This is a genomic window from Flavobacterium sp. B167r (assembly GCF_056824315.1).
The window spans coordinates 3,482,051-3,597,393 of sequence record NZ_CP124859.1; the positions used below are offsets into that span (position 1 = coordinate 3,482,051).

At 33.6% G+C, this 115,343-nt stretch carries 102 protein-coding genes (2 of these 102 running past the window's edge); 71 read left to right on the forward strand and 31 right to left on the reverse strand.

Annotated features, from left to right (window positions below; translation table 11 throughout):
- On the reverse strand, positions 1-745 hold the beginning of the coding sequence (locus QLQ96_RS15615) for a histidine kinase dimerization/phosphoacceptor domain -containing protein (RefSeq protein ID WP_482491585.1). It extends 1,691 nt beyond the left edge of the window; only the first 745 of its 2,436 coding nucleotides appear in the window; its start codon is at positions 743-745; the stop codon falls past the left edge of the window.
- Between the two features lie 205 nt (positions 746-950).
- Between QLQ96_RS15615 and QLQ96_RS15620 the strand changes: the two genes are divergently transcribed.
- On the forward strand, positions 951-2,924 hold the full coding sequence (locus tag QLQ96_RS15620; RefSeq protein WP_482491586.1) for a sigma 54-interacting transcriptional regulator: 1,974 nt from the start codon (positions 951-953) through the stop codon (positions 2,922-2,924).
- Positions 2,925-3,043: 119 nt separating this feature from the next.
- On the opposite strand, the gene QLQ96_RS15625 is transcribed toward QLQ96_RS15620, so the two are convergent.
- Positions 3,044-3,829, reverse strand: a complete 786-nt coding sequence (locus QLQ96_RS15625; RefSeq protein ID WP_482491587.1) for an alpha/beta fold hydrolase — start codon at positions 3,827-3,829, stop codon at positions 3,044-3,046.
- 273 nt (positions 3,830-4,102) lie between these two features.
- Between QLQ96_RS15625 and QLQ96_RS15630 the strand changes: the two genes are divergently transcribed.
- A complete protein-coding gene (locus tag QLQ96_RS15630; protein ID WP_482491589.1) occupies positions 4,103-4,939 on the forward strand; it encodes an alpha/beta fold hydrolase in 837 nt (278 codons plus the stop codon).
- Positions 4,940-5,108: 169 nt separating this feature from the next.
- Here QLQ96_RS15630 and QLQ96_RS15635 read toward each other — a convergent pair whose 3' ends face one another.
- Positions 5,109-5,789 (reverse strand): metal-dependent hydrolase, encoded by a 681-nt coding sequence (locus QLQ96_RS15635; protein ID WP_482491591.1) that lies wholly within the window; start codon positions 5,787-5,789, stop codon positions 5,109-5,111.
- A gap of 115 nt (positions 5,790-5,904) precedes the next feature.
- Between QLQ96_RS15635 and QLQ96_RS15640 the strand changes: the two genes are divergently transcribed.
- The 12 genes from QLQ96_RS15640 to QLQ96_RS15695 all read left to right on the forward strand — a co-directional run bounded on the left by QLQ96_RS15640 (position 5,905) and on the right by QLQ96_RS15695 (position 17,818).
- Entirely contained in the window at positions 5,905-6,750 is an 846-nt protein-coding gene (locus QLQ96_RS15640; RefSeq protein ID WP_482491593.1) for an SIR2 family NAD-dependent protein deacylase, read from the forward strand.
- Between the two features lie 19 nt (positions 6,751-6,769).
- Positions 6,770-7,189 carry a hypothetical protein gene (locus QLQ96_RS15645; RefSeq protein ID WP_482491595.1) on the forward strand — a complete coding sequence of 140 codons (420 nt, stop codon included), beginning with the start codon at positions 6,770-6,772 and terminating at the stop codon, positions 7,187-7,189.
- 200 nt (positions 7,190-7,389) lie between these two features.
- Positions 7,390-8,262: a helix-turn-helix domain-containing protein gene (locus tag QLQ96_RS15650; protein WP_482491597.1), complete on the forward strand. Its 873-nt coding sequence runs from the start codon at positions 7,390-7,392 to the stop codon at positions 8,260-8,262.
- Between the two features lie 220 nt (positions 8,263-8,482).
- Positions 8,483-8,875, forward strand: coding sequence for a type VI secretion system tube protein TssD (tssD, locus tag QLQ96_RS15655; RefSeq protein WP_482491598.1), 393 nt, complete (start codon positions 8,483-8,485; stop codon positions 8,873-8,875).
- Between the two features lie 9 nt (positions 8,876-8,884).
- Positions 8,885-10,738: a phage baseplate assembly protein V gene (locus tag QLQ96_RS15660; RefSeq protein WP_482491599.1), complete on the forward strand. Its 1,854-nt coding sequence runs from the start codon at positions 8,885-8,887 to the stop codon at positions 10,736-10,738.
- 11 nt (positions 10,739-10,749) lie between these two features.
- Entirely contained in the window at positions 10,750-10,926 is a 177-nt protein-coding gene (locus tag QLQ96_RS15665; RefSeq protein WP_482491600.1) for a hypothetical protein, read from the forward strand.
- 86 nt (positions 10,927-11,012) lie between these two features.
- Positions 11,013-12,560, forward strand: a complete 1,548-nt coding sequence (locus tag QLQ96_RS15670; protein ID WP_482491602.1) for a T6SS phospholipase effector Tle1-like catalytic domain-containing protein — start codon at positions 11,013-11,015, stop codon at positions 12,558-12,560.
- Positions 12,561-12,615: 55 nt separating this feature from the next.
- Positions 12,616-13,581, forward strand: a complete 966-nt coding sequence (locus QLQ96_RS15675; protein WP_482491603.1) for a DUF2931 family protein — start codon at positions 12,616-12,618, stop codon at positions 13,579-13,581.
- A gap of 339 nt (positions 13,582-13,920) precedes the next feature.
- A complete protein-coding gene (locus QLQ96_RS15680) occupies positions 13,921-14,718 on the forward strand; it encodes a hypothetical protein (RefSeq protein ID WP_482491605.1) in 798 nt (265 codons plus the stop codon).
- A 15-nt stretch (positions 14,719-14,733) separates the two neighbouring features.
- On the forward strand, positions 14,734-14,952 hold the full coding sequence (locus QLQ96_RS15685) for a hypothetical protein (protein ID WP_482491606.1): 219 nt from the start codon (positions 14,734-14,736) through the stop codon (positions 14,950-14,952).
- A 341-nt stretch (positions 14,953-15,293) separates the two neighbouring features.
- Positions 15,294-16,193, forward strand: a complete 900-nt coding sequence (locus tag QLQ96_RS15690; RefSeq protein ID WP_482491608.1) for a DUF2931 family protein — start codon at positions 15,294-15,296, stop codon at positions 16,191-16,193.
- Between the two features lie 470 nt (positions 16,194-16,663).
- Positions 16,664-17,818, forward strand: coding sequence for an iron-containing alcohol dehydrogenase (locus tag QLQ96_RS15695; protein ID WP_482491609.1), 1,155 nt, complete (start codon positions 16,664-16,666; stop codon positions 17,816-17,818).
- A 76-nt stretch (positions 17,819-17,894) separates the two neighbouring features.
- On the opposite strand, the gene QLQ96_RS15700 is transcribed toward QLQ96_RS15695, so the two are convergent.
- On the reverse strand, positions 17,895-18,794 hold the full coding sequence (locus tag QLQ96_RS15700) for a helix-turn-helix domain-containing protein (RefSeq protein WP_482491610.1): 900 nt from the start codon (positions 18,792-18,794) through the stop codon (positions 17,895-17,897).
- A gap of 18 nt (positions 18,795-18,812) precedes the next feature.
- On the reverse strand, positions 18,813-19,811 hold the full coding sequence (locus tag QLQ96_RS15705) for an aldo/keto reductase (RefSeq protein ID WP_482491611.1): 999 nt from the start codon (positions 19,809-19,811) through the stop codon (positions 18,813-18,815).
- Positions 19,812-20,016: 205 nt separating this feature from the next.
- Here QLQ96_RS15705 and QLQ96_RS15710 point away from each other — a divergent pair, with 205 nt between their 5' ends.
- Positions 20,017-21,039 carry an LLM class flavin-dependent oxidoreductase gene (locus QLQ96_RS15710; protein WP_482491613.1) on the forward strand — a complete coding sequence of 341 codons (1,023 nt, stop codon included), beginning with the start codon at positions 20,017-20,019 and terminating at the stop codon, positions 21,037-21,039.
- Between the two features lie 54 nt (positions 21,040-21,093).
- Here the strand turns inward: QLQ96_RS15710 and QLQ96_RS15715 are convergent, their stop codons facing one another.
- Positions 21,094-23,472: a TonB-dependent receptor gene (locus QLQ96_RS15715; RefSeq protein ID WP_482491614.1), complete on the reverse strand. Its 2,379-nt coding sequence runs from the start codon at positions 23,470-23,472 to the stop codon at positions 21,094-21,096.
- A gap of 135 nt (positions 23,473-23,607) precedes the next feature.
- Here QLQ96_RS15715 and QLQ96_RS15720 point away from each other — a divergent pair, with 135 nt between their 5' ends.
- From QLQ96_RS15720 to QLQ96_RS15740, 5 genes are all read left to right on the forward strand, one after another.
- Positions 23,608-23,982, forward strand: coding sequence for a hypothetical protein (locus QLQ96_RS15720; RefSeq protein ID WP_482491616.1), 375 nt, complete (start codon positions 23,608-23,610; stop codon positions 23,980-23,982).
- A 44-nt stretch (positions 23,983-24,026) separates the two neighbouring features.
- The gene (locus QLQ96_RS15725; RefSeq protein ID WP_482491618.1) at positions 24,027-25,247 is read left to right on the forward strand and encodes a histidine kinase; all 1,221 of its coding nucleotides are present in this window, start codon (positions 24,027-24,029) and stop codon (positions 25,245-25,247) included.
- Between the two features lies 1 nt (position 25,248).
- Positions 25,249-25,944 carry a LytR/AlgR family response regulator transcription factor gene (locus QLQ96_RS15730; protein WP_482491620.1) on the forward strand — a complete coding sequence of 232 codons (696 nt, stop codon included), beginning with the start codon at positions 25,249-25,251 and terminating at the stop codon, positions 25,942-25,944.
- A gap of 34 nt (positions 25,945-25,978) precedes the next feature.
- Positions 25,979-26,464 (forward strand): GNAT family N-acetyltransferase, encoded by a 486-nt coding sequence (locus tag QLQ96_RS15735; RefSeq protein ID WP_482491621.1) that lies wholly within the window; start codon positions 25,979-25,981, stop codon positions 26,462-26,464.
- Between the two features lie 127 nt (positions 26,465-26,591).
- Positions 26,592-27,566: a GNAT family N-acetyltransferase gene (locus QLQ96_RS15740; protein WP_482491622.1), complete on the forward strand. Its 975-nt coding sequence runs from the start codon at positions 26,592-26,594 to the stop codon at positions 27,564-27,566.
- Between the two features lie 101 nt (positions 27,567-27,667).
- On the opposite strand, the gene QLQ96_RS15745 is transcribed toward QLQ96_RS15740, so the two are convergent.
- Positions 27,668-28,456, reverse strand: coding sequence for a polysaccharide lyase (locus QLQ96_RS15745; protein WP_482491623.1), 789 nt, complete (start codon positions 28,454-28,456; stop codon positions 27,668-27,670).
- Between the two features lie 292 nt (positions 28,457-28,748).
- On the opposite strand from QLQ96_RS15745, the gene QLQ96_RS15750 reads away from it, so the two are divergent.
- Both QLQ96_RS15750 and katG read left to right on the forward strand, forming a co-directional pair.
- Complete coding sequence (locus tag QLQ96_RS15750) at positions 28,749-29,234, forward strand: hypothetical protein (RefSeq protein WP_482491624.1); 486 nt, start codon at positions 28,749-28,751, stop codon at positions 29,232-29,234.
- A 294-nt stretch (positions 29,235-29,528) separates the two neighbouring features.
- On the forward strand, positions 29,529-31,802 hold the full coding sequence (gene katG, locus QLQ96_RS15755; RefSeq protein WP_482491626.1) for a catalase/peroxidase HPI: 2,274 nt from the start codon (positions 29,529-29,531) through the stop codon (positions 31,800-31,802).
- A gap of 56 nt (positions 31,803-31,858) precedes the next feature.
- Here katG and QLQ96_RS15760 read toward each other — a convergent pair whose 3' ends face one another.
- Complete coding sequence (locus tag QLQ96_RS15760; protein ID WP_482491627.1) at positions 31,859-32,317, reverse strand: RNA methyltransferase; 459 nt, start codon at positions 32,315-32,317, stop codon at positions 31,859-31,861.
- A 165-nt stretch (positions 32,318-32,482) separates the two neighbouring features.
- Between QLQ96_RS15760 and QLQ96_RS15765 the strand changes: the two genes are divergently transcribed.
- The 4 genes from QLQ96_RS15765 (at position 32,483) to QLQ96_RS15780 (ending at position 35,811) form a co-directional block, all read left to right on the forward strand.
- Entirely contained in the window at positions 32,483-33,181 is a 699-nt protein-coding gene (locus tag QLQ96_RS15765; protein ID WP_482491629.1) for a DUF1826 domain-containing protein, read from the forward strand.
- Between the two features lie 345 nt (positions 33,182-33,526).
- A complete protein-coding gene (locus QLQ96_RS15770) occupies positions 33,527-34,126 on the forward strand; it encodes a murein L,D-transpeptidase catalytic domain-containing protein (protein ID WP_482491630.1) in 600 nt (199 codons plus the stop codon).
- Between the two features lie 27 nt (positions 34,127-34,153).
- Positions 34,154-34,669: a CAP domain-containing protein gene (locus QLQ96_RS15775; RefSeq protein WP_482491631.1), complete on the forward strand. Its 516-nt coding sequence runs from the start codon at positions 34,154-34,156 to the stop codon at positions 34,667-34,669.
- 152 nt (positions 34,670-34,821) lie between these two features.
- The gene (locus QLQ96_RS15780) at positions 34,822-35,811 is read left to right on the forward strand and encodes a helix-turn-helix domain-containing protein (protein WP_482491633.1); all 990 of its coding nucleotides are present in this window, start codon (positions 34,822-34,824) and stop codon (positions 35,809-35,811) included.
- Positions 35,812-35,910: 99 nt separating this feature from the next.
- Here the strand turns inward: QLQ96_RS15780 and QLQ96_RS15785 are convergent, their stop codons facing one another.
- Positions 35,911-36,894 carry a helix-turn-helix transcriptional regulator gene (locus QLQ96_RS15785; protein ID WP_482491635.1) on the reverse strand — a complete coding sequence of 328 codons (984 nt, stop codon included), beginning with the start codon at positions 36,892-36,894 and terminating at the stop codon, positions 35,911-35,913.
- A 705-nt stretch (positions 36,895-37,599) separates the two neighbouring features.
- On the opposite strand from QLQ96_RS15785, the gene QLQ96_RS15790 reads away from it, so the two are divergent.
- From QLQ96_RS15790 to QLQ96_RS15815, 6 genes are all read left to right on the forward strand, one after another.
- Positions 37,600-38,244, forward strand: a complete 645-nt coding sequence (locus QLQ96_RS15790; protein WP_482491636.1) for a response regulator — start codon at positions 37,600-37,602, stop codon at positions 38,242-38,244.
- Positions 38,245-38,282: 38 nt separating this feature from the next.
- Positions 38,283-40,034, forward strand: coding sequence for a sensor histidine kinase (locus tag QLQ96_RS15795; protein WP_482491638.1), 1,752 nt, complete (start codon positions 38,283-38,285; stop codon positions 40,032-40,034).
- A 175-nt stretch (positions 40,035-40,209) separates the two neighbouring features.
- Positions 40,210-41,634 (forward strand): amino acid permease, encoded by a 1,425-nt coding sequence (locus tag QLQ96_RS15800; protein ID WP_482491640.1) that lies wholly within the window; start codon positions 40,210-40,212, stop codon positions 41,632-41,634.
- 7 nt (positions 41,635-41,641) lie between these two features.
- Positions 41,642-42,433, forward strand: a complete 792-nt coding sequence (locus tag QLQ96_RS15805; RefSeq protein ID WP_482491641.1) for a hypothetical protein — start codon at positions 41,642-41,644, stop codon at positions 42,431-42,433.
- A gap of 137 nt (positions 42,434-42,570) precedes the next feature.
- Positions 42,571-43,569, forward strand: a complete 999-nt coding sequence (locus tag QLQ96_RS15810) for an AlbA family DNA-binding domain-containing protein (protein ID WP_482491642.1) — start codon at positions 42,571-42,573, stop codon at positions 43,567-43,569.
- Between the two features lie 179 nt (positions 43,570-43,748).
- Positions 43,749-44,372, forward strand: coding sequence for a hypothetical protein (locus QLQ96_RS15815; protein WP_482491643.1), 624 nt, complete (start codon positions 43,749-43,751; stop codon positions 44,370-44,372).
- A gap of 111 nt (positions 44,373-44,483) precedes the next feature.
- Here QLQ96_RS15815 and QLQ96_RS15820 read toward each other — a convergent pair whose 3' ends face one another.
- A complete protein-coding gene (locus QLQ96_RS15820) occupies positions 44,484-44,891 on the reverse strand; it encodes a helix-turn-helix domain-containing protein (RefSeq protein ID WP_482491644.1) in 408 nt (135 codons plus the stop codon).
- Between the two features lie 181 nt (positions 44,892-45,072).
- On the opposite strand from QLQ96_RS15820, the gene QLQ96_RS15825 reads away from it, so the two are divergent.
- On the forward strand, positions 45,073-45,600 hold the full coding sequence (locus QLQ96_RS15825) for a hypothetical protein (protein WP_482491645.1): 528 nt from the start codon (positions 45,073-45,075) through the stop codon (positions 45,598-45,600).
- A gap of 80 nt (positions 45,601-45,680) precedes the next feature.
- Here the strand turns inward: QLQ96_RS15825 and QLQ96_RS15830 are convergent, their stop codons facing one another.
- The 5 genes from QLQ96_RS15830 to QLQ96_RS15850 all read right to left on the reverse strand — a co-directional run bounded on the left by QLQ96_RS15830 (position 45,681) and on the right by QLQ96_RS15850 (position 51,333).
- On the reverse strand, positions 45,681-47,213 hold the full coding sequence (locus QLQ96_RS15830) for a hypothetical protein (protein ID WP_482491647.1): 1,533 nt from the start codon (positions 47,211-47,213) through the stop codon (positions 45,681-45,683).
- A 97-nt stretch (positions 47,214-47,310) separates the two neighbouring features.
- A complete protein-coding gene (locus tag QLQ96_RS15835) occupies positions 47,311-49,419 on the reverse strand; it encodes a hypothetical protein (protein ID WP_482491648.1) in 2,109 nt (702 codons plus the stop codon).
- A 520-nt stretch (positions 49,420-49,939) separates the two neighbouring features.
- Positions 49,940-50,131: a cold-shock protein gene (locus tag QLQ96_RS15840; RefSeq protein ID WP_482491650.1), complete on the reverse strand. Its 192-nt coding sequence runs from the start codon at positions 50,129-50,131 to the stop codon at positions 49,940-49,942.
- A gap of 183 nt (positions 50,132-50,314) precedes the next feature.
- Positions 50,315-50,872 carry a DUF6624 domain-containing protein gene (locus QLQ96_RS15845; protein ID WP_482491651.1) on the reverse strand — a complete coding sequence of 186 codons (558 nt, stop codon included), beginning with the start codon at positions 50,870-50,872 and terminating at the stop codon, positions 50,315-50,317.
- Between the two features lie 47 nt (positions 50,873-50,919).
- Positions 50,920-51,333, reverse strand: coding sequence for a winged helix-turn-helix transcriptional regulator (locus tag QLQ96_RS15850; protein WP_482491652.1), 414 nt, complete (start codon positions 51,331-51,333; stop codon positions 50,920-50,922).
- Between the two features lie 102 nt (positions 51,334-51,435).
- Here QLQ96_RS15850 and QLQ96_RS15855 point away from each other — a divergent pair, with 102 nt between their 5' ends.
- The 5 genes from QLQ96_RS15855 (at position 51,436) to QLQ96_RS15875 (ending at position 58,462) form a co-directional block, all read left to right on the forward strand.
- Positions 51,436-52,203, forward strand: a complete 768-nt coding sequence (locus QLQ96_RS15855; protein ID WP_482491654.1) for an SDR family oxidoreductase — start codon at positions 51,436-51,438, stop codon at positions 52,201-52,203.
- Between the two features lie 99 nt (positions 52,204-52,302).
- A complete protein-coding gene (locus QLQ96_RS15860; protein ID WP_482491656.1) occupies positions 52,303-52,920 on the forward strand; it encodes a TetR/AcrR family transcriptional regulator in 618 nt (205 codons plus the stop codon).
- A 54-nt stretch (positions 52,921-52,974) separates the two neighbouring features.
- Positions 52,975-54,306 (forward strand): TolC family protein, encoded by a 1,332-nt coding sequence (locus QLQ96_RS15865; RefSeq protein ID WP_482491658.1) that lies wholly within the window; start codon positions 52,975-52,977, stop codon positions 54,304-54,306.
- Positions 54,307-54,317: 11 nt separating this feature from the next.
- Positions 54,318-55,403, forward strand: a complete 1,086-nt coding sequence (locus tag QLQ96_RS15870) for an efflux RND transporter periplasmic adaptor subunit (protein ID WP_482491660.1) — start codon at positions 54,318-54,320, stop codon at positions 55,401-55,403.
- An 8-nt stretch (positions 55,404-55,411) separates the two neighbouring features.
- The gene (locus QLQ96_RS15875; RefSeq protein ID WP_482491662.1) at positions 55,412-58,462 is read left to right on the forward strand and encodes an efflux RND transporter permease subunit; all 3,051 of its coding nucleotides are present in this window, start codon (positions 55,412-55,414) and stop codon (positions 58,460-58,462) included.
- A 182-nt stretch (positions 58,463-58,644) separates the two neighbouring features.
- On the opposite strand, the gene QLQ96_RS15880 is transcribed toward QLQ96_RS15875, so the two are convergent.
- The 5 genes from QLQ96_RS15880 to QLQ96_RS15900 all read right to left on the reverse strand — a co-directional run bounded on the left by QLQ96_RS15880 (position 58,645) and on the right by QLQ96_RS15900 (position 65,351).
- The gene (locus tag QLQ96_RS15880) at positions 58,645-59,565 is read right to left on the reverse strand and encodes a hypothetical protein (RefSeq protein WP_482491663.1); all 921 of its coding nucleotides are present in this window, start codon (positions 59,563-59,565) and stop codon (positions 58,645-58,647) included.
- Positions 59,566-59,806: 241 nt separating this feature from the next.
- A complete protein-coding gene (locus QLQ96_RS15885; protein WP_482491665.1) occupies positions 59,807-60,592 on the reverse strand; it encodes a DUF2490 domain-containing protein in 786 nt (261 codons plus the stop codon).
- 6 nt (positions 60,593-60,598) lie between these two features.
- Positions 60,599-61,348 carry a carbonic anhydrase family protein gene (locus QLQ96_RS15890; protein WP_482491667.1) on the reverse strand — a complete coding sequence of 250 codons (750 nt, stop codon included), beginning with the start codon at positions 61,346-61,348 and terminating at the stop codon, positions 60,599-60,601.
- A gap of 426 nt (positions 61,349-61,774) precedes the next feature.
- Complete coding sequence (locus tag QLQ96_RS15895; protein ID WP_482491669.1) at positions 61,775-62,971, reverse strand: hypothetical protein; 1,197 nt, start codon at positions 62,969-62,971, stop codon at positions 61,775-61,777.
- A 34-nt stretch (positions 62,972-63,005) separates the two neighbouring features.
- On the reverse strand, positions 63,006-65,351 hold the full coding sequence (locus QLQ96_RS15900) for a TonB-dependent receptor (RefSeq protein ID WP_482491670.1): 2,346 nt from the start codon (positions 65,349-65,351) through the stop codon (positions 63,006-63,008).
- A 402-nt stretch (positions 65,352-65,753) separates the two neighbouring features.
- On the opposite strand from QLQ96_RS15900, the gene QLQ96_RS15905 reads away from it, so the two are divergent.
- The 7 genes from QLQ96_RS15905 to QLQ96_RS15935 all read left to right on the forward strand — a co-directional run bounded on the left by QLQ96_RS15905 (position 65,754) and on the right by QLQ96_RS15935 (position 72,329).
- Positions 65,754-66,542: an SDR family NAD(P)-dependent oxidoreductase gene (locus QLQ96_RS15905; protein ID WP_482491672.1), complete on the forward strand. Its 789-nt coding sequence runs from the start codon at positions 65,754-65,756 to the stop codon at positions 66,540-66,542.
- A gap of 223 nt (positions 66,543-66,765) precedes the next feature.
- Entirely contained in the window at positions 66,766-67,572 is an 807-nt protein-coding gene (locus QLQ96_RS15910) for a phytanoyl-CoA dioxygenase family protein (RefSeq protein WP_482491674.1), read from the forward strand.
- Positions 67,573-67,725: 153 nt separating this feature from the next.
- The gene (locus QLQ96_RS15915) at positions 67,726-68,412 is read left to right on the forward strand and encodes a CDP-alcohol phosphatidyltransferase family protein (RefSeq protein WP_482491676.1); all 687 of its coding nucleotides are present in this window, start codon (positions 67,726-67,728) and stop codon (positions 68,410-68,412) included.
- Positions 68,413-68,417: 5 nt separating this feature from the next.
- Positions 68,418-68,849 carry a GtrA family protein gene (locus QLQ96_RS15920; protein ID WP_482491678.1) on the forward strand — a complete coding sequence of 144 codons (432 nt, stop codon included), beginning with the start codon at positions 68,418-68,420 and terminating at the stop codon, positions 68,847-68,849.
- A 15-nt stretch (positions 68,850-68,864) separates the two neighbouring features.
- Positions 68,865-69,440 carry a DUF4833 domain-containing protein gene (locus tag QLQ96_RS15925; RefSeq protein WP_482491680.1) on the forward strand — a complete coding sequence of 192 codons (576 nt, stop codon included), beginning with the start codon at positions 68,865-68,867 and terminating at the stop codon, positions 69,438-69,440.
- Positions 69,441-69,723: 283 nt separating this feature from the next.
- Positions 69,724-69,897 (forward strand): hypothetical protein, encoded by a 174-nt coding sequence (locus QLQ96_RS15930; protein ID WP_482491681.1) that lies wholly within the window; start codon positions 69,724-69,726, stop codon positions 69,895-69,897.
- A 299-nt stretch (positions 69,898-70,196) separates the two neighbouring features.
- Positions 70,197-72,329: a TonB-dependent siderophore receptor gene (locus QLQ96_RS15935; RefSeq protein WP_482491682.1), complete on the forward strand. Its 2,133-nt coding sequence runs from the start codon at positions 70,197-70,199 to the stop codon at positions 72,327-72,329.
- Between the two features lie 88 nt (positions 72,330-72,417).
- Here the strand turns inward: QLQ96_RS15935 and QLQ96_RS15940 are convergent, their stop codons facing one another.
- Positions 72,418-72,831 carry a winged helix-turn-helix transcriptional regulator gene (locus QLQ96_RS15940; protein WP_482491684.1) on the reverse strand — a complete coding sequence of 138 codons (414 nt, stop codon included), beginning with the start codon at positions 72,829-72,831 and terminating at the stop codon, positions 72,418-72,420.
- A gap of 105 nt (positions 72,832-72,936) precedes the next feature.
- Between QLQ96_RS15940 and QLQ96_RS15945 the strand changes: the two genes are divergently transcribed.
- The 4 genes from QLQ96_RS15945 (at position 72,937) to QLQ96_RS15960 (ending at position 76,024) form a co-directional block, all read left to right on the forward strand.
- Complete coding sequence (locus QLQ96_RS15945; protein WP_482491686.1) at positions 72,937-73,662, forward strand: SDR family oxidoreductase; 726 nt, start codon at positions 72,937-72,939, stop codon at positions 73,660-73,662.
- A gap of 62 nt (positions 73,663-73,724) precedes the next feature.
- On the forward strand, positions 73,725-74,492 hold the full coding sequence (locus QLQ96_RS15950; protein ID WP_482491688.1) for an SDR family oxidoreductase: 768 nt from the start codon (positions 73,725-73,727) through the stop codon (positions 74,490-74,492).
- An 82-nt stretch (positions 74,493-74,574) separates the two neighbouring features.
- Positions 74,575-75,576, forward strand: coding sequence for an NADP-dependent oxidoreductase (locus tag QLQ96_RS15955; RefSeq protein ID WP_482491690.1), 1,002 nt, complete (start codon positions 74,575-74,577; stop codon positions 75,574-75,576).
- A gap of 76 nt (positions 75,577-75,652) precedes the next feature.
- The gene (locus QLQ96_RS15960) at positions 75,653-76,024 is read left to right on the forward strand and encodes a nuclear transport factor 2 family protein (RefSeq protein WP_482491691.1); all 372 of its coding nucleotides are present in this window, start codon (positions 75,653-75,655) and stop codon (positions 76,022-76,024) included.
- 262 nt (positions 76,025-76,286) lie between these two features.
- On the opposite strand, the gene QLQ96_RS15965 is transcribed toward QLQ96_RS15960, so the two are convergent.
- On the reverse strand, positions 76,287-80,384 hold the full coding sequence (locus QLQ96_RS15965) for a hybrid sensor histidine kinase/response regulator transcription factor (protein WP_482491693.1): 4,098 nt from the start codon (positions 80,382-80,384) through the stop codon (positions 76,287-76,289).
- 750 nt (positions 80,385-81,134) lie between these two features.
- Between QLQ96_RS15965 and QLQ96_RS15970 the strand changes: the two genes are divergently transcribed.
- The 6 genes from QLQ96_RS15970 (at position 81,135) to QLQ96_RS15995 (ending at position 91,606) form a co-directional block, all read left to right on the forward strand.
- Positions 81,135-84,077 carry a SusC/RagA family TonB-linked outer membrane protein gene (locus QLQ96_RS15970; RefSeq protein ID WP_482491694.1) on the forward strand — a complete coding sequence of 981 codons (2,943 nt, stop codon included), beginning with the start codon at positions 81,135-81,137 and terminating at the stop codon, positions 84,075-84,077.
- A gap of 10 nt (positions 84,078-84,087) precedes the next feature.
- Complete coding sequence (locus QLQ96_RS15975) at positions 84,088-85,695, forward strand: RagB/SusD family nutrient uptake outer membrane protein (RefSeq protein ID WP_482491696.1); 1,608 nt, start codon at positions 84,088-84,090, stop codon at positions 85,693-85,695.
- Positions 85,696-85,723: 28 nt separating this feature from the next.
- Complete coding sequence (locus QLQ96_RS15980) at positions 85,724-86,791, forward strand: SusE domain-containing protein (protein WP_482491697.1); 1,068 nt, start codon at positions 85,724-85,726, stop codon at positions 86,789-86,791.
- Positions 86,792-86,817: 26 nt separating this feature from the next.
- A complete protein-coding gene (locus QLQ96_RS15985; protein WP_482491699.1) occupies positions 86,818-87,975 on the forward strand; it encodes a glycoside hydrolase family 53 protein in 1,158 nt (385 codons plus the stop codon).
- Between the two features lie 5 nt (positions 87,976-87,980).
- Complete coding sequence (locus QLQ96_RS15990; protein WP_482491700.1) at positions 87,981-89,012, forward strand: glycoside hydrolase family 53 protein; 1,032 nt, start codon at positions 87,981-87,983, stop codon at positions 89,010-89,012.
- A gap of 155 nt (positions 89,013-89,167) precedes the next feature.
- Positions 89,168-91,606 (forward strand): DUF4982 domain-containing protein, encoded by a 2,439-nt coding sequence (locus QLQ96_RS15995; protein ID WP_482491701.1) that lies wholly within the window; start codon positions 89,168-89,170, stop codon positions 91,604-91,606.
- 180 nt (positions 91,607-91,786) lie between these two features.
- Here the strand turns inward: QLQ96_RS15995 and QLQ96_RS16000 are convergent, their stop codons facing one another.
- From QLQ96_RS16000 to QLQ96_RS16015, 4 genes are all read right to left on the reverse strand, one after another.
- Positions 91,787-92,020, reverse strand: coding sequence for a hypothetical protein (locus QLQ96_RS16000; RefSeq protein ID WP_482491702.1), 234 nt, complete (start codon positions 92,018-92,020; stop codon positions 91,787-91,789).
- 699 nt (positions 92,021-92,719) lie between these two features.
- A complete protein-coding gene (locus QLQ96_RS16005; RefSeq protein ID WP_482491703.1) occupies positions 92,720-93,190 on the reverse strand; it encodes a hypothetical protein in 471 nt (156 codons plus the stop codon).
- Between the two features lie 784 nt (positions 93,191-93,974).
- Complete coding sequence (locus QLQ96_RS16010) at positions 93,975-94,508, reverse strand: AraC family transcriptional regulator (protein ID WP_482491704.1); 534 nt, start codon at positions 94,506-94,508, stop codon at positions 93,975-93,977.
- Positions 94,508-94,870: a hypothetical protein gene (locus QLQ96_RS16015; protein WP_482491706.1), complete on the reverse strand. Its 363-nt coding sequence runs from the start codon at positions 94,868-94,870 to the stop codon at positions 94,508-94,510. Before QLQ96_RS16015 ends, QLQ96_RS16010 begins: the two co-directional genes overlap by 1 nt.
- 878 nt (positions 94,871-95,748) lie before the next feature.
- Between QLQ96_RS16015 and QLQ96_RS16020 the strand changes: the two genes are divergently transcribed.
- Positions 95,749-96,726, forward strand: coding sequence for an AraC family transcriptional regulator (locus tag QLQ96_RS16020; RefSeq protein WP_482491707.1), 978 nt, complete (start codon positions 95,749-95,751; stop codon positions 96,724-96,726).
- Positions 96,727-96,750: 24 nt separating this feature from the next.
- Here the strand turns inward: QLQ96_RS16020 and QLQ96_RS16025 are convergent, their stop codons facing one another.
- On the reverse strand, positions 96,751-97,689 hold the full coding sequence (locus QLQ96_RS16025) for a helix-turn-helix domain-containing protein (protein ID WP_482491709.1): 939 nt from the start codon (positions 97,687-97,689) through the stop codon (positions 96,751-96,753).
- A 102-nt stretch (positions 97,690-97,791) separates the two neighbouring features.
- Positions 97,792-98,718, reverse strand: coding sequence for a helix-turn-helix domain-containing protein (locus QLQ96_RS16030; RefSeq protein WP_482491711.1), 927 nt, complete (start codon positions 98,716-98,718; stop codon positions 97,792-97,794).
- Between the two features lie 578 nt (positions 98,719-99,296).
- Between QLQ96_RS16030 and QLQ96_RS16035 the strand changes: the two genes are divergently transcribed.
- The 5 genes from QLQ96_RS16035 to QLQ96_RS16055 all read left to right on the forward strand — a co-directional run bounded on the left by QLQ96_RS16035 (position 99,297) and on the right by QLQ96_RS16055 (position 103,417).
- A complete protein-coding gene (locus QLQ96_RS16035) occupies positions 99,297-99,707 on the forward strand; it encodes a nuclear transport factor 2 family protein (RefSeq protein ID WP_482491712.1) in 411 nt (136 codons plus the stop codon).
- Positions 99,708-99,749: 42 nt separating this feature from the next.
- Positions 99,750-100,619 carry an alpha/beta fold hydrolase gene (locus QLQ96_RS16040; protein WP_482491713.1) on the forward strand — a complete coding sequence of 290 codons (870 nt, stop codon included), beginning with the start codon at positions 99,750-99,752 and terminating at the stop codon, positions 100,617-100,619.
- Between the two features lie 18 nt (positions 100,620-100,637).
- The gene (locus QLQ96_RS16045; RefSeq protein ID WP_482491714.1) at positions 100,638-101,531 is read left to right on the forward strand and encodes an alpha/beta fold hydrolase; all 894 of its coding nucleotides are present in this window, start codon (positions 100,638-100,640) and stop codon (positions 101,529-101,531) included.
- A gap of 2 nt (positions 101,532-101,533) precedes the next feature.
- Positions 101,534-102,295 carry a sulfite exporter TauE/SafE family protein gene (locus QLQ96_RS16050; protein ID WP_482491715.1) on the forward strand — a complete coding sequence of 254 codons (762 nt, stop codon included), beginning with the start codon at positions 101,534-101,536 and terminating at the stop codon, positions 102,293-102,295.
- 138 nt (positions 102,296-102,433) lie between these two features.
- On the forward strand, positions 102,434-103,417 hold the full coding sequence (locus QLQ96_RS16055; protein ID WP_482491716.1) for a type I glyceraldehyde-3-phosphate dehydrogenase: 984 nt from the start codon (positions 102,434-102,436) through the stop codon (positions 103,415-103,417).
- Positions 103,418-103,486: 69 nt separating this feature from the next.
- Here the strand turns inward: QLQ96_RS16055 and QLQ96_RS16060 are convergent, their stop codons facing one another.
- The 3 genes from QLQ96_RS16060 to QLQ96_RS16070 form a co-directional block, all read right to left on the reverse strand.
- The gene (locus QLQ96_RS16060) at positions 103,487-104,452 is read right to left on the reverse strand and encodes a redoxin domain-containing protein (protein ID WP_482491718.1); all 966 of its coding nucleotides are present in this window, start codon (positions 104,450-104,452) and stop codon (positions 103,487-103,489) included.
- 134 nt (positions 104,453-104,586) lie between these two features.
- Entirely contained in the window at positions 104,587-105,642 is a 1,056-nt protein-coding gene (locus tag QLQ96_RS16065; protein WP_482491719.1) for a proline iminopeptidase-family hydrolase, read from the reverse strand.
- A gap of 95 nt (positions 105,643-105,737) precedes the next feature.
- Positions 105,738-106,319 (reverse strand): TetR/AcrR family transcriptional regulator, encoded by a 582-nt coding sequence (locus tag QLQ96_RS16070; RefSeq protein WP_482491721.1) that lies wholly within the window; start codon positions 106,317-106,319, stop codon positions 105,738-105,740.
- Positions 106,320-106,631: 312 nt separating this feature from the next.
- On the opposite strand from QLQ96_RS16070, the gene QLQ96_RS16075 reads away from it, so the two are divergent.
- From QLQ96_RS16075 to QLQ96_RS16120, 10 genes are all read left to right on the forward strand, one after another.
- On the forward strand, positions 106,632-106,931 hold the full coding sequence (locus tag QLQ96_RS16075; RefSeq protein ID WP_482491722.1) for a phosphoribosylpyrophosphate synthetase: 300 nt from the start codon (positions 106,632-106,634) through the stop codon (positions 106,929-106,931).
- Between the two features lie 61 nt (positions 106,932-106,992).
- Positions 106,993-107,400, forward strand: a complete 408-nt coding sequence (locus tag QLQ96_RS16080; protein ID WP_482491723.1) for a hypothetical protein — start codon at positions 106,993-106,995, stop codon at positions 107,398-107,400.
- A gap of 54 nt (positions 107,401-107,454) precedes the next feature.
- Positions 107,455-108,804 (forward strand): alginate export family protein, encoded by a 1,350-nt coding sequence (locus QLQ96_RS16085; protein ID WP_482491725.1) that lies wholly within the window; start codon positions 107,455-107,457, stop codon positions 108,802-108,804.
- Between the two features lie 121 nt (positions 108,805-108,925).
- Entirely contained in the window at positions 108,926-109,720 is a 795-nt protein-coding gene (locus tag QLQ96_RS16090) for an alpha/beta fold hydrolase (protein WP_482491726.1), read from the forward strand.
- Positions 109,721-110,021: 301 nt separating this feature from the next.
- A complete protein-coding gene (locus QLQ96_RS16095; protein ID WP_482491728.1) occupies positions 110,022-110,711 on the forward strand; it encodes an alpha/beta hydrolase in 690 nt (229 codons plus the stop codon).
- Between the two features lie 20 nt (positions 110,712-110,731).
- Positions 110,732-112,528 carry an amidohydrolase gene (locus QLQ96_RS16100; protein ID WP_482491730.1) on the forward strand — a complete coding sequence of 599 codons (1,797 nt, stop codon included), beginning with the start codon at positions 110,732-110,734 and terminating at the stop codon, positions 112,526-112,528.
- A gap of 46 nt (positions 112,529-112,574) precedes the next feature.
- Positions 112,575-113,549, forward strand: coding sequence for an alpha/beta fold hydrolase (locus QLQ96_RS16105; RefSeq protein WP_482491732.1), 975 nt, complete (start codon positions 112,575-112,577; stop codon positions 113,547-113,549).
- Positions 113,550-113,650: 101 nt separating this feature from the next.
- On the forward strand, positions 113,651-114,340 hold the full coding sequence (locus QLQ96_RS16110; protein ID WP_482491734.1) for an isochorismatase family protein: 690 nt from the start codon (positions 113,651-113,653) through the stop codon (positions 114,338-114,340).
- Positions 114,341-114,462: 122 nt separating this feature from the next.
- Complete coding sequence (locus QLQ96_RS16115; protein ID WP_482491736.1) at positions 114,463-114,897, forward strand: DoxX family protein; 435 nt, start codon at positions 114,463-114,465, stop codon at positions 114,895-114,897.
- Between the two features lie 99 nt (positions 114,898-114,996).
- Positions 114,997-115,343: the 5' portion of a pyridoxamine 5'-phosphate oxidase family protein gene (locus QLQ96_RS16120; RefSeq protein ID WP_482491738.1), read on the forward strand. Its footprint extends 274 nt past the window's final position; only the first 347 of its 621 coding nucleotides appear in the window; it begins with the start codon at positions 114,997-114,999; the stop codon falls past the right edge of the window.

A 115,343-nucleotide genomic window follows, 5' to 3' on the forward strand; every position in this document is an offset into this window, starting at 1 on the left:
TTTTTCCGTGCCAGAAATAAATTGTGCACAGTTTTGATTTTGTTTCAATTACTTTTTCTTCAAAACCTAAAGATTTATATAGCGCTTCGGCTTCTTTTAAGATTTTTTCTTTTTCAGGATCTAGATCGTACTGATAGGTTGCCTGATTGAGCAATGCATTGGCAAGAGCCGCTTTGTCATTTTGTTTTCGGCATTCGTTTACCACTTGCAAAAAGCATTTTTTGCTTTCAGGATAATTATTTATTTGAAAATAAAACTTTCCGAGAAGCATTAAACTCTCGTGTTGCCATTTTTGAATTTTTAATTGATTGCTAATTTTTACTGCATCAGTGATATAAAGATTAGCATTCTTTAAATCGTCTGGTTTTGTGAAAGGTTGAAACAAATAAAAGATCCCCAATTGTAGCGCCAGTTTTATTTTATCTGCATCTTTTGACTTTAAATAGAGCTTTTTTGCGGCGTCAATATTTCCTTTGTTAATTAAATCATTTCCAATTAGATAGGAGCCGTCATTAAAACCTTCGTCATAAGCTAAAGAAACAGGAAGTTTATAGGCTTTGCACGTTAAAACCACCGAGCTGTCGGCATCTATAGCCCCTTGATTTGAGTTGTATAAATAAGCTGAGCACGTTTGAATTAATAAACGTTTCTTTTTTAAATCATAATTTTCGGTTGCAGGATGGTTTTGTGCCTGAGAATTAATTGTAATAAAAAATAGCAGACAAAATGAGTAAAGTAGCTTCATGGTTTATTAGAATTGAATTTTAATAGGTTTTGGATTAACAAATATATTGAGAAACAATTTTGTATGTTTTAGGAAATAATATGAAAAATACGATTAATTGTGATTTTTATTTATCTAAATTTGGAAACGATTAATTTTAATTGCTATAATTAACTATTTTTGTATCAATAAATTAAGTGCAATATAAGGCAAAATTTACTCACTTATGAAAAAGTCTCCCGATAACGGATATGAAGCTGTTTCTTCAGATTTGAAAAAACGAATTTTAATTGTAGAAGATCAATTTATTGAAGCACACGATTTACAGTTAATTCTCGAAAAAGCAAATTATGAAATAACAGGAATAGCACGGTCGGTAGAGCAGGCTTTGGAACAAATTGAGATCGAAAAACCAGATTTGGTCTTCTTGGATATTATGCTCAAAGGCAGTAGAAATGGTATTGAATTAGCCTATATTCTAAAAGAAAAATATATTGGTTTTATATTTATTTCTGCTAATTCTAGTAAAAGTATATTAGATCAGGCAAAAACTACTCAGCCGTATGGATTTATTGTAAAACCTTTTAGAGATCAAGATGTTTTGACTACTCTTGAAATAGCATTTTATCGTCAGCAGTATAGTTTGGAAAGTCAATTAATTCAGCAATTTCAGCTTCAGGCAGCAATTACTGAGATTATAAATTCAAATCTAAAGAAAGAAGAGGCATTATTGGCTTTCGCGAAAGCGGCTCAGACTTTTATTCCTTTTGATTATTTAGAAGCCGGTTTTGTTACTTCAACGCATTATGATAATCTCGGAATTGTACGCAGAAATTTAGATCAATATCAAATCATTAATTTACAGAAACTTTCGCAAATAGCGGTATTATCCGAAAAGGAAATAAACGAAACTTATAGAAAGTCAAAAGTAGATAAAGAACCAATTGTTTATAGCGAAGAAACGCTGATTAACAACCTTCAAGAAGCGCCAATTAAAGCTTTAATTGCACATAATTTTGGAATAAAATCCTATTTGGTTTTTCCACTTTCGATTGCGTCGATCCAGAGCTATCATTTTACTTTTTATAGCCGTAATCTAAGTGTTTATTCTCAAGAACATTTGCGAATATTGAGTTCACTCGAACCGCTTTTTTGTCAATTTATAGCTAAAATTTATTCGAAAGAAGATTTAAATATTCCTTCTAAAAAAGCTGAAATCAAAAACGTAAAACCCGTAAATACGAAAGAAGGATTCGAAGGAATTATTGGCAATAGTTCGCAAATGAATACAGTTTTTAATTATATCCGAAAAGTTTCGCCTTCCGATACTTCGGTTTTGGTTTTAGGCGAAAGCGGTACAGGAAAAGAAAAAATTGCACAAAGCATTCATGCTTTATCGCCGCGAAAAGACAAACCTTTAGTTATCATTAATTGCGGAGCGATTCCAGAAAATCTTGCTGAATCATTGCTTTTCGGACATGAAAAAGGCGCTTTTACAGGCGCGTTGGACAGACGAATCGGTAAATTTGAACTGGCTGATGGCGGAACAATTTTCTTGGACGAAATAGGAGAGATGTCTCTAGAGTTGCAGGTAAAACTGCTTCGCGTTTTGCAAGAAAGGGAAATTGAGCGTGTAGGCGGCACTTCGCCAATGAAAATTGATGTCAGAATTATTGCTGCAACCAATAAAAATCTAGAAGAAGAAGTGGCTGCGGGACGATTTAGAATGGATTTGTACTATCGTCTGCATGTTTTTCCGATTATGGTTCCACCGTTAAAAAAGAGAAAAGAAGACATTCCAGATTTAGCGAATCATTTTATAGCCGTTTATAGCGAGAAAATGGGCAGAAAAGCACCAATTCTTTCTGATTTTGCTTTACAGCAGATTATGAATTACAATTGGCCAGGAAATATTAGAGAACTTGAGCATGTGATGCAGCGCACTATTCTACTGACAGAAGGAAATACAATTAAAGAAATCGAGCTTTCAATGTCTTCCAAAATGCATCCTGAGCCAGCACAAGAATCATTTTCAATAAAAACCATATTAGAAAATGAGCGAGATTATATTCTTTATATTCTTAAAAAATGCAACGGAAAAATTTCTGGAGCGGGAGGAGCTGCCGAAATTTTAGACATTCATCCGTCGACTTTAAATTCTAAGATTAAAAAACTGGAAATTAAGAAAGGAATTATTTAAGAAAAGGCAGCAAAGAGAGAATATTTCTTTCTTATAATTTACTATGTGGTTTTGAATGAGTGGAACGCCTTTTTTAAGCTTATTGCAACTATGTTTCTATGTGTTTAAAAAGCTAGAAGTTAAGAAATTTTCTTTAGCCAATTGGCGATGAAGGCAGCAATAGTCTGCCAATTTTCTTGATTTATACTCAAATGATTGAAATCCGGATGTTCTTTGTAACAAGTGATGGAATGAATATTTTTATATTTCTTGAAGTTTAAATTATTTAAAGAAGCAGGAACAAAAACATCTTCTGAACCTGATACAAACAAAAGCGGATTGTGTTTTTTCTTGAAATCTATTTTGGCTGATTTTGAATAAATATCGCGTATGATTAATTTAGATTCGGGGATCAATAGGGCTTCGTAAGCTTCTTTTTGTTCTTCAAATGGTATTTGGTTCGTAAAATAGTGTTGCCATGTCTTAAATGGCATTAAAAAAGCCTTATTTGAAGAAATGAAATGATCGGAAAGATTCCAAATTGCTTTATAAAACGAAAAATTAAAATGCATAAGATTGCCAGGCGGAACAGAATTGATGCAAATTCCGTGTGAACCCAATCCTTTCTGAATTAATAGTTGAGTTAAAAGTCCGCCGTAAGAATGGCCTATTAAAATTGGTTTTTCGGGAAGTTTATCAATGATTTCAATATAATAATTCAATAAATTATTTAGACGTATCAGAGGAATTTTTGACTCTGAATACGTTTGTCTTAAATTAACAGCAGGTTCGTTCTTGTAAAGCCAAGGCGGAGCTACGGTTTTGTAGCCTTCATTTTCAAAAAAAACAATCCATTCTTTCCAGCACGTATGGCTGACGAACGCTCCAGTAATAAACATAATCGTTTTTTTATTAGATAAATACATTATATTGAAGCTGTTAGATTAGATTGTAGAAATTTAAATTATAAAAACAAAAGGAATGCCTTTTTTGTAAAGTATTGATTATAAAAGCATTGTTGTCGAATACTGAAGCAGGAATTATTATATATCGTTAAAAAGAAGATTCCATTCTTGAAATATCATAATTTTAAAAATAGGTGTAAGCTGTAAATGCTTTATTACTAGTGTTCTGCGTTTTGGTTTAATCTTTGTCTGCCTCATAAAAACGAATATTGATTTCAATCTTAACTTATAATTATGGAAAAAATTTATGACGCAGAGACACGTTTTGCCGATTTAGGCGATCGTAAAATTGCTTATCGTTCCTACGGCAAAGGAAAAGCAGTAATTTTTGTGAACCGTTTTAGAGGAACGCTTGATACTTGGGATCCTTTGTTTGTTGCATCGATGGCAGAAAAATTCAACGTTATCGTATTTGATTATTCTGGAATTGGCTTTTCTACAGGAAGTCTTGCTTCAGACATTACCGTCGTAGCCAAGGATGTAAAAGATTTGGCCGATGCCTTAAAATTAGAATCGGTTATTGTTTTAGGATGGTCGTATGGCGGATTGGTGGCGCAAACGGCAACATTGCTTTATCCTAATCTTGTAACGCATGCGGTTTTGGTGGGAACAAATCCGCCAGGAGAAAATAAAGTTCCAATTGAACAAGCTTTTTATGATGCTGCGCTAAAACCTTTAAACGATTTTGACGATGAAATTGTACTGTTTTTTGAACCAAAATCAGAGTCTAGCCGATTGGCAGCAAAAGCTTCGCACGATCGAATTCATAAAAAAATAGATGTAGCTAAAATTCCTTCTACAATGGATGTTTTTCAACTGTATTTTGGCGGTGGAGATACTTTTAGAGAAGACGCTTTGAACTTCAGAGAACAGTTTAAAAAGACTAAAACCCCGATTTTGATTATTTCTGGAGATCATGATATTAGTTTTGCCGTAGACAATTGGTATCCGATTATCAATCAAATGACAAACGCCCAAATGATCGTTTATTCCGCAACAGGACATGCGCCTCAGCATCAATATCCAGAACTTACAGCGCAATACATCATTAATTTTACTGCATATATTTAATTTGAAATTCATCAATAAGAATTTGACGAAATGCAAAAAGGAATAGTTTCAGCAGCTATTCCTTTTTTTATGAAAAATTTTTAAAGATGTTTTTCTGGTTTTATTTTAGAAAATGATATTTCGCTAAAACCTTCATTTTAGCGAAATATAGCAAAGAAAAATAACCAATTTAGATTTCAATTGTAGCATTTATTTTGGGAAGAAATAATTCGAGAGAAGCTTTTTTAAAGTCATCTAAAGCTTTTTGATGATCCATAACAATAAAGCCAAAAGTATCGTAATGAACACCTAATATTTTGCTTACGCCAACTAATTTTGAGGCTTCAATAGCTTCTTCTATTCCCATAGTAAGTCCGTCGCCAATAGGGAAAATCGCAAAGTCAAGTTTAGTAAATTTAAGAATCAGCTGCATGTCTGAAGTCAGTGCAGTATCGCCGCTGTAATAGAAGTTTCCATCTGCTGTTGTTAGTACAAAACCGCAAGCAATTCCCCCGTAAGAACCATCTATAAAACTGCTCGGATGCTGGGCTACAACACATTTTACAGTTCCAAAATCAAAACTGAATTTACCGCCTGGATTGATAGGATGCGCATTTTCGATTCCGTTTTTCAAAAGCCAATTATAGATTTCAAAATTCCCTAAAACTTTTGCTCCAGTGTTTTTTGCAATTCGTTCTACATCGATAATATGGTCATAGTGCGCATGAGAAATAAAAATGTAATCTGCTTTTATGGCATCAACATCAACCTCTTTGGCTAATTCGTTTGGTGTAATAAAAGGATCAAAAAGAAGGTATTTTCCGCCAGCATAAACAGAAAAACACGAGTGTCCGTAGTAAGTAACTTTCATGATAAATGGTTTTAAATCAGTTAATAATTAGAAAATATTTTTCAAGAAATATACCAACGAAGAATTAGATTAAGATTGGTAAATTAAAATTATATTTGTTCTGTATTGAGAAATTATGAAAGAACAACTTACAGAAATCATAAAGCAGGTTTATAACAAAAAGAATAGAAATCTTTTCACGTTTTTGACTGGTGCAGGAATTTCTTCAGAAAGCGGCATACCCACTTATAGAGGCGTAGATGGCATTTGGGTAAAGGGAACAAAGTTTCATAAACCAGAAGAATTTGGAACGTTTGAATATTTTAAAGAAAACCCAGAAGAGGTTTGGCAATATTCATTGTTTAGAAAAAAGATGTTTGAAAATGCCCAGACCAATGCAAGTCATCACGAAATCGCGGCGATTGAAAATCTGTTGCAAGACAGATTTCATTTAATTACTCAAAATATAGACAATCTTCATAGACGTTCTGGTGTAGAAAGAATCTTTGAAATTCATGGAAACAACAGAGAAATTAAATGTTCGAATGGATGCAAAGAAATACATCATTTGCCAATAGAAATTGAACGTAAAGACAATGACGAAGATCTGACAGAGAAAGATATTGAGCTGTTGAAATGTAAAGAATGCGGAAGCTGGATGAGACCGAATATTTTATGGTTTGATGAGTATTATGATGAAAAAACGAACAAGAAATTTAGTTCGCTGAAAGTGGCGAAAAACTCAGGAATTCTTTTTATTGTTGGTACTTCTGGCGCTACAAATTTGCCAATGGCAATTGCAGAAACAACTTTAAAATACGGAGGAACAATCGTAGATATTAATACAGAAGATAACTTGTTTACAAAATTGATTAAAGACAAGAAAAACAAGATTATAATTCGTGAAACCTCAACAGAAGCTTTAAAATTAATACATGAGGTTTTGCAGAATGTTGTTGCTGAGAAAAAAACTCTTATTTAAAAATTATATCTAAAAATTTATGTGTGAAATAGGAAAAGAAATTAAGCTTTGTACTTGTGTGCCTAATGGTATAGATGCCATTGTTCATCATAAAAAATCTAGAAAATTTAAAAAGTTCCGTAATGACTTTTCTTGGAAATTACGAAAGTATGTAGGTGATAGTAGCTGTATGATGGATGGAATGATAATTTTCCCACTAGATTCTTTATCTAAAGATTTGACAAATGAAAAAATGCTACTAGATCTTAATAGTAGAAATTGTTTTGATTTTGATTATCAGCCTCAAGAAGGAGATAATCTTCTAATTTTAGCTCCACATAAATATGAGCAAGAGTTTTTATCGTTTATCTTTCGAAATGAAGAATGGGTTGCAGATTATTATAATGGTTTCAGAGATGAAACTAAAAAAATAAATTACGGAACAGTAAACTTTGAATAGTTTTCCTTTTCGATTGTATGATCTCCTTTAGTGGTAAAGTCTTTTCTTTCGGGAAATTTGCGTAAATTTGCATTTTAGATTATTCGCAACTGCATCTTCATATCTTAGTAATGTTTTCTGATCTCTTTTCGAAAAACAAACTGCAAAATTCTATCAGAATTGTTTATTAAGATTCATGCAAAAAATAAAACTTCATTCGATTGAAAAGGCTTGAAATAAAAAAAAATATTACGAAAAAAGAAGATGAAAGTCTTTCTTTTCGAGTTTACGATCTCAACAAAGAGAATTTAAAAAACTATTCGGAACCGCATAAAAAAGACCATTTTTGTATTCTAATGGTCGAATCTGGCGAAATTGAACTTCATTTAGAAGAAGAAATCATTCATCTTAAAGCGGGCAAAATCTCCATGGTTTTTCCTGATCAGATTTCGTCTCTTTCCTTATTATCTTTTGAATTATCTGGAAAAATCATTTTGTTTGAAGAAGTATTGTTCTGTTCCGATATTTTGAAGAACGAACTGCTTTCCTATAACGTAAATCTTTCTTCGCATCTTAAATGTATATTCTTATCTCCATCAGAATTGGAACATGCAAAATCGATGGTTTCATTTATTGAAAATATTTATTCAGATCCGAGTCTTATTCGAAAAGAGCAGGGAAGATTCTATATTAAGATTCTGCTTTTAGGATTAATAGAATCGGTTCACGGTCAGCATCCAGTTTTTCAGCACGAAAGTGATAAAGTGCTTTATATTCGTTTTAAAAAGATGCTTAACGAAAGGTATAAGAATGAAAGAACAGTTCAATATTATGCTTCCAATTTGTCCGTTACTACTAAAAAACTAAATAGCATTACCAAGAAACATTGTGGAGAAACGGCAATCAACGCAATTCACAACCGAATTCTTAAGGAAATTAAAAGACTTTTGATGTTTTCTGATTTTTCTCATAAGCAAATTTCACTAGAACTCGGATTTAGCTCGCCTTCTGCTTTAAACAAATTTGTAAAAAGCAAACTGGACGAAACACCAACAGAACTCCAAAAAGAACTGGCTCAAATTTATATCAAATAAGAATAATATAGCAAAGACAAAACCTCTCAGAAATGGGAGGTTTTTTTCTTTTATAAAAAAAACACTTAGTAAAAAAAATAATATTTTTCTTATATTTTAAATTGCTTTTAATATATTTGAATTCAATATTGTAATATTTTATTTACTTTTTAAAATACCGCTCATTCATTGATTTAAGGTTATAAATATTATGCAGATCACGTAACTATAATCCAATAATATGAGTTTTTTAGCCAAATTAGAATTAGACAATGAAGTTTTCAATGTTCTGGAATTTGATATCCATTTTGTGCAGAATGTAGACAATAACGGCAAGCCTGCCAACAAAACCAAAGGAGGCGAGATTAAACTAATAATCGAAAGCACCCAAACCGATCTATTCTCAGATTGGATGGTCTCTCAAACCAGCGTAAAAGACGGCAAGATCATTTTTTACCGCAGGGATGCCATGAGCACCATGAAAAACATAGCATTTAGAAAAGCGTATTGCATTTCGTTCCGCAAAAGTTTCCGCAGCGAGGGATCCGTTCCTATGGTTACAGAAATTGTAATCGCTTCAAACGAAGTTAAAGTTGGAAACACGATGTTCGAAAACAATTGGAAAAACGCTTAAATATCTGTTATGGCACTTCAAACGACTACCACGATCAAAATTGGAGAAATTGCGATCACCAATTTCAGCAATTTAAAAATAACCCAGAAAATTCACGGCCACCACAGCTTTTCATTTGAAGTGAGACAAGACCTGCTTGTTGACGAATTGAAAAGCGTCATGCCGGTCTCACAGCAATTGTATGGCGAGAGAATAAGCATTGAAGTTAAGCCGATTCCCGGACTTGACGATCTGATGGTTATGAAAAACCCCAACGATTACATTATGCAGTTTTACGGCGTAGTGACCAAAGTCAAGCTCCAGAAATCCCGCATCAAAGATATGGAGGAAACAATTTTGATTTTTGGACACAGTTCTTCAATTGTTCTTGACAATGGGCCAGAGTCAAATTCTTTTGCAGCAACCACACTGGATGATATCGCAGGCAATGTAAAATCGGGGCATAATATAGAGATGGATATAAAATCGTTCTATACCAATAATCTCCCTTATACAGTGCAATACAACCAAAGCAGCTTTAAATTCTTAAACAGGCTGGCCAGACGCTACGGACAATGGTTTTACGATAACGGACGCAGGATTGTTTTTGGCGTTCCGGGCAGTGCAGGCGGGGAGCCCGAACTGGTCTATGGAGTCAACATGCAGAATTTTGAATACGATATGAAACTGGTGCCATCCCTTTTTAAAATTTTGGAAAACGACAACCGCAAAGGCGATCATGCATCTGATGAATCCTTAAAATACCGAAAAGAAATTGACGGCTTTCATCAGAATTTCTTGAATAAATCGAATGGCGTTTTCAATAAGGAAACGCTAATGCAGCTGAATCAGAATCCTGCCGGAGGTTCTGGAAAAGGCGCTTTGGAAGAGTATTCCAAAAATAAAATGAGGGCTTCCATGGGCAAGATGATGCAGATAAAGGCGTCAAGCGAAGTTCCCGGAGTCACCCTTGGAAATCTGGTAAGAATCAAAGGAGTTGACATGCAGCTCGAAAGTTCGTACCGCGTAACGCAGATCACCCATTTCTGCGATGACGGAGGCAGCTACGAAAACCATTTTACAGCGGTAAATTTTAACGGCTCTGTATTTTCGCCCAAAACCAATCCCGATCTGGTGCCGAAATGCAAAAGCCAGACGGCAACGGTAACCGCCAATGCAGACCCTGACGGACTAAGCGGGGTGCAGGTGCAGATGCCGTGGCAGGAAGCATCGGGACAGACGACGCCTTACATTCCGCTGGTGCAGAAATACGGGGGAAACGCGAGAGGCTCCCATATTATCCCAGAAGTGGGCGACACCGTTTTTGTGGATTTTCAAGGAGGCAACGCCGAGCTGCCGATCGTTGTGGGAACTATGACGAGCAATAAAGAAAAAAGCAGTTTCAGCACGCCGAATAATGATTTGAAAGTGATGAGAACGAGAAGTGGCAACAAAGCTATTTTTAATGATGAAACAGGAGACATTACAATTGAAAGCGAGAAAGGGCAGACTCTGGCAGTGCTTTACGGCGATGGAAATATCAAGATAAAAGCACCGAAGAATATTGAGTTTGAAGCTGGGGAGGATGTCCTTATTACAGCAGGTAAAAATGTGAAAATTGAAGCTAAAGAAGATATTGAAGTCGGAGCAGGAAACAATATGACACAGGAAGCGGGAAATGATATTTTTATAAAAGCAGAAGGGAATATTATGGAACATTCAGATAATAGAACTGAATTAGTTGATAAGGATTTTAGTCGTACTTCAGACATTTCAAATGAAATAGCTTCGGAAGCAAGTCTTTATAGTAATGAAGAAGACATGACCATACAAAGCGGAAAGCAAGTGCGAATAAATAGTACCGAAAAATCGAATCTTTTTTAATTTTTAAAATTATGGCAATTTCAAAACAAGCAAAAAATATCAAAATAAAAGTTAAGGAAAACTATCAATTAATTGTTAAAGGCAAACTCGAAAAAAGAGCCAATAAATTAAATTTTGAAGCTACAAGAGGAGATTTAAATCTTATATGTGGAAAAAAAATAATCGCTCACGGCGAAGAAAAACAATGATTAAAAAAGTATTCTTTTTATTGCTTTTTACATACAATAACTTATAAAAGAAAAAAAACAACACGAACGATAAAACTTAATTTATTATGAGTATAGTATTTGGCGATTACACGCTTACACCTCCGCCCAAAGGAACAATTGATATACGGATTGGTGTTTTTTTTGACGGCACTATGAATAATAGAACTAATACCAACGCCAGATTAGGAATAGCAGAAGATAAAGCCAAAGCAGCCAAAGCCTATAAAAGTTATGGAGGAGATGAGAGTAGTTATGAAAATGATTTGTCTAATGTTGCCAGATTGGAAACCGCTTACACAGAAAATTTAGAGCAATTCGTTTCAAAAGTTTACATAGAAGGTATTGGAACAGAAGATTATCAAATGGATAGTGTTTATTTCACAAAAGGTTCTGGAGCAGCTTTTGGAACAGGTTCAACAGGTATAATTGCCAAAGTGCTAAAAGGGTGCGAAAAAGCGGCAGAAAAAATTGCTAATATTAGAAAGAAAGAGAAAATCAACTGTATTTATCTTGATGTCTTTGGTTTTAGCCGCGGGGCTGCTGCAGCACGAAATTTTGTGTATGAAGTAAGTAAACAAAGATATTATCCGAAGGAGATTTTTGTGGAAGGGCCAGCCAATAAATATGATGGCAAGTATGTAAAAGTTGACGATCACAATAGAAAAACAGATCTCAAAATCTTGCCAAAATATGGTCATCTGGGATTAATGCTTAGTAAAGCTGATATAGATGTAGTACAAACGAAAGTAAAAGTTTCGTTTGTAGGTTTGTTTGATACGGTTTCCTCTTACAGCCCTAATTCAACAACGTCTGGCGATTTTGAAAATGATGTAGCCGAGCTTCAGCTAAATGCGATTAATAGGGCATCGAAAATATTTCATTTGGTAGCTGCTGATGAACACAGGGTTAATTTTATGCTTACCAGTGTAAAATTTGCTAAGGGAAACGAATATGTTTTGCCGGGTGTGCATTGTGATGTTGGAGGCTCTTATGTGCATAATACGCCTGATAATGTTCAGCTGCTTGATTTTGACAATACCTGGGGCGATGGCTACAGTGATGAGGAATGGGACAAAGTGCTAAATAACGATTTGAATAATCTTATTGAGCAGGGTTGGTATACAGAACAGGAAGTGGTACGACCAAATAAGTGGCACGAAACCTACGGAAACCGTGAAAGCATAAGTAACAGATACAGTTATGTGCCACTATACATCATGGGAGAAAATATAAATAAATTTCTTGATGAAACAATTGATATAGAAAAACTTAGTAGTGTTTATGTAATTCCAAATGGAAAAGGTAATAAAAAATATCCGGTAGATTTAACAGCCGTAAAAGCACGATTAGACGACTATATTAAAGGGGAAAAACCTGAAATGAAATATTATACTAACAAACAAATAGAAGAGTACAGAAAACAGCTTGTAGCAAAGAAAATAACGGTTGAAGAATTTAATCTTATGGTCAACGACCATAACATGTTGTGGCAATTAAGAAGTAAATACTTTCATTGGTCTGCCAAGTTTGGAGAAACGGGATTTGAGCCCAATTTTGAATTTAAGGATAAATTTAACATTCGCAGATTTAGAGAAAAAGATAAACATGCATAAAATGAAAAAATATTTCCTATACATTATTTTATTAATAACAATTTCATGTCAAAAAATGGAAGAAAAATTTGAATGGCTGCCCACGGAAAGTGCGCCAAAACTATACCCTATGAATATTTATACTGGTGGTTTATATTTTGAAGATGGCGGCAGTGTTTATATACCCTGCTCGCTAGCCGCACATAACGGTTGGGGTAATGATGGCTCCACCCATACCCAGGGTGAAGATTTAAAGCCTGTACCCGTAAAACTGAACGTTACATGGGCATCTTTTACAGAGAACAAATTTTATACAGGCAGTTGGGATTTGCCCAAGGAAAAAATGCTGAAATTATTTAAGGAGGGTGTAGTAAATTACGACAATGCAAAACGGCAAACGTATACCCAAATTTTAGTTGGTTGTGCGCCTGGCGGAGTCGTTGTAGTTTGGATGTATGGAGCAGGAAACCAAGTTGAAATTGGGCGTTATCAGGCTCATGAAACCCATATTGCCATGAGTGATTATGTACCGGGTAATGAGACTGCTGTTCAAAAAGATTTTTTTAAAACTATGGCAAAGTTAAGTCCAGAGTTAGAAGAGATAAGAAAACAAAAAGGAGACATTGAATATGGTCTTTGGGACAGTTACAGAAAAAAATATAGTTGGCGCACCCGTATAGAAATTCCAAATCATGGATTTGAAGATATGAGTTTAGAGATGTTCAATGGCGAAAAGGAAGATATTTTTGATGAACCGCTGAAGAAAAATGAATTTAAAGAAAGGGCTGTTCCTCAGAATGTAACGTTTATGTTAAGGAACATCAAAAGAAAAAGAATTGTTTTTGCATTGGATTTAAACGAAGAAGAAATTTTTAATGTATTCAAACAAGCCGATGCCACAAAACCCATAGAGATTATTTTACGGGCGAATGAAGATTTAAGCAACCCAAGTCTTATTTTTAAACAAGATGATAAAGAAACTCCTATCAGGAAAATAGATTTAGAGAATACATGGGAATATGAAAGTCTTAGCCGCAATTAGTAGAGGAAATAATATTATAGAAGGAGATATGGAGTTTTTATCAGAAAAATATGCTTTTAGAATATGTAGAGTGTAAAAAATAAAAGCCAAAACGAAGAAACGTTTAAAAATAATTAAGAAAGACACAAAATACATACACTGGAATTCAAAATTTGGAGGAGGAGTGCACAAACAGAAATTATTTTGCGTATGAGTGCAGATTTAAATAATCGGAAATTAATTTTTAAACAGGGAGAAAAAGAAATTCCAATCAGAAAAATAGATTTTGAAAATATAAAACTAAATAATCATGGTAAGTAAACATGAAAGCAATTGTTTAGGAGAAACCTTTTAATAAAAATGAAAAATATAAAAAAATATAAAAGAGTAATTTTGATTGGTATACTTATACCGATAACATGTCTTTTTATAAACAGAGGATATGCATATTATTATGATACAAGTTACAAAGAACTAGTTAAGGTGATTAAATCAGGGAAATACGAAATGAAAAGGATTGACGTAAAAGGAAATCTTAATGATAATAGTAGTATTGATTATCTGATTACTAAATATGATTCTAGGGGCGCTATGGAGCTTCAGGATGATCGCGATATTTACAGGAGTCATATTTTCTTAGACACTCTTAATTTAAATTTTATAGTTGATCTTGATGAGTATGTGTCTGGTTCAGAAAAAGAAGGAAATTATTTTAGTAGTGAAAATTTTTTAACTATAGACAAATTAGGAAAAATTGTAAAAAGAGTAGAGATTGATAGTACAAATCATAGACTCAAAAATTGTATTTTACTAAGGAACAAAACCGATTATACACATGAAGAAAATAGTTCTCAATTCATTCACATGACACATTTTTTAAAAACAGGATACCGTCCGTGTTTTATTCCATCAATGACCTTAGGAATTTCTAATGTAAATGGCAGTTGTACTACTTGGGAAGGAATTGGATACTTCGAGCTTCTATCTAAAGGTGAAAAATTTAAATTTAAAATTCCGGGCAATTTGAGCGATATGTTTTTTTCTGACTCATCTGATTTTATCTTTTCATATTATGAAATTCCGCCTAGATACAAAAACATTTTAGATGTATGTTTTTTTGTAAATGAAAATGATATTTATATTATAAAAAAGAAATGAGTTTCAAAATATTTATTGTTTTTACGAAAAAAAGCAAAAGTCATTTTTGAAGGGTTAAAAACAGGAGAAGCTATCACTTTTGTAATTGATATTGACCGCAACATCAAACCAAGAGAAACAACAGGAATATCTATAAAATTAAAAACGCCATCTGGCGAAGTTGATATGCAGAAGCAATTGTTTCGCAGGAATCGTTTACGAAATCTAAGCCTTATTAAACAGGAAATTTATTAATAACATCAATATGCTACTGTTATTTAATAAGTAATCATACAGTAATAAGTTAAACAACAAAAATGAAATTAGCTATAACAATCTTTTTGCTATTATTAATTGCTATATCTGTACAAATCTATTTTTTAAATGGAGAACCACATTCTGAGGAGGCTGTATGTATTGGAGCTCTTATGACGACTGATATACTATTAGTCTTTGTTTATCTTCGTGAGAGCGAGAATTTATTGTATAGAAGAGTAATAGGAACTCTATTATGTTGTTTTGTAATTATTACAGTCAATTTTTATCTGTTTTTTTTATATATGCAAGAATGGGGTAAAGCTTTTAGAAATTAAATTATGAAGAAAGAAGTCATAAATAATCAAACGAATAAATTGCTTGCAATAATTTTATTAATAACAATAATTGCAAATGTTGTTCAATGGTATTATTATAAATCAAATGAAAGATTTAATTGGACAGGAGGTGTTATAAGTAGTAAAGGAAACATTGTACAGGTTGCAACCTGCAATTTTAAAGGAAATGATTATCATATTAGTAAAGATAAGATACTAGATAATAGTTGGGATGAAATAAATGGTTGTGAAAACTTTATGAAGAATATTTTCTTTCCTGATAGTTTGTCGATAAAATGGTTTTCTTACAAGGAACAAAAATTTTATGGTGGTGATTTTGTTTTGCCAATTGAATTGATCCAAACAAAAGCGGTACAAATGGGGATGTTGTCGAGTATTAAAAACGATTATGATTTAGACAGAGTTAGAGTTCTTCATTTTATTGCTGAAGTTCAGCCCACTGGGAAACTTGTAGTTTGGATGCAAAAGTTTAATGAAAATGACCAAGTAAAATTTAAAGTTGCGACCTTTCAAGCTAAAGAAATAAAAACAGCATGGCATATTTTTGATCATTTTTCAGAAACCGATAGTATATCAGATATAAATATTAGTAAAAAGGTTGCTTTAGTAATGGAACGACATTCTTATATTCTAAAAATTAAATTGCCTATTGGATATAAGGTAAATGATTTTCAACTTGATTTTTTTAATCAAAATAATTGGTATTTGGATAGAGATGAATTACAAAGTTCTGTTTTTTATAATATTCCCAAAGGCTTTTGGTTGACATGGGGAAATGGAAAAAAAGAATTCAATACACAATTTACTTTTGATAAAGATGAAGTTTTAGATTTATTTAGAAAAGAAAGTAATAATAAAGATAATTCAGTATGCTTATTTTAGAATTGGAAGCAAGTGATAAGAATAATGCTGTAAAAGTAATGCTTAATAATACTGCTACAAATCATAAGGTTGAATTAAAGGACGAGTATGAATCTAGATATGAAAGAGAAATTGATATAAATAATTCTTGTAATTAATCTAAGACGAATGTTTTAGAAATTTATTTTACAGAGATGATGGATTTCAAAAATTTTACTGTAATCTTAAAAAACGACAAGAAAGAAATCAAGCTCGAAAAAGCACTTTTACGATTGTTTACTTTGGACAAAAGTAATGATTTGAAGAATCAGATGTAGTGAGTTCTAATTTTGTTCGTTTGAAACATTTTGCAAACAGGATTTAAGATATGTAAAAATATTCAAAAAGAATGGGCCCAAATTTATATCAAATAGACCCGATTGTATAACACTGCGCTTAATCGCTGAAATACTTTTGTACCTGTTATTTAAACATAAAAACAGAGTATAAAAATGAGCAAGTTATTTATTGCAGGAGAAGTTTTCTATGGTGCGGGAAGTCTTGAGGAATTAAAAAATATTAAAGGAACTAAAGCTGTAATCGTTACAGGCGGAAGCTCTATGAAAAATAGCGGTTCTTTGGATAAAGCGGCGGCTTATTTGAAAGAAGCAGGAATTGAAGCTAAAATTTTTGAAGGTGTAGAAGAAGATCCATCATCTGCAACTTGCTTTAAAGGTGCAGAATTAATGAAAAGCTTCGAACCAGATTGGATTATTGGTTTAGGCGGATGTTCTGCAATTGATGCGGCAAAAATGATGTGGGTTTTTTACGAATATCCAGATGCAGATTTTGAAGCGATGATCAAACCTTTTAACGTTCCAGTTTTACGTAAAAAAGCAAAATTTATTGCTATTCCGTCAACTAGTGGAACAGGTACAGAAACTACAGGTTTAGCGGTTATTACTGATCGTGAAAAAGGAGTAAAATATCCAATCGTTTCTTACGAACTTACTCCAGATATTGCCATTGTTGATGGTGAAATCTGTGCTTCTATGCCAGCGCACGTAACTTCAAATACAGGTTTGGATGCTTTAACGCATTGTGTTGAGGCTTATGTTTCTAACATCGAAAATAATTATGCAGATGTGCTTTCTAAAGGAGGTTTAGAAATTGTTTTTGATAACTTAAAAGAAGCTGTTCAGAATCCGTCAAATATTCAAGCGCGTCAGAATATGCACGATGCCTCTTTCATGGCTGGATTAGCTTTCAATAATGCATGGTTAGGAATTGTTCACTCATTATCTCACCAAGTAGGAGCGTTATACGGAATTCCTCACGGAGCATCTAATGCAATCTTCTTACCAAACGTTATTCGTTATAACGCAAAAGTAAGCAACCGTTTCCCTGATTTAGCAAAAGTAATCGGAAAAGAAACTGCTGAAGATTTAGCGCAAGCAATCGAAACTTTAAGAACAGAAGTAAACAATCAGGCTGCAATTAAAGAATTCGGAATCTCTAGAGAAGACTGGGATAAAAACCTTGACTTTATTGCTAACAATGCATTTTTAGATCCTTGTACAGGTTTCAATCCAAGAAAACCTACTGTAGAGGAATTAAAAGAAATCTACAATGCTTGTTACGATGGTGTTGTTTATAGTGAAAAATAAAAAACTTCTTTATAGAATTTATTTTGATTAAGAAAGAGCTGTCGGATAATGACAGCTCTTTTGTTCTCTTTAAATTTCAATTATTTCGAATCTTTTCTCGAAATTCTAAAGGAGCCATCTGTGTTCGTTTTTTAAAAAGCGTACTGAACGACTGAGGATGTTCGAAACCAAGATGATAAGCAATTTCACTGACCGATAATTCGCTGGTAGAGAGTTGCTCTTTGGCTTTATTAATTAGTCTTTCATAAATATGCTCTTTTGTATTTCTTCCGGTATGAATTTTCAAGAAATCACTGAGATAGTTTGGAGAAAGATTTAACGCTTCAGCAATTAAACTAACGCTCAAAAGACCTTTTTCTGCCGAGTCATCATTGTAATAATCATTGATAAATCTTTCAAATTTGGTAAGCAGCGCATGACTGCTGTTTTTTCGGGTTATAAACTGTCTTTCATAAAAACGGCTTGAATAGTTTAAAAGCAAGTCAATTTGCGATAGAATAATATCCTGTGTATGATGATCTATATGCTGACATTCTTTATCAATTCGGTCCAGAATTTCAATCAAATAATTTTCTTCTTGTTCAGATAAATGCAATGCTTCATTAACGGCATACGAGAAAAATCCAAAATCGAATATTCTTTGCGCTAACGGATGTTTTAAAAGAAAATCTTCATGAAATATAAGCAAATAACCCGCTCCGCATTCTACATTTTGCAAATCTAAATACTGGACTTGGTTTGGAGCAGTAAAACTCAGTACGCCTTTATCATAATCATAATGCCCTTGACCGTATCTGATTTTTCCTTTTGCCTCTCTTTTTAAAGCAACACAATAGAATTTATTGGTAAATCCTTTCCAGATTTCATCATCAAGAAAAACACTTTCAGCTAAATTGATAACACTAACCATTGGGTGTTTAGGTTCTGGAAGTGAAAGCAAACGGTGAAAAGCAGAAACAGATGCAATAGTATTCATAACAGCGTCTTTTTAAGTTTAATCCAAAAGTCCCATACTGAACTCATCGTACGGAGCTCCAGTATCTGTTCCCAAAGGTACGATACTTTCCAATTTTTGAAGATCGTTCTCACTCAATTCTATATTTGCAGAAGCAATATTCTGTTCCAAATACTTTCTACGTTTGGTTCCTGGAATCGGTACAATTCCTTTACTGACAATCCATGATAGAGCCAGTTGAGATGAATTGACATTTTTCTCTTCAGCCATTTTTTCAACTGCTTTAACTAATTCAATATTTTTATGGAAATAATTTTCTTGAAAACGCGGAATAGCTCTACGGAAATCATTTTCAGGAAGATCATCAATAGAACGAATTTGTCCAGATAAAAATCCGCGGCCTAAAGGAGAATATGCAACAAAACCAATTCCGAGTTCTTCTAATGTTTTTAAAACACCTCTTTCTTCTACGGTTCTTTCAAACAAAGAATATTCGCTTTGAACTGCAGTGATAGGATGAATGTTATGCGCTTTTTTAATGGTTTCAGAAGATACTTCCGAAAGTCCGATATATTTTACTTTTCCTTCCTTAACAAGCTCACCCATCGCATCAACAGTTTCTTCTATAGGCGTGTTTTTGTCCAAACGATGCATGTAATAAAGATCAATATAATCTGTATTTAAATTCTTAAGCGAACGTTCAACTGCTTTTTTGATGTATTTTTTGCTTCCGTTGATGGCCCAAGTTACTTTTCCGTTATCGTCTATTTCCCAACCAAATTTTGTAGCCAAAATATATTTATCGCGATCATTTCCGATGGCTTTAGCAATAAGCTGTTCGTTTTTTAAAGGACCGTACAAATCTGCCGTATCTAAAAAATTACCACCCAATTCAAACGAACGATGAATAGTCTGAATCGCTTCTTTTTCATCTGCAAGACCATACATATTTCCTTCTTCAAAACCTGTCATTCCCATACAGCCCAAGCCAATTTGCGGAATGATTAATCCTTGATTTCCTAATTTAATCTGTTTCATCTTTTTATCATTTTAGTTAAATACAAATTTCAAGAGAAAGAGAACAAACCAAGGTTTGCTGATTACGGAAGTTCGTATTTAAATTACAGATATTTTAAGAAAGAAGTGATGATTTTTTAAAATATGCCATCTTGATAAATCTAACAAACTTTAGCATTACTCAGCTTTGATGCGTATATTTGAAAGAATAAAAAATAAAGCCATTATGAAGAAAATAGGATTTTTATCATTTGGGCATTGGGCTAATCATCCTTCATATAAAACACGTACGGCAGCAGATACATTGTTGCAGTCTATCGATTTAGCAGTTGCTGCTGAAGAAATAGGCATCGATGGTGCTTATTTTCGCGTGCATCATTTTGCGCAGCAATTGGCATCTCCATTTCCGTTGCTTTCGGCAATAGGAGCGAAGACAAGCAAAATTGAGATCGGAACGGGCGTAATCGATATGCGTTATGAAAACCCATTGTACATGGTAGAAGATGCTGGATCTGCCGATTTAATATCAGAAGGTCGATTGCAGTTAGGAATAAGTAGAGGATCGCCAGAACAAGTTATAGATGGTTGGAGCTATTTTGGTTATGAACCAGAACAAGGAGAAACCGATGCAGATATGGGCCGTAAAAAAGCTTTGGAGTTTTTGGAAAGACTTAAAGGCGAAGGATTTGCAGAACCAAATCCGTACCCGATGTTTCCGAATCCGCCTGGATTGTTGCGTATTGAACCACATTCAGAAGGATTAAGAGAAAGAATCTGGTGGGGAGCAGCATCAAATGCTACGGCTATTTGGGCTGCAGAAAACGGAATGCACCTTCAAAGTTCTACGCTTAAATATGATGAAAACGGAAAACCTTTTCACGTTCAGCAAGCGGAACAGATTAGATTGTACAAAGAAGCTTGGAAGAAAGCTGGACATCAGCGTGAAGCGAGAGTTTCGGTAAGCCGTTCAATTTTTGCTATAGTAAATGAGCAAGACCGATATTACTTTGGCGGACAAGCCAAAGGCAATGATAGTTTTGGTTATATCGAACAAGACAAAAGAGCAATCTTTGGTAAAAGCTACACAGCAGAACCTGACAAACTGATTGAAGAACTAGCTCAAGACGAAGCAATTCAAGAAGCAGATACTTTGTTGTTGACTATTCCGAATACTATCGGCGTAGATTACAATATTCATATTTTATCGTCCATTTTAGAACACGTTGCGCCTGCATTGGGCTGGCGATAGTTTTAAATAAAAAAATAAAGCCCTCTGCTAAATCGGAGGGCTTTTTATAAAAAATCAATTTCTATTAGCATCATTTGCCTGCCTGATTGCTTTTGTATCAGTTAGGTTAAAACGATATACGAAACTCAGACGATATCTTGCAGCGTTTGGAATGCTATTATCTCTAAAAACATAATCAGATCCAGTTGTAGCGCTTTTGAACTGACGAAGATTAAAAGCATTCGTAACATCAAAAACAATAGTTGCTTTATCTTTAAGCAGCAATTTGCTTAATCCAAAATCAATTGATTGTAAGGCTTCGTTTGTAGTTTGTGCATTGCGTTTTTCTCCACGAAAGTTATAACGTCCTTGAAAACTAAATTTCGCAGGAAGTTTTATCTGTGTGCTTAATCTTGCAGTAAAGTTCTGGCTGCTGTAATCAAGATTTTGTTCCATATAATTTCCTTTTTGCTTGAAGTGATAATAATTCATTTCAGCATTAACCTGAAGCCATTTTAACGGATTGTATAAAGTCGATAATTCAATTCCGCTTCGTATTTCGTAATCAATATTTATGGGCGTTGTAAGGAATATATCATCTTTACGGTACGTATAATCTTGAATAAAACTTTTCTCGTATTGATAATATATCGAAGGATTCAAAGTAAATGTTTTCCAATTTTTAAGAAAAGCCATTTCAAATGCATCTGTGTAGGACGGATTCAAATCTGGATTTCCAATATATTGTGCATTCAAATCGGTAACTTCATTAAAAGGGTATAAAGCATATAAGGACGGACGTCTAATGCGTTTGCTGTAATTTAGCTGCAAAGCAGAAGCATCAAACTTATAGCTTAGGTTTACAGTAGGAAAGAGCTTGTTGTAGTTTTTTGTATCGTTATAAGCATTTTCTACATCTTTAATAGAAATATCTGTAAGCTCCGCTCTCAATCCCAACATATAGCCAAGCTTATTGATTTTACTGCTAAATTGCGTATAAGCGCCAGTTATGGTTTCATCATAATTTAAATCATTATCAATATTTTGATAAATAACCCAATTATTTCCTTGTTGTTCTTCTGCCAGATAATTGCTCGAAACAGTTCTAATTTCAGTCTTTATTCCGAATTCTAAAGTAGAAAGGCTGTCTATTGGTTGAATAAAATCGGTCTTCGCTAAAAAATCTTTGCTGTTTCCTACAGAGCTTGTTCTAATGCCGGGATAAACCAATTCATCAGGAAGTAAACGTTGCGTAGAAAGATCCCATTTTTTGTCGCTGTTCCACCAATCGTATTGAACGTTAATCGTCCATTTTTTTGTTTTTTGTTTGAATGTTCGAGTATAATTAAACTCAAGCTGACTATAATCTCGTTTTTCCAGTGATTTTCCGTGTCTCGTCAAAAGACTATCAGGCGTTCTATTTGCAAGATCACTATCGTATTGATATCGCAAATCGGTTTTGTCGTTGTCGTGTGTGGCATTCTTTAAAAAAGCTACCGTTATACTCTGATGTTCATTAATAAAATAATCGGCACCCATGTAAAGCAATTTCCCGTCGTCGTGGCGGTCTTCATTTTGCACGCGATGCATGTAATTAGGAGAAGTTGTACTATTAGTTACTTGATCGGTAGTATACAAACCAACATAATCGCTAGAACGAATGCTGAAATTAGAAAAAATATTGATTTTGTTCGATTTAAAATTGATGCTCGGATTCAAACGGCTATCATTTGGCGAACCAGCGACCAATCTAACCTGACCGCTAAAACCACTTTTTTTATTCTTTTTCAATATAATATTAATAATTCCCGCAGAACCCGCCGCATCATATCTTGAAGAAGGATTCGTAATAACTTCAATTCGTTCAATTTGATCGGCTGCAATTTGGTCAAGAGCATTGCTTTGAGTAAGTCCCGATTGTCTTCCATTAATTAATACCAAAACATTATTATTTCCACGAAGACTTATTGTTCCAGCTGGATCGACTGCCACAGACGGAACGCCATTTAAAACATCATGAGCAGAACCATTTTGCGAAAGCACATCTTTACCAACTTCAAAAACCTTTTTGTCTAGTTTTAAACTAACATTTGATTTCTGGCCATTAATTTCTACAGCTTTCAATTGTACAGCATCAGTAATTAAATCAATTGTTCCTAATTCAATTTTTTGTTTTTCTGAAATTATGATTGATTGTGAATGAGTTTGATAACCTGTGTAACTAAATAAAATTGTTGTTGAACCAGTTGAAGCTGATTCAAGGCTAAATAAACCGTGATCGTCAGTTATACCTGTAGCCAATGTTTTTGATGCATTATCTTGTATCGAAACGGTAACATATGGCAAAGCTTCTTTGGTAGTTCCGTCTTGAACTTTACCAGAAACAATAATTTGTTGTCCAATTCCGCAAAAAGGAATAAATAGAGTTAAGATTCTGATTATTAAATGTTTCATTTTTTGATTGATTTGATTGATTTTGTTGTACAAGATTAATTCATAAAATAAAGTAGCGTTTCTAAAAACATTCAAACGGCTCTATTGGCTTTTCAAATGCATTTGGCAAATCGATATTTGTTCTATCTTTATCTTATGTATAAATCTTACTTTTTCAGCGTTTTGTTTCTTCTAATGTTTACCTCGTGTAAGTATTACAAAGAGTACGTTACAACTGATGTAACCTATGAAGTTGATTACGATCATGAGCAAATAGATTGGGGTAAACCAGATAGTTCGAGCTTTAAATTTCAAACTGATGTTGAGATTCAGAAACCTAAAAACAGTTCCGAATCCTTGGGACTTCAGATTAATGCTTTTGGTGCTTTTGATGTCTATTGGGATGGCGTTTTGGTAGGAAGAAATGGTCTAATGGCAAAATCGGGTCATGCTGAGGTGCCCGGAACAAAACAACCTATTATCAAATTCCGAAGAAATTATCAAATCTCGGGAAACACACCGTTATTTTAATCGGAACGCAAACTTATCATAGAGAGCAAGAACGCGGTATCGATGTGAAACTTAAAGATTTTTTGTTGCTTCAGCGCTCACCGCTAATTGTAGTTTCTTTTATGAATCTGATGGCTGGCGCATTTCTCATTGCGGGAATCTATTATTTCTTTTTATATCTAAATAGTACACGAAAAGAATTAGCAGTTTTGCTTTTCGGAATTATTTGTCTGCTTTTCTTTTGTCTGTTAATTATCGAATATGTCAAGTATTATCTAGATATTCCGTATAATCAATTTTATACTCGTTTGAAAATTATAGGTTGGTTGACATTTGCGATTTCAATGCTCGTTCCGTGGTATTTTATGTTGCAGTTTGAATTTAAAAGAAAGAAACTGTTTTTGATTCTTTTATTCATTTCTCTTTTAGCGGTTTATATTGGCTATTATGGTCATTATGATATTTCTGCAGCTTATTTTACAATTACGGCCCGATTTTTTTCTATTATCATCGCTATTTATGCTGCAATTAAAAAAGTAAAAGGCGGACTTATTGTTGCAATTGGCTTATTGGCAGGCGTTGTAGTCAATTATTTTATGTTTTACGATTTCGGATTGTTTATCGCTTTTACCATTTTAGTGCTTTGTATGCTTTATCTGCATACCATTCGAACAAAAGCGATGGAAGAAGCGCACAATGCATCGTTGCTTCTGTCTTCAAGACTGCAATTAGAACTCATAAAGAAAAACATTCAGCCTCATTTTCTTCGAAATACTTTAACGTCATTAATTGATTGGATTGAAGAATCGCCAAAAGAAGGAGTGGTTTTTATTCGCGCTCTTGCGGAAGAATTTGACATAATGAATGATATTGCCGAAGACACGCTTATCCCAATCAGACAAGAGATTGATTTGTGCCGAAGACATTTAGAAGTAATGTCTTTTCGGAAAGAAATTTGTTATGAATGGCAAGAAGAAGGAATTGAGGAAAATGAAACGATTCCGCCCGCTATTTTTCATACAATCATAGAAAACGGAATTACGCATAGTCTTCCTCCAGAACAAGGCTGTATTGTTTTCTGTTTGAAATTCGTCAGAGAGAAACAATTCAAACAATACACTTTATTGACATTTGCTAAAAATCGTCAAGCGAAAAAAAACAAGCGAATAGGAACAGGATTTAAATACATTGAAGCCAGATTAACAGAAAGTTACGGTACCAATTGGTCTTTCGATTCTCATCCTGTAGAAAAAGGTTGGGAAACCATTATTAAAATTTTGGATTAAAATGAAAATACTCATAATTGAAGACGAAGCTCGTATCGCCAAAAGAGTAGAAAGAATGACGCGCGATTTCTTTGATAGAGACGTTCAGATTCTACTTTCGGATTCTCTCGAAAACGGACTTTCGGTTATTGAAAATAATCCAATCGATCTGCTGCTTTTAGATTTAAATCTGAATGGAGAAGATGGTTTTGAAATTCTGCAAACTTTTGTCGCTGGTCCATTTCAGACTATTATTATTTCTGCTTATACTGATAAAGCGATTACAGCTTTCAATTATGGAGTTTTAGATTTTGTGCCCAAACCTTTTGATCAAAATAGATTGGCGCAAGCATTTACGCGTTACACGACACAAGGAAAGCAATCAGGCGGAGATGTTCGTTTTTTGGCAGTAAGAAAAGGAAAGACATTTCGACTCGTGCCTGTTAATGAAATTCTGTACATCAAAGGAGCGGGAATTTATACTGAATTGCATTTAGCAAATAACAAAATAGAATTGCACGATAAATCGCTTGAAGCCTTAGAAAAATTGCTTCCTGAAACCTTTGAAAGAATACACAAATCATATATTCTCTGTTGGGAACAAGCAGACAAAATTGTTATTGAAGCAGGAGGAAAGTATAGCATGCAACTTAAAAATGGCGATTTATTGCCAATTGGGCGTTCGAAGTATAAGGAAATTAAAAACAAGCTGATTTGAAAGAATAACTTTAATTTTGTATAAAAATAGAACTATGATTACTTTTAGGAATGCGACATTAAATGATCTTGAAGCAATAACTGTTGTTGAAAATGTTTGTTTTCCTCCAAATGAAGCTGCGACTGCCGAATCATTTACAAAAAGATTACAAGTTTATCCAGAACATTTTTGGCTATTAGAATCTGATGGTGAATTGGTTGGTTTTGTAAATGGTATGGTAACCAATCAAGAAACGATAAGTGATGAGTTGTTTGGCGACGCACACCTTCATGACAAAAACGGAAAATGGCAAAGTATTTTCGGAATTGCTGTTTCACCACAATACAGAAATCAAGGATACGCCGCACAACTTATGAATCATTTAATTGCGCAATCGAAAAAAGAAAATCGTAATGGCGTAATCTTAACTTGCAAATCGCATTTGATTTCGTATTACCAACGTTTTGGTTTTGAAGATAAAGGAATTTCAGCTTCTGTGCATGGCGGAGAAGTTTGGCATGATATGACTTTAACTTTTTAATAATTGTTTTTGGTTAATGTAATCAAATAATCATAATGCAAAAAACGCATTAACAAATAGAAAAATAGCATTTTTATGCATTAAGTTTTTGTTTAGTTTTACCTTTTTTGAAAAACACAACGACAAAATGATAACGACCAAAAACCTTCTAATAAAACCCTATAAACTTGAAGATTCAGAATGCTTTTTTAAAAGTATAACTGATAACAGTGAATATTTGTTTGACTACTTCGCTAATATGATAACAGTGAATGAGAGCTTAGAGTCAACAAAAAAATATTTAGAACAGAAAGAGACAGATTGGCAAGAGAATAAAAGCTATGCTTGCGGTATATTTTCTTTAGAAAACAATGAATTTATAGGTCATATATCAGTTAGAGAAATTGATTGGAGAATTCCAAAAGGCGAATTAGCTTATTTTATTTTTGAAAAATATGCGGGCAATAATTATGGAGCCGAAGCATTAACAGCCTTCAAAAATTGGTGTTTTGCAGCAAAGAAATTCAATAGACTTTTTATGAAAATTGCTGAAGAAAACGCTGCAAGTATCAAAGTTGCCGAGCGTTCTGGATTTACACATGAAGGACTTTTAAAGAAAGATTACAGAAAAGGAGAACAAGACTTAACAGACATGAAAATATACGGATATACGGAAGATTTGAAACTCGTAAGAACGACTTCTCAAAATGCAGATTTTGCAAATCTAATTGTAAAACTAGATGAGAACTTAGCAAGTCGAAATGGTGACATGCAAGAATACTTCAATCAATTTAATAAGGTTGATGCTATTAAACATGTTATTATTGCTTATATCAATGAAATTGCGGTTGGCTGCGGAGCTATAAAACAGTTTGATAACGAATCTGTTGAGGTAAAACGTATGTTTGTTTCTGATGAATACCGAGGAAGACGCATAGCTTCTAAGATTTTAAATGAACTTGAAAATTGGGCTAAAGAATTGGGTTATGCATCAGCAGTTTTAGAAACTAGCAATGTGCAAACAGAAGCAGTCAGATTATATAATAAAACGTATGCCGTTACCGAAAATTACGGACAATATGCAGGAATAGAAACCAGTATTTGTTTTAAAAAGGAATTATAGAAAGCTCTAAACTAAAACAACTTCGATGCTTTCTATTATAAAAACATCGAAGTTGTAGGGTTTATTTTTTCGGTTCAAATGGTTTTTAAGTGTATTAGATATTATAAAGCATCCCAAGAAGCGCTAGGATAGGAGATAGAGCTTGTTACAGGAGCTTTCCAGTATTCTTGACTTCCGCCACGGAAAGTGTGAAAACTTACTGCATTGACATTTCGCTTAGAATCATTAGTCACCCAACGAATTTTTTGGTTCAATATCTCTGTACCATTTACATAATATTTAATGTATCCATCTGTGTTTGAACCCGTATTTAATTTTACAGAGATTTGGCAATTATAGGTAACACCTTCCTGTATGTAATATTTCTTTCCGAAATCATTACCATATTGTCCAGGCTGATCTCTATAATATACATAAGGTTGAAGATAAGCACCACTTCCTTTAGCAGAATTAGATCCGTTCGGGCAATACCACATAAATCTGGCGCTACCGCCATTTCCGTCCCATGCTGCATCACCGCCCGTATTTTGGTCACCAATTAAGATACCGTATCCGCATTTACCGCCACGGCTCCAATAAAATCCGTTGTTAAATTTCATTTGAAACCAAACAGTATAAACGCCAGTTGACCAAACGCCGTACGATGTGCATAAACCGCCTGGACAAGTTAATGTATTGGTTTTTAGTGTAATTGTTGTTGCTCCAGCAGTTCCTTTTGCGGTCTCGCTTCCTTGAAGCTCAGAATTGGTTGCAATCGAATCTTTATTGACGATTAGCGACGTATCTTTTTTTGCAGTTTGAAGTGTATCTAAATCTTGTTCTTTTTCACAAGAATAAAATACGAATGCTGCGGTCGCCAGCATACAAGTTAATTTTATGATTTTCTTCATTTTTTAAATGTTAAGGTTAGTAAATAATTAATAGTTAGTAAAATAGATAGTAGTCTTTGAAACCGAAAGTGTAAAGTTGATTAATAATAATTTATACAAGGAGTAATAAAGTACGGTTTTACGTACACAGAAATCCAGCATACGTATTTACTTCTAAAATCGGTTTATTTTGGAAGTAAAAACTCGTGCCTGTTTTTTAATATATTTGTTTAAAAAGTACTATAAACTCAATTAAGGTAAAGTGATAAAAAGAATAGGAGTAGCAATTTTTACTTTTCTTATAATTTGCAATATGATTGCATCCATTGTGCTAACATTTGGAAGTCTATATACGCAAAGTTATTTTAGCGAATATGAAAATCTAAAAAGTTTTAGGGATAAGAATAAATGTATGATTAATGATATTTTATTAATAAATCAAATTTCTGAAGATACTGGAACGGGTGAAGGAACTAGATTATCTTACTTGGTGAAAGGAATAATTTTAGGAGATCATTCAGAAATAGAATTGAGAGTAACTAAATTAGAGTATTTAAAAACAAAATTCGATAAACAAGCTCTCTATAAAAGTAAATTGACAGGAGATATATTTTTAAGAGATGCTCCATTAGAATACTATAATGCTCAAATTCGATCTTTTTATTTCAATATTTATCTTAAAATTTCTTTTTATATAATTCTCGGACTAATACTATATAAAGGAATAGGTTATGCACGAGAAAATTTGTTTCATGCTAGAATTATAAGAAAACAAAATAGCTCATTTATTCGTAAGTGAGCTTTTTTGTTTTCTAACACATAAATTTCAAATCATTTTATATTAGATAAAACAAATTGACTTTTTTTTAGTTAAATTTATAAGATCATTATTGTAAAAGCTTCGTAGAAAACATTTTAGAAAAGAGCTTTATGGTAAGTTTTAAAATATCACTTTTTATCATTATAAGAATTATCACTCGCTGTGATTTTTAAAATAGATTTCATCTATTCCGTAAGTGTTATTTATGATTCACTGTCGGAATTTTCTTTTTCATTAGTTTGTAATTTAGTCAAAAATAAAAATATTTCAACTATGGACAATCAATCAAATGACATCAGCAAATGCCCATTTCACAATGGGAGCATGGACAAACAAGCCGAAGCAGGCACGAAAAATCGTGACTGGTGGCCTAAACAGTTAAAGGTAAATATCTTGAGACAAAATTCAGCATTGTCAGATCCTCTGAATAAGGATTTTAATTATGCAGAAGCTTTTAAAAGTTTAGATCTTGAGGCATTAAAGAAAGATCTACATGCTCTTATGACTGATTCACAAGATTGGTGGCCTGCTGATTTTGGTCATTATGGAGGACTTTTCGTAAGAATGGCTTGGCATAGTGCAGGTACATATAGGGTGCATGATGGGCGAGGCGGAGCAGGAGCTGGACAACAGCGTTTTGCACCTCTTAACAGCTGGCCTGATAATGTGAGCCTTGATAAAGCAAGAAGATTGCTTTGGCCAATTAAACAAAAGTACGGACAAAAGATTTCTTGGGCAGATTTGCTGATTCTAACAGGAAATGTAGCTTTAGAATCGATGGGATTTAAAACATTTGGTTTTGCCGGAGGGCGTGCCGATGTTTGGGAAGCAGACGAATCTGTGTACTGGGGATCTGAAACTACTTGGTTAGGTGGTGATGAGCGTTATAAAGATGGTTCAGAAGGTGTTCCGAAAGATCACGGCGTTGTTTCATCAGATGATAATGCAGATGGAGATATTCATAGCAGAAATCTTGAAAAGCCTCTTGCAGCAGTTCAAATGGGACTTATATATGTAAATCCTGAAGGACCAGACGGAAATCCTGATCCTATTGCTGCAGCCAAAGATATTAGAGATACTTTTGGCAGAATGGCAATGGACGATGAAGAAACTGTAGCATTAATAGCTGGTGGACACACTTTTGGTAAAACGCATGGAGCTGCTTCTTCAGATCATGTTGGCGATGAACCCGAAGCGGCTGGTTTAGAATCGCAAGGATTAGGTTGGAATAATAGTTTCGGTTCTGGAAAAGGAGGAGACGCTATTACCAGCGGACTTGAAGTTACGTGGACAAAAACACCAACACAATGGAGCAATAACTTTTTTGAAAACTTATTTGAGTTTGAATGGGAGCTTTCTAAAAGTCCAGCAGGAGCTCATCAATGGGTAGCAAAAAATGCTGAAGCGATCATTCCGGATGCTTTTGATGCTAATAAAAAACATTTGCCAACCATGCTTACGACAGATTTATCATTAAGGCTTGATCCAGCTTATGAGAAAATATCACGTCGATTTTTAGAAAATCCAGATGAATTTGCAGATGCTTTTGCTAGAGCATGGTTTAAATTGACACATCGTGATATGGGACCGCGTTCTCTTTATTTAGGTTCTGAAGTGCCTTCGGAAGAACTTTTATGGCAGGATCCTATTCCAGAAGTGAATCATACATTAATAGATGACCAAGATGTTGCTCAGCTGAAAGATAAGGTATTAAATTCAGGATTAACTACATCTCAATTGGTTTCTACAGCATGGGCTTCAGCTTCTACTTTCAGAGGATCTGATAAACGTGGTGGAGCAAACGGAGGACGTATTAGACTTGCACCGCAGAAAGACTGGGAAGTAAATAATCCAGCAGCACTTAAAGTAGTTTTAGATAAGTTAGAAGCTATTCAAAAAGAATTTAATGCAGCAAATGGCGATAAAAAAGTTTCATTGGCAGATTTAATTGTTCTAGGTGGTAGTGCTGCGGTTGAAAAAGCGGCTAGAAATGCAGGAGCTTCAGCAACAGTACCTTTTTCGCCTGGACGTATGGATGCATCTCAAGAACAAACTGATGTTGAATCTTTCGGATATTTAGAACCAAAAACAGATGGTTTTAGAAATTACAGAAAAACAAAATCATCTGTATTAACAGAAGAACTTCTTATCGATAAAGCGCATTTATTGACTCTTACTGCTCCAGAATTGACAGTGCTTTTAGGAGGACTTCGTGTTTTGGATATTAATGCAGACGGAAGTAAAAATGGTGTGTTTACAACTAGACCAGGACAATTGACCAATGATTTCTTTGTTAATTTATTGGATATGAATACAAAGTGGCAATCAGTTTCTAATGATAAAGAACTTTATACAGGAAATGACAGAAGTACTGGTCAGCCAAAATGGATTGGAACACGTGCCGATCTTGTTTTTGGTTCAAATTCAGAATTGAGAGCAATTGCAGAAGTTTATGCGGCTGAAGATGCACATGAAAAATTTGTAAACGATTTTATTGCAGTATGGACTAAAGTAATGAATCTGGGAAGATTCGACTTGAAAAAATAATTGAACTGAAAAGCAGTAAACCAAAAAGACGCCATTACGGCGTCTTTTTTTATTTTTTAAGAACGTGGTTTAGACAAATTTCTGTCGTACATAACAATCGTTCCTGCTACAGCCACATTTAAACTTTTTACTGATTTAAATTTTACTAGATGATGACATTTTTCCATTACTTTTTTTGAAAGACCATGATCTTCTGCTCCCAAAATATAAATGCATCGTCTTGGGTGTTCAAAGGTTTCTAGATCAGAAGCTTTATCTGATAGTTCAACGCCTACTAATCTTGCCCCTTTAGGTAGGTTTTCAAAAAATGCTTCAAAAGTTTCATAATGGAAATAAGGAATCGCTTTTACCGCATCATGAGTATCACATGCTTGTTTAGCATATCTATTCCCAATAGTAAATATAAAAGTGGCACCCAAGTTTTGAGCAGATCGCCACAAAACGCCTAAATTTTCAGGTGTTTTACCATTTTGTATTCCTATGCCGAAATATTCATTTATAAAATTATCATTCATAAGGCAAAAGTACAAAGTGTAAGTACATAAATCAATATTTATTGAACTGAAAAGAATATTCTCGAACTATTACAATTTAATCATTATAAATTTTAAAGCTATAAAACGTCCCAACTTACTACTATTCCATACTTTTGTAAGCAATTCATTTCTTAATATCATAGTATGAGCAATACATTTTCTGCCAGCAGCCAAATTGGTGTGGTATCTACTTTTTCTGAACTTGTGCATACTGAATTCAAGGGAGAAAATAATGCGTTATGCTGGTACAGAAATTTAGATGGCGATTTTAAAGAGATTGTAAACCATTTGCGTCTAAAAGAAAATATAACAGAAGTTTATCCTGAAGATCTAATTGCACTCCAACTATCAGAAAGAGGAAACATCGCGAGGGAAACTATATTAAATGATTTGAAATTATTATCTGATTTCGGAGCTTCGCCTTCTCTTAATTTGCTAAAGTGTTATGATCGAGACGATGAATTTGATTTCATATCTACAGATGTGTATTCGTTTCATGTAGATCGTTCGCCGATTGCAACAGATACTTTTTTGTGTACTTATTACGGAGCATCTAGCGATATTATTCCTAATGATCAGGCAGAACAGAAGATTTTAATTCCAGAAATCAGAGCAAAGCTAAGAGAACTGCATGATGGAACAGAAGAAGAATTTGAAGACTTTTTGAAAGAGAATTACTTTGATTTGCATTATCAGGTAAACGAGAATGCCGAACCTATTAATTTAGGGAAAATGCATCTTTGGCGTCTGGCTGTAGATCATCCAAAACAAAAAGTGCAGCCTTGCATTCATAGAGCACCAAAAGAAAATGAAGGAGAATATCGGTTATTGCTGATTTGCTAATAAAGAATTTGCTTTAATTATCAAGCTCGGTTTTGGATGCTATAAAAAGAAATATCAACTCATATTTTTTATCTTAAATTCTAAATTCTCATTCTTGAGTATAGGTCTTATGCTACCTTGTAAACAGTATAATTTATGTTTATCCACAATCATAATTTGTATCATTCGTATAATACTATTTCCGCTTTTTAAAGATTACTTCTTATTGTTACTTTGTTGATTTTTAATTGTATTTACCAGAAATATAATCTTATTATTATGTTTTTGAGTCTTAGTTTTCAGTATAAATAATGACAGTACACTCAACTTTGCAGTATTAAAATTATAAACTTTAAAACTGATAAAATGTTTAGAATGATGTTACTGCTGACCATGATTTCGGTATTTGTTTTTCCGGTCAAGCATATAAAAAGAAAAAAGACAGAGTTTGATATTGATTTAGAAAGATTTGAAACGGAAGTGCAAGATGCAAGACAATTTATTAGCACACATCCGAAATATAATAATAAGACTGTTTTTTTAATTGACATGAAAGTCAGCTCTGGAAAAAAACGATTTTTTGTATATGATCTTGAAAACAGTAGAATTACAGACTGCGGACTTGTAGCTCATGGATCTGGCTCTGAAACAGGCATCATTGGAAATTTAAGATTTGGCAATGAACCAAACTCCAAAATGACTTCTCTCGGCAAGTATGCAATTGGCAAGAAATATAAAGGGAGTTTTGGAGAGTCCTATAAACTTTATGGTATGGATTCTTTAAATAGTAATGCCTTTATGCGACATGTGGTACTTCATTATTATTCTGCTGTTCCTCTTGAAGAACAGGACTATCCAATTTCTGACAGTCATGGATGTCCAATGGTTAATGAGATTTTTTTCCACAGAATTGAAAAAATAATTGATGCCTCAAAATCCAATATTCTTTTAAAAATATACTATTAGAAATTTATTAATTAAACAATTTGAGACATGATTAAATTTATTTGGAAAATGGTTTTCAATGTAGTTTTTATTTGCACAGTTATAAGTTGTACAGCTGAGGCTCAAGTGATAGAAGAAAAATTTGATGATAACGATAATGAAAATATACTTTTAGAGAATTATGATTACTCTAACATGGAGGTGGAAACGCTTCAATTAATAAACAAATACAGAGCATCAAATGGTTTGGACTCTTTAGAAATATTAAATCATCTTTCAATTAAATCGGAGGAGCACAATAAATACATGATAGAAAAAGGCAATCCTAGTCATGATGATTTTATAAACAGATCGCAGGAAATCATAAAAACTTTGGGTGCAAAAAAAGTTTCGGAAAATGTTGGTTACAATTACCGTTCACCCGAAGGTGTTTTAAACGGATGGGCAAAAAGTCCAGAGCATAAGGAAGTTATGTTGGGTGATTTTAATTATTTCGGAATTTCCATTAGAGAGAATCAAGATACTGGCAAAAAGTATTTTACAAACATTTTTATTAAGATATAAGCATGTAGGTTTTTGTCACTTAATATACTTGGAAAGAGCATAAATGTTTTTTTGTAGAATTTAATCTACTAGAATAGAGGGTATAAAACTACATTCTCTTTTAATGTCTATGTGGTATTTTGTAGTCAGAATTTCAAAAAACATTATAAATTATGAGCAAAATAGAACTGAAAAAAAAAGCTCAAGCCTATTATTCAACTTTAGATCAAGTGTTTTGCATTTCACAGGGCTATGAAACAAAGTCAGGAAATGCATTATCAGAGGTTTTCAAAATCAATAATAATTCATACAGCTACTTTCAAGAGGTGGTAAAAAACGAAATATTTTTATTTTATATTGATGAAACCTGTTCGAACACATTGCAATTAGCAAAAAGAAGTTTAAAAGATGATTTTGTTGGACTTTATTACAATTTATCCGCTGAAAATTCAAAAATGACATTTAGGATTGGTCCAGAAATTATAAATGGAAAGGATTCTAATTTTTTAATAATTAACAAGTTTCTGGAAGTTGAACTAGGAATAGAGGGGAGTGAAATTGCCGTTTTTTGTATTTTTATAAAAAAGGAGTTTATTAAACGATATTTTGAAAATGGTAAAAATTTTCAAGAATCAGAAGTTTTCTTGTCATGTTTTTCCGAAGAGATCATACTGAAACATGAAATAATGAGTATTGAAAGTTTTCAATTGCTTAAGGATTTGCAAAAACCATTTCAGCCTCGAGTCTTATTTGATCTTAGTGCAAAGGCTACTGTTCATTTATTGATTTCTGAATACTTAGAAAAAATCGCTAATGAATCTATTGGAAGTTCTGTAGTTAGAAAAAAAAGTATTGCAGGTATAATGCTGGCACAGCGCTATATACTTAAAAACATCGATAAACAATTCCCTGGAATAGAAACTCTTTCAGATATTTGCGATATGTCTGCTACAGATTTCAAAACATCATTTAAAAAAATAAGCGGAGATACGCCACATTCTTTTTTTATGGATAATAAGCTGTTTAAAGCGAAGGAATTTCTCGAAGAGAGCGACTTGACGATAGCAGAAATTTCCAACACATTAAACTTTAGCAACCCTTCTTATTTTAGTGTCATATTTAAAAAAAAGTTTGGGATATCTCCAAAGTTTTATAGGAAGTAAATAGATTTTGATTTGATATTAAATGAAAAAAGGAGTAAAACTTATGTCGTTACTCCTTTTTTTAATTATGATAAAAAAGTTAATTTTTAGAAATAAGGTTTAACTCGCTCTAGTAATAAAATCATCAATTGGCATTTTGTTAAAATGTTGATAGTATTTTAAACTTAAAGTTTTAGAATGGCTATAATTAAGATTGTTAGTAACTGAACTTAGGTTATCGAAATTTCCACTAGTTAGAAGTTGTCTTGCAAGTTTCATTTTTTCAACTACATAAAATTTTTTTGGCGTTGTATGCATGACTTTACTAAAAGTTATTTTGTATTTAGATTTGGACATTCTTGCCATATTAGATAAAAATTCAATGGTAGGGAAAGGATTGTGCAGGTTGGATAACAAAAATAATTTGGTTCTATCTATGGCCTCTTTATCCAATACTCTGATTTTATCTTGTTCTGTACCTGGAATATTTGTGTTTAATAAATTAGCAACTAATTTTAATGTAACACCAGTAATAAAAGAATTAAAAGAAATATCATGAATATTTTTGTTTTTCAGCGAATGCAATAAAATTGCGCTTTTACTATCTGCTATTCCATAAAACAATTCTTCCTCTTTTAATTTTGCGGTATAATTTGGCGATGCAGTAAGATAAAGCGATTCAAAATCAGGAAATAGTTTTTTATCAACCAATATTTGTAAGGCAAACGATTCTTTGTTTGCTTGTGTTTCATAACATCCAGAATTTTTACTATCAGTTATAATCAGGTTTGGTTCTTCATAAGTGCCAATTTTTAATTCTTTATTTTTAATTTTAAGAACATTTGTATGGTTGCTCATGTCATAAAAAATAACAAAAGAATCATCAGAAGATTCTTCTCTATTAATTGAAATCTTACTTTTAGCTGATAAATTAGTCAAGGAAACAGAAATTCCAGGAATTACTTTAGTAAAGTATATATAACCTTTTCCTATTTCTTTTGGAAATTCAATTATTTTATCGTCGATAATCTTTGTGCCAATTTCTTCAGCTAACTGATCTTGCCATCGCGATGTTAAAGTAAAGTGGTGTGATATTTTTTTCATAAATAATGCTGATTATATTTAGAGTCAAATTATTAGTCATTCATTGATTTGGTAAAAATAAAATGGAATGACAGGAGTTTCTGTAGTATAATTTGTTTAAGATTTGAGGATCTAGTTCTACAAAATTTATAGAGAGATGTCCTTTAATAGAATTGAAATTTATTTTAGATATCTAGCTAAAATTTGTAACGCACTAGATATTATTTTTAAGTTGAAAAAAGAAAGGCTTCAGTTTTTTGGAGCCTTTTGTTGTTTATTAAATATCGCTTTAAACTTTTAAATACGATTAGATGTGATTAAAGTTCAACATCTTTTATTGTGTTTATACTACTTCTTGTTGTAAACATATTTCAACAAAACGTCAAGTATTATTAAAGAGAATCTCCAGTTGCTTTTTTTTTGGAGTAGATAAAATATTTAAGAATTTTTCGGACTATATTTTTTTTCAGTTACCATGTAAATATGGGATTGAACGTTTATTGCCGATACTGATTTGTAGTTCTAAATTGAATGCTTCTAATAATATTTTATCTTAAAGTGTAGTACTAAATCTACATTTAAAAAGTAAAATGTTCTATAAGGTAAAAAAAACAAGTCAGCTATTTTTGTTTCGATTTTTATATGAGTAAAAATGCAAATATAAACCATGAATTGAGTACTGTTTTTTTATATGGTATAAGCCTTTTTATGTAATCTTTAATTTAAATGATAGTCAATAACACGTTTCTAGTTGCAGATGACCATAGTGTAATAAGACAAGGAGTTGTTTTTTTACTGAAGGACAAATATCCTTCGTCTACAATTTTGCAAGCCGCAACCTTTAAAGAAGTCTTAAAATTAGTCAAGGCGAATAAGATTAATTTGTTGTTTTTAGATATTAATTTTCCTGACGGCGTTAGTTTAGGCATAATTCCTACCATAAAGAAGTTCCAGCCAAACATTAAAATTTTAATTTTTTCTGCTTACGATGAAGATATATACGCGATAAGATATTTAAATGCTGGTGCAAATGGCTATTTAAATAAGTTAAGTACAGATCAGGAGTTTGAAAATGCTGTTAATTCAGTTTTGACTGATGGAAAATATATGAGTGAGAATATCCAAAACAAAATTACAGATGCTTATATATTTAAAAAACCATCTAATCCACTTGAGCAATTATCAAACAGAGAAATCGAAATAGCCAAACTTTTGATAGATGGTGTTGCTAATAATGCTATCGCCGAAATATTAAATTTAAAAAAAACAACAGTAAGCACCTATAAAAATAGAGTTTTTGAAAAATTAGGAATTGATAACATTCCATCACTGATAAGTCTTTTTAGTCTCTATTACTTTAAGGATGTATAGATAATAACCACGTTTTAATTTTTTACACAAAATTTAGTATGAAGTCGTTACTAGTTAGTAATATGTTTAGTTTTTTTAATTTAAAATTCAGTTATAGAAAAATTATACATTATGTTTTACTTGCAACTGTAATTTTATTACAGATAATTGTGATCGGAATTTGGTATAATGAAAGGGTGGGTCAGTCTGAAACGGTTAAAGATTTAGACTCCATAAATTCAATAAATAAACTTTCCCAGATCAACAATCAAATAAATTATTCTTTTATAAATTCTCAAAAGAGTTTCAATAATTACAAACTAAATAAAAATAAGGAATCTTTAAAAAAATATATCAATTCCTTGAAGGGAATAAACACTTTGATTGATAGTCTTAATCTATTGACTGGAAAGAATAAACAGTTTGCTCATGTTTTAATTGAGAAGAAAAATGCTGAAAGGATTATTCAAAATTTACAGGCAAATATTGATTCTATTATAAATGTACAGGTCGATCCAAATAGAAACAACATTGCAAAGTTATTTCTGCTAAATGAATTTGAATACAAGAAAATTTTAGATAGTATTAAAACAGAATCCTATGTTAAAACCGATAGCGTTTCTAAGAAAAAGTTATTTAATAGAATAGGAGACGCGCTTAAAGGAAAAAGGGATGTTCAAAAAGAGCAGGTAAATACTATTATAACCATGAAATTTAACAATAAAGTGGTGACGGGTAGTGTTGAAGAACAAATGGCTAATATATTTAATACCACTTTTAATTATTATGAGTATCAATTTAAAAGCCTAAAAAAGAATTTTATAAGTTTAAGAGAACAAGATGAGAAATTGACAGAACTCAACAATAGACTCCTTATTCTTCAAGACGCATTAATGCCCATATTTAACAAAGCTATAAATACTCTAGAAAACGACACTCAAAAACGCTTAAGAAATCGCTCTGATTCTAATGTTATTGTGAAGAATTATACCATTGTTATTTTAGTAATGATAATGCTAATCATTTCATGTATAATTTTAAGTTTTACTAGATTTTCGTTCTATTATGAAAAAAAACTTACTTCGGCACAAATAAAAATAATGAAGAACTTAAGTTTTAAAAATAGAATAATGGGTATGATTAGTCATGAAATACGATCTCCATTGAGTGTAATATCTATTTATGTAAAAATTTTAAGTCGATCAATAGTTGATCCTGAAATGAAAGAATCTTTTAAAGTTATTGATTTTACAACAAGTTCATTAATGCTTTTAACGAATCAAATATTAGAATATTCTAAAAATGAAGGGCAGGTTTTGAGATTAAATAATAGGAAATTCCATTTGGCAGAAGAAATTAATCAAATCGTGGGTTCGATGTTTTCTTTAGTAGAAAGCAAAGGAAATAGAGTTGAAATTAATTCTAAATTGAATGAAAGTTATAATGTTAATTCTGATGTTGTAAAAATTCATCAGCTGTTTTACAATTTAATAGGGAATGCTAATAAATTTACCACCGAAGGACTGATTTCTGTTTTTGTTGATTATGAAGTTTTAGAAAACAAAAAACTCAATTTAAAAGTCCAAATTATCGATAGTGGCGCAGGAATTTCTGAAGATGATTTGAAAAATGTATTCGATAAATTTTATCAAGGTACATTTTTAAAAAGAACAAACGATTTAGGTGTAGGATTGGGATTAAACCTATGCAAAGAAATAGTTGAATTGTTTGACGGAAAAATAAGTGTTGAGAGTAAGCAAAACGAAGGAACAAAAGTTTCCTTTAATCTGATATTAAGTTTGGTAGAATAAACAATTTTAAAAAGCATCAATTCTAAATTGACAGATTAACTTTTGAAGAACTTAAATGTTTATATTTGATTCTGACAGATGCGACAGAACGAAGCTTTGTGCGATTCTTTTTTTGACTTATCTTCGCTGTTTATACATCTGTGAGTACATTTAACTCATTTTAAAAATCTAATTTGTGAAAAAAAATCATGATGCTGCAGAAGAGAATCAGCTTAAACGTGGACTAACTAATCGACACATTCAGTTAATTGCCTTGGGCGGATCTATTGGTACAGGTCTTTTCCTTGGTATTGGTCCAGCAGCCGTTTTAGCAGGGCCGTCTGTTATTTTAGGATACGCTATTGCCGGAATTATCGCTTTTTTTATAATGAGACAACTTGGTGAAATGGTTGTTGAAGAACCTGTATCAGGAAGTTTTAGCTATTTTGCCTATAAGTATTGCGGTTCATTTGCAGGTTTTGCATCAGGTTGGAATTATTGGATTTTGTATATTCTGGTAAGTATGGCCGAACTTACAGCCATTGGCGTTTACGTACAGTTTTGGTGGCCAGAAATTCCGCTTTGGACATCCAGTTTGTTTTTCTTTTTGGTTATTAATGCTTTGAATTTTGCCTCAGTAAAAGTGTACGGAGAAACCGAATTTTGGTTTTCCATTATAAAAGTGGTTGCGATTATTGCCATGATTCTTTTCGGAACTTATTTATTGGTAAGTGGAACAGGAGGAGAGCACGCTACAATTCATAATTTATATAATGATGGAGGTTTCTTTCCAAAAGGTTTCTTTGAAAAAACGGCCAATGGAAATTTTCAAGGTTTATTGTCTGCAATGGCTTTGATTATGTTTTCTTTTGGAGGTTTAGAACTTATTGGAATTACCGCTGCTGAAGCAGAAAATCCAGAAAAAAACATTCCGAAAGCCACCAATCAGGTTATTTATAGAATTTTGATATTTTATGTGGGTGCATTGGTCATTTTATTTGCTTTGTCGCCTTGGCAGCAAATTACAACAGACAGCAGTCCGTTTGTGATGGTTTTTCAAAACTTAAACGGAATGGAATTTGAGTTGTTTGGCAAGAAAATATTCTTTACAAGTCTTATCGCTAATGTACTTAATTTAATTGTATTAACTGCCGCTTTATCTGTATATAATAGTAGTGTTTACAGCAATTCAAGAATGTTATTTGGTTTAGCAGATCAAGGGAGCGCGCCAAAGTTTTTAAAGAAACTAAACAAACACTCCGTGCCAATTAATGCCATTTTAATTTTTTCATGCTTTGCTGCGATTTGTATTTTAATAAACAAAATAATGCCAGAAGAAGCTTTTAGTATTTTAATGTCTTTAGTAGTTTCTTGCTTGGTTATTAACTGGGTTATGATTTCATATACGCATCTAAGATTTAGACAAGCGAAAGACGAAGAAAACACCAAAACGAAGTTTGCTTCAATATTTTATCCTGTAAGCAATTACATCTGTTTCGCCTTTTTATTGGGAATTTTAGCCATTATGTGGATGACGAATATGGAGTTGTCGGTTGAGTTAATTCCTGTTTGGTTGGGAATTCTTTTTGTGTTTTATAAGGTTTTTAAAGTGAAAAAGTAATAGTATAATGACCAACGCACAAATCAATTTTTATGTAGACATTTTTGCAGGAATTGGAACTTTCATTTCAAGTGTAATTGCATTATTTGCTCTTAAAGAAGTAATTAAACAAAGACGTGCAATGTATCAGCCAAAGCTTTATTTTAACGAGTTTTCGCTTTCCGTTAAAGGTAATCCGCATTCAGAAAAAGAATCCCTTTATGAATATTATTTATACAATTTATATGAACCTGTAAGAGAAGATTCTAGAAAAGGTTATTCTGTATTAGCTCAATTTTTCTTCGAGAATATTGGATATGGTGTCGCAAATAACATAAATTATGAATGGACTTTTGATTATGTTAAAGCGGCTAGGATATTATGTGAATTAGATCCAAAATTTAATTATGAAGACAACAAAAAGAGAAAGTCGCTTATGATAGTTTTTGACAATAATTATTTTAGCTCATATGATTATGATGATATTGGAAAAACAAGGAAAATTGATTTTATAAAACCAGAAAGTTTGCAGCAAAACTTTAAGCCAGTATCAATTCCAAAGTCAATAACGGATATCCATATGGACTACGTTTTGGAAAAAAATAAAATGTTTAGTGAAAAATGTAAAAGATTTAATCATGAAGAGTTTGATAATTTTCCTATTCCAAAATTGAGTATATCATATCATGATATAGCTGGTAAAAAATACGTAGAAGAATATCTATTTAATATTTCATGTTATAATTCATATAGGCAAATGGATGATAAATTAATAAACACAGAAGAAGATTATGCGAGTTTGTGTTTTTATTTAAAATAGTACTTACTAGTAATAGCTATTTTTTCTATAAGAGGTTTAGCAGTAAAATCACATCTTTGTAGAAAATATTTTATTTAAAAAAAAGTAACTCGTTCCAAATTTTGCAATTTAGGGAATGTTATAAAAATGAATAAATAATGAACTCAGTTTTAGAACAGATTATAAAATACGACTCAGAAGGAACAAATCTGGATTTTAAGAAAGAAGAATATTCTTTAGGAAGAACTGAAAAAAAGAATGAAATTTTAAAAGATATCTCTGCATTCGCAAACCATCATTCCGATGCAGATAAATATATTTTAATTGGTGTAAAAGAAGTAGGAGGAGTTGCAAACTCATTTTTTGAAATAGAAAATTTAACAGATGAAGCTAAATATCAGCAATTTTTAGTTGAAAATATTGAACCCAAAATAAATTTTGAATATAAATCAGTAATATATGAGGGTAAAAAAATTGCATATTTTAGAATCTTCGATAATAAAAACAGGCCGTATTTATTTAAAAAGAACTTGCAAAATCCAATTAAAAATAATATTGAATACAAAATTGGAGATGGTTTTATAAGATTAGGCTCTTCCTCAAGAAAACTTGAAAGAGCTGATTTTGAGAATATTTATAGAAATAGGTTTACAGAAAAAGACCGAAAAAATGATTTAGTTATTGAAAGCTATTTTGGTACAAGTGACAATGAAGAAATTATAAATTTTAATATAAAATACTTAGACATTAGAATAGAGAATCAATCAAATAAATCATTAGAGTTTGATGTAGAAATGAAAGTTTATAAAAGTGAAAACTTAGGATTGATTTCTGAAGATGAATTAATTAGAAAAATTAAAAAAAATCAGCAAAAGCCAAATCGTGGACTTGGAATTCATTATGAAATTATACAGCCACAAATGTTGAATTTAAATGTTCATTTGGAAGAAAATGATAGTTTTATATTGATTTCTAGAAATAAATTTAAAAGAGGGGCAGCTATAAATTTAGCTCAAAATTCATTTGAATCAGATATTTTTTGCAAGTATTTACTTGTATTAGGAGAAAACGCTGATGAAATAAAAGCTGAACTAACATTAAGAAGTGATGCTTTTACTGAAGGGTCCCTGATTAAGGAATTGATATTTAAAAAATAAAGTATTTTTGAGAATTCATTTTTAATGGTTTGGCTATTTAAGGAAATGAAAGTATAAGTTAAAACTTAAATAGTTGCCTAAAACTATATTTATCTCAAATAATTTGTTGATTGGCGTTTAATTTTACTATCAAAGATGTTACTTTTAATTGATTAGCAAAACAAATATTTAAAAAGAAAATGGGAAATTGGTTTGAAGACAATCAGACAAAATCTGTAATAATATATACAATTTTAATTGCTGGAACAACATTTGCTGCCTACAGATTTATATTTGAAGAACAAAAAATTGATTTTTATAAGGCACAGGTAGAATCATCAAAAACAGAAATAGAGCAACATAAAGCGAGAATTGATTTTTTAGAAAAAGAAAATGATAAACTTGAAGTAATATTGAAAGAATTTCAAGATTGGAATTATAAAAGTAAAGATCCGACACTTTTTTATAAAACTAAATATGAAGAAATTGCTAATAAAAGAACAAAATTAGATAGTATTTTTTTTAAAGAGGGTTCAAATCTCCCTAATTCAGAGGCAGTACCTAGTAAAGTTTTTAAATCTCTAGATGTTGAACTTTATAAAGGTAAATCATATATAAATGATGCAGAAAAATTAGTGGTTGGACTAAATGATGTCTCAGTTGAAGGCACATGTAATTTTACAATAAATGCTGGAGATAAAATCAATCAAGAATTCAAAGATGTGAAAGTTGGTACATCTTATAAATTTGGCAAACTTAAAATTACTTTAAGTGAAACTAATTACATTACTTCTCTATCTAAATTTCACATATCTAAAGAGTAATAAAGTTTCAAGATATTAATAAATGAAATACAGAATACTACTTTTCATAATCAACAATAAAAAAAGAGGCTTTTAAAGTCTCTTTTTTGTTTCAAAATATCTTTAAAATAATTACCTACCAATCAACTTCTCAAGCCTAACCATCATTTCCTCTTTCTCCTTCAACATCCTTTCATACAAAGCAATCTTTTCATCATGAAGTTCAATCAATTTTTCAATTGGATTAATAGTGCAATTAATATATCCAGAATTATTAGCAACTGATCCTTCATGAAAAGTATTAGAAATAATATTTATCGCTTGTTCTTCATCAAAATTCTGAAAAGCTTCAACCGGAATTTTCAATACAGCTGAGATTTGTTTTAGCAAATTGTCTTCAATTACATCTTTCTGCTCCAGCATCGAAATTTTCTTTTGGTTCCAGTCTTCGCCCAAATCATAAGCCAATGCTTCTTGCTTTATGTTAAGCATTTCTCTAAAACGTTTTACGTTTCTTCCTTGATGTATTTTCTGTTCCATAATGAATATCGATTTTCTAAAAGCTCAAGATAAATCTGTTTAGATTAAAAATCCTGAGTTTCAAAGATAGAAAAATATACTATAAAAACGCCTCTTATTTTGTAAGATAATATATCTGTTTTTGGAATAGTTTATCCTTTCGAAAGAATAGAATTTCGCTGAAAATTTTAAACTAACTACAATGAAAAAGAATAAAATATCCTTTGAAACAAGCTTTTGGGCGGGATATGCGGGAGGAAATCCGTTTAAAGCAATGAATGCCTTTTTTGACTTTGCACATCTTGATTATTATAAACAGAATTTAAGCCAAGCGGTACTATACTGTTATAAAAAAGAAATCTACAAACAGGACAATCCTTCAGATGCTTTTGTTTTGTATAGTACTGTAAGCTCTTTTCTCAAAATTTGTTATTGTTTGAAAGAGAAAAGTAAAAAATGGAAAGTTGCAACATCTTCGCGCTCTGAAACGGTTTTTTGTCTTTCTTCTCTAACGAAAGAAGAATACGAAAATCCTTTTATGGTATTTCAAAAAGCATTTGAAGAAAAAACGCTTGAAGAATTTGAATTATTTCTACGTCAAATCCTAGAGTTTTCATTGTCTCCTCATGCCACAGATCCCGATCCTGACTTGACGACGCCTTACATTCATTTAATCAAAATGCTCGATGCAGTGGAATTGATGAGAGAAAGGGGAGTTGAGAAAATTTAGTTTTCATCAAAAATTCAGCAATAAAAAAAGCCGTCTCAAAATTGAGACAGCTTTTTCAAAAGTGAGTATAAATAGCGTGGTTATTTCTTCATTGACCTTTTCTTTTCATCGCTTTTTGCAGAAGGATATTTCGCAAAAGAGATCGCAAAACTAAAATCACCAAATTTATTGTTGTTTACACTATCTCTAGGATACGGCGCAATTGTACTAAAAACATGGCAATCGTAGCAGGTTTTTGTCGATTGTACATAGGTTTCCATTGTTGAATTTGCCACAATATTTGCCCCGCTCGTCATTGCTGAATTGTTTATTTTTCTTGGAGAAGGAATTGCCGTAGTTGGATCTGCCTGAAAACTTTGTGACCAAATTACATCAACTAATTGGTAATATTGCCAAACCGAATTAGGATAAAATTTTCGGATATTTTGCTGCATTAACGCATTAATAGGCGCTGCATCAATTGGATCGATTTTGTTTATCCTCGTAGTTTGCGTCGGCACAGGACCAGCCTGATTCAGATAATAAGGAGGCGACGTATTTGGCACACACGTGACGACTTTTGTAGAATCTCCGGTAGGGGTTCTAATAACTACATTTTGATTTTTACAATTCGGATTGTAAAAACTATAACCATATTGAGATGGAGGTGTACCGCTTAAGTTGCTTTGATCGGGAGCATTGTCGATCTGCTCAAAAGTAGCCCAAACCCACGTAGGCTGATTTTGCGTTTTATGCAAAATATGAAGCCCTACAAGTGCCACGACGGTATTTCTAAGTTTTTTTGTAATGGGATCCAAAACCGTGGCATTTGACAATTTATATCTTTGCCATTTAGGTGAGTTTACATCCTTAACTTCCATCCATGCGGCTTTTAATTCAATTGCACCGACAAATCCGTTGTAGCTGCCTTGAGGAAAATTGATAGGCTGATTTAGTTTTACGGTATCATGCTGTACTTGTGCATTATAAAATCCTTTTTTAACGATATAATCGTAATAGTCTTTATTGAGCATAATTTCGTACCATAAATTAGTGCTGTTTTGCGCACCCAGCCAACTTGGTTTTCCAAATGGAGCCGCTTGATCAGGGCTAAAACTTACTTCAGCATCGTTTTCTTCAATTTTACTGACAAACGTAAGCAGTTTGGTTTGTGTTTTGTTTAGCAGCAATTTTTGTGATTTGAAAAGTTTGCTGTATTCATTTGATACCAAAGTTCCCCATGCTGGCGGTTTTGAACCATCATCAGGAAATAAAACTTCTCTTGGCATATAGGTTTCCCATTCTACAAAGCCAAAATCGTTTGGAGTTCCAAAACTTGCATTAGGATTCGTGGGCCAATTTAGAGCAATAAATTCTTTCCAAGCAAAACAATTTGCCAACGGCTGATTAAATGATAATAAGTCACCCGGAACGATATTGTTAAATGTAATGGGAAGAATACTGCTTGGTGTACTTGTAGAATAACAATCGCAAGTATTGGTTTGTGATGTCGGAATCAATTGGTATTGAGAGGCTTCATTTCCAAGTCCTGCTTTAGAAGCAATAACAGCCAATGGAATTATGACAAGACCTAACCAAAATATTTTTTTAGATAATGTAGTTTTTAAATTCATTGTTTTATTATTTAAATGAAATAAAAATAGGGAAATATAAGGTTTGAAGTATATCCTTATGACTTATATTTCCCCATAAAAGTAGATTCGGTAATAATTATCCAACCGTAATTTTTACCGTTATATTTCCGATGTTATCTGCAAAACCAACTCCGTAGATACCATTTAAATCATCATTAATGCACAACTGCAATTCGCCCTGAACATTAGCGGGTACAGTAGCGCCCAAACCAATAAAAAATACAGTACCGTTAACTTGTCCAATAAGTGATCCTTCATTTTCACCTGGCATTGTGTAGCCTGTCTTAGCTGGAATAAAGTATGGATTTCCCGAAGCATCATACAATTGTCCGCCATTATCATTTGGATTTGCCGTCCAAAGTCCGCCTTGATAAGCAACATTGACAGGAGTTCCTGGTTGTACAATTACGCCCGTGTTTTGCCATTTAACATTGGCTTGTACAGTTGTTGGCGATACGATAAGCATTCCAGGCATTGCAGGACTTTGCTGTTGCCCAGGATTGGTAATGAATATTCCATGAGCACCTGCAGAAGCATTAACGCCCACACTAACACTAATAAACAAAGCGGTATAAGAACTTGGCATACTGTTACCTGGCACTGCATAAGTGATGTTGTTTTGAACAGAATTTACAACTGCTTTAATATTAGAATCGTCAAAAGTTACAGCTGGATAAGTGGAAGGATTACCCGAAACGGCAGTGCAAGTATCGCAAATCAATACCATATTGACTCCGCTTGCCGAATTAAAAATGGTTGGCGGAATAAAAGTACTGTTACTCAAAAGAGAAATTGGATGATTAACAGGATTAGGCACATTAGTTTTGTACATAGCATTAAAGTAATCCTGATAGAAAAGCTGTAAAGGCTGTGCAAAAGTAACATTTGGCGTACCTACAGCATCATAACCTTTAGGAATTGTTGGACTATTGTAACTGCTGGCAACAATTTGCATTTTAAAAGTTGATGCAACTTGAGATCCCCAATCAATTTTTTGACCTCTTATCGTTATATCGCTGATTGTGTAGTTTTTATCTGCAGGAACTTCAAATACAGCATGCAATATAAAATTACCTGGCATTGGATTGCCATATTGATCATTTAAAGTTTCAGATCCGCGTGCAATATTCCAGAATGTAGCTGCATTTGTGCCGTCAGGAGTTTCATAATGAGTAAAATCAGGCATTTGAATATAAAGTCCTGGTGGATCTGCAAGAGTAACTACCTGTGGTCCTAAAGCTGGAATTATTACATTACCCGTAACAAGATTGTTTACCGTACCTCCAATGTTCGGATCGCTATTTCGGTTTTTTTGTCCGTATTGTGCATCACACAATAATTCATTGTATAGTCTTGAAGGCCAAACCGTACTTTCTGTTGAACCAGATGGGTTATTACGCTGTACGGTTGCCGCAGTAGCCAATCCAATTTCTGTTTGCAAAGTATTAGGTGTACTAGTTAAATGTATAGCACCTCCCAAATTAGCGTTTGATACAGGTCCAGAATTCCATTTATTTAACGGATTATAAATTGGTCCTCCTGTAGCAGGGTTTACAGCGCCTGGTAAACTTAAATCGGCTAAAGTGATTTGCGGCTTATTCAATATAGATTGATAAAGCGATAGAACTTTGTTAGGATCAATAATCCAAAGGCTGTTCCAATATTCTGGATTTTCACAGGTAAAATCAATGCGTGTAATTTTATTTTGAGCATTTCGAGTTACTGCCCATTCGCAATATTCATCCTGCCAGCCTCTTGGACCATACGGAAAATAAGGAATAGTTTCAGTAGGAGTACCGCATGGATTATTATTAATTAACGATATCATATTACCAGTATCTGCCATTTGGTTTAATTGATCTTGCGAAGCAGCAGGAAAATTAAAAGCCAATCTTCCTGGAAAAGCAGACCATGTAACATTATTGACAACGCTTTTAGGATTGTTTTGTATCGGATTGTAGTAATTAGTGACCGCTGGAGTATTGGTAGTATTCCACGGATTACTTAACATACCTTGTTGCGTAAATTCATCGAGATTTGCACTCCACAGCTGATTCATTGCGGTTTGTTTCGAAGGATCTGTTTGAAAATCCTGAATACCAGCTGGTGTTCTAAATTGGAAATTGCTGTTTACATCATTGATTACAGCAACGTCCTCTTGCTCGTTTGTGTTTTTTAGTTCCATAATATTAGTGTTTTTAGTGTTAGTCCTACTCGTGTGGCTTTTCAGAAGTCGCCCCCGTTTTTTAAAGTGAATTCAGGTCATCACTTTTTAGGCTTGAATTGGGAAGTTTATGGTGTACAGAAGAGTTGTACAAATAAGGGGCTTGTAAAGCTATTTTTTTCAGTAGTAAAATTAGAAACAAGAAATGTAAGAAATTAGCGTAAAAACACCTGTTTTAACTTACTTGAAGTTAAATAATTGTAAATAAAGGACTATGATTTTATTATGGCTAAATAAAAGAAGCTGATTTTGTATTGATTGATAAAGAACTGAGGCATAAAAGAAAAGGACAAAAGATAAAAATTATCTTTTGTCCTTTATAGTGACCTCGACTACACAATTTAGTGTCTGTCTTTGATTGGTTGTATGAATTTGTTTTGGATGTCCTGTTGGGACCGATCGAAAAACCTCTTGTTTTTAGAAATAAAAAAGCATCTGTTTTTGACAGATGCTTTCTAAACTTTTTGTATAGTATATTGTATTATGCTATTACTACGTTTACTGCGTTTGGACCTTTTCGGCCTTCCTGAATGTCATATCTAACTACATCGTCTTGACGAATGTTTTCTGATAGACCTGAAACATGAACAAAAATTTCGCTTCCACCATCATTAGGTGTTATAAATCCGAATCCTTTTTCTTCATTGAAAAATTTTACTGTACCTTCTTGCATCTTAAATATTTAATTTGCTCAAAAGTAGTCTTTTAATTATGAGAAAGGGCATATTAAAAATTTAATTATGATTTTATTAACTTTTAATAATCATTAATTAGACTTTTATTTCATAAAGACTCAAGAATTTCTTAAAAAATAAAACCTCGAAACTCAATGTGTTATATTGTATTGAAAATCAGTTTATATCCATCCTGTTTTCTTGCGCCAGTGGTAAAATTCTGTGTTGCTGGGATGTAAATCGTTGCTGTCTTCCTCATTCCTGCACTCAGTAAATAAAGCATCATCATATGCTGGGAGATTTAATTCTTCACGAAGTCTAGCCATTTCCATTTTATCCTCAACTGGATATATGCCTCTGTCGTCAAATTGGGTTCCAAACTTCTGCGGTTTTCCTTCAAAATAAGAGATGCGGTCATGGAGATAGGCAAGATTTTGAGAATTTATCTCATCTTTCATCTGTGAAAGAAGTTCATAACACTGCTTCATGAAGACAGGTCTGCTGATTGCATGCTGGACAATCAGCCATGCAGCTTCAGAAGCTTTTTTTCCTACCTTATTCTGTGTAGGATATCCATAAAGCTCTATAATCTCGTTAAGTCTTGATGCATTTTTGTTATGAAGCTGCTCCATATCGGAATTATAACCAGAAGAAAGTTTTCCTGCTTTGAGTAATATTTCTCTCAAATTGAGATCGTTCTGAGCCATTTCTATCAATTCTTCAACAATTTTTTTGTCCATGAGAGTATTTTTAGCTTAGAGATTTAAAATAAAGAGTTTATAGTCAATTAGAGATTTGATTTAAGTTCTTTAAAAGCATATCTAATAAATCCTTCCTTATCAGCTTTCATCTGTGCCAGCATTTCTTTTCTTTCTTCAGGTATTTCGGTATACTTTTCCGCCCAAAGATTAATTTCGATAATTATCGGAATTAAATCGATCCCTTTCTGCGTCAATTGATATAATACTTTGGCTTTACTGTCTGGATGCTCTAGCTTCTGAATAATTCCGTTTTCTTCTAATGAAAGCAATCGGGCAGCCAAAATATTAGTTGCTATTTTCTCATCAGACTTTGCCAACTCGCCATAAGTACATTTTTTTTTAAGCATTAAATCCCTTACTATCAACAATGACCACTTGTCACCAAAGGCTTCAAGTGAAAAACTTACCGGGCAGTCAGATCTCTTTTTTTGAGTTTTCATAAAATAAATTTAAAACAGCTTGCATTTTGCAAGTAAATGTATTTATATTTGCACTTGCATTTCGCAAGCAAATATAAAGATAATAAATTAAATAGAAAAATTATGGAATTAAAAGGTAAGACAGTTTTGATTACAGGAGGTTCTGCCGGAATCGGATTAAAGGCTGTAAAACAATTTATTACAGAGGGCGCTAAAGTAATTATAACAGGCAGGGACCAGAAGAAACTTGATCTGGCTAAAAAAATGTATCCGTCTATTACAGCAATAAAAAGTGATGCGTCAAACAAAGAGGCTGCCGAAGCGTTATACAAGGAAATTGAAAATTTAGGAGGTATTGATATTTTGTACAACAACGCAGGAATCATGAACGGTTTAGATAATTTAGGAATAAGCAATACAAATCATTTTGAAAAAGCGGCAGTAGAAATCAATACCAATTATTTAGGCATTGTACTTTTGAATAATCTATTTATGGATATGCTGAAATCCAGAAAAGAAGCAGCCATTATTAATACCTCATCAATCTTAAGTTATACGCCGTCGATTCTAGTGCCGACTTATTCAGCTTCCAAAGCTGCAGTTCGTTTTTACACTGAAGCATTAAGAGAGCATTTACGTTTTATTAGAAGTAAGGTAAAAGTATTCGAACTGCTTCCGCCTCTTGTAAAAACAAATATGTCAGAAGGAATGGATGGCAAATCGATAACACCTGATGTTCTGATAAATGGTTTGATTAAAGGTTTGAAAAATAATACTTATACGATTCGTGTGGGAGATACAAAAGCCATTTATTTATTGAATCGCTTTTTTCCAAAAATCGCGTATAAATTAATAAATCCAAAGGGAGTAAGTCTTAAACTTCAATCTTAATCTGGTATAATTTTGTGTTGAATAAAAAATGAACAATGTTCATTTAATTTTATATCTTTGTTTTATACTTAGCATACTAAGGCAAAAATAAATAGATATATGAGTACAGCCGAAAGAAAAGCACGAGAGAAAGAAGCCTTGAGAGCGCTAATACTAAAAGCTGCTAAAAAGCTTTTTGTCGAAAAGGGAATTGAGCAGACTACAATCAGAAACATAGCAGATGAAATTGATTACAGCGTAGGTACGGTATATGTTTATTTTAAAGATAAAAATGCCATTCTGCATGATCTGCATTCAATAGGTTTTCAGGAGCTAGGCAGTTATTTTCAGGATTTATTTGCAATTGCAGATCCAAAAGAGCGATTAAAAAAGATGGGAATTTCCTATATAAAATTCGCTTTAGAAAATTCAGAAATGTATGATTTGATGTTCAACTTAAAAGGACCAATGGAATTTTTAGAAAATTCTGATAATGACAATTGGGATGAAGGAGCGGTGACTTTTGGTTATGTAAAGAAAACTGTTGAAGAATGCATTGCTGAAGGCCATTTTGCAGGACATAAAGCAGAACCGCTCTCTTTTATGGTCTGGAGTCTCGTTCATGGAATGTGCTGTTTGGAAATCAGACAGCGTACAAAGGGAGTAAAATTTACTAATCCGGATACCATATTATTTGATGGATATAATGAATTTTTAAAAATAATAGAAAAACTGTAAAGTTTTTTTTACTGAAAAAATTGAACAACGTTCAAATTATAAACAATGTACAAAATGAAAACAATTTTAAATTTTACAATTCTGTTTTTTGGATATCTCGGATATTCTCAAAGCATCTTAGACAGCTATATCGAAGCTGGACTAAAGAACAATGAAGTGATAAAGCAACATAATTTTGATATTAACAAAAGTATGTATGCCTTAAAAGAGGCTAAATCCCTTTTTTATCCGACGGTTTCTCTAAACGGAAGTTATACGAAAGCAGAAGGCGGAAGAACAATTGACATCCCGATTGGAGATATGCTGAATCCGGTGTACACTACCTTAAATCAGATTACCAATTCAAACGCTTTTCCAATGTTGGAAAATCAGTCGGTGTTGATTAATCCGGATAATTTTTATGATGCTAAAATTCACACCACCATGCCATTGCTGAATTTTGAAATCATTTATAATAAAAGAATAAAAACCCAGCAGACTTCACTTCAAAAAATAGAACTCGAAATCTACCAAAGGGAGTTAGTAAAGGAAATCAAAATTGCTTATTACAAGTATCTGCAGTCGGTTGAGGGAGTTAAGATTTACGAAGATGCTTTGGCTTTGGTTAAAGAAAATCAAAGAGTGAATCAGGCTTTATTTAGAAATGAAAAAATAAACCGGACTGCAGTTTTACGAAGCGATAATGAGGTGATCCGCATTCAGGCCAATTTAGAAACCGCCAGACAAACCAGTAATAATGCCCGATCGTATTTTAATTTTTTACTGAATCAAAAATTGGACACCGCTATACAAGTAGAGGAAAATGAAGTTCCGCCAGTTGGAGCTGTGGCAGAAAACACTCAAAATAGGGAAGAACTGCAAAAGCTTACGGAGGCAAAAGAAATAAACGAAAATGTAAGCAAATTGACCAATTCGTACTGGCTGCCAAAAGTAAATGGTTTTGCCGATTTCGGAATTCAGGATTTTGATTTTGAAGCAGATAAAAACTCACGCTATTATTTTGCTGGAGTAGGTCTAGAGTGGAATATTTTTTCGGGCAACAAAAACAAATGGAAACTGAAACAAGTTGAAGAAGACAATAAAAAGATCATTTCACAAACGGATAATGTCAAACAGCAGTTGCTGCTTCAGTTTCAGGTTTCACAGAACAATCTAAAATCGGCTTTGGAGCAATTCTATGCTGATAAAAATCAAAAACAGTCGTCCAAAAAGTACAATGATGACATTACTAAATTGTACAAGGAAGGCCAAGCCATATATATAGAACTACTTGATGCACAGAACCAATGGGTAAATGCACAACTTAATACTAATATTTCACTTTATAACTCTTGGATTGCTTTTGCAGAATTAGAACGAGCCAATGCCACTTTTACTTTTAACTAAAAACAAAAATCATGAAATTAATAATTCAAAAATCTCTAAAAAAACATATTGCAGGTTCTAAAAAAGTCTTGGTCATATTGCTTGTTTTACCGCTTTTTTATGCCTGCAAAGAAGAAAAAAAAGAAAATTCGCCCTTTGAAAGCGCAGATGTTATTCCGATTAAAACAGCTCCGGTCGAATCTTTCGCTCTTAAGAATACGATTAGTGCATCAGGGTTGGTAACAACTGAAAATCAAGCCAATTACGGATTTAAAATCGGAGGTATCATCAATCGTATTTATGTGGAAGAAGGCCAGTTTTTTAAGAAAGGACAGCTTTTGGCGTCATTAGACGAAACAGAGATCAACGCCGGATTGAACCAGACCGATTTAAATCTAAAAAAATACGAGCGTGATTATAAACGTGCAAGCAATTTGTACAAAGACAGTGTGTATACATTGGAACAGCTTCAGAACACCAAAACTGGCCTTGATATTGCTAAGAAACAGAAAGATGCTGTTGCTTTTAATGCACGCTACTCTAAAATTTATGCTGCGGCGGATGGTTTTGTTTCAAAAAAAATAGCCAGCGAAGGCGAGGTTGTAGGTGCGGGGTCTCCAATTTTGGCCATAAATGAAACCAGCCAGTACAATAATTATCTGCTTAAAGTCGGCTTAACCGACAAAGAATGGGCCGAAGTAAAAGTAGGCCAAAAAGCTGTTGTAACACTTGACGGTTATCCTGATGAAAAATTCGATGCCTTTATTTTTAGAAAATCGCAGGCGGCAGATGCAGCATTGGGATCTTTTCAGGTCGAGTTAAAACTAAGCCTTAAGAAAAGCAAACCTGCGGTCGGAATGTTTGGAAAAGCCGAAATAAATGCAGATCACTCAGAAGATTTTATCATCATTCCTTACAATTCGCTTATTGAGGCCGACGGAAACAAAGCGTTTGTTTTTATTGTAGAAAACAACAAAGTAAAACGCCAGCCTGTGACGATTAATAAATTTGAAAACAATAAAGTATTTATCAAAGATGGACTTCAGAAAACAGATCAGATTGTGATTTCCAACAGTGCTTATCTCAACGAAGAATCAACCATCAAGATCATTAAATAATCAGTATCATGAAAATAACAAACTTTGCTGTTAAAAATTATCAGTTTACGCTGATTATATTTCTGCTGGTTGCTGTGGTAGGGTACCTTACGCTGTTTACCATGCCAAGGGCAGAAGATCCTTCAACGCATCCGCCGCAATATTTAATTACGGTCATTTATCCTGGCACAAGTCCGAAGGATATGGAGGAGCAGGTTGTAAAACCGATCGAAAACAAAATTTATGGACTTGAAAACATCGAAAAAATATTAACCACAGTAGAAGATGGTGTTGCTGCTTTTCAGGTAAAATTTAAATATGGAGTTGATGTTGACAATAAATATCAGGAGATTTCTACGGAAATGAATGCGCTTAAAAACAGCGAACTTCCAAAAGATATTTATCAGATAAAAACTGAAAAAATTGCTTCTTCTGATGTAAAAATCCTTCAGTTGGCATTGGTTTCAGCAAATGCATCAGACAAAAAACTGCGCGATGAAGCCGATAAACTAAAATCTAAAATTGAGAAAATTACCAATCTTAAAGATGTAAAATATGCCGGAATTCCAGAGCAGGAAATTCGTATTGACTTACAGCTTGAAAAATTGGCACAATTAAAAATCCCATTAAACGTGGTTATGGGAAGTCTGCAGAGCGAAGCAGCCGATATTCCAGGCGGAAGCATTGATTTAGGGAGTAAAGTATTTAATGTAAAAACCAGCGGTAAATTTAAAAATGCCGATGATGTAGCCAATACGGTAATTTACAATGCAAACGGGAAAATAATCTATATGAAAGATGTAGCCGAAGTAGGTTATAAATCCCAAGTTGTCGATCATATTACCCGAATCAACGGACACCGATGCGTGTTGGTTACGGCTGGTATGAAAGACAATGTAAACATTACTGATGTGCAGAAAGAATTTTTGCCAATCGTTGATGAATTTTCTAAAGAACTGCCATCAAACATCAAATTAGTAAAAAACTTCGATCAAGCGAATATGGTATCGCAGCGTCTGGGACATTTAGGTTTTGATTTTACGTTGGCGATTGTTTTGGTAATTGTGACATTGCTTCCATTGGGTTTAAGAGCTTCTGGAATTGTGATGATTTCTATTCCGTTATCTCTCGCATTAGGATTAATTGCCATGAATGCTTTTGGCTTTTCTTTAAATCAGTTAAGTATTGTCGGTTTGGTGGTAGCGTTGGGCTTACTGGTGGATGACAGTATTGTGGTAGTCGAAAACATAGAAAGGTGGCTGCGAGAAGGACATTCTAAAATGGATGCAGTTCTTAAAGGCACCAAACAAATCGGAATTGCCGTAGTAGGCTGTACTGCAACACTTATCATTGCATTTTTACCACTGGCTTTTCTGCCAGATGTTTCGGGAGAATTTATAAGAAGTCTGCCAATGGCTGTTATTACCAGTGTACTAGCGTCGATGATTGTAGCTTTGACATTGGTGCCGTTTTTAGGAAGCCGATTTTTAAAAACGCACGATCATGCGGGAGGAAATATCTTTCTTCAGTATCTGCAAAAATTCCTTACCAGAGCGTACCGTGATATTATGCCGAAAGCCTTAAAATATCCGAGAACAACTATTGCTATTTCGATAGTTTTAAGCATCACAGCTTTTGGATTGTTTAAAGTAACAGGTTTTAAGTTATTCCCAACTTCAGAAAAACCAATGTTTCTTATTAATATAAAAATGCCGCTTCAAGCCAATATTTTAGAAAGTGACCGTGTTACCAAAATTGTAGAAGCAGAGCTTAAAAATCATAAAGAAATTGTGTATTACACTTCGAATGTTGGAAAAGGAAATCCGCAGATTTATTACAACGTGCATCCACAGGACAGAAAACCCGATTTTGCACAGATTTTTGTTCAGCTCGAAGATGAAGCTAAACCATCAGAGAAAACAGCTTTGATTGAAGAACTTCGAAATAAATTTAAAACAATGCCTTACGCCAAAGTCGAGGTTAAAGATTTTGAACAGGGAACGCCATTAGAAGCCAATATTGTAGTGCGATTATTTGGTGAAGATCAGGAAATGTTACGTAAGCTTTCTTCGCAGGTAGAAACTATTCTTAGAAATCAGGAAGGAACAGTATATATTAACAATGAGCTGAATACGTATAAAACGGATGTTAAAGTTAAAATCAATAAAGAAAAAGCCAGAACACTGGGAGTATTGACGAGCGATGTAGATAAGGTAATCCGTCTGTCGGTAGCTGGATTAACGGTTGGCGATTATATAGACGACAGAGGAGATGCCAGAAATGTTACATTGACATTGCCTAGAGATAAATTTTCGAACCTTGATGCTTTGAAAAACTTGTACGTAAATAATCTTCAAGGAACTCCGATTGCATTGAATCAGATTGCTGAAATTTCGTTTGAAACTTCTCCAACGGCGATTAATCATTTTAATAAATCACGCTTTTCAAAAGTAACCGCTTTATCAGCAAAAGGATATTATGCCAATGATTTATTGACGCACATAGTTCCAAAACTGGATCAATTGAAAATGCCAAAAGGATATTATTACAAATTATCAGGCGAAAAAGAATCCGAAGGCGATGCGCTGGGCGGTAACTTTTTGGCAGTGATTATTTTAAGCACCTTTTTGTTTGTGGCGGTTTTACTGCTGCAGTTTAAAACGTTCAAAGGAATTATTATTGTATTATCTATTATACCGCTCGGAATTTTAGGCGGTGTGTTATTATTGCTTCTCAATGGAAGTCCGATGTCTTTGGTTGCTATAATCGGTTTTATTGGTCTTTCGGGAATTCAGGTAAAGAACTCTTTACTTTTGGTCGATTTTACTAATCAGTTAAGAGAGGAAGGACATTCGATAGACGAAGCGATTTCTATTGCAGGAGAAACCCGTTTTCTGCCAGTAGTGCTCACATCTATTACTGCAATCTGCGGTTTAATTCCGATTGCGTTAAACTCAAATCCGTTGATCGCACCATTGGCTATTGTTCTAATTGGCGGACTGATCAGTTCTACAATATTATCACGAATTGTAACGCCAGTGATGTATAAATTGATTCCTCCTAATATTGAAAACAAGTAAGGAAAATAAAATATTAATAATAGTATATAAAAAGGCGCCAATTGTATTATTCAATTGGCGCCTTTTGGCAGTGATAGTCTTAACTGAACTTGTTGAGAATTGATATAAAATGTATTTAATTTTAAATCTATTTTTTTCCAATTTAATCGAGCAATTAGTTAACTGCTTAAAGTTCTTTCCAATTAAATGGCATTTAGTCTTACAGATAAACTTTTTAAATCTTGTTCGAGAGATCGAATAGTTGCTTGCAGCTCATTTAGCATATTAGCTCTGGAATATAAATCGTCTGCGGTGTAAATTCCGCCATCGTAAAAGAAAAGTTTTTCGGTTTCAGTATCTATTTCTCCATCAAAATTGTATTGAAGCCATCTGTTTTTAATGCTTTCCTGCAGATCATTTTTTTGCGAATTGCTGAATTGTTTTTCATTTAGAATCGCCCATATAGAGTTGGGGTATGCACCGTCAGAATTGTCATTAAACCAAATATTTCTCAGTAGATTTCTTTGAAGTTTCAAGTCGATTTTTTTTCCTTTAGGTGAAATGGTCATCGCTCCTAATCCAGCACTCAGTAATCCGCCGCTTACACCAACTATATTGCTTGAATTATTATTTTTTATTAAAACAGTTGCTACAGTTGTCAATGCGCCTATCGTAACTGAAGCTACAGTAAGATTTTTAGTTTTTTTATTATTGATGCCATTAACATAATCGGCTAATTTATTGATTCGTTCGCCATTACAGTCCAATTCTGAAGCCAGCGCATTTATTTCGATGCCGGTAAGAATTAACCTGTCCGTAATTTTTTGTTTAAATACCAGTCTTTTTAAAGTGTCTTTTTTTATTTGAAGATATTCTGCCAGATAAGTTTCAATGCCAATAGCATTACTGATTAGAATATCATGTTGAGATAAATTTGCATTTAAGATACTGTCTTGTTTCGGTAATTTATTTTGAGAGATTTCGAGTTTTGAATAATCATACTCAATTGTAGGCTGGCAATAATTACTGGTCAGATAATCAATTTTTGGACTATTTAAAACAGTTGAACAGGAACAAACAAGAGTAGCTGCTAGCAATACCATAAAAATTTTCAGTTGTTTCATACTGCTTTCATTTTAACCTTAAAAGTACAAAATAACTTCGTGTCGCTATCAGTAACATCGATAAAAGGTTTATTTATAGTATAATAGAGGATTTAAATTACAAAAGATATATTTATTTTTAAAAATTTATTGGATAATTTATTAAAAAAAACCTCCAAAAAAAAGTGAATTTTCGGAGGTTTTTATTTTCAAGAATTTAGATAAGTTTCACTTAATCATGATATCAAAAGTGCTGTTTTCGCTAATCTTGTTTGGTGGTTTTGGTGAGGTCAAAATTTAAATTAGTATTCAATATGAATCCATTATTGTTTTGAAAAACATTTTTTCCTTCTATTTGTCTTCCCAGCTGTACGGTTTGATTGAGGTAGCCTCCTTCAATTCTTATGTTTTTATTAAACCTATAACCTAATAAAATTCCAATTCTGTTCTGATCAAAAACGTTCATATTTACATTTTTTCCAAATCCGATAAAAATTTCGTCATAGAAAGCTAAATAGGGGGTTTTGTCTTTAATCTCATTTCCTTTTAAAGGCACCTGAACTCTTATCATATATCGTATTCGGTTCAATAATGGGAATTCATCTTCTGTTGGCTCGTTTATGGAACTATATCTGCCAACAAATCTTTGTTCTAACATAAATCTATGCGAAAAGTCAACGATTCCTTCTTTATGACTCAGCTGTACCATTTCAAAAATTCTATGTTCCGTAAAGTCTCTTCCCATTCCGTTCAGTGGTATTTCACCATAAGGATAGGTTTCGATCCAGCCATAACCAACCCGGAATTGAACTCTTGAATTTAAATTGTAATTTACGCCAACCCGCAGTAGACTTTGCTGCCATTCTGTAATCATTTCATTTCTTCTCCATTGGTATTCTGTATGTATTCCAAATTTTTCTGAGATCTTAAATGTTCCAAAAAAATTATACCATCCAATGCTGTTGTTTGTAGTAGTACGATTATTTTGCCCGATTACTGTTTGTAAAGCGCCAACTAAAAAGATGAAGGCTAATAAATTTTGTTTCATTCATAATTATTTTAAAAATTCAAGTGTTCCATCTGTCAAATTATAAAATACACCTACAATTTTTATTTCTCCTTTATCTTCCATTTCTTTAAGAATTGGGCTTTTTTTACGAATTTGATCCATGGTGTAAAGTACGTTATTTTCTGAAACGTATTTTACAAAACTATCATTTTTAGATGTTTTTTCACCTTTAAAATCTTGGCTCATTGCTACAGCTGGTTTTATTTTTGAAAGCATGGCGGTAATATTACCCAATTTTACATCATCAATTGCACCTTTAATAGCCCCGCAATGCTGGTGCCCCATTACTAAAACCAATTTTGCACCCGAAACTTTACAGGCAAATTCCATACTGCCTAATAGGTCTTCATTTACAAAATTTCCTGCCACACGTCCCACAAAAATATCTCCCAAACCCTGATCAAATACATCTTCGACTGGTACGCGGCTGTCGACACAACTTAGTACAACCGCTTTTGGAAATTGTCCTGGCGCTGATTTTCTAGCTTGAATGCTATGATCACGAACTGTTGTAGTGCCGCTTTGAAAACGTTTATTTCCTTCTATAAATTCCTGTAAAATTGCATCAGGCGTAAGTCTGGTTTGCTCTTCCTTAGTCATTACATGTGAAACTACAGGTTTGACATCATTTTGGTTAGAAGGTAAAGTTGATTTTTCTGCATTTGTTTTGCCGTTACAAGAAACCAAAAGTGCTGCCATGCAAAGCATTACCAATGATTTAAATTGATTTTTCATTTCTTTGTTTGAGTTAAGTCTGCCTACTTTGTAAATCGGTGTTCGGCATGTCCGTTTATGGTTCAATATATAACAGGGAAATAGGTTATTTCCCTACCAAAAAAAATCTTAAAAAAACTCGCGCTCATGTAATATTTTTTTTGATATAAAAAGAAGCTATTTTAAGCATCTTAAATGAACTTTAGATGAAGTTTAAAAAAGTGTACAATTTTAATTGGTTCACTTTAATTCAATTTAAACGAATATGAAGAACAGATTAAATCGTTTATTAACGGCAGAGGAAAGTTTATTTTTAATGAAAAAACATTTCGTAAACGGGGGAGGATTCTCCTGACTTTACACTCACAAACACAATTGTTAACCTATAAAAAAAAGGTCGGAAATAAAATTCCGACCTTTCTATGATACAAACTTATTTCTAAGTCACTATTTGTTTAATCTTGAAATCCAGTTTACGTAGTCCATACCTTTTACTTCAATACCTTTTGTTAAACTGCCTGAAGTAATATCATAAGTATAAACAAAACTTCCATTTGCTTTTGTAGATACTAAAATATACGCTTTTCCATTTTCAACTAAAACAGGAGAAGCACTTACGTATTGGCTTAAAGGCAGGTTCAATTTTGTTTTAGTTTTTGCAGCTACGTCTATAACATAAAATTCAAAAACATCAGAACCGTTGTAATCATCAAAAGTCAATAAAACATCTTTTCTTCCAAGACGTGTTATTCCTTTTCCGTTTCCTAAATCATAAAGACCGTAAAATTCTTTGTTGCCGTCGCTGATAGCTGTTAAATCAAAAAAGTAATCAGCATTAAGTTCCGTTGCACCGTTGCTTACTTTAAAAATAGCACTTGGTTTATCTGCTACAGATCCCCAACGCTCACCGCAATCAGTAATAATATAAAGATCATTATTATATTTTATTGTACCTCCCATTAAAGTAGAAAATGTTCCTAGAGCTCCAGAACGTGTATCGGTATCAATTTTTAAATTACCCATTGAAGGATAATCTACAGATGCTAAATATGCTACAGATGTGCTTGTCCATCCAGAATGATATACAGTATAAGGTAAATATAATTTGCCATTATTCACAACGCAGCCTGAAAGATAAATAGCTTTATCTGTGGCTTGTAAACCTGTAACAGTCAAAGTTCCAGATTTGGTTACAGATAAGTCATTTGTATTGACAATGCTATAAGTAAGATCTGCACTTGGAGCAGATGCAGTACCATTCCATACAATTAGAGTAGTATCATCCAGCCAATAAGACCATAGCGCGTTACCCGCTAAAGTAATTTCTTTTGATAAAGTAAGAATGTTTTTTTCAAACTTAAATTTTGAAAGTTTACCATTAGCAAGAGTATAATAAAATCCATTTTTGAATAATCTGCCGTTTCCTGTAATTTCTGCCCCATTACCATTTGCAGAAACAGTACCGCTTGCCAATGTGCCAGAAGTAAGCATATAAGCTGCTGATGGATTTTCTACACCGCCAGCAAAAACGAATTCTTCACCCGTTGTCGTTTCGTCTGTTTCTTTAGTATCATCATTACTGCAAGATGTTAGCGACATTACTGCCATACCCAATAGTCCAAGGAATTTTAATTTAGTATTCATTATGATTTATTTAAGTTAATTATTATATGATTTATTATTTAATGAAATATCTGAACTTAATATAAAAAGCTCTTCCTGCTTTTTGCAGTTTATAGTTATCATAAGCTTCGGTATCAAATATATTTGTACAGTCTAATGCGATATTGTAAGTTCCGTTTTTTAAGGAATAACTAAGAGTTGCATTTTGTATAAACTGAGTTGGGATTCTGCTTTTGCCAGCTTCAAATGCTTTGCTTGGCCATGTTAAATAAAACCAGTGAATGTATTGCGAATACCAGTCAAACTGAATTTTAGTATTTTTTCCCAGCCAGTTTTCTTTTCCGTAACCGATGCTTCCGTTTGCAAAAAGCCAAGGTTGGTTTGGAATACGATCTTGATAAGCAGAAGAAGCCTTATCTTTATTTACAGAGTTATTATAACTCGCATTAAGAGAAGCATTAAATGATTTAAAATGGTATTTAATATCAGTATCGACACCTGTAATGTCTACTTTGCCAACATTGCTGTAAGTAGAGAAAATACCGCCAGGAAGAAGCAGGATAAAATCTTGGGCTTTTCGCATGAACCCGTTAGCTTCTATAGAAAGAGTATGATCATCCTGCAAAATAAATTTGTAGTAAGCTCCTAAATTTAAATTATCGCTGCTTTCAGGTTTTAACTTCGGATTAGCAAGTATATTTATTCCATCTCCCAGTAATTCTTCGACTTCTGGAATTCTGTAAGTATGTTCAAAAGAAGCTTTTATGCCACTATTATCGCTGAATTTATATCTTAAAGCTGTTCCGTATCCGAAATAATTATTGGTAAGTTCAGATTCTTCTTTTTTATAACCCGTGGCGTTGTAAAACACGGCTTCTCTGATATAAGTATGCAAGCGGTAATTTTTTACAAATACAGAAGTGCTTAATCGGTCATTAAATGCCTGATTTTCCCATCCAAGTCCAGTAATAGATTTATTTAATTTATTAGGAACATCTAAAGCATTGGAGTCCTGATTGCTCAAGTTGTAGTAGTTGATTCCTTTTCTGCTGCTGTTGCTTAAATTATAATTAAAACTTAATGAATTATTTTCGTTTAATTTATAGCCGAAGTTTGCCCTTGCAATAGCCGATTTGTTTTCATATTTAAAGATTTGAAATGATCCCTGTTCTGCAAAATTAGGATGCGTATCTATTACTTCGCCATTCCAGTCATATTTATTGGTTGAGAGATCGGTATTCGTACTTTTATCAATTCCATAAGAAGCATATAAATTAGCGCTTAGTCCGTCAGTTAAAAAATTATCTTTTTTGTATTTGATGGTTGGAAGAATAAAATCTCCCGTTGAATGGACTTCTCCAAAGACATTTTCTTGAGTAGCACCAGTTTGGCGTTCTTTATAACGGTCTGCATAATTAAATCCGATGAGGAAGAAATCTGCCCACTTTCTATTTCTAAAACCAGTTTCGACCTGAACCATAGAGGATTCAAAACCATCATTAAATCTTCTGAAATTGCCTGGAGTGCTTTGACCCGACAAAGTCACATTTTTCATTATATAGTTATTGTCTGAATAGTTATAGAAAGCATTTACACCAATTGTAAACCCACTTTTTTCGCCAGTATATCTACTTGACAATGCCGCTCTGTGCGTGTTAAACGAACCGTAACTATAACTTGCATCCAAAAAAGTATTAATATTTTGATTCGTAACAATATTAACGGCGCCACCCAATGCATCAGCCCCTAAAGAAACAGGCACTACACCTTTGTATACTTCAATGCGTTCTGCTAAATTTATAGGGATATTATTTAAAGACATGGTACTTCCAAAACTCTCCATCGGAATACCATCAATAAAAAACTTAATCTGTTTGCCTGATAATCCGTTTACAGAAAAATTAAAGTCGCCGCCCAGTCCGCTAGTTTCACGAATTCGGATTCCTGAAGAGCGGTTTAAAACCTGATTTATATCTGCAGAGGTGTTATACAGATTTTTAAGTTCAATTGAGTTTAGATTAAATGCCTGTTCTCGAACACGTTGCTCTTTAGATTTCCCAGTAATTTTTACTTCATCTAAATTTGCAGTATCTTCTTCGATGCTTATATTTTTTATTTTTTTATCTGACTGCTCTACAGTAATTTCAATTTCTTTTGGCTTGAAACCTATCGAACTCACTACTAAAACATACTTTCCTGAAGGAGCTGTAATGAAATATTCGCCATCTGAATTTGTTAGAGCTGAGTAGATTGTTCCTTTTAATGATATGGAAACGCCTTCTGCGCGTGTTCCTGCATTTGTTAGTACAATTCCAGAAATTTTGATTTTATTATTTTGACAGTAAAGGGTACTTGCTGTTACGAAAAACGTAAGTAAAAGTAATATTCTATGTAGACGCATTATTTAAAATTTGTTTTTGAATGAATTTGATGCAAAAGTATTGCATAAACCTTTTAAAAACAATATTATTTTTAACTATTCTAAATAAAAATAAATAGTCTGTATATTATTTATAGTCAATGTTTTAGGAGTTTTTCAACATAATTTTTTGTGTTTGTTTTAAAAAAAAACTTTAAAATAGCTTTCTGGAAGACTTGAAGATTACTTTATATATTTTTTTGGAATTGATAAGGTATCATAAAAAATAACTATGATTGGATAATAATCTCATGAGAAGAATTTAAATAAATATTGTAGGGGAGGAAGTAGCCTCATAGGAATAGGGAAGAGGAAGGTGCCAATAAACATGTTGCACACAATGGTTTATAATTTATCTTTATATTTGATAATTAAATTAATAAAATGGTCGAAAAAACTCAACCGTATGCCTTAATTACTGGAGCCAGCAAAGGCATTGGAAAATCTATTGCTTATGAACTGGCTAAACAAGGGTACCCTCTATTGCTTGTTGCAAGAAGTGATGAGGAATTAAATACACTATCTGACGATCTTCAAATTAAATACAACATTAATGTTTCTATTTTATCGATCGATCTTTCAGCAAATGGTGCATCATTAAAAGTAACCAATTGGATAAAAATGAATAATTATCCAGTCGGCTTTTTAGTTAACAATGCCGGTTATGGTGTCTGGGGCGATTTTAGTCAGTCTTCTTTAACTAATCAGCTTGGCATGATGCAACTTAACATGAATGTAGTTGTAGAACTTTCACATTTATTAGTGCCTATACTTTCAAAAGAAAAGCAAGCCTATATTTTAAATATATCGAGTACTGCTGCATACCAAGCTGTACCTACGCTAGCTGTTTATTCAGCTACAAAGGCTTTTGTTTTATCGTTTACCCGTGCTTTGCGTTTTGAACTTGCCAAAACTTCAATTTCGGTAACTTGTTTTAGTCCGGGGCCAGTTGCTACAGGTTTTGCTGAAAGAGCTGGCTTAGATGCTTTTAGCAAAATGGCTGAAAAGTTTAATATGCAGCCAGACGAAGTTGCAAAAATGGCAGTAAAAGCCATGTTCAGTAAAAAATCAGAAGTTATTCCTGGTTTTACAAATATCATTTCTGTTTATGCTAATCGCATACTGCCAAAGGCTTTCATCGAAAAAACCGCTGCAGGAATTTATAAGATTTAATCTTTTTTTCAAAAAAAATAAAAAATATTCTTTTGTAAATGAAAAATTATATTATCTTCGCTTTAAATCTCTACTAATTCGATAGAATATGTCAAGTAAAAGAAATATGTTTAATTTTCCTAAAAGCCGAATGTACGCAAACATGCGAATGTGCTGTTGTTGCTGTTGCTAAACTTTAGAAAAAATTAAAACTCATTATTTCATTTATTAAAATATATTTATCATGGTATCTTCTTATAAAACATTTACCCTTGCTAATCAATTAACAGATGAGCAGATCAACTTTTTTAACCAACATGGTTTTATCCACTTCAAAAATTTTATAAATCCGGAAACGGTTTCTTCAATCATTGATGCATCGAAAGAAGTGCAGCAAAAATGGATTGAAAATGAACTTCAAAAAGTAAATGGTGTTCCAATTAAATATGGAAAAGATTTAGACGGATCTCCGATTGTACAGCGTTTTGCCTTTATCAACCAGCATCATCAAACCTTAAGCGGTCTTTTGCTTGATCCAAGATTTAATGGGTTGTTGCAATTGGCAGGCGATGGAGCGAGACTAGGAACTGAAGAAAAAGACGGAATGGTTTTTAATCATTATATCAATGGGCCAGAAAGTAAGTTTGCTAAAATGGGCTGGCATACAGATGGTTTGAGAGATGTTTTTTATGGCACAAAATTAAATCCTATGCTAAATGTGGGAATTCATTTAAGCACTTTAAAACCTGAAAACGGCGGGCTTAAAATTATTCCCGGTACTCACAAGCAGAGTATTTATCAAATGCTTTTCCGCAAAAAATACTTTTTGGATCATAAAGCCGATCCAGAGGAGGTTTCTATCAATCCAGAAGCTGGAGATTTAACGATTCACGATGGCCGTTTGTGGCACAGAGTTGCAGAATCAGCTATACGTGGCGAAGAAAGCAGAAGAAGGGTTATTTATATTCCTATTATAGCAGGAAAATATGCTCCTAAAAATGAGAACAGCCCAACGGTTTTCTATCAACGTTTTGCAGGAATTGTTAAGTAATTATGCTGTTTGTACTTGCGTTTAGTTATCTGGTTAGATCAGGTAAACTAAAAAGAACCAGCTATTTTTTTAAAAATACTCAGAGAAAAGTAAAGTTGAAAATTCTAAAACTAGAATCGGCTATACTATCGGCATATTAATATTGGATTACTTATGGGAAATGAGAAAGATGTTGAAGATAACAGTGCTGTTGTAAAAAGAACATTTTCAGACCGTAAGCGAACTAATATCTTAAAAAGAGCAGAGCAGTTAACAATTGTATTTTTACTTCCAAAGGTGCCTAAATTCATTTCGCCAAACGCGCTCACTTTGATTGGTACACTTGGTTCAGGATTTGTTTTTTTAGCTTTTGTTTTAGGTCCTTATTTAAGAAATTGGTATTTGCTTTTTGGCATTATCGGGTTGTCTATAAATTGGTTAGGTGATTCTTTAGATGGAAGATTGGCATATTATAGAAATATTCCAAGGCGCTGGTATGGTTTTGCACTTGACATTATTGCCGATTGGATTGGTATTGTTCTGATAGGTTTTGGCTACTACGTTTATGCCGAAAATGGTACAGAAATAGTGGCTTTCGCTTTCGTCGCATTGTACGGATGGTCTATAATTATCAGTCAATTACGTTATAAAATTACAGATGAATATAGTATAGATTCTGGCTTTGTCGGTCCAACAGAACTTCGATTTATTATTGCTTTAATTTTGATTATAGAAGTTTTATTTCGTGGTTCAATTACTTATTTGGCTGGCTTGATCACAGTAATTCTACTTATAATTAATACTATAGATAGCTTTAAGCTTTTAAAGTTAGGCGATCTTAAAGATAAAAACCAAGGATGATATATATGTTCAGTAGAAAATCCATTTTCATTTTTCTGCAAGCACAAATTGCGGCATTTTTAGGCGGCATTACTGATTATGGTTTAATGATTTTATTGACGGAAGTATTTAAACTGCATTTCACCTTTTCTATTTTAATCTCTGGAACCGTTGGCGCCATTGTCAATTTCAGCATTAATAGGTTTTGGGTATTTAAAAAACAGTGTGGTTACAACAGCCGCATCGATAATCAGCTTTTTAAATTTTCGATGGTGGTGTTGGGAAGCATTACTTTAAAATCATTCGGTACGCTTATGCTGCAAAAAATATTTCAAATCGATTACAGGATCGGAAGACTAATCACGGATAGTTTTGTTTCGTATGGATTTAATTATCCATTGATAAAATATTGGGTTTTTAGGACAAATGAAAAAAAGAATATAATCGAATCAAATTAGTTTATAAATTTCGTTATGAGTAAATTATCATTTAAATATTTTACAAAATCAATAATCGTTATAACGATCCTAGTTAATATGATTTCTGAAAATCTATCGGCACAATCAGAAAATCCATCGCCATTGCATTTTCCAATGCCAAAAAATATAGACAATATGGTATTTTACATTCAGCGGGATCCAAATATAAACACCGCCATTTATGCCATAAATTATCAGGAAGATGGAAAAATAAACAAAAGCAATCCCATAAAAGGGTATTGGATTCGATATGCAGAGAAAGGAGAAAGAAAAGATTTTAGTTATATACAACGTAAATTTGCATACGGAATTGAAAGTAAAACCGTAAGTAATGAGGAGTTTGAACTACAATTTGTATCGTACAAAAAGTTGTCCTTAACCTTGAAAAAGATAGATTCAGATAAAAAATATCATGTTTTTGTAAATGTAAATCAGAAAAAAATACAGGTAGAAAAAATATTTGTACGCATTGAAGGAGGTTCTTTTTGGGTTCCAAATGTAAAGTATGCTGAAGTTACCGGAATTGATGCTTCCTCAAGTAAAAAAATTACCGAAAGAGTATTATTATAAGATGCGTGTTTTTTTTTAAATAAAAAGCGCGACTTGTCTTCAATTGATGTATTTTTGCTTCATTGAACAGCCATAGCTTTTGAAAAGATTTTTTATCATATTACTTTCCGTTCTGATATTGATACCGTCATTTGGCAGCCTTTTCATATATGCTTCATTTAAGATTAATCAAAAAGAGATTGTCCAGACAATCTGTGTGCAGCGAAAACAGCTTTTTAATACCTGTAACGGACGCTGTGAACTTCAAAAAAGCATAAAAAAATATTCCGACAACGAAAAAGAAATGCAAGATAAGCTGAAAGATAAAATAGAGCTTGTCTACATTCAGAACACAACTGATGCCAGCATCAGTTTTATTCCTTCATTCAATGTGAAAGAAACGTCTTTTGCTTCAGCAGAAGAAAAACCAATCGGAGTTTCTTACACTACATTCCGTCCTCCTGTCTATTTCATATAGATTAAAATCTCTGTTTTAACTTTGTAATCATATCGATTTTCTCATTGTTTTTTGCAATGATGATGGGTATTGTTATGGTTTATCTTAGAAATATTTCAACTCAGCGAATATAGTAGTCTAATATAAATTTAGTCTGTACATGCTGTTACACGTTAATGATGAAGACGGTTGCAAGAACTGTCAATATTACTATATACTTCTCGATTACAATTTTAAAACATAATCTTCGGCTAAACTAAAATTCAAATTTTCGATTGGTCTATTTGACCAGTTGATATTACGTTAAATCATTATTGATAATGAAACAAAAGATTATTATTGCCTTAATTCTTGTGGCTTCAATGCAAATTTACGGGCAAAACAAGGACAGTATTGCAGAAAAGTATACCATAATGGATGAAGTGATTATTGAAGGGGTCAGAAAATCCAAAGACGTTTCAAGTGAGCTGGCATCAAAACTTCCGATCAAAAACTTAGAAAATCCTCAAGTTACTGCTTCGGTTTCGCCGCAACTTATTAAAAATAGAAATTTTTACACCCAAGGCGAGATGCTGCAAAATGCCACAGGTGTTGCCCCAAGTTGGGCAGGTATTTCCCCATATTATTCCATTCGAGGATTCCGTACGCGTTCGAGCTTCAGAAATGGCGTTAATGGCTATGTTGCATCTGATATGGATCCAGTCAGCACAGCCCAGTTGGAGGTTATTAAAGGACCAAGCGCTGTAATTTTTGGAGGCGGCGGCTCTACAATGATAACCTTTGGCGGACTTATAAATCGTATTACCGTAAAACCGCAACATATGACATTTGCTAATATCAGTGTATATGGCGGTTCCTATAATCTGCAGCGAGCGGCAATTGATATAAACAGTCCTCTTGATAAAGATGGAAAAATTTTGGGAAGACTTACAAGTGCTTACACGTACAAAGGCTCTTTTCAAGACCAAGGCTTTTCAAAAACTTTTTTTGCTGCTCCCAGCATCTCTTACAAAGTTAATGATCAATTGAATATTCAGTTGGATGCTGAAATTTTAAACAAAACAGCCACTAATAATCCTCTATATCAGGTAGCTTTGGGTAGTGCTGTATCCTCTGATGAGCTGAATCTGGACTATTTCCGTTCCTTCCAAGACAATACAGTAACTATGAATAATAAGGCGGTAAATATTTATGGAAAAATTATTTACCAAATTTCAAAGAACTGGAAATCTGAAACCAATATAATTTCGGTCAATAATAAAACTCCAGGGGACTATATACGCTTGAGATTGGATGATGACGGTCAAAATGTTACAAGAAGAGTCTACAGAATGTACCCAGAAAACATTACCAGCCAACAGATTCAGCAAGATTTTGTAGGGAATTTTTCGATTGGAAAAATCAAAAACCGCCTTATTACGGGAGTAGAATATTATCATTATCTCTATGGCATCAGCAGTAAATCTATGAATTTTACTAAAGTTCCGGCAGTTGGAGCTGACAGCCGCAACGCCAATTTTAATAATGAATATATTTCTGCTCAATTAGCCCAGCAACCTTACGGTGAAAATTATAAAGCAATTCAGGATCATTATTCATTCTACGTTTCGGATGTTATTAATCCGCTTGAGAATTTAAGTGTGATGCTCAGCGCTAGAATCAATCATATCGACAACAAAGGAACGGAGGATTTATTGACAGGAACCACAAATGCTGCTTATAAACAGACTGCGGTTTCTCCAAAATTGGGAATTAATTATCAAATTATACCTCAAAAAGTGGCATTTTTCGCCAATTATATGAATGGTTTTCAAGCGCAGGCACCTCAATCAGTAAACGGTGAGATGACAAATTTTCAGCCCGTTTATGGAAATCAATGGGAGTCTGGAGTAAAAGTCTCCCTGCAGAAGAATCTATTGGATGCGGTGCTGAGTTATTATAGCATAGATGTGACCAATGTGGTAAGACAGGATCCCAATAATACAGCTTCCTATTTGCAGGATGGCAAACAACGAAGTAAAGGTTTTGAAGCAGATTTAGAATCAAATCCAGTAGAAGGACTGTTTCTGCATGCAGGTCTTGCTTACAACGACAGTAAACTGATTGTTTCTGATGCACTAACCCAAGGATTGAGGCCTGTAGATTCCGGACCTAAACTTTCAGGAACTTGGTATGTCAATTACGCGCCACAGTCAAAAACTTTGAACGGATTTTCTTTAGGCGTGGGAGGAAGCCATTATGGTAAGGATCTGATCATTAATAATACGAATGGTTCTTTTTCAACTAATGCGTATACTTTGATAAATTCGGTGCTAAGCTTCGAGAAAACAGCTTATGCTTTTTCTCTTTCTGCCAATAACCTGCTTAACGAGCATTATTGGTACGGAGGCCGCGGTATGATTACACCAGGAATGCTTCGCGAAGTTATCTTATCTTTTAAATTAAAATTGTAAAGCTTTTTTATAAATTTTAGGTAAAAAAAATCATTGTACAGTACCTCGGATTATTTTTTCGGGGTACTGTATTTTAGGCTTTTTCAAATTAGATCAGACTTTTCAATCTTTTGGACAGCATTTTTATATGGGCTTCCTTGTCCTTTTTCACTTCTTTTAGCATTTGCTTTCTTTCTGGGTGCATGTTATAATATTTTTCCGCCCATAAATTGATTTCAATCATCAGCGGCAGCAGGTCAACTCCTTTGGAAGTCAATTTGTACAAAACTTTGGCTTTGCTTTCAGGATGGGGTTCTTTGCTGATAATTCCGTTTTCTTCCAGCATCTGAAGGCGTGAAGCCAATATATTACTGGCTATTTTCTCTTCCGATTTCTGAAAGTCACCGTATGTGCAATTTCCTGCAAACATTAAATCTCTTACAATCAGCAGCGACCATTTATCTCCCCAAATATCCAGTGACTGACTTATAGGGCAATCCGAACGTTTCTTATTTTCTGGCATAAAAAAATAAATAAATTAAAAACTCACTTGCAAAATAAAAGTAGTTTTATATATTTGCACTTGCAATTTGCAAGCAAATTTATAACATTTTAAACTAATACACAAATGCAGACAACAGGAAATACAGTATTTATCACTGGCGGAAGTGCCGGAATTGGTCTGGCAATCGCTAAAAGATTAACCGCCGAAGGAAATAAGATCATCATCAACGGACGAAACGAAGAGCGTTTGCAAAATGCATTAAAAGAACTGCCTGGGGCAATTGGAATTCAGGGTGATTTTGCCGTTGAGGCAGAAAGAATCCGCATTGCCGATGAATTAAAGAACAATCATTCAGATGTCAATGTCATAATCAATAATGCAGGCGCTGCTTTTGCTTATCTATTGAATGAGACCACAAATGCCCACGAGAAAGCGCAAATTGAGATGAATATCAATTACATCGCTATTATTCATTTTACTGAATTGATTATACCCCATTTGTTGCAGAAAAAAGTGGCTGCCGTAGTGAATGTCTCATCACTTGCGGTGTATGGCAGTCACAAACTTTTACCAACCTACTGTGCTACTAAAGCTGCTTTGCATAGTTATACAGTGGCTTTACGATACACTTATGAAGAACAGAAAAACCTTCAGATTTATGAGTTGTATCCGCCATCAGTAAACACAGAATTTTCGGCCGAGGTAGGTGGCGCAAATGGTATTCCGGCATCGGAAGTAGCAGATGAATTATTCTTGGGACTAGAGAAAAACCAATTCGATATTCCAGTAGGCGAAGTAAAGAAATATGCTGCGGCGATTGGTGAAGCAATGGCTAAACTTGCGCAATAAAAATAACAGATAAGCCGGAACTATTCTGGCTTATTTTCTTTTAAGCTATTAAACGTATCAAAATGAATATTAAAAATAAAACCATTCTTATCACTGGAGGTTCATCTGGTATTGGACTCGAAGCTGCAAAGCAGTTTATAGAAGCTGGTGCCAAGGTAATTATCACCGGACGAAATATAAATAAACTGGTAGAAGTTTCGAAAAGATACCATGAGATTACTGCGATCCAAAGTGATGCAGCAAGCGAAATGGATGCAGAAATTCTATTCCAAAAAATAGTGAATTTAGGTGGTATCGATATTTTGTACCATAACGCCGGTGTAGGGGTTCCTCCAGCGAATTTAGGTATTCCGAACAAAAAACATTTAGAGGGTGCGGTATATGAAATGGATGTGAATTATTTTGGTGTCATCAGGCTGAATAATCTTTTTATGAATATGCTGAAAAGCAGACCTGAAGCGGCTATCATTCACACCACATCTATTTTGAGCATTGTTCCATCAGCAATTGAAGCGACCTATTCTTCATCAAAAGTGGCATTGGCATTCTATACGATTTCCCTTCGAAAACATTTGCAGATAATCAACAGCAGAATAAAAGTCTTTGAGCTTTTGCCTCCTCTGGTAGATACCAATATGGTTGCGGACAGAGAGGATAAGAAAATTAGTCCAGAGCAATTGGTAAGAGGCTTGATTGAAGGCCTTAAAAAAGATACCGCTACAATCCGTGTTGGCGACAGTAAAGCGGTTTACCTTATCAATAAACTGTTTCCGAAGTTTGTCTATGGATTGATAAATAAAAAGAAGGCAGATAAATTATTGCTTTCTTAATGAAATTAAATCATCTAGCGAAGCATTTTTAAATAGTTTGGTACTTCTAAAACGCAATTCTATAATTAAAAAAATAAAAATAATGAAATCATATACTATTGAACGATACAGCAAAAAAGACCTTTTAAAGCTTAGTGAAGTATCCAAACCTTTTGTAAAGCCTCATGAGGTTCTAATAGAAATTCACGCTGCAGGAATCAATCAGCTTGACGCTAAAATTAAAAGCGGCGAGTTTAAAATGATGCTTAAATACAAAATGCCTTTAATTTTAGGGCACGATGTGGCAGGAGTTGTGGTTGAAGTGGGCTCTAATGTAAAAAGTTTTAAAGTAGGCGATGAAGTATACAGTCGCCCTGCCGATTATCATATTGGCGGATTTGCTGAATTTATAGCAGTTGATCAAGCGGATGTTGCCCTGAAACCCAAGAACATCTCTATGAGCGAAGCGGCCTCTCTGCCATTAGTAGCACTAACGGTTTGGCAGGCTTTTATGGAAAAAGGACATTTGAAAAATGACCAGAACGTTTTTATTCAGGCAGGGTCTGGCGGTGTGGGTACAATAGCTATTCAACTGGCTAAACATTTCGGCGCCAGGGTTGCCACCACTGCAAGCAAAGGGAATTTTGACCTTGTTAAAAATCTTGGGGCAGATGTGGTTATTGATTACAGAACTCAGGATTTTGAGAAAATACTTAAAAATTACGATCTGGTACTTAACAGTCAGGACGGTAAGACCCTAGAAAAATCCATTCGTATTTTGAGGCCAGGTGGTAAAGCAGTTTCCATTTCTGGTCCGCCAGATCCTGCTTTTGCCAAAGAAATGGGAATGCCATGGTTATTGAAAATGATATTTGGTCTTATCAGCAGAAAAGTACGCAGACAGGCAGAAGAATTAGGGGTTGGCTATTCGTTTTTATTTATGAAAGCCAATGGACAGCAATTATCCGAAATAACCAAGTTTGTCGAACAAGGAATTATAAAACCAGTATTGGATAAAGTTTACCGTTTTGAGGAAATGAACCAAGCCTTCGATTATGTGAACAGCGGAAGAGCTAAAGGAAAAGTGGTGGTACAAATAAAATAATCGTCAGTACGACTGCTATTTAACGTTATCACAAACAGATTTTAAATCAATAATACAACTATTTTATTCAAAAAACATGACCAATATAGAATTAGTGTTAGAAGCTGTAACAGAGGTCTTCAGCCGCAGAAATGTCGATGCAATTGATCAATATTTTAGCAGTGATTATATTCAACACAATCCAGCAATGCCCAACGGAACGGCTGGACTCAAACATATAATCCCCACATTGTCGCCCGATTTTAAATATGAACCAACAACTCTTGCTCAAAACGATGATATCGTAATGGTTCATGGACGTTTTTCTAACTGGTTTGGAAAGAACTACATCGCTGTGGATATTTTCAAAGTGAAAGAAGGAAAACTGGTGGAACATTGGGATGTGCTCCAGGAAGAAGTGCCTGCAAACAAAACCCTTAGTGGTAATGCGATGTTTCCTATTGTGTAGTGGATATAAAAAAATGGCGACAATTGAGGCCATTTATATGTATCCCTATTTTTTACCCGACCGCTTGAAATTTGTTATTATAGACTTTACAGTGCGTATCACAAATTCGCGCGATCGGGTTATTTAGTAGCTTGCAATAAATTTATTTTAGAGCATAATTTATATATCCACCATCTGCTAATAGCTCTGTTCCAGTAATTTGCTTCTTCTGGTACAGCTTTATGAAGTCCTGGTGTAGAAACTGGGCCTGGACTTACAATATTTACACGATTTTTTGGATGTTAGATTTTATTAAGTCAGATCTTTTTTGAATAACATTCAATTCCTTATTAAAAGAATTTCTATATTTTTTGATATATTCTGAAGGTTTCATTCCAAACAATTTTACAAACTGCTGACGGAAATAACGTTGATCTTCTATACCAACCTGAGGTCCAACCTGTGCAATATTAATGTTTTCAGTAAGCATAATTACGGCGGCTCTTCGAATTCTGATCGATCGAATAAAGACATTTACAGTTTCGCCTGAAATTGCTTTAATTTTTTTGTAAAGACTAGAATGACTCATTCCCATTGCGGCCGAAAAAGTCTTTAGATTAAATTCGCTGTTTTCAAGATTAGCTTCTACTATTTCGATGCATTTGTCTAGAAACTCTTTGTACTCAAGAGGAACTTTATTGATGTTTTCACGGAGTGTTATACTATCCAAGAAATATTTACGCAATTGACCTCTGTTTCTAAGAACAGAATCAACACGAGCCAGAAGTATTTCACTGTCAAAAGGTTTGGTAACATAATCATCGGCACCTTCTGTAATGCTTTGTAAATGAATGTCATTACTAGTTGTTGCTGTAAGAAGTATAACTGTAATATGACTCAAATCATCATTTTGTTTGATTTTTTTGCACAAATCTAAACCGTTCATTCCTTCCATAGAAATATCACTCAATACAATATCTGGCATGTGTTTTTCGACAAGTTTTAAACCTTCAAGACCATTAAAAGCATTGTAAACAATATAGTTTTTGGAGAAAAGCTGTACGAGATATTGATTCATTTCTGGATTGTCTTCAACCACTAATAATACTTTTTTGGTACTGATTAATGCTGAATGTAGATTTTCTGGAAGTGATGCCTGAATTGCATTTTCAAGATTATTTTGACGATCAGCAGGCATTCCATCAATAAGTTCTCCCACAAGCGAAGACATTTGCGGATTCTCATTTATGTTGATAGTGGCAAAATGGCTATTTCCTTTTGGAAGCGTAACTTTAAACGAAGTTCCTTCGCCAACTTTACTGGTACACTTTATTTCACCATTATGTTTATTCACAAAATATTTGGCGATATATAGTCCTATTCCAAAACCATTGCTAGATTTAGATTGAATTTGCTTGAATTTCTCAAAAATAGTATCGATGTCGTTTTCATCTATACCGCTTCCAGTATCCGAAATAATAATAGAAACGTCATTATCGTTTTCATTTATTTCAATACTTATTGAACCTTTATTTGGGGTGAATTTAAAAGCATTTGAGATTAAATTGAACAGCGTAATCTCTATTTTTTCATAATCGCCATATATTTCGGTAGGTGTTTCTCCTTCAATAAATTGATAATTCAGGCTTTTAACAGCGGCCATTTGTGTAAAGCTTTCGTAGATTTCACGACAAAGGACGTTTAGATTAATCTTCGAAATTTTAAGCTCATCAAGATCTGTTTCAGCTTTTCTAAACAATAATAATTGATCTGTAAGACTCAACAATCGTTTCGCATTTCTAAAAGCTAGATTTAAGTCAAGATCATCTTTTGAACTTTTTTTCTTTCTTTCAATGGCACTTTTAAGCGGATTTATAATTAAAGACAAAGGAGTACGCAGTTCATGCGCCATATAGGTAAACATAGAAAACTGCTTTTCGGCATGTTCCTTGTCTTTTATATGCTCCATTCGGGCAAGTTTTATTTCATAGCGAAGTCTTTCTTTATTTTTATTATAATCAACGTAAGCATAAATCGTGGCTATAGCACCTAATAAATATAAAGTATATGCCCACCATGTTCTGTACCAAGGCGGAAGAATTTTTACCGTTGCCAGAATTACTTCATTCGTCCAATTTCCAAAAACGTCAGTTGTTTTTACCTTGAAAACATAAGTTCCTTCTGTCAATCTGGAATAATTAGCTCTGTTTTCTTTAGAAGTGAAATTCCAGTTTTTATCCCAGCCTTCCAGAAAATAAGCGATATTTATTTTTTCAGAATTGATATAATCAAGATAAACAAAATCAAAACTCAATGCCGATTTATCATAAGGAAGTTCGACTTCGCTTATCATTTCGAGTTTTTTTTCGGTTATATAAGGGCTGTTCAATTTTAGCGACTCATTGTTTACCATCAAATCATTTAGTAAAAATTTGCCAGTATTTTTTTTGTCTTTTATATTATCTGGATTAAAAACATTAAATCCGTTTATACCACCAAAAATAAATTCTCCAGTAGAAAGTTTTGTCCCTGAATTCCAACTGAATTGATTGCCTTGTAATCCATCAGTAACCCCGAAATTTCTAAATGTATTAGTCTTAGAATTAAATCTGGAGATTCCGTGATACGTACTCATCCATAAATTTCCTTCTTTATCTTCTAAAAGACGAAGAATAGTATTGCTTGAAAGTCCGTTTTCGGTAGTGAATTTTTTATAAGTTCTGGTTTTTCTATCATATAAAAGAAGACCGCCTTCTACAGTTCCAATCCAAAGATTGTTATTATCATCTTCTGTTATGCATCTGATGTTATACTCAGAATGATAATTTTTTACTTTTTTTGTTTTAGAATCAATTTCAAAGAAAGAATTGAATGTTCCGCCCCAGATTTTTCCATCTTTGGTTTCATAAAGACAAGTTACATCACGTAAAGTATTGCTGTAACAAATGAATTTATTTTGTTTTCTATCAAATTGATATAAAGCACCAGCGTTAGTTACAGCTAGCCACAACGTATTTTTTGAATCCAAAAAGAGTAGCCATGATTCCTGTTCTGCTTTTTTAGTGAATTGATTATAAATAGAAAAGTTTTGAATTGCCTTTGATTTTGGATCGATTCTACAAACTCCGCCTTTCCACATCGCAACCCAAATTGCATTATCAGAATCTTTTACAATGCTGGTCACAAAATTGCTCTGAATTTTTTTGCCAGCAGATGCAGTGGTCGAGTAAATCTCGTAAGTATTTTGTTTTCTGTTCCAATATCTCATTCCCGCACCATCAGTACCAATCCAGATGTTTTTCTTTTCATCTTCGCAGAAAGAAAGCATAAAGTTGGCAGCAGGATCTTCGTCTTCTTTATTTGTTAATGGATCTTTGCTTTTAAAATGATTGAAAAAGAGAGGTTTTTTCCCCATCATACTTACGCCACCGCGTAAAGTTCCAAACCACATTTCTCCGTTTTTACTTTCAAATATATCGTACAAAGATTTACTGTTCAGTAATGAAACTGGACCGCTGGCACGATAGGAAACAGGCAAATTCTGATTTTTGGAAATCGTATAAAGACCAGCTCCGTCAGTAGCAATCCAAAGTCTGTTTTCTTGTTGGTAAAAGTCACGAACAACAGTTTTTTCCTGAAAGTAATTTTTAGAATAACTGTTCAAACTTTCATTATACAAAAAAGCACCTTCGTCAGATCCCACCCAAAGTCCTTCATTTGTCAGTTTGATGCAATTTGAACCTGTAATCGAATTATTGAGAAGCGTTATTTTTTTTGATTTAATATCGAATTTGCAAAGACCTTTTCCTGTTATAAAAACATAAAAAATCTCTTTTTTCGCATCATAAGAAATAGATCTAGCGATGTAATTTAATTTTCTATTAAAAGGAATTGCCGTTCCAATTTTCTCACCTTCCTTAAAAATAACAATTGCTTCTTTTGTAGCAACCAAAATAATATGTAAAGAATGTACAGCGATTATTTCGTAAGCGGTAACATTTAAAGGCTTAGCCGTTTTATTCGTGTCATAATATTTCAATGGAGCAAAAGAAGATCGCTCAGCATTAAAAACAACGGGGCCTGCCGTAGTTCCGATCCACAAATTGTTTTCGTAGTCACCCTCAATACAGCTTATGGCATTTCCCTGAATAGAATTTGGATCAGTATGGATGTGGCGGTAAATTTTAAAATCATTTCCATCATATCTGTTCAATCCGTCAAAAGTTCCAAACCACATATATCCGTTTTGATCCTGATATATGGACGCAACGGAATTATTAGAAAGTCCTAATGAAATATCAAGATGCCTGATTGGGAAATTCTGTCCAAAAGCGGTGATAGAAAGAAAACTAATAAGAAGAAAGGATTTTAATTTATCCATAGATGGTTTTAAAAATACTTTTCGATTTTTTGGTGTTGGAAAATACAAGCGAATGATCTGAAAGTCGGATCATTTTTAAATCGGTAAATGTTAAATCTGTATGCTTTGCGAAAGTAATGATTTATTATATAATGTGTAAAAGTTACATTTGTTTTTTAAATGAATCGGTAAATGGAATTTGTGTTTTTATATAATTATAAAAGTATGATCTAAGATTTTTGAGGTGGATGCTCGAAAAAAGGAATGATTGTTAAATGAATTATTTAAGTAGTTAATTATTTCTATTGTCATTTTTTTTAGGGTAAAAAAATGACAAATATGTTTTTATGAAGCATTCCAAGCGTAATTTTACGAAATTGTCCCCTTTTATAAATGAATTTTTCCCTGTTTTAAAAACTTCTTGTGCCCTTAATTTGCAATGTTAGTTGATAAGCTACAACGTTTGAATAATAAAGTTTTATTTTCCGTTTGAAGCGAATCAATAAAAGCAAACAAACTAATTATCTTAACAAAAAACCACTTTAACATGACCAACACTTCAATTAAAATTTACAGGGAAACCTTTTTCTCTTTATTAAAAAAATAGGATAAAATTAATTTGAGAAGCAGATTATAATCCTAAAAACAATTTCTCAAAAATAGTTTTTTTGAAAAGCTCAATTCATTACAGATTATAAATTCTGCAATCAAAATTGTATTCTATATTATTAATACAATCTAACTTAAAACCAAACCAATCTTAAAAAAAGTATGCAAAGAATTAAATCCAAATTTTTACTTTTATTACTCTTACTTCCTTTTTGTGTTTTTGCTCAGAGCACAATAAGTGGTGTCGTTCTCGAAAAGGGAACCAATCAGCCCATACCGGGAGTAAACGTAAAAGTAACAGGTGCAGATATTAGCACCTCTACTGACTTTGATGGAAAATTTCAATTACCTGGAGTAAAAGCAGGTAGTCAAATTACATTTTCTTTTACCGGTTTTGTCAATCAAACTATTACAGTTGGCGCACAAAAAAATATAAATATATCTCTTGAAGAAGATACGAATCAACTAAAAGAAGTAGTGGTTCAGGTAGGTTACGGAAGCGTGAAAAAGAAAGACGCAACAGGATCTGTCACTGCACTTACTACAAAAGACTTTAACAAAGGAAATAATATTACAACAGAGAATCTGCTTAACGGTAGAGTAGCGGGTTTAACGGTAAATTCAACGGGTGCGCCGGGTTCTACTTCACAAATTAGAATTCGTGGAGGAAGTTCGCTTTTTGCAAGTAACGATCCTCTTATCGTAATCGACGGATTGCCATTGGATAATGCTACAAATACAGGTTCTTCTTCGTTTTTAGCTTCATTAAATCCTGCAACTGTAGAATCGATTACGGTTTTAAAAGACGCTTCAGCTTCTGCAATCTACGGTTCTCGTGCTTCAAACGGGGTTATTATTATAACGACTAAAAAAGGAAGCAAAACCTTATCTGTAGATTATAATGTACAATACGCTGCAGGTAGTTTAACTAAAACTGTTGATGTTTTTAGTGCAGATGAATTCAGAAGTGTTATTGCTGACAGAAGAAGCGATGATTTAGATAAATTAGGAACTGCAAATACAGATTGGCAAAAAGCAATTTACAGAAATACAGGAACGATAGATCAAAGTTTAGCTATTCGAGGAAATTTATTCAATATCATTCCAACAAGTTTAACGCTAGGAAATACAGATCAGCAAGGACTTCGCTTGACGAATAATTTTAAAAGAAATACAGTTGGATTAGTAATGAATCCGGCATTTTTAGACAATCATTTAAAATTAAGACTTTCTGCAAATTATACAAACGAAATCAACAGATTTACAGATGGTGTAGAAGGTGCTGCAATTGGTTTTGACCCAACACAACCGATAAAAGTGGAAGGTGCGCCTTACGGTGGTTATTTCGAATATACTACTGGTGTAGATGTCAACGGAAATTATCCGCTAGTGGCAACTGCTGCTAGAAATCCTGTTTCGCAATTGTTAAATACAAACGACAGAGGAACGAATGACAGAATTTTTGGAAATTTCGAAATTGATTATAAATTTCATTTTTTACCTGCTTTAAGAGCGGTAGTAAATGTAGGTTTCGATGAATCTAACGGAGAACGAAGAAGATTGGTTGATGCCAATGCAGGTTCTGGACCATCAAATAACAATATTCCGTACGGGACAAATGAATATACGGAACAAACGAGAAGAAATAAATTATTAGATACTTATTTAGTTTACAACAAAACGTTCAATTCATTGAATTTTGAAATGACGGGAGGTTATTCGTATCAAAAATTTCAAAGCTCAAAATTTGAAACGGGAAATATCTTAAACCCAGATCTACCGTCAACATTTCCTGAAACTACTTTAGATACAGATGTTGTTTTATTAGGATTTTTTGCTAGAACAAACTTAAATTTTAGAGACAAATATTTATTAACGCTGTCTTACAGAAGAGATGGTTCGTCTCGATTTGAAGAAGCTAATCGTTGGGGAAATTTTCCTTCAGTAGCTTTTGCATGGAAAATTAAAGAAGATTTCTTTAAAGATAATAATACATTATCTGACTTAAAATTAAGATTGAGTTATGGAATTACAGGTCAGCAGGATATTCCTGAACCAAATGGATATTTGCAAAAATATATGCTTGGCGGCGGAAATGCAGAGTATTATTTTGGTGCGAGTCCAGTTCCTATTGCACTTCCTTCAAAAAGAACAAACAACTTGAAATGGGAAGAAACAACTTCTTATAATGCTGGTCTTGATTTCGGATTTTTAGACAATCGTTTATCGGCAGGACTTGATGTTTATTATAAAGAATCTAAAGATTTATTGGTGAATGCCGCAATATCTGACGGAAGTAACTTTTCGAACCGCGTTTACCAAAACGTTGGAAGCTTTACCACAAAAGGGATAGAGTTTACGATTAATGCAAATGCAATTAAAACAGAAGACTTTAACTGGAATATGAATTTCAATTTCGCGAAGTTCGAAAGAAGAATCAAAAATCTGGTTAACGGAACCGATATCTTTTTAGGAGATAATATTGCAGGAACAGGAACTCCAGGACAAATTTTTAGAGAAAGTTATACGCCTTATTCTTTCTATGTGTACAAACAATTGTACAACAACGAAGGAAAGCCAATTGATGGTGCTTTTGCAGATTTGAATGGAGATAACATCAAAAATGATTCAGACAAATACATTTACAATAATCCTGATCCAGATTTTACATTAGGATTTGCATCCAACATGAATTATAAAAAGTTTGACTTTTCATTCAATTTAAGAGCAAGTGTTGGTAACCGAATTTTTAATGCTGTAGATGCCAGTAGAGCACAATACGATGCAATGGAAAACGGTGGAGTATTAAGTAATATTCCGTCTCAGGTATTAGATACTAATTTTCAAACGACTTCAAATGTTGTATTATCAGATCTTTATATCGAGAATGCGTCATTCTTAAAATTAGACAATATTACATTAGGATATACTTTAAGCAACTGGTTTAACGACAAAGCTACATTAAGAGTATCAACAGGAGTTCAGAACGTTTTTGTATTGACAAAATATACTGGTTTAGATCCGGAGATTACAAATAACGGTGTAGACAAAACGATTTATCCAAGACAGCGATCGATCTTATTTGGTGTTAATCTTAAATTCTAATTACGAAATCATGAAAAAATATATAGTAACAACACTAGTTGCATTGACTGTGATTTTTCAGTCTTGTACAGATGATTTAAATGTTGTCTCGAAAGATGACGACGTTCTTTCTTCGGATGTATTATTTGCTACACCCGACGGATATAAAAAAGCTTTCGCTGGGGTTTATGGAAATCTAACTTTAACAGGAGTAATTGGTCCAAATGATTCTTCGCTAGAAGGTGTAGACGCAGGAACGAGCCAGTTTACAAGATGTTTATTATACATGCAGGAATTAACGACAGACGAATTGGTTTGGAGTTATGAAAATGACGGAGGAACAGCAGAATTACAGCGTAATATCTGGACGGCTGCAAATCCAGTTATTTTAGGAATGTTCAGTAGAACAATGGTTTCTGTTTCTTATGCAAATGAATTTTTGCGTCAAAGTACACCAGAAAGACTAAGTTCAAGAGGGATTACAGATGCTGCAACTTTGGCAGATATGGCACTTTATCGTCAAGAAGTTCGCGTTTTAAGAGCGTATGCTTATTACAACATGATGGATTTATTTGGAAAAGCACCCATGTATACTGAAAATGATCCTATCAATTTTACAGGACCTGAGTTTAACAGAAAGCAATTGTTTGAATTTATTGAAACAGAATTAAAAGCAGTTTTACCTGATTTGAAAGCAGCGAGAACTAATGAATATGGAAGATTAGATCAATCTATGGCGCGTATGATTTTGGCTAAAATGTATTTGAATGCTCAAGTATACGTTCAGGAAAATCGTTTTAATGATTGTATCGCAATGTGCAATGCGATTATTGATGGTGGTTATACATTAAAACCAAAATATTTAGACAATTTTAAGGCAGACAATAACACTTCTCAAGAAATTATTTTCGGAATCCAGTCAGATGGAGCCGTTTCTCAAAACTGGGGAGCATCTACTGTTTTAACAAACGGACAAATTGGTGCTTGGGAAAATAATGGTGCCGATTTTGGAATTGGTGGTTGGACAGGAGCACTTAGAATTAGAAAAGAATTTGCTCAAAAATTTGATGGCGTAAAATTCAGTCAGGATACTAGAAATACCATAGGAAAAGGTGTTGCCGGCGATCCTGGAAAACAAAGATCTATCGATATTGACGATATTGGTGTAAAAACACAAGGTTATATTTTATCTAAATTTTCGAATAAAACGTCGACAGGAGTTAACGGAATCAGTTCTACTTATGCTGATACTGATTTCCCATTATTCAGATTGGCTGATGTATATCTAATGTATGCAGAAGCTACTTTAAGAGGCGGAAACGGCACAACAAGTCAAGCATTAAATTATGTAAATGCTTTAAGACAAAGAGCAAATAACGATTCGACTGTTGGAAACATTACTTTAGGCGAATTAACACTTGATTTTCTTATTGATGAAAGAGCTCGTGAATTGCACTGGGAAGCGCACCGCAGACAAGATTTAATTCGTTTTGGAAAATATACTGGAGGATCTTACAATTGGGCATGGAAAGGAAACTCTTCAAAAGGAATCGCTATTCCTGCTTACATGAGCATTTTTCCTATTCCTGAAGGAGCATTGGGAGCCAACAGAAATTTAACTCAAAACACGGGTTACTAAAACTTTTTTAAACATAAACGATATACAAATGAAACATATATATAAAATATTTATTGCAATAGTACTACTTGCTGGATTTTCGTCTTGTGAAAACGAAGAAGATTTAATGATTTTAGAACCTCAGGAAGCTGCATTTTCTTTGATAACTCCAGAAAGTGGTTCTTCTACAATCTTAAATGAAGATACACCAAACAATATAGCACTAACTTTTACATGGGAAAAAGTTATCTACGGAACCCCAACAATTGTTACCTATACTTTACAGTTTGCCGCAAGTAATACTGAATTTGCAGCACCAGTAGATATCACAACCACTACAACAACTCATGCAACTATTACAGTAGCAGAATTAAATGCAAAAGCACTAGAACTTGGATTAACAGCCAACGTTGAAGGAACAATTGACGTAAGAATTAAATCTACCGTAGGAACTACGCTTTCTGAGCCAAAACTTTCTACGCCAATTACGATTAACTTAACTCCTTACAGAGGTGTGTTCCCTAAAATTGATTTGTTTTTGGTTGGACCTGGTACTGCTGCAGGATGGAGCGTAGATAGCAACAATATGCCAATCTACAGAGATACAAAAGAAAACGCGAAATTCTACTATACAGGATTTTTCAATAAAGATGGATTTAAATTGATCGAACAAATTGGTTTCTGGGCGCCAGCTTACGGAACAAACGGTGCGAAAGTACAATACAGAGCTACTGAAAGCGATACTGATCCGGGTGTTTTCCCTACAACTGCTTCAGGTTGTTATAGTTTTGAAGTTAATCTTGAAGAATTGACATACAAAATCGAGCCTTACGCAGGACCAATGACAACTTATACAACAATTACTGTGGCTGGATCTGTATTAACAGGCGATGACACAGGTTGGGATATGAATGTTCCTATGGTGAAAACTGATTTTGATGGTCATATCTGGAAAGTTACTCAAACCTTAAAAGCTGGGAAAATGAAATTTAAAGCTAATGGTGGCTGGGATACAAGCTGGGGAGATAATGGCGGAGATATTATTGTTGAAGCTGGAAAATACGAAATCTGGTTCAATGACTTAGATGGTCGTTACATGTTCATTCCAACTCTATAATTGAGTCAAAAAGTGAGAAGCCTCAAATGAGCTTATTTGAGGCTTCTTCTTTCTTCAAACAAAATTTCACTTTTATAACGCATATAATGAAAAAATATATAAAGATTTTGGGGTTGCTTGTTGTAACCGCAATTCAATTTTCATGTTCAAACAATGATTCTGAAGGAACAGAAGCGGTTAGCCCGCCAGATGCAAGCGATACTTTTATCAGAGCGTCGGATGTTTCTTTTCTTCCTCAAATGGAGTCTTTGGGAACTAAATTTTACAGTGGAGGAAAAGCAGAACCAATGCTTACCACGCTAAAAAACGCAGGTTGCAACACTGTCCGAATTCGTTTATGGAAAAATCCAGTAAACGGACGTTCAGGTTTAAGCGAAGTAAAACAATTGGCTCAAAAAGCAAGACAAGCCGGTTTAAGAGTTTGGCTTACGGTTCATTATTCTGATGATTGGGCAGATCCGGGAATACAGACAACTCCTGAAGAATGGAAAGATTTATCTTTTACAGATTTAAAAACTGCTGTAACAGATTATACATCAACTATAATTTCAGAAATCAATCCGGATATTATTCAAATTGGAAATGAAATCAACAGTGGATTATTATGGCCACAAGGAAATCTAATCAGTAACGAACAACAATGTATCGCGATATTAAGTGCGGCAAGCGCGGCAGTTCGCAGTAAAGCTCCAAACACAAAAATAATGATCCATTATGCAGGTGTATCAGAAGGCGGAACCGATTGGTTTTTCAACAAAATGAAAAGTGTAGATTACGATTACATCGGATTGTCTTATTATCCTATTTGGCATGGTAAAGATTTAACCGTAATAAAAACTACCATTGATGCTTTAGGCAAAAAATTCAGTAAAAAAGTCCTGATTGCAGAAACCGCTTATCCTTTTACATTGTTGCATAACGATCAGACCAACAATATTATGGGATCAAGCGATCAATTAGTATCTGGTTATCCTGCAACTCCTGCGGGACAAAGAACTTTTGTAATGGATATTAAAAATATCGTAAAATCATCAGAATTTGGACAAGGATTTGCGTATTGGGGCGGAGAATGGGTTGCTTTTAAAGGGCCACAATCGACAACAGGTTCTACATTCGAAAATCAGGCTTTGTATAGTTTTGATAATAATGCTTTATCAGTAATGCAAGCTTTCAGTAAAGAATAAAAAACATGAAAAAATCACTTAAAATTGTATCTTTTTTAATAGTTGCAGCCGTTTTATTTACTTCTTGTAAATCTAAAATGATAAGCGAAAAAGGTTCATTTTCAAAAGGAGCAGATATTGGCTGGCTGCCACAAATGGAAGCAACGGGCTATAAATTTTATGATGCAGACGGTTCTCAAAAAGACTGTCTGCAATTATTAAAAGATCGCGGAATTAATACGATCAGATTGCGTGTTTGGGTAAATCCGAATGATGATAAAGCCAGCGGACACTGCAGTCCTGAAGAAACGGTTGTTATGGCGGTTCGTGCTCAAAAAATGGGAATGCGCATTATGATCGATTTTCATTACAGTGATTCTTGGGCAGATCCGGGAAAACAAAATAAACCGGCTGCATGGGCAAAACATTCTTTTCCAGAATTGTTAACTGATGTTTACCAGCATACATATGATGTTTTGAAACTCTTGAAAAAAGCAGGAGTAACTCCAGAATGGGTTCAGGTTGGAAACGAAATTCCAAGCGGAATGCTTTGGCCAGAAGGACATACGGATAATTTTAATCAGTTGGCACAATTGCTTAATAAAGGATATGAAGCGACGAAAGCAATCGACTCAAAAATTAAAGTTATTGTTCATTTGGATGAAGGAAATAAAAGCGAAAAATTCAGATGGTTTTATGACAAAGCGACTCAAAACAATGTAAAATATGATGTAATTGGTTTGTCTTATTACCCATATTGGATCAAAACGGATTATCAAAGTACTATTCTGGATTTAGAGAATAATATGAAAGATATTGCTGCACGTTACAATAAAGAAGTTATGGTGGTAGAAGTTGGTGGTGATTTTGAAGCAGTACAAAATACAAAAGAAATGCTTGAAGCTACTATTAAAGCGGTAAAAAGCGTACCTAACAATAAAGGTTTAGGCGTTATTTATTGGGAACCGCAAGGCGAAAAAAGCTGGAGTGGTTATCAATTAAACGCTTGGCTTTCTGACGGAAAACCTTCTCCGGCATTGGATGCTTTCAAAAATTAAACATTAAATTTTTACCATTAAGGCATTAAGTTAATTAAGTCAAGCTTTATCAAGGTAATTAAGCTTCGCTTAATTACCTTGATTTTTAATGACAAAACAAACACAAAGCTTAATTAACTTAATGCCTTAATGGTGAAAAAAAATTAAAACAGAAAATGAAACGACTTTTTAAATCAATATTATTCTTATTTGTACTGATTTTTTCATCTGGAAAAATGATGTCACAATCCACTACTGCTGTTTTAAAAGATAACTGGCTTTTTTCTAAAGAGGTAAAAGGAGATGCTTTTTCTGTTGATTTTGATGCTTCGAAATGGGAAAAAGTAAGTGTTCCGCACGATTGGGCCATTTACGGACCTTTAGATAAAAAATGGGATCTTCAAACTGGAATAATCGAACAAAACGGAGAAAAAGAAGCGACTGAAAAAACCGGAAGAACCGGAGCACTGCCTCATATCGGAACGGGTTGGTACCGCAATACTTTTTCTATTCCTGAATTCAAAAAAGGAAAAAAAGCACTTCTTATTTTTGATGGCGCTATGAGCGAACCTCAGGTTTATTTGAATGGAAAGAAAATAGGAAAGTGGGGTTATGGCTACAGCTATTTTTATATCGATATTACGAATGATCTTCTTGTTGGGAAAGAAAATATATTGGCTGTAAAATTGACAAATGAGCCTTTTTCTTCAAGATGGTATCCGGGAGCTGGTCTTTATAGAAAAGTGAGTGTTGTTGTAAAAGAGGAAGAAAGTTTCGCACAATGGGGAACTTTTATCACAACTCCAGACATGAAGGATAATAATGCTGTTGTTGATATAAAAGCGGAGTTTCTAGGCAGTAATGTTTCAATGGTAACTGAAATTAAGGATGCTAAAAACAAAGTGGTAGCAACACAAAAAACTACTGAAACAAAGGATGGAAAATTCCACCAAACTATTTCAGTTGCAAAACCTAATTTATGGAGCCCAGAAACGCCTTATTTATACACAGCTGTAACTAAATTGTATGCTTCTGATGGAACTTTAAAAGACGAACAAAACATAAAATTTGGTATCCGATTTATTAAATACGAAGCAAATAAAGGATTTAGCCTTAACGGTAAAATAACGAAATTTAAAGGCGTTTGTCTTCATCATGATTTAGGTCCACTTGGTGCGGCTATTAACAAAGCAGCACTTAGAAGACAGCTTACAATTCTGAAAGATTTAGGATGTAATGCCATCAGAAGTTCTCATAATATGCCTTCTTTTGAACAATTGGAATTGGCTGACGAAATGGGATTTATGTTCCTTGCTGAAAGTTTTGACGAATGGGCAAAACCAAAAGTTGAAAACGGATATAATCGTTTTTTCGAAGAGTATGCCGAAAAAGATATTGTGAATTTGGTGAGAGCTACACGAAATCATCCTTCTATTGTGATGTGGAGTTCTGGAAATGAAGTTCCGGATCAATGGGGAGCTGAAGGAGTAAAACGTGCCCAATGGCTGCAGGATATTTTTCATCGTGAAGATCCTACAAGACCTGTGACTGTCGGTATGGATCAGGTAAAAGCAACTATGGAGTCTGGTTTTGGAGCTTTACTGGATATTCCTGGATTAAATTACAGAGTTCATCTTTACGAAGAAGCCTATAAAACATTTCCGCAGGGATTAATTTTGGGTTCAGAAACCGCTTCAACAGTAAGTTCAAGAGGAATTTATAAATTCCCAGTTGTTCAGGCGAAAAACAAAACATACGATGATTTTCAAAGTTCTTCTTATGATCTTGAAGCTTGTAGTTGGTCAAATGTTCCGGATGAAGATTTTGTACTTCAGGATGATAAACCGTGGGTTATTGGTGAATTTGTATGGACTGGTTTCGACTATTTAGGAGAGCCGACGCCTTATGATGAAAAATGGCCTTCAAGAAGTTCTTATTTTGGAATTTCAGATTTAGCGGGACTTCCTAAAGATCGTTTTTATCTTTACAGAAGCAGATGGAATACGAAGGATAAAACGCTTCATATTTTACCACATTGGAACTGGAAAGGTAGAGAAGGAGAAATTACTCCGGTTTTCGTTTATACGAATTACGACAGCGCTGAGCTTTTTGTAAATGGAAAAAGTATGGGAATTCAGAAAAAGAATAATTCAACTCCGCAAAATCGTTATCGCTTAATGTGGAATGATGTTACATACGAACCAGGAACGGTAAAAGTCGTTGCATTTGATTCAAACGGAAAAATAGCAGCAACAGAAGAGATTAAAACAGCAGGAGATGCCTATAAAATTGTTCTCGAAGCAGACCGCAAAACGATCAAAGCAGATGTAGAAGATATCTCTTTTGTAACAGTTTCGGTTGTAGATAAAAACGGAATTCCGTGTCCTACAGCAGTTGATGAACTTCAATTTAAAGTTACTGGCGCCGCAACTTACAGAGCGGCTTGTAATGGTGATGCTACTTCGTTAGAAATGTTTCATGAGGATCATATGAAGCTTTTCAGCGGTAAACTTGTGGTGTTGGTTAAATCAATCAAAACTCCTGGTGCAATCCAGTTGGAAGTTACGGGTAAAGGACTTCAGACAGGAAAAATTAATTTAAAGTCAGTACGTTAGTTTAAATTACATATTCTTGATTGTAGTAATTATATAATGGATGATTATCAACTTTAGTCAGATTATCTTATTCAATAAATGATGCGATTTTTAATTTCTGGTTATACAGTTAAGGATTTTTGATAACATTAAAAAACAAAAAACTCTCAATTATTGAGAGTTTTTTGTTTTTTAAATCATTCAAATACTATTGAATATTGATTTAGATTTTATTTTGAATTTGTTACTCGTTAAGCCATTTCCATCTTTTGCTCCAGTCTGCCAGAATTTCCTCTTTCCATTTTGAAACTGTTTTTCCTCCCTGAATTTTTCCAAATAATAGATCAGGATCTTTTTTATCGGTAAACCAGTTTTTCCCAAGTTGGTAATCTGCCGTTCATTTTTTCCCTGGCCAAAGATTAATAACCATTCCAAGGCTGGATAAGTAAATAAAAATTTTCAGAAAAGTGGTTTAATAGTCAGCTGTAATCGATTATATTTTACTAATTTATAAATTATTAATTTAAAAGACAGAATAGTTATAAAAATATTCGAATCTAAGTTTTTAAAATATTGATTATTTCTTTTATTTGGATAGTAGATAAAGCACAGATTTGACATTATAGGTAAGAGCTATTCCTAAAAAAAGCAAAAATGATTCAAAGTGACTTTATTTGGTAGTAAATACAAAAAATGGCGCCAATTGTCTTTAATTGGCGCCATTTGGCATTGTGATCTTGACTGAACAATTTACAAACCATTTTATGAACGATTTAAAGAAATTAGCCTATTTCCCAGTGAATTTGTAAGATAATTGTTTTAAATTTTTATTCAAAAGAGGTTTGTATGTTTCGTAGGGGTTAGAAGTTAAAAACATTAAAACTTATTTTTTAATTAGCAAAGTATTCATTCATAAGTATCTTAATGAGTTTACTTTGATGAAAGTAAAATTAAACTATTATCCTTGAAATATCCAGAGCATAATTTGATGATGATAATAGTAATTCTTACAGATTATAAAATTTAGTTATGGTTAAAAGTTTAGTTTTAACTAAGTTTTTTTAGTTAATTTAATATAGTTTTAGATATCTGATCATCTTTGAAAATAACCTTGGCTTTTGTGCAAATGTGTTATCAATTCAAGGTTTGATTATTTTTATCCTCGCTTGCTTTTAAAAATATGAATTTTGAATTCTCAAATTCAATGGTTCCTGGCATATAGTAAGGTATATTCATAAAAATTGCCGTGACGCCAGATCCTAAAATTAATTTTTCCCGCTGTTTCAAAAATATTATTGGTTTAACATTAATAGTTCCTCCAAAAGCTCTATATCTAAATTTTCCTCTTAAAGTATCTCCTGAGATTGTGCCTTCAACATTTCCAGAGTCTTTTACAGATCTGTTGCCATAATATATCTCATATTGCCCAAAGAATCGATCCTTATGGGTTCCTATGGAAAGAATAGCCGTGTCACTTTCATGCACTGCATAGTAAAAAGTTCTATAGTCTTTAATATCATTTTTTTTACATCCATAAATTAAAGCTAGAATAAATAACATTAAAAGTCCTTGGCTGACAACAGGTGTTTTTCTATTTGTTTTCATTTTCTATAATTTAATTTGTAAGACAATTAAATTTTTCAAGTATTATTTTATTGAAGTTAGCAGTAATTTTTGCCCCTGAGCATTTACTAGGCTATTTAGATATAAGGGGTTTAAAAACGAAACTGCATTGAAACTTTCATACGATTACGTAGCTTCGATTTCAATTGCAAAGTTTAACTGCTGAAAATATAATCTGCTTAAAGTGATTCCGTTTGCAGATTCGTTGTATAGTCCTTCAAATTTTCCGCATTCAATATTGTCAATGAAAAAGGGAATGAATTTGTCATTTACTGAAGCTTTAATCAGTTTGTATATGTTATGATAAAAATGTGCTAGATCATTTATAAATGAAACAGATAATATTTGAACAATATTCTCGATTAGGTCAAAAAAGCCATTTAGTTCGGAAATCAGTTTTGGAGATATTCGGGATAGAATCCTTAAATACTGTTCTGTTTTTTCAAGGCATTTTACAACTTCACAAATTATGTTTTCCTTATTGGGAAAATATTAATGAGCTCCTGTTTATGTATATTGCTACGCTGTGCTATCAAATCAAGCGATGTAATTTTAAGTCCTTTTTGGGCGAAAAGGATGCTGGCTGTCTCCAGTGTTTCTTGTTTTTTTGCATTCATTTTTTTTCTATTTGGATAGATTTTAACTAATGCAAAGTTATGTACGCATCAACTTTTACGAAAGGTTGATTTATCGATAGTATTGGTCTATTTGTCGCTTTTATTAAGAAGCTTTTGAGTAAGAAAATGGAAAGAAATTAAGCTTAGTATTATATTTTGCGGTATTCAGATGGCGAAAAACCAGTATTTCTTTTGAAGAATTTACCAAAAAAAGATTGATCGCTAAAATTCAGTTCCTCGGAAATCTGCGATACGGTTAAATCTGGGTTTTCTAAAAGCATACGGGCCTCCTGCACAACAAATCCGTCGACTATTTTACCAGCTGATTTTCCTGTTATTTCTTTAACTGCTGTTGTAAGATATTTTGGTGTTATATTAAGTAATGAAGCGTAAAATGAGAGTGATCTTTCCTTTTTAAAATGGATCTTTACTAAAGATGTGAAATTAATAACTAAATTTTCTTTGCGTGAGATATGTTTTGCGGTTTGTGCATATTTATTCCCAATTAGTGCTAATTCATATAAGAAAATATTAAAAGACAGATACAACAGCTCTTTTCCATATTTATTAGAAAATATATTATTGTGCCTTTCTCCAAGTTCATTAATCAGAGAATTAATTTTTTTCGCGGTCTGAGCATCAAGCTTCCATTGCGGAGTATACTGATTAGTAAAAAAATGCATTATTCCGGTGCTGTTTTACTTAGTCCGGCTTTTTCTAAAAAGTCAGAGGTAAATAAAATTGTCGAATGTTTTGAATTATTAAAGCTATTAACTTTTTTTAAGTCAAAGGGGGCACAAACAATAAGATCATCTTTAGTGATTTTATAATCTACAAGATTTAGACTTAAATCTGTTTCTCCTGACTCAAATAACATGATTTGAAAAAAGTCACTTCTGAAGTATTTTGAAAAGGGTTCAAAACCTTTAATTTCGACATCGATGTTTACAGCTAAACCATCATGCATAGAATGAAGCCCAAAATTTGAATCCAGTTTTAATGAATCCATTTTTATTTGATGCTTTATACTTTGGTTGCTCTTCATAAAATATCTTTTTTAAGTTTAATTTTCCGCCTTTTATAATCTATACTAAATTATGCTAAAATTACATACCATATATTGAATTTTATTTATCCATTATTTGAGTTTTACCTATTAATTAATTGAAGTAGTTGATTATCGGCTACAGTTAGTTCAAAATTGTAAAATTATTATTAACGGTTTGAATACAGTAAGGTCAACTCTGCAGTAAATACAAATCCTTTATTTTTAGAAGTAAAAAATGGTTAAATATTCCCTAAAAGGCATAAAAAAAACGCTAAATCCGAAAATTTAACGTTTCTTTAAGAGTGCGGGAACGAGACAAATTTCTACATCTTTTTTGGATGATTTGAAGCTTTTGGCTTACCATATGTAATGTCTGTCTTTCATTGGCTTTGTAAATTTGGTATGGACGTCCTGTTGGGGATTGATATAAAAATTATAAAAACTCAATTGATTCATCGCATTAAACTAATAAATAAATTTACAAAATTTATGGAGGATTTTAAAATAATATTTTAAGTTAAGGAAGGGTTGTCTTTCTTTGGCTCTATAAATTACTTTATGTGATTTAGGTTTTGTGGTACAAAAGTAATCCCTTTCAATCTCCTAGCTGAGATTTTTGTAGCAAAAGTGGAGGCAATTCCAAGTAGTAATTATAACGTAGCTTGCTGCGATTAACTACCATGAATCAGGTATTTTTTTTGCATTTGATGTTCGTAAATTTGTAGCTAATGGGTATAATTAAAGTGAAAGATAATAAAATTGATAAAATAGCTTTTTTATGTGCTGATTGTGAGTGTATTGCTATTTGTAGATTTAAGTTATTTTACTAAATTTATCTAATAATTATTCGTTGATTAAGTTACGAAAATCATTAAATGAAACCAGAACTTACCACTTTAAAAAATTTGCGCGATATGCTCGCGTTTATGAATCTTCCTGTTTATTCTTATTTAGACAGTGATGATTTTGCTATTTTGAAAATACATGAGATGGGGCTGAAAATGCCTTATATTACCCCAACTTTTAGGCCTGATCATTATACTTTGATTGTAGTGAAAGAGGGTGAAGGAACATTTGTGTCTGGTAATGAGGTTTTTAAAGTGAGTTCTGGACACATCTTTATGAAACGTCCTGATATTTATATTTCCAGTGGATGGACTGAGATGAAGACGGTTTACAATATTAGTTTCAGAAAAGATTTTATTGCAAACTGCTTGCCATCGGGAATTGACGAATTGCTGGAAATGGATAAATCCAATGGAATAAACTATTTTCTTAATGACGAGGAAATTAATCACATGGAAGGGCTTTGTCTGGAATTGTATAGTCACGCGACTTCTATGGCACCGATTAAAGATGAAATAATGTCAAATATTCTTATTTATATGCTGTTGCTCATACAAAATCATCAAAATGAAATTAAAGCCACAGTTTTAAATGAGAAGAATGCAGCAATAATCACTTCATTTCGCAGCAATATGGATAAAAACTTTACCATGCTCATCTCTGGCGAATGCAGTTCAGTTTTCAGGGTAAAGGAACATGCAGAATTATTAAGCATCAGTGAAAACAATCTGTCCAAAATTATAAGCAGAAGCTCTGGTAAAACAGTTAACCAATGGATCAACGAAAAACTCATTGATGAAATAACTTACCTGCTTAAAAACACGGACAAGTCGATGACCGAAATAGCTCAATTGTATGCGTTTAGTGAATTGAAGCAGTTTTATAGCTTTTTCAAAAAACATACTCATCAAAGTGCTATCATGGTCAGAAATGATTTTAATGCCTCTCACAGTGAATACGATCATATTTATAAAGGAAATGTTGTGCCTATTCGCCCAAACTGGTAACTCAAAGAAGGTAAAGAATTGACATTACGGTTTACTATTCTTTTTTCGATAATCGACAGGAGAAAGTCCTGTGTGCTTCTTAAAAAATATGCTGAAATAGGATAAATAAGAGAAACCTAGCATAAAAGCAATTTCTTTCATTGAAAAGCGTTGGTCTAAAACTAAAATTTTAGCTGTGCTCAGTGTTTTTTCAGCAATCAATTGTCCGCCCGTTTTTCCTGTTTTTTCTTTTAGTACACTTGAAAGATAATTTTCATGAAGCTGTTGCATTTCTGCATAATCTTTAATATAAAGAATACGATTCACTTTTCCTTTCAGCAGTTGTTCATAGTGGTATTCCAAGTTTTGTGTAAAATCTTTAAGAATGTCGGGATTTCGGTTTTGAGCGGTATGAATTTTATATCCTTCCCAGTACTCCTGTTTAATTTTAAGTAAGAAACGGGTAAGTAAATTAGCGCACATTTTTTTTTGAAATGGAGATTCCATTTGAAGCTGCTGGACAATTAGCAATAGGATCTTTTTTAATTCCAGTCTAAATTCCATTGTAGTTTGTAATGGAACCTGCCTTTCAAATAAAAGGAACGGAAATGTTTTATAAATGGATACTCCTGCATATTTTGAAATAAAGCCCTCCGTAAATAGCAGTCCGTAAGATTCCTCAACAGAATACCATGTGAGCTGCTGTAACTCTCCAGGTTTGTTCACAAAAAACATTCCCGATTTTACAATATACTGCTCCTTGTCCACAGTAATTTTTCCGTGGGCTTCCATGAGAAAACCTATCGAGAAAAAGGTAGTATAAAATGGAGGGGTGCTCCACGGAAATGTATGATCGCGATGGAGTATCCGAGAGTTCACAAATGAAAATTCGGCATCACCCAGATGTCCGTGAGATAGTTCAGTCCCCATGACTTCCACTGTTTCATAAAAATCGGTGAATTTTGGCTTTTTATCATTTTCCATTTTCTAAAAACTTAAATATTTAATAACTGAGTAAAGATTGCAGAATGTGAAGGTTATCATAAGGAGAAAAGGGAGCGATTTGCCGATAGTTTTTATTGATTTTTATGAATTAAATTTATTATTTAAAAATTCTTTTCGAATTGCGCCTGGGGCATGTAATGTCTGTGATTTAAAGTACTTATAAAAATGATTCATGTCAGGAAAAGCAAACAATGTTGCGATTTCTTTGATTGATTTGTCAGAATGCTTCAAAAGATAATTAATTTGATCAACCAATTTTTCGTTTATCCAGTCATTAATCGTTTTATTTGTTGAATTACTGATTACTTTGCAAAGGTGGTTTTCGTTTAAATTCAGAAGCTTTGCATGCTCTTTGGTGCGCATCACAACACTGTTTTTTCCAGTAAGCAGATTATTGAAATTATCATCTAGATTTTGGCGAAAGGCATTAACAATCGAAATATTCTTTTCTGTTTTGATATATGGTCTTTCTTTGTCTTGCTGCTGTATTGTAAATAGCAGACAAAGGATAAGATTGGCGAGCATTTCTTCTTTGTAAGGCAAAAATGAATTATTCTCATCAAAAATTTCAATGAAAGTCTGTTCCAGATAAAGCATAGTTTCTTTTGACAGCATTTTTGTACAGCCATTGATTTTGTCTGTGTTCATAATAGAATCGATTCCTTCCGGTAAGTATTCTGAAACAAAATCCTTACTGAAACATATATGGTACACTTTGCCGATAACGTTCCAACTGCTCGATAGAAATGAATCTGGGCGAGAAATAAATACATTGCCAGAACGAAGTTCAAAGTTCTCATTTCCTACTATACAAGTTCCAGATCCGTTGGCTACTATGGTCAGATTATAAAAAGAAGGACGAAAGGTAGGTGATAAGCATGGAGTCGTTATGCCCATCTCATGCAATTTTAAAACAGCAAAATCCGTATTGTTGCTATAGTTATCTGGCAGTTTCATAAATGCCAGACAATCATCTAGTTTACTTAAAGTGGTTAGCTGTGGTTTCATTCTAATTTGCTTATTTGCAATTCCTTACGATTAAAATTGCGTCTTTATTTTTTTCAAAGTTGCATAAAAAAATAATGTTAAGCGGGCACCATTTTAGACATAAAATTATAAAATTTAAAGATTTGAGCTAAAGCGAAGGCTTTTGGGATAATTCAATGAGCTATTATGGTCTGTTTCTTAAAATAGAAATTTAAATATTTGATTTTATAAGCTTAGAGAATAGCCTTCGTTTGAATATTGCGCATCTGCAAAATCCTATGCTTTTAATTCCTTCAGATTATATCCTTTTAAAGTTTCTCTTAAATAGTTGTCAAGTCTTTACAAATGGAATTGTATTCTTATGTGTTGAAAAAGAACTGATTACTGTTTATTTCTGTATTTCCAACTGCAAAAAATCAGCAAAAACTCAAATCTTGGATTATTATAATCTTTTGTGAATTTTTCACAGTTAGTAAATCTTTCTACAACTATAATTTTGCTTCAAACAATTAAGAGAGGCAGAATAAAACTTCTATAACGTAAGATCATTTCTTACCAAAGCAAAGCAGCACTATATAGTAATCTTTAAAAACTTAGACATGAAAAAATTTCCGATACCGCCATTTACTTTAGAAACAGCTCTGGAGAAAATACAATTGGCCGAAGATGGATGGAACAGCCGCGATCCGCAGAGAGTAGCTCAGGCTTACACAATAGACAGCGAATGGAGAAATCGTCACTTATTTATAAACGGCCGTGATGAAATTATAGAATTTCTGTCGCATAAGTGGGAGCGAGAGCTTGACTATAAGCTGAAAAAAGAATATTGGGCACATACAGAAAACCGCATTGCAGTAAGGTTTGAGTATGAATACCGCGACGTAAACGGACATTGGTTTAGAGCATATGGAAATGAAAATTGGGAATTTGATGAAGATGGATTAATGAGAAGAAGGTACGCAAGCATTAATGATCTTCCAATTAAAGAGAGTGAACGAAAATTTATCTGATTTTAAAAACTAAAGAATTAATAACCCTAATAAATTTAAATTATGAAAACAAGTTACCACACAAGAAAAGTGAACGGAGTTGAAATTTTCTACAGAGAAGCAGGAGATAAACAAAAACCGACATTGGTTTTGCTTCACGGATACCCGACATCTTCGCATATGTTCCGAAATCTGATAAATTATCTTGCAGATGATTTTCATGTAATTGCTCCAGATTATCCTGGCTATGGAAGAAGTGAGCAGCCGCCAATTAAGGATTTTGACTATACGTTTGAAAATATAAGCAACATAGTTAAAACGTTATTGGATGAATTGGAAATCAAAAAATTCAGTCTTTATTTAATGGACTATGGTGCGCCGATTGGTTTTAGAATAGCGAGCAGAAATCCAACCCAAATAGAAACGTTGATTGTACAAAACGGTTGCGCATACGAAGAAGGATTAGAAACGTTTTGGGATCCTTTTAGAGCATTATGGAAAGACAGAAATGATAAAGAAGCAGCGGCGACTCTAAGCACTTTTCACGCTCCTGATGGTTTGAAATGGCAATATACACACAACGTGCCTGATACTTCGGTAGTTTCTCCAGACAATTGGGAAGTTGATTTGAGACATTTAGAACGTCCTGAAAATGGAGATATTCAGTTGGCACTTTTTTATGATTATAGAACCAATGTGCCTTTGTACCCTGAATGGCAGGAATATTTTAGACAATACAATCCAGAAATGCTGATTGTTTATGGAAAGGATGATTATATTTTTCCAGGCGTAGGAGCGGAAGCTTTTAAAAAAGACGTGAAAAATCTTGAATTTCATTTATTTCCAACAGGACATTTTGCTCTAGAAAGTTTTGGTGATGAAATTTCAGAACTTATAAAAGATTTCCTTATCAGAAAAACGGGTAAAAATTAATCATTTTAAACAAAGGAAATGACTAATAAATCGATCACGGAGCAGGTAAATGAAGTTGCTTACAAAAGAATTGATGTTAACGACACGGAAATTTTTTATCGTGAAGCAGGTGATGAGGGAAAACCAAATCTCTTGCTGCTTCACGGATATCCGTCGTCATCGTATATGTTTCGGAATGTAATTCCGTTGCTTTCAAGGAAATTTCATATTCTTGCTCCCGATTTACCAGGCTTTGGTTTTAGCGCTGTTCCAGAAAAAGACAAGTTTGATTATACTTTTGAAAATTTCGCTCAAATCATAACAGCATTCTTAGAAAAGCTTAACATTAAGAAAACAAGTTTTTATCTTTTTGACTATGGTGCGCCTATTCTCATGCATGTAATTTCAAAAAATAGTATAGAAGTTGACATGCTCATTTTTCAGAATGGAAACATTTATGAAGAAGGTTTAGGATCAGGAATTAAGAACATGATGTTTCTTTTTAAAAATGAAAACAGCGAAAACAGTTCAAAATTGGAAAAGTTGGTTGAATTCGATTATATCAAATGGGAATATCTTACAGGGGTTTCTAATTTGAATATAATTGCACCAGAATCCTATCACTTAGATCAATTTTTAATGCAGAGAACGGGGTTAAGGGAAATTCATCTGGAAATTAAGAAAGACTACGAAAAGAATCTTGCTTTTTATAAAGCTTGGCAGGAAAAGTTGAGAGAATCGCAATTTCCGACATTAATCGTTTGGGGGGAAAATGATGAAGTGTTTTTAAGAGAGGGAGCGATCGCTATTCACAATGAGCTGTCAAATTCAAAGCTGATTTTTTATCCGACTGGCCATTTTGCTTTAGAAGAATTTGGGATTGAGATTGCTGGGGCAATAATCGATTATTACAAAACATTGCAACAACATTAAAGATGGAAAATTATCTTCAATTTGGACTCTTATTTTTAGCTGCGATAGTAGGCGGAGCTGTAAATGCTTTTGCCGGAGGCGGAGGATTTATTGTTTTTCCAAGTTTAGTTTTAAACGGAGTTACATCCATTCGGGCCAACGCCATGACTTGTGTGTCGATGTGGTTCGGAAATGTAGCCAGCGTTAAGGCATTTAAAAATGACATCCAAATTCAATCAAAAGATCTGAAAATTATTTTACTGATTAGCGGAATCGGCGGATTATGCGGTGCAACTGTAATGGTCATGACGGATCCTGAACTTTTTAAGTCTCTAGTCCCTTACTTTCACCTGATATCTTGGGGAATATTTGCTTTTAGTAAATCCATATTGGCTTATTTTCAAAAAGTTACTTCTGGAAGCGGACATTTTGAATATTCTCACAGCAAGCTGTTACCATTGTTTCTGATTAATTTTTACGGCGGGTACTTTAATGCAGGAATCGGAATCATGATTCTTACTCTTTTTACCCTTTATGGAATGAAAGATCTAAATGAAATGAATGGTCTAAAGGTACTAATGGTTACTGTAAACAACGGAATTGCGGCGCTCTGTTTTATATTTTCAGGTTTAATAGACTGGAAAATAACGCTTGTACTGACAATTGGAGGAGTTATAGGAGGTTATTACGGGGCAGTATTTTCAAGACACATGAATCAGGAACTGGTCAGGAAATTGATCATTGTTGTCGGAGGTATAATTGCGGTGTACTTTTTTACAATGTAATAAACTTCTTTGAGCTGATAAATTATGGTTTTTTATATTTAAATATCATTAAATGAATTAGTTATGAATTGTGTATTCAGAAAAAACCTATCTTTAAGCTCAGTCGTAAAAAATATTAATAACTATTAAAATTTCGAAATGAAAAATATAGCAATCAATGGCTTTGGCCGAATAGGAAGAGCAGCTCTTAAAATTATTTTAGAAACTCCCGAGCTCGATGTGGTAGGGATAAATGATTTAATGAGCATAGAGAATGCAGTTTACCTTTTAAAGTATGACAGTATCTATGGAAGATTTGATAAAAAGGTTAGTATAGACGGAAACTCAATTGTAATTGATGGCAAATCTATTCGCTACACAGCAGTAAAAGATCCTGCAGAATTGCCTTGGAAAGAACTAAATGTCGAGGTGGCAATTGAAAGCACAGGTTTTTTTACCAATAAACCAGATGCAGAAAAGCACATTGCAGCGGGCGCTAAGTTTGTAGTAATTTCGGGTCCTACGAAAGATACTCCAACAATTGTACACGGTGTGAACACAGAAGAAGGGAAAGTTTCTATATTTTCTTGCGCAAGCTGCACAACCAATAATATTGGACCAATAATAGAAATAATCGGAAGAAGAATTGGAATTAAAAAAGCTATTCTTAATACGACACACGCTTATACTGCATCTCAGACATTGGTAGATGCACCATCAAAAAAAGAGCCTCGTATGGGGCGCGGTGCTGCGATAAATTCGGCGCCTGCAGCAACTGGAGCGGCAATTGCAGTTACAAAAGCGCTTCCTGAATATGCAGGTAAATTTGATGGTATTGCGGTGAGAGTTCCGGTGCCAATTGGATCGATTTCAGATATTACATTTGTTACAGAGCGTCCAACATCTGCTGAAGAAATAAATGCTATTTTAACAGAGGAAGCTCAAACTGAGAGATATAAAAAAGTTGTAGATGTAAGCGATGAGCCTTTGGTTTCATCTGATATGATCAAAAACCCGTTTGCTGCAACTGTAGATCTTGAAATGACCCGCGTAGTAGACGGTGATCTTGTAAAAGTTATGGCATGGTACGATAACGAATGGGGATTTACAAACCAAATGATCAGACAGATTCAGGAATTGTAAATAAAAAAATCATCTTAATTTAGGTTAAAAAGAAACCTCCAAAATTTATGATTTTGGAGGTTTTTGCATTTAACTTTTGTTTTTTATCGCTTCAGATACTGTTTTTCTGATTTCCTCTGCGGTAAGATTAACACCTATTATTATACCTTTTTCGTCAAGCAGATAATTATAAGGAATGTTCTCAATTCCCATAGTATTTTCCATTTTTTGATCCAGATCCAATAAATTGGTCCAGTTTAACTGATCCTTTGCTATAGCCGCAACCCACTGCTTTTTATTTTTGTCTCTTGAAATTCCAATTATTTCAAACTTTTCAGATGCAAAGTTTTGTTTTAAATCAATCAGTTCAGGATTTTTCTTCCTACAGGGCGCACACCACGAAGCCCAGAAATCAATAAGAATTATTTTTCCTTTATATTTCTCAAGACCGACTAAATTGCCATCCTGATTTGGAAGTTTAAAATCTAAAAAAGGTTTTCCAACAGCATAAGTATCAAATTTCTCAATTCCTCTTTTATATAATTTAAGGTATTGGCTGTCTTGCTTTGAAATATCTAAAATCGAATATAATCCAGTAAGTTGCTGCTTGTCCAAAATTGGATTTATTAGTGCAAGTTCTGCCAATATTGCCCCGCTGAAAGGATGTGAGCGATGAGTATTAAAAAATAGAGTTAATTTTGAGTACAATAATTTGCTGAAATCTTTTTTGGCTGCATTTGCCTGATAAAAATTTAAGTATTCCTTCTGTAATTCTGATGAATACGATCCTTTAACGGAGTCAATATGCATAGTCTGTATAGATTTTCCATCTTTAAGAGCTTTATCAATGCTAATGCTAATATTTATAGCACTGTTTTCCAGATAAAATTGTGGGGCATTGGCTGCAGATGGCAGATATATTTTTGCAACGACGGTATCTTTTGCAAAGCCTTTAAATTCAAATTGTTTATTTTCAATCTTTACGCTATCCTCTACGTCGCCATAATATAAATAGGCAAAGTTATCAGTACTATCGCCTTTTATATTTCCTTTCAAGGTGAAGGTTTTGACTGTTCTAGCTTCCTTATTCTGGCTGTAAACCGATGCATTCAAGGCAACGAAGAACAATACTAATTTTATGCTTTTTATCATTTTTAAATGTGTGGGCGGTGAATACTGCGGAGTTTCTCTTATAATTTTTGAGCTACCTTGCTATCTGTATCTTTTAAAAATTTAATCAGACCTTTCATGTAAGTCTGCTGATCATCGTACATACTCATGTGGCTTCCTTTATCACAATACAGATAAGTTCCGTTTTGAACCTCTTTTGCGATCCACTCCATATGTTTTGGATCCATCGTGTCATATTTTGCGCCTATTGATAAGGTAGGTACTGTAATTTTTGAAATTTGATTTTTGACATCCCATGTTTCAAGTTTACCAGAAAGACCAAATTCGCTCGGCCCCTGCATGGTTACATATAATGATTCATTGATTTTTCCTAATGAACGGCTAAGCGGTTCTGGCCATTCGTTAACATCCATTCTCATAATATGTTTTGCATAGAAATTTGGCAACAGCAGCTCCATATATTTTGGATTTTTATAATCCTTATTTTTCTCAATTTCTCTCAATTGCGACAAAACAGCTGGATCCATTTGTTTAGCGAGAACTCTTGAATAATTGCTGTAGTCAATCGCGCTCATCATCATATTAGAAATAATTAAACCTTTTAAATGCTCCTGATGTTTTAATGCGTATTCAGCTGCTAGAATACCACCCCAAGAATGTCCTAAAAGATAAAAATTGTCTTTGTCAAGATTTAATGCTTTGCGAACCTGTTCAACTTCGTCTACAAATCTTGGCAGATCCCAAAATGAAGGATCATTCGGATTATCAGAATTACCAGTGCCTAGCTGGTCATAATAAATAAATTCAATTCCTTCAGCTGGCAGGAAGCTCTCCATACATTCAAAATATTCATGCGTAGCTCCTGGACCTCCGTTAAGCAACAAAACTTTAATTTTTGGATTATTGCCTACGGTTTTTGTCCAAACTTTAAATTTTCCCTTCGGAGTATTAATTTCTACCATCTTAATGCCGCCTGTCTTAATGCCTTTGGAATCATCCTTGAAATAAGCGATCTGTTCTGCGTTGGAAGTTTGAGCCTGATTCTCTTTCGTATTGCAGGCGTTCAAAAAAAGCATTGTAAAAATTAGTAAAATAACTCTGCTGTAAATAATCATAAATGTTGTTTTAAATTAGTAATCAGTGATATGTGCTTAAAATCGTTTAAAAAATAATTTTGTGTTGAATAATACAAAAATGGATAAAAAAAAGCTTAGCTAATAATGCTAAGCTGCATTTCTATCTGAGTTTTAAGTATTGCATTATCTGGATGCATTCTCCTTAACACATTTAGTCCGCTCCAAAATGTAACGAGATATCTCCCAAGAATTTCTGGATCAGTTGTATTCTGCAATTTTCCTTCTTTCTGTGCTTTTTCAATAGCCCAAATATAAAGCTGTTCCATTTCTTTTAAGATGTGAAGGGCATCGTTCTGGAATTTCTGATCAACAAAACTCATTTCGATAATGGTGTTAACAATCAGGCATCCCATTAAATGGCTGTTTGTGTCAGCTTCGGCTAGAGATCGAAAAAAGTCTTTTATCATATCAAGAGGAGATTCGCTCTGCTGCAATTGCTGTTTGAAATCATTTAAATCATTTCGTCGAAGTTGAAGCGCTTTAGAAAAAAGTTCTTTTTTTCCGCCTTTGAAGGTATTGTAAAAACTCCCGCTTCCAATCTGCATGGCCTCAAGAAGATCTTCAAGTGATGTGGGAGTGAATCCTTTTTCCCAAAACAAAATTTGAGCTTTTTTTAAAAGTTCTTTTTCATTAAATATGGATGGTCTGCCTCGCATTTTATTTCTGTAGTATTTAATACAAAAATAAATATTTTATTTCAATTTCAAAAAAAAATATTTTTTCAAATACAAATTTATCGTCGATTTGAAAATCTTTAATATTTATAATTCTTCACAACTTTTCCATAGGATTTAATGCGGAGTTTCGAATTAGTTTTGTTCTAACAAAAAGAAAATCTGCTGATTACGATTCATAATAATGATATGTTACAGATTTAAAGAGCATTAAATTATTAAAAAGAAGACGGAGAAGGCTATAATAAAGTCTAATGTCTGTTAATACTAACCCACTATAAATAACTTAAGTAAATGACAAATTACGATACACTTTCAGAGGCAATTAACACAAAACAGGCTGAAGGATATACTTTCGACTTTAATCTCAGTAACTCGACATTAAACTGCAAAACGTTGAATAAAACATTTGAAGCTAGTGAATTTCATGTAGATGCATTTTACAGATTTGAAGGCGATTCTAATCCCGACGACTCATCAATACTGTACGCTATCCGCACTCAAAACGGTATTAAAGGATTATTAGTAGACGCTTATGGGGTTTACAGTGACAATTTGAATGAGGCTATGATTCAAAAACTGCAAATGCGATAAGAATTTAGAGACCAAACAAAAGAAGATTATTAATTAGAATAGACTCAAAAAAATAGTAGATATGGATTTAACAATAAACTATATGTCTTTGGAAAATGAATTTGAGCAAGACTTGCACGCAGGCATTTATCCAGATAAACAAGAAGAAATCGCCATTCGGTCGAATGCTGAGGAAATAAATAATGCAATACTTAAAAAGGTGATTGAAAATTACGGTTACAATTTCGAAATTTCTGAAGATGGGCGTTATGTTGTTTCATTAGACCGAGAAATCGAAAATTTATCTGATATAGAAAAATCCGTTTTTTCTGGAGGTTCATTCCTATTAGGACACACTATTCGTGAAGAACAGAATACTCATCTTTTAAAAGTAAAGAACCAATATTCGTTTTTGACTTTTAGAACTATTAAAGCACGCATAGCAGCATTTTTTAGTTTTAAAAGGCTGGTTGTTGGCCCTGAGTTTTAAGTAAGAAGATTTTATTATCTGAAGTTGCATGCTGATTAAAATAAAATATAAAGAGTGAAAAAATATTTTCTAATTATTATGACAGCGTTCCATTCTGTTTTTTATTCACAGCAAATAAATGAATTCAAGTTTTTAAGGTATAACGATGTTATTTCAATCGACAGTACAAATCGGAGTTTGTATTACAAAGCCAAACAGATTAAAGTTTCTAAAAGCTCTCAGGCATTTCTTTTTTTTGGAGCTGAAAATAGGACTCAATATCAATATTTTGAAAATGAAAATTGGGATGAAAACTTGAAGGATAATAATGGTTTTATACTTAACAGGGCTCTTTTGTACAGCGATTTGAAAATAGGAAAATCATTTCGAGTTTTTAGCCAGTTACAGAGCAGTGTTGTCGTTAGCAGAGAAAATCCGAATCCGATTGAAGAAAATCCATTAGATCTGCATCAGCTGTTTATTGATTTGAATTTGAAAAGATTGAGCTTTAGAATAGGAAGACAGGAATTGTTATATGGATCGCAAAGGTTAATTTCAGTCCGAGAAGGGACAAACAGCAGACAAGCATTTGATGCTGTGAAAGTCACTTTTAAAGGAAACATTTTTTCTGCGGATGCTTTTTACAGTTATCATGTAAAAAATAGATTCGGAAATTTCAATGATAATATTGACGACGATACTAAGCTATTCGGTGTCTACGCAGTTGTAAATGAAATTAAGTATTTAAATAACGTAGAAATATACGTGCTTAATATTCAAAAATCTAAAAGTACATTCAATACATTTTCCGGTTCAGAAAATAGAAATACGGCAGGTTTTAGAGTTTTTGGGAATCAATCCAATTGGTTTTATGATATCGAAGGCGCCTATCAATTTGGAAGATTTGAAAGGAAAAATATTAAGGCATGGACATTTTCAGTCAATAATTATTTTAGTTGCAATATAAATAAGTCGATACAAAAAATAGGTCTAAAAGCAGAGTATATCTCAGGTGATAGAATTGAGACCGATAAATCATTAGATACATTTAATCCGCTTTTCCCAAGAGGCGCTTACTTTGGTTTAGCTTCCTTAATCGGGCCTTCTAATTTAATTGATATCCATCCGTTTCTGGAATGCCAATTAACAAGAAAACTATTTTTTAATGTGGATTATGATGTCTTTTGGAGAGCTTCATCAACCGATGCTATTTACCAGCCCAATGTTTCGGTATTATTTGACAGTTCAGGTTCAAGTTCAAAAAAAATAGGAAATCAGCTTGGAGCTTCATTTAATTATGAATTTAATAAATACCTGATTTTTACCATTGAAGGAACATGGTTCCAAAGCGGAAATTTTATTAAGGATGTAAGTAATGGCAAAGACATCTTATTTACAGCCACTACTTTGACTTTAATTTTATAAACCAGATTAATCAATTAGAAATTACTTCTCCGCAGCACTTATTTCATAATTGATAGCCATAGAGCGTTAGTCGGAATAATTATATCAATGAGCATTTAAATTAACTATAAAAATTTTAAAAATGAGAAAATCAATTACAACAGCAGCAATTATTTTAATGACTGCTATCGGAGCACCGATTCAGGCTAGCACCGCTAATACAAACACAATTGTTATTGTACATGGCGCATGGTCATCAGCTAAAGACTTCAAAGACGTTGAAGCGGCACTTAAAAAGAGTGGTAATGAAGTAATAACAGTAAATCTGCCAGGGCATGGTGATGATCAGACACCTGTTTCATCGTTAACACTTCAAGGATATGTGGACACAGTTAAAAAGGCTATTGGCACAAGAAAAAATGTTACTCTTGTAGGGCATAGTTTTGGTGGAATGGTGGTGAGTGAAACCGCAGAGCAAATCCCTGGACAGATTAAAAAACTGATTTATCTGTGTGCATTTCTGCCGAGCAACGGAGAAAGTCTTTTTTCAATTTCAGCTGCAGATAAGGAAACTCACATTGGGCAATACATTCAGCCAGATGAAAAAGCTGGAGTAGTCGGAATTGTTAAGAATGGTATTTTAGATTTCTTCGCAGCAGATGCGCCAAAACAAATTGCTGATAAACTAGTTGCCAACTTTAAGCCTGAACCATTAGGCCCTTTAGCATCGCCAGTTACTCTTACAGCGGCAAATTTTGGAAAGATAAATAAGATATACATTTTTACAGAATATGATCATGCAATAGGGCTGACTTTACAAAAAAATATGGCAAAAGGCGCTAATGTAACCAGAACCTATTCTTTACCAACGAGCCATACGCCTTTCTTTTCGCAACCAGCAGTGGTGGCATCGATTTTAAATGAAGAAGCAAAATAAAATTAAAGTGACTATCAAACTTCTGCTGGTTTTTTAATGATTAGTGGAATTTTTTTATACCGCATTGTCCAGTCTTTCAAATTGTTTTAATCAGATTAACATCGAAGTTTTTCAAATCTTAGTTTTTTATAATTTATAGTGAATTATTCACAGAAAAGAAGTTCTTAGCAGGATGTAATTTTGCTTCAACAATAACAAGGTTCGTTTGTAAAGCTTTGATATTCTGTAAATTTTATAAGAAAGCAAGTCATTCTTAACGACATGAAAAATAGGGCGTTTAATTTCTAAAAATAATAACATTATGAATAAAATTAAAAATATAGTCCTTGTTCATGGCGCTTTTGCAGATGGTTCGGGATGGCGAGGCATATATGACATTTTGAAAGCTAACGGATACGATGTAACTGTGGTGCATAATCCATTAACATCACTAGAGGATGGTGTTCAGGCGGTAAATATCGCTCTAGACAAAATCGGACAGCGTACCGTTCTTGTGGGACATTCCTATGGCGGGGTCATTATTACCGAAGCTGGCAACCATCAGAATGTGGAAGTGCTGGTTTATGTAGCAGCATTTCAGCCAGGAGATGGGGAAACGGCTTTACAATGGATACAAACTGCTCCTCCTGCGCCAGAAAATGGGATTTTACCTGCAGATGAAAATGGTATTATTTATTATGATAAAGATAAATATCATATGGGAATTTGTGCAGATTTAAGCCCAGAAGACGCTGACTTCATGTATGCTTCACAAGGCGCTTTTTATGCTAAAGGTTTTGTAACGCCAATTGAAAAAGCGGCATGGAAATCAAAACCTTGTTATGCTGTAATTGCAACTGAGGACAAAAGCATTCCGCCCGAAATTCAAGAAGCCATGTACAAACGCTCCAAAACAGTTGGTACTTACATAAAAGGAAGCCACGCGGTTTACATATCCCAACCTGAAGCTGTAGCAGATGTAATTATTGCAGCTTCTGTACAAGCATCATAATATTAAAAAAAAAAGGAAAAATGAGAAAAATTTTATTTTCAGTATTTATCATAATACTATTTATTTCCTGTCAAAAGGAGAAAAAAGAAAATGTAGCTGCTGCAGATTTAATTGTGACAAATGGCAAAATAGCCATTATGGATAAGAACAGCACAATTACTGAAGCGATAGCGGTTAGAAAAGGAAAAGTATTGGCATTTGGAACGAATGAAGAAATGTTAAAACTAAAAGGAGAACAGATAAAAGTTATTGATGCTAATGGAAGAACAATTATTCCAGGGCTGAATGATTCTCATTTGCACCTTACCAGAGGAGGACGTTTTTACAATGCCGAACTGAGATGGGACGGTGTCAAGTCTTTAAAAAAAGCATTGCAAATGTTAAAAGAACAGGCGGCAAGAACTCCAAAAGGGCAATGGGTACGTGTGGTAGGAGGCTGGAGTCCTTTTCAATTTGAAGAAAAAAGATTTCCTACTGTTCAGGAAATTAATGAGGCAACAGGAGATGTTCCAACTTTTGTGCTATTTCTTTACAGCAGAGCATGGATGAATAAAAGCGGTTTAAAAGCCCTTAAAATTGATGAAAATACAAAACCACCCGAAGGAAGTTCGTATGAAAAAGGTTCAGACGGCAAGTTGACTGGGGTATTTCTGGCAGAACCAAATCCTACAATACTTTATGCTGGTATCGGCGCACTGCCTGCCATGACCGAGGAGCAAATGGCTAATTCTACCAGACAATTTTACAGAGAATTGAATCGCTTGGGAATTACAAGCGGTATTGACGCTGGTGGCGGCGGACATGTATTCCCGAAAGATTATGGTGCGACAAAAGCTCTTGCAGATGAAGGAAAGATGCCTATAAGACTTTCTTATTATTTGTTTCCTCAAAATAAAGGAAGTGAATTCGAAGAGTTTCAAAATTGGATCGCAACAAATAAAGTGGGGCAAAATGGAGAAATTCATTTGGATCATGGTTACGAATTAGAAGGAGGAGGAGAATTTCTGACATGGAGTGCGGGCGATTTTGAAAATTTCCTGGCACCGCAGCCTATGCTGGAAGATAGACCGTCGTGGAGAAATGATATTAAAAAAGTGATCCGTCTGCATGTTGATAGCGGCTGGCCGTTTAGAATTCATGCAACGTATGGCGAAACCATTGCTAATTTATTAGATGTTATTGAAGAAGTTAATAAAGAAACTAATGGGAAACTCGCCAAGCAAAGATGGTTATTTGATCACGCAGAAACCGTTACTGAACCACAGTTGAAAAGGATTAAAGCGCTTAACGGCGGAGTTGCGATTCAGGCCAGAATGGCGTACGCAGGAGAATATTTTGTAGAAAGGTATGGAGCTGATAAAGCCAAATATGCTCCGCCTTTAAAATTAATGATCAAAATGGGAATTCCTGTCGGAGCAGGAACCGATGGGACTAGAGTTGCAAGTTATAATCCGTGGCCTGCTTTATATTGGATGGTTTCAGGAAAAACGGTGGGAGGTAAGCAATTAAGTGCTCCTGATAATTTGCTCACCCGACAGGAAGCTTTAATGCTGTACACAAAAGGTAGCGCTTGGGTATCCAAAGAAGAAAATGTAAAAGGTACTTTGGAAAAAGGAATGTTTGCCGATTTTATATTGTTGTCAGATGATTACTTCACTGTTGAAGAAAGCCAGATTAAAGATTTATCAGCTGTATTAACAGTTGTAGGAGGAAATGTGGTCTTTGGTGATAAAGAGTTTTCAAAATTGGGACCTGCATCAGAAAAAGCAATTCCGGACTGGTCACCTGTCAATTTTTATGGAGGTTATAAAAACTAACATAACTGTAAAATACACTCAAACATGTCTAAAATATTATCATAAAATGAAAATAAAAATTATTCTGTTGATGCTGACGATAGTTAGTGTCAATCAATTTAAGTTGTATGCCAATTTTTCTGCGGGGCAAAATGAAGCGGTAAAAAGTAACATTATCTATAATCAGGTTCAATACAAAACGGTAATTGTTGACAATTTAAAAATATTTTACCGTGAAGCAGGTGAAACAAGGAACCCTACGATCATCTTATTGCACGGATTTCCGTCATCTTCTCATATGTACCGAAATTTGATTAATGAGCTATCTGCTAATTATCATGTTATTGCTCCCGATTATCCTGGTTTTGGTCAGAGCAGTGCTCCAACTCCAGAGAAGTATCAATATACTTTTGATAACTTATCAGTTACGATCGAGCACTTCATAGATAAATTGAAAATTAAAAAAGCCAGTTTTTATATTCAGGACTATGGAGGACCTGTCGGTTTGAGAATAGCAACGAGACGACCTGAACTTATTCAGTCACTTATAATTCAAAATGCAAATGCTTACGTTGAAGGTTTAGGTGAAATTCTAAAACCTCTTACAGCGTACATCCAAAATCAAAACACAGAAACTGAAAAGGCAGCGCGTTTTTTCCTAACACTTGATGCTACAAAATGGCAGTATCTAACAGGCGCTGAAAATCCAGAAAATGTAGCGCCAGAAAGCTATATCGTCGATCAGTACTATTTGGACAGAGCGGGAAATGATCTTATACAGCTGGCACTTTTTCGCGATTACGGATCTAATATCGCACTATATGAAAAATGGCACCAGTATTTTGCTAAATATCAGCCACCTATGCTGGTTATTTGGGGGAAAAATGACCAGTTTTTTACCACACCAGGCGCAAATGCTTATAAGAAAGATAATCCAAGTGCAGAAATTCATTTCGTAAACGGAGGTCATTTTGCCTTAGAAGAACACTACTCAGAAGTTTCAAAGTTGATTATTAATTTTTTGAGTAAGAAAGTTAAATAACAGCATTCACAGATATTGGCTTTGAAATGCTTTTTAAAATTTATCATTAAGTTTCGTCCAATTTAATTAATCCATTTTTTAAACAATAAATCTCAACTATTATGAAAAAGTTAATCTTAACAGCAGCAGTTGTACTTTCATCTCTGACTGCATTTGCACAAAAACCAAGTCCACAATTATTAACCCCTAAAAATCATACATTGGTTTTAGTAGATCATGAAGGCCAGATGGCATTCGCAGTTGGTAACATACCTGTAGATCAGCTTCGAACAAATACAGGAATGGTTGCAGGAGCGTCGAAGATTTTTAAAGTGGCTACAGTAATTACAACGGTGGCCGAAGAGTCTTTTAGTGGCCCAGTTTTTCCTGAAGTTCAAGAATTTTATCCTAAATCAAGTACCAAATATTTTGACAGAAGCACTATGAATTTCTGGGAAGATGCTAATGCTTACAAAGAGGTCGTTAGTAAAGGAAATAAAACCATTGTAATGGGCGGTTTATGGACTTCTGTTTGTATTGTCGGACCTGCATTATCAGCTATAAATGATGGCTATACCGTTTATGTAATCACTGATGCAAGCGGGGATGTTACAGATGAAGCTCACAATCAGGCCGTAACCCGTATGGTACAGGCTGGTGCAAGACCTATTACTTCAATGCAATATTTATTAGAATTACAGCGCGACTGGGGAAGATCGGAAACGTATACAGCTGTTACAGATTTAGTTCAAAGATTTGGCGGGTCTTATGGAATTGGCGTTCAATACAGCCGAGCAATGCTTAAACACTAGTTTGTTTAACAAAGCAATAGTTTAATTTATTGGCCTTTAACAAGACAAGTTCTAGATCAAAATTTTGGAGAATGTACTTCACTAGGCCAATAAAGTTAAAAGTCAATTTAAAAACGAAAACCATGATACATATTTTTTTTTCACTGCTATATTCAAATGTTGGAACCAAATTGAATAACTTTGTTCTGCTCTTTTTTAGGATTGCCGTTTCTTTGGAACTTATTTTTGCACACGGATTAAAGAAAATCGGCATTGGGGCTGAATTAGCTGAAGTTGTTCCAAACCCATTAGGTCTGCCTGATGCTTTTAATCAAGTTTTTGCCACAGTCGCCAATCTTGTAATGCCGCTTTTTATAATTGTAGGCTTGATGACACGTTTAGCAACTTTACCTATTTTAGCCGTTACGCTGACAGGTTATTTTATAGTGCATTTTAATGATCCAATATTAGTAAAAGATACGCCGCTAATTTACAGTCTTTGTTTTTTACTAATTTGCTTTACTGGCGCAGGTAAATATTCGATTGACCATTATATCATTAGCCGAAGAAAAAAATAATTTTTTTTAGAGTCGCCGGGAATCGAACCCGAGTTTGACATCTAGAATTATCATTCTTAAAAAAGTTCTAATAATTTTAAACTGTATAAAATATCGATTATGAACTATCAAAAATTAGCATTTACGGACGCCATAAAAAAGCTTCAGGAAGAAAATGGAAGCAGATCAGCGTATGAAAATATGGAAAAGAGATCTATAGTTGATGGACTTACAGAAAATGAAATCGGATTTATTTCCGAAAGAGACAGTTTTTATATGGCCAGTTATGGCGAAAATGAATATCCTTACATACAGCATCGTGGCGGACCAACCGGTTTCATTAAGGTTATTGATGACAAAACAATTGGGATTGTAGATTTTTCAGGAAATAGACAATATATTTCTTTAGGGAATATATCGAACAACAATAAAGTCGCTTTATTTCTGATGTCCTATCCGCAAAGAGC

Excerpts from the sequence above, each read along its gene's own strand:
- QLQ96_RS15705 (WP_482491611.1), bottom strand. The coding sequence starts at position 19,811 with ATGAAACAGATTAAATTAGGAAATCAAGGATTAATCATTCCGCAAATT.
- QLQ96_RS15925 (WP_482491680.1), top strand. The coding sequence starts at position 68,865 with ATGAGTAAATTATCATTTAAATATTTTACAAAATCAATAATCGTTATA.
- QLQ96_RS15805 (WP_482491641.1), top strand. The coding sequence starts at position 41,642 with ATGACCAACGCACAAATCAATTTTTATGTAGACATTTTTGCAGGAATT.
- QLQ96_RS15835 (WP_482491648.1), bottom strand. The coding sequence starts at position 49,419 with ATGGAACTAAAAAACACAAACGAGCAAGAGGACGTTGCTGTAATCAAT.
- QLQ96_RS15660 (WP_482491599.1), top strand. The coding sequence starts at position 8,885 with ATGGCACTTCAAACGACTACCACGATCAAAATTGGAGAAATTGCGATC.
- QLQ96_RS15635 (WP_482491591.1), bottom strand. The coding sequence starts at position 5,789 with ATGAAAGTTACTTACTACGGACACTCGTGTTTTTCTGTTTATGCTGGC.
- QLQ96_RS15675 (WP_482491603.1), top strand. The coding sequence starts at position 12,616 with ATGGAAGAAAAATTTGAATGGCTGCCCACGGAAAGTGCGCCAAAACTA.
- QLQ96_RS16010 (WP_482491704.1), bottom strand. The coding sequence starts at position 94,508 with ATGCATTTTTTTACTAATCAGTATACTCCGCAATGGAAGCTTGATGCT.
- QLQ96_RS16035 (WP_482491712.1), top strand. The coding sequence starts at position 99,297 with ATGAAAAAATTTCCGATACCGCCATTTACTTTAGAAACAGCTCTGGAG.
- QLQ96_RS16050 (WP_482491715.1), top strand. The coding sequence starts at position 101,534 with ATGGAAAATTATCTTCAATTTGGACTCTTATTTTTAGCTGCGATAGTA.
- QLQ96_RS15950 (WP_482491688.1), top strand. The coding sequence starts at position 73,725 with ATGAATATTAAAAATAAAACCATTCTTATCACTGGAGGTTCATCTGGT.
- QLQ96_RS15735 (WP_482491621.1), top strand. The coding sequence starts at position 25,979 with ATGATTACTTTTAGGAATGCGACATTAAATGATCTTGAAGCAATAACT.
- QLQ96_RS15775 (WP_482491631.1), top strand. The coding sequence starts at position 34,154 with ATGATTAAATTTATTTGGAAAATGGTTTTCAATGTAGTTTTTATTTGC.
- QLQ96_RS16075 (WP_482491722.1), top strand. The coding sequence starts at position 106,632 with ATGACAAATTACGATACACTTTCAGAGGCAATTAACACAAAACAGGCT.
- QLQ96_RS15890 (WP_482491667.1), bottom strand. The coding sequence starts at position 61,348 with ATGAAAAATCAATTTAAATCATTGGTAATGCTTTGCATGGCAGCACTT.
- QLQ96_RS15970 (WP_482491694.1), top strand. The coding sequence starts at position 81,135 with ATGCAAAGAATTAAATCCAAATTTTTACTTTTATTACTCTTACTTCCT.
- QLQ96_RS16095 (WP_482491728.1), top strand. The coding sequence starts at position 110,022 with ATGAATAAAATTAAAAATATAGTCCTTGTTCATGGCGCTTTTGCAGAT.
- QLQ96_RS15780 (WP_482491633.1), top strand. The coding sequence starts at position 34,822 with ATGAGCAAAATAGAACTGAAAAAAAAAGCTCAAGCCTATTATTCAACT.
- QLQ96_RS15745 (WP_482491623.1), bottom strand. The coding sequence starts at position 28,456 with ATGAAGAAAATCATAAAATTAACTTGTATGCTGGCGACCGCAGCATTC.
- QLQ96_RS15905 (WP_482491672.1), top strand. The coding sequence starts at position 65,754 with ATGGTCGAAAAAACTCAACCGTATGCCTTAATTACTGGAGCCAGCAAA.
- QLQ96_RS15995 (WP_482491701.1), top strand. The coding sequence starts at position 89,168 with ATGAAACGACTTTTTAAATCAATATTATTCTTATTTGTACTGATTTTT.
- QLQ96_RS15620 (WP_482491586.1), top strand. The coding sequence starts at position 951 with ATGAAAAAGTCTCCCGATAACGGATATGAAGCTGTTTCTTCAGATTTG.
- QLQ96_RS15965 (WP_482491693.1), bottom strand. The coding sequence starts at position 80,384 with ATGGATAAATTAAAATCCTTTCTTCTTATTAGTTTTCTTTCTATCACC.
- QLQ96_RS15690 (WP_482491608.1), top strand. The coding sequence starts at position 15,294 with ATGAAGAAAGAAGTCATAAATAATCAAACGAATAAATTGCTTGCAATA.
- QLQ96_RS15665 (WP_482491600.1), top strand. The coding sequence starts at position 10,750 with ATGGCAATTTCAAAACAAGCAAAAAATATCAAAATAAAAGTTAAGGAA.
- QLQ96_RS15730 (WP_482491620.1), top strand. The coding sequence starts at position 25,249 with ATGAAAATACTCATAATTGAAGACGAAGCTCGTATCGCCAAAAGAGTA.
- QLQ96_RS15935 (WP_482491682.1), top strand. The coding sequence starts at position 70,197 with ATGAAACAAAAGATTATTATTGCCTTAATTCTTGTGGCTTCAATGCAA.
- QLQ96_RS15715 (WP_482491614.1), bottom strand. The coding sequence starts at position 23,472 with ATGAAACATTTAATAATCAGAATCTTAACTCTATTTATTCCTTTTTGC.
- QLQ96_RS16040 (WP_482491713.1), top strand. The coding sequence starts at position 99,750 with ATGAAAACAAGTTACCACACAAGAAAAGTGAACGGAGTTGAAATTTTC.
- QLQ96_RS15820 (WP_482491644.1), bottom strand. The coding sequence starts at position 44,891 with ATGGAACAGAAAATACATCAAGGAAGAAACGTAAAACGTTTTAGAGAA.
- QLQ96_RS16110 (WP_482491734.1), top strand. The coding sequence starts at position 113,651 with ATGAAAAAGTTAATCTTAACAGCAGCAGTTGTACTTTCATCTCTGACT.
- QLQ96_RS15770 (WP_482491630.1), top strand. The coding sequence starts at position 33,527 with ATGTTTAGAATGATGTTACTGCTGACCATGATTTCGGTATTTGTTTTT.
- QLQ96_RS16115 (WP_482491736.1), top strand. The coding sequence starts at position 114,463 with ATGATACATATTTTTTTTTCACTGCTATATTCAAATGTTGGAACCAAA.
- QLQ96_RS16065 (WP_482491719.1), bottom strand. The coding sequence starts at position 105,642 with ATGATTATTTACAGCAGAGTTATTTTACTAATTTTTACAATGCTTTTT.
- QLQ96_RS15980 (WP_482491697.1), top strand. The coding sequence starts at position 85,724 with ATGAAACATATATATAAAATATTTATTGCAATAGTACTACTTGCTGGA.
- QLQ96_RS15795 (WP_482491638.1), top strand. The coding sequence starts at position 38,283 with ATGAAGTCGTTACTAGTTAGTAATATGTTTAGTTTTTTTAATTTAAAA.
- tssD (WP_482491598.1), top strand. The coding sequence starts at position 8,483 with ATGAGTTTTTTAGCCAAATTAGAATTAGACAATGAAGTTTTCAATGTT.
- QLQ96_RS16005 (WP_482491703.1), bottom strand. The coding sequence starts at position 93,190 with ATGAAAACAAATAGAAAAACACCTGTTGTCAGCCAAGGACTTTTAATG.
- QLQ96_RS15930 (WP_482491681.1), top strand. The coding sequence starts at position 69,724 with ATGCAAGATAAGCTGAAAGATAAAATAGAGCTTGTCTACATTCAGAAC.
- QLQ96_RS15790 (WP_482491636.1), top strand. The coding sequence starts at position 37,600 with ATGATAGTCAATAACACGTTTCTAGTTGCAGATGACCATAGTGTAATA.
- QLQ96_RS15695 (WP_482491609.1), top strand. The coding sequence starts at position 16,664 with ATGAGCAAGTTATTTATTGCAGGAGAAGTTTTCTATGGTGCGGGAAGT.
- QLQ96_RS15785 (WP_482491635.1), bottom strand. The coding sequence starts at position 36,894 with ATGAAAAAAATATCACACCACTTTACTTTAACATCGCGATGGCAAGAT.
- QLQ96_RS15900 (WP_482491670.1), bottom strand. The coding sequence starts at position 65,351 with ATGCGTCTACATAGAATATTACTTTTACTTACGTTTTTCGTAACAGCA.
- QLQ96_RS15710 (WP_482491613.1), top strand. The coding sequence starts at position 20,017 with ATGAAGAAAATAGGATTTTTATCATTTGGGCATTGGGCTAATCATCCT.
- QLQ96_RS16080 (WP_482491723.1), top strand. The coding sequence starts at position 106,993 with ATGGATTTAACAATAAACTATATGTCTTTGGAAAATGAATTTGAGCAA.
- QLQ96_RS15680 (WP_482491605.1), top strand. The coding sequence starts at position 13,921 with ATGAAAAATATAAAAAAATATAAAAGAGTAATTTTGATTGGTATACTT.
- QLQ96_RS15860 (WP_482491656.1), top strand. The coding sequence starts at position 52,303 with ATGAGTACAGCCGAAAGAAAAGCACGAGAGAAAGAAGCCTTGAGAGCG.
- QLQ96_RS15825 (WP_482491645.1), top strand. The coding sequence starts at position 45,073 with ATGAAAAAGAATAAAATATCCTTTGAAACAAGCTTTTGGGCGGGATAT.
- QLQ96_RS16030 (WP_482491711.1), bottom strand. The coding sequence starts at position 98,718 with ATGAAACCACAGCTAACCACTTTAAGTAAACTAGATGATTGTCTGGCA.
- QLQ96_RS15740 (WP_482491622.1), top strand. The coding sequence starts at position 26,592 with ATGATAACGACCAAAAACCTTCTAATAAAACCCTATAAACTTGAAGAT.
- QLQ96_RS15625 (WP_482491587.1), bottom strand. The coding sequence starts at position 3,829 with ATGTATTTATCTAATAAAAAAACGATTATGTTTATTACTGGAGCGTTC.
- QLQ96_RS16100 (WP_482491730.1), top strand. The coding sequence starts at position 110,732 with ATGAGAAAAATTTTATTTTCAGTATTTATCATAATACTATTTATTTCC.
- QLQ96_RS15985 (WP_482491699.1), top strand. The coding sequence starts at position 86,818 with ATGAGCTTATTTGAGGCTTCTTCTTTCTTCAAACAAAATTTCACTTTT.
- QLQ96_RS15990 (WP_482491700.1), top strand. The coding sequence starts at position 87,981 with ATGAAAAAATCACTTAAAATTGTATCTTTTTTAATAGTTGCAGCCGTT.
- QLQ96_RS16105 (WP_482491732.1), top strand. The coding sequence starts at position 112,575 with ATGAAAATAAAAATTATTCTGTTGATGCTGACGATAGTTAGTGTCAAT.
- QLQ96_RS16070 (WP_482491721.1), bottom strand. The coding sequence starts at position 106,319 with ATGCGAGGCAGACCATCCATATTTAATGAAAAAGAACTTTTAAAAAAA.
- QLQ96_RS15845 (WP_482491651.1), bottom strand. The coding sequence starts at position 50,872 with ATGGACAAAAAAATTGTTGAAGAATTGATAGAAATGGCTCAGAACGAT.
- QLQ96_RS15955 (WP_482491690.1), top strand. The coding sequence starts at position 74,575 with ATGAAATCATATACTATTGAACGATACAGCAAAAAAGACCTTTTAAAG.
- QLQ96_RS15850 (WP_482491652.1), bottom strand. The coding sequence starts at position 51,333 with ATGAAAACTCAAAAAAAGAGATCTGACTGCCCGGTAAGTTTTTCACTT.
- QLQ96_RS15640 (WP_482491593.1), top strand. The coding sequence starts at position 5,905 with ATGAAAGAACAACTTACAGAAATCATAAAGCAGGTTTATAACAAAAAG.
- QLQ96_RS15885 (WP_482491665.1), bottom strand. The coding sequence starts at position 60,592 with ATGAAACAAAATTTATTAGCCTTCATCTTTTTAGTTGGCGCTTTACAA.
- QLQ96_RS15910 (WP_482491674.1), top strand. The coding sequence starts at position 66,766 with ATGGTATCTTCTTATAAAACATTTACCCTTGCTAATCAATTAACAGAT.
- QLQ96_RS16020 (WP_482491707.1), top strand. The coding sequence starts at position 95,749 with ATGAAACCAGAACTTACCACTTTAAAAAATTTGCGCGATATGCTCGCG.
- QLQ96_RS16090 (WP_482491726.1), top strand. The coding sequence starts at position 108,926 with ATGAGAAAATCAATTACAACAGCAGCAATTATTTTAATGACTGCTATC.
- QLQ96_RS15865 (WP_482491658.1), top strand. The coding sequence starts at position 52,975 with ATGAAAACAATTTTAAATTTTACAATTCTGTTTTTTGGATATCTCGGA.
- QLQ96_RS15940 (WP_482491684.1), bottom strand. The coding sequence starts at position 72,831 with ATGCCAGAAAATAAGAAACGTTCGGATTGCCCTATAAGTCAGTCACTG.
- QLQ96_RS16025 (WP_482491709.1), bottom strand. The coding sequence starts at position 97,689 with ATGGAAAATGATAAAAAGCCAAAATTCACCGATTTTTATGAAACAGTG.
- QLQ96_RS15840 (WP_482491650.1), bottom strand. The coding sequence starts at position 50,131 with ATGCAAGAAGGTACAGTAAAATTTTTCAATGAAGAAAAAGGATTCGGA.
- QLQ96_RS15700 (WP_482491610.1), bottom strand. The coding sequence starts at position 18,794 with ATGAATACTATTGCATCTGTTTCTGCTTTTCACCGTTTGCTTTCACTT.
- QLQ96_RS16015 (WP_482491706.1), bottom strand. The coding sequence starts at position 94,870 with ATGAAGAGCAACCAAAGTATAAAGCATCAAATAAAAATGGATTCATTA.
- QLQ96_RS15830 (WP_482491647.1), bottom strand. The coding sequence starts at position 47,213 with ATGAATTTAAAAACTACATTATCTAAAAAAATATTTTGGTTAGGTCTT.
- QLQ96_RS15815 (WP_482491643.1), top strand. The coding sequence starts at position 43,749 with ATGGGAAATTGGTTTGAAGACAATCAGACAAAATCTGTAATAATATAT.
- QLQ96_RS15765 (WP_482491629.1), top strand. The coding sequence starts at position 32,483 with ATGAGCAATACATTTTCTGCCAGCAGCCAAATTGGTGTGGTATCTACT.
- QLQ96_RS15915 (WP_482491676.1), top strand. The coding sequence starts at position 67,726 with ATGGGAAATGAGAAAGATGTTGAAGATAACAGTGCTGTTGTAAAAAGA.
- QLQ96_RS15670 (WP_482491602.1), top strand. The coding sequence starts at position 11,013 with ATGAGTATAGTATTTGGCGATTACACGCTTACACCTCCGCCCAAAGGA.
- katG (WP_482491626.1), top strand. The coding sequence starts at position 29,529 with ATGGACAATCAATCAAATGACATCAGCAAATGCCCATTTCACAATGGG.
- QLQ96_RS15855 (WP_482491654.1), top strand. The coding sequence starts at position 51,436 with ATGGAATTAAAAGGTAAGACAGTTTTGATTACAGGAGGTTCTGCCGGA.
- QLQ96_RS15975 (WP_482491696.1), top strand. The coding sequence starts at position 84,088 with ATGAAAAAATATATAGTAACAACACTAGTTGCATTGACTGTGATTTTT.
- QLQ96_RS15645 (WP_482491595.1), top strand. The coding sequence starts at position 6,770 with ATGTGTGAAATAGGAAAAGAAATTAAGCTTTGTACTTGTGTGCCTAAT.
- QLQ96_RS15960 (WP_482491691.1), top strand. The coding sequence starts at position 75,653 with ATGACCAATATAGAATTAGTGTTAGAAGCTGTAACAGAGGTCTTCAGC.
- QLQ96_RS15750 (WP_482491624.1), top strand. The coding sequence starts at position 28,749 with ATGATTGCATCCATTGTGCTAACATTTGGAAGTCTATATACGCAAAGT.
- QLQ96_RS15810 (WP_482491642.1), top strand. The coding sequence starts at position 42,571 with ATGAACTCAGTTTTAGAACAGATTATAAAATACGACTCAGAAGGAACA.
- QLQ96_RS15760 (WP_482491627.1), bottom strand. The coding sequence starts at position 32,317 with ATGAATGATAATTTTATAAATGAATATTTCGGCATAGGAATACAAAAT.
- QLQ96_RS15875 (WP_482491662.1), top strand. The coding sequence starts at position 55,412 with ATGAAAATAACAAACTTTGCTGTTAAAAATTATCAGTTTACGCTGATT.
- QLQ96_RS15880 (WP_482491663.1), bottom strand. The coding sequence starts at position 59,565 with ATGAAACAACTGAAAATTTTTATGGTATTGCTAGCAGCTACTCTTGTT.
- QLQ96_RS16045 (WP_482491714.1), top strand. The coding sequence starts at position 100,638 with ATGACTAATAAATCGATCACGGAGCAGGTAAATGAAGTTGCTTACAAA.
- QLQ96_RS15870 (WP_482491660.1), top strand. The coding sequence starts at position 54,318 with ATGAAATTAATAATTCAAAAATCTCTAAAAAAACATATTGCAGGTTCT.
- QLQ96_RS15945 (WP_482491686.1), top strand. The coding sequence starts at position 72,937 with ATGCAGACAACAGGAAATACAGTATTTATCACTGGCGGAAGTGCCGGA.
- QLQ96_RS15720 (WP_482491616.1), top strand. The coding sequence starts at position 23,608 with ATGTATAAATCTTACTTTTTCAGCGTTTTGTTTCTTCTAATGTTTACC.
- QLQ96_RS16055 (WP_482491716.1), top strand. The coding sequence starts at position 102,434 with ATGAAAAATATAGCAATCAATGGCTTTGGCCGAATAGGAAGAGCAGCT.
- QLQ96_RS15920 (WP_482491678.1), top strand. The coding sequence starts at position 68,418 with ATGTTCAGTAGAAAATCCATTTTCATTTTTCTGCAAGCACAAATTGCG.
- QLQ96_RS15895 (WP_482491669.1), bottom strand. The coding sequence starts at position 62,971 with ATGAATACTAAATTAAAATTCCTTGGACTATTGGGTATGGCAGTAATG.
- QLQ96_RS15630 (WP_482491589.1), top strand. The coding sequence starts at position 4,103 with ATGGAAAAAATTTATGACGCAGAGACACGTTTTGCCGATTTAGGCGAT.